Origin of the sequence: Parasphingorhabdus sp. JC815 (assembly GCF_040717415.1) — a bacterium.
In the GTDB taxonomy this organism is placed as follows: Bacteria; Pseudomonadota; Alphaproteobacteria; order Sphingomonadales; family Sphingomonadaceae; genus Parasphingorhabdus.
In genome coordinates, this window is sequence record NZ_JBFEFM010000006.1 from 113,647 (window position 1) to 211,945 (window position 98,299).

The window sequence follows — 98,299 nt, forward strand, 5'->3', positions numbered from 1 at the left end:
GTTGGACAAGGGCGAGGCTTTTTGCAACGAACATGGAATAGAGGAAAAAGAGCTGACCGGAGCAAGGCTAGCCGAAGATATGCTGCATTTTACCTATCAGGTGAAAGCAGTGACCGAGAATTCGCTGGGCGCCATTGAAGGTATCCGGCTTGGCAACTTTACACCAACCATGCCTTCTAAGCCCGAAGATTTTTCTTCATTGAAAGCACGCATAGCAACAGCTCTGGCGGGGATTGATGCGCTGTCATCAGACGAAGTAAACGACTTTCTCGGCCGTGACATGAAGTTCACACTCGGCGAAAAACGGATAGATTTCACTGCTGAAAACTTCCTGCTTTCCTTCGCGCTGCCCAATTTCTATTTCCACGCCGTCACCGCATATGACCTGCTGCGTGTGCGTGGTGTCAAGCTCGGGAAAATGGTCTTTCTTGGTGAAATGCGTACGAAGCTGTAAGTTCTATCCGGCCGAGCAACTCTGATTGGCAGCATAGCTCATCGAACTCTTTATTATGCTAAGGCCCAGCTTCATGCTTAAAGAATCCCACCCGTGATGCTACACTCGGTTGATAAGATAGTGCTCGTCGCTATCTCGTTGATGCGTATCAACAACAGGCTTTCACGGCCACTCAAACCGCGGCGTCGACAGGTCTCCATTTCAGCTGGCCCGAGTTTATAATCCAAATCTATAATCAAAGTTAATCACGAACCAGCAGATCATCCGTGACTTCCATCAAAAGCAGCGGCTCATGCGCGGTATCTGAAACTGCGTCAGAAAAGGCTTCGCGTGTGCGTGGTTCGTCATAGACCATTTTAGCGTCAAATGCCTTTTGCCACGTTTCTTTATCAGGCCACTCGGCGACACCGATGAAACGCCCGTCTTTGTCGCGGTGCAGGCGTGATCCCAGACTGCCGTATTTTTCCTGGATCAGTTCGGTACCGCGCCGCCAAGCCGCCCGGAATTGCTCTTCTTTCCCCGGATGTACTTTCCACCAATAGGCTGCAACAAACATCATTGTCTCCGTTTCAATAATCTCTGCCTAAACATCGGCAGATAAGCGGATTGAACTTTGCTTAATTATCTCAAGGCTTTGGTGAAGTGCGGCCATGACAGATTCGTCTACATCGGAATCCATTAAAGAGTGGAATGCATTGACCAAGGCTTCATCTTCGCGACGGATTTCCGCTTCAATGGTCTCTTGGTCGCTTTTGATGAATGCAGCACGAAAATCTATAAAATGATTCACCTCGCCTTTATCTGCTCCAACCTCGTAACCAGAGTTATCTTCTATTCGGGCAACTGCATCTTTCAGCCGTTTCAGAGCATGCTCACGCTGGTTTACACAATTTAGAAACCGGGCAGTGGTTGCAGGATTAGCAGAATTTTCCGACGCCCATATATAGGCGCCAATGCTTTGCTCGATCCGCATGATGAGGGCTTTCAAAGATGAAATATGGTCTGAAAACATCACGCTAGGCCTTCCTGTTGCATGGCAGTATCCCATCTACGTTTACCGACTTGAATAGTTCCGTTTCGCGGCCCTGATAAACCCAGCACGCATAAGCCAAGCGGGCAGATTAAAAGACGGGCATTAGTCCCCGGCCTGTCACCAGAAAGACTGGAATAGAACATGTTCCGTACCTGCAATTTCAGCAATTTTCAAAAATAACGGAAACTTTGGCTGCGCTGTGCGTTGATATTTCACATGTCAAAAAGGAGATAATGATGAGCGACCGTAGTGAAATACGTGAAGAATTCTGGAAAGCCATGTCCGATAGCCCGAACCTGATGGTAAATTTGCATACATCGAACGAACATAGCGTCCCCATGCGCGCTCATCTTGACAAGGATGCCGATAGCGAATTCTGGTTTTATACCAGCCGCACGAACCGTTTAGCACCAGGCGGTGCGGCAATGGCGCAGTTTGTAAGCAAGGGGCATGACATATTTGCCTGCATTTCCGGTGTGCTGTTTGAAGAAAAAGATGAAACGATAATTGATAAATATTGGAGCAATGCAGTTGCAGCATGGTTTGATCGCGGACGCGAAGACCCGGATATGCTGATGCTTCGTTTTGATTTGAAAGAAGCGGAAATATGGACCGCCGATATGAGCATGAAAGGTGCATTCAAGATGATGACCGGCATAAAAATGAAAGAAAGTGACAGCGGTGGTCATAGCAGAGTGAAATTATAACAGGACTGAAACTGCTCGCTATGCGGGAGTGATAATCTGGAGTGATTATTTCGGAACCAATCAGAGCTTCAATGATTGATTACATAGGTCCAAGCAAAACGGCTCCCCCATTTGGCCTGCTTGGTAACCGATAAAATTAAAGAGAAAGGACCCTGAAATGATGTTACAAGAAAAAGAAAAAAACAGTGACCTTATTGGTAGCGACCGTGTTGAAGGAACCACTGTCTATGGCGCAGACAACGACAAAATCGGTTCCGTTGAAAAACTGCTTATTCAAAAACGCGGTGGTCAGGTTACCGATGCAATAATCTCGGCTGGCAGCTTTCTGGGAATAGGTGGTGAGCATCACAGCATTCCCTGGGCGAAGCTGGATTATGATACCGAGCTTGGCGGCTACCGTCTGGATGTAACAGAAGAGCAACTGAAAGAAGCGCCGCGATTCAAGGCCGAAGATGCAGATCGCGCTTATGACCGCGAGTATCAGTCGAGAGTCTATGATTATTGGGCTGTGGCACCTTTTTGGTGATTATCGCATGATTTAATAATAGCCGGGCAAGCGTCACTTGTCCGGCTTTTTTTGCGTTGTCGCTTCTTAAAACTTGAATGGGCTGCGCGTTTTTTTCTCTTATATAAAGAGCAGCAAGACCCAGCTAATCACTCTCTCCCCCGTCCCATTTCGATGTAAAAGGCCCGCTGACGATCAACAGCGTCAAAATAATTATCGTGACGATTGCCGCCAGCCACAATTCTCCAAAGCCGCATATCAGCCCTATAGCACCAGCAGCCCAGATCGAAGCCGCCGATCCGGCACCCTGTACAAAACTTCCATCACGGAACATGGCCCCGGCACCCAGGAAACCAATTCCGGTGATAACACCGGCAAACACCCGGCTAGGGTCCACCTGCGCCTGTGGCTCTGCGCTAGCTTCCACCAGTTCCATCGAACCAATTGCTATTCCGCATGCGGCAACAGAAATAATGACAAAAGGCCGAAAATCGATCGGCTTCTTCCGCAAGAATCTTTCCAAGCCAATAAGAAAGGGCAATATTGTAGCTGCCCCCATGCGCCATAAAGCCTCGGCAAGACTGATAGCCTCTGGCCCTTTGAAAAAATCTTCCATGAAGAACCAATAGTAAAATAAATGCTAGATTGCACCACTTTCGCGCAACTATTTCTTTCTGATATGCAAATAAGGGGCAATTAGAAGAATATTCAGACGGAGGCGAAGTAGCCAGTGATGCGTCTGCCCCATAAGTGACACCGCTTCGGCGGCAATGAGCAATACGGGTCTTTCGAAAATCTACTACGAATATTATGACGACGCATGGAAAGCTGCCGAAGTAGGGTAAATCTCCGTTGCCAATCGTAATTATGGCCGTTACCGAGAAAAGCGCAGACCGCTATAGAGCGGCTATTGGTGGCAACAAATATATAGGCGTCCTTTTGGCGGAGGACTTTCTTTTGGTGGAGAACTTTTTTGTTGATGGAAATCTCTCAATGTCCAGAAGTTTGACAAAAAAGTTCAAGAAGCTGCAAAAGCGGCTTACTGGAAATAGTGCGCAGCTATATGTTTTTGCAGCGTTCATGATCATCGTTTTTTTACTCGGCGGCAGCTCCCGTGATGATGTACAATCGCTGGTCATCTTGCGTCCCCTCGCGATTGTTTTTGGCGTTTATGCTCTGACCTGTAAGGACAGGGAAGCATGGAAAGGCCGGACATTCCCGCTGTACGTTGCGTTAGCGCTGGCAGGGTTGATGCTATTGCAACTCATCCCCCTTCCACCATCCATCTGGACAAACCTTCCGGGGCGACAGATATTTGCAAATATTGCCGATCTGGCTGGTATGGAACAACCATGGCGACCTTTGACTCTATCGCCATCACGCACATTGAACAGCCTGTTTTCGCTGGTTGTTCCGGTCTCGGCGATGATGCTTTATCTTAATCTGGACAAAAACCGCCGGAAACAGGCTGTTGCCATCATTATCGCACTCGCCGGGGCCAGTGCGCTATGGGCCATCTTGCAACTTACCGGATCAGCGCGCGGGCCGTTCTATTTGTATAATATTACCAACAATGGCGCTGCGGTTGGATTATTCGCTAACCGCAATCATCAGGCTGTATTTCTGGCTGCTTCCATTGTGATGCTCGGCTGGTACGGCGCATCCCACTCGGTTGCCACAAAGCTGGCAGCCTTGAAATTTTATAGTAGTATCGCGGCAATTTTTGTGTTCGTGCCATTGATATTCGTTACAGGCTCGCGCGCTGGTCTTCTGCTTATGATACCGGCGCTGATCGCGGCAATAATATTGATTTATTACGGTCGATACACACTGGAAAGCCAGCCTGCCGCTAACAGTAGGCGCTCGAAGAAAAAACGGTTCGCTTTGCGGCAAATCATATTGATAGCCAGCAGTTCCATGATTATGATCATGGCAGCCTTGTCGATCTATTTTTCACGATCTCTAGCCTATGACCGCCTTCTGGGTGGCAGTGGTGCAACAGAACTGCGCTTACAGCTTGTTCCCATATTCAGCCGGATGTTAGGCGATTATTTCCCGTGGGGAAGCGGCTTTGGTACTTTTGAACATGTGTACCGAATATACGAACCCCATGACTTTCTGAACCCCAGCTATCTGAATCAGGCGCATAACGACTGGTTCCAGCTTCCGATCGAAGGCGGCCTTCCGGTGATAATAATTGCCGCGGTGGTCGTGATTTGGGCTTTGCGGCAGTGTCTCACACTACTTAAAAACTGGAAACACTCTCGTTACTCGAAATATGCTCCGGCGATGGCCGCAATAGTCATACTGCTGTTTCTGGCTGCTAGCATCGGTGATTATCCTCTCCGTATCCCATCACTAATCGCTGTGTTTGCGGTGTCGGCATGTATATTCACAGACGGGGTACGCGCCGTTCGGAGAACCGAAACATAGCTCTAACAATTCCTCATGACACTCGAACTATCTATGAGCAGTTTACGTTCTATTTGGTTTCGTCTAACGCAAATCGCAAATTACGGAAATCTATGATAATGACCAGATGTCTATCCTTATTTTTACTGACACTTTTTGTGGCTGGCTGCGGCGGACCAACGATCCTTGGAGGCAGCCCGAATGTGACTGTAGTTTCCAGTGAAGGCCTCCCCGAGCCGACACGAGTTGACCAGTTGAGTTCAAATCGGCCATACTTGATCGGTCCTTTTGACAAGCTTAAAATTGATGTTTTCGGAATTGAGGACCTCACCAAGGAAGTGCAGATTGATGCCAGCGGGCGCCTATCCTTCCCCCTGATAGGTGTAGTTGAGGCGTCTGGCCTGACTCCAGACGAGCTTGGCAATGAACTCGAAAAGCGTTTGCAAGGTCGATATGTTCGAAACCCTCAAGTTACAGTCAATCTAGAAGAGACCGTTAGCCAGGTTATTACAGTTGATGGCCAGGTAGTTCAACCCGGCCTATATCCGGTTATTGGACGGATGACATTGATGCGGGCGGTTGCAACTGCTGGTGGGACCGCCGAGTTTGCCAAGCTCAATGATGTTGTCATCTTCCGGAATGTTAATGGTAAGCAACTGGCAGGATTATATAATTTAAAGGCTATACGCCGCGGCGCTTATTCGGATCCGGAAGTTTTCGCTAATGACATTGTCGTCGTTGGCGATTCACAGGCGCGCCGTTTCTTCCGTGACATCATACAAGCATCTCCGCTGATCACGACTCCGCTGATCATATTGTTTAGACAGTAATAGATGGTACAAGTATTCCAATTATGAACGATAATTCAGCACAGAGTGGATCAACAGTATATGTTGATGTCGATCCATATACGGACATGTCGCACGAAACACCTATATTGGTGCAATATTGGCAGGCTGTAACTCGACATAAAATAGCGATTGCAGTTATTATAGCAGTCTGCATTGCGCTCGGTATTATCGCAACTTTGCTGATGACACCCTATTATACATCCACAGCCACAGTGGAAATTAACCGGGAACAGGATAAGGTTACGAATGTCGAAGGCGTAACCAGCACGGACAGTGCCGGACAGAATCTTGAATTTTACCAGACCCAATATTCGCTACTGGAATCGCGCTCACTTGCTGAACGCGTTGCCCGCGCCCAGAATCTGGCTGCGAAGGATTCGTTTTTTGAAGCGTTTGATGTTGATCCGGATAATAGCGGCTTTCTGACAGAAGAAACCGGTGTGCAATCGGCTACCCAGCGTAATGCAAGGCTGAAAGCTGCGATAGAATTACTTCAGGACCATATCAGCATATCTCCGATCCGGGGTTCCAGCCTCGTTGACGTTAGTTTCCAAAGCCCTGATTCAGCCTTGTCGGCACAGATCGCTAACGCATGGGTCGAACAGTTTATCGCTTCAAATCTGGACCGGCGTTTCAATTCCACGGCTGACGCGCGAAAATTTCTGGAAGAACAACTCTATGAATTGAAGCAAAAGCTTGAGGATTCGGAACGCAATCTCTCTGCCTATGCTGATAATAAAGAGATTATCACGCTGTCATCGCAGCAAACTCCAGAAGGCAAGACCGTTTCCCACAAAACATTAGCCGCTGCCAATTTGGAAGCGTTAAATACTGCTTTGGCTCAAGCAACTGCAAACCGCATTGCAGCAGAGAGCGAAGCAAGGATGCGCGCTGGTGATAGAAATGCGCTCTTGAACACGACCCTGAATAATCTTCGAGAGGAACGGGCAAAAGTTCACGCTGAATATGCAAAGCTGATGGTTCAGTTTGAACCAGAATATCCGGCAGCAAAAGCTTTGGCGACACAGGTTGCCGCACTCGACAAGAGCATCGCAGCTGAAGAAGCCCGCTCACGCACTGGCACAACTGCGCGATATCAAGAAGCGCTGGATCAGGAACGGCAATTGCTTGCGAAGGTCAATCGCCTGAAAGACCAGTTCAGCGGCGAGCGCCGGGATTCAATCCAATATAATATTTTTCAGCGCGAAGTGGATACGAACAGGCAGCTATATGACGGCCTCTTGCAGCGTTATAAAGAGATCGGCGTTGCCGGCGTAGGCACCAATAATATTTCGGTCGTTGATCATGCCCAACGTGCAGAACGCCCCTCCAGCCCGAAATTGCTACTTAATGTGGCCCTTGCTATATTGGGGGGCTTAGGCCTTGCTGCGGCCTATGTATTCGTGATGGAGCAGATAGATCAAACCATCAAAGATCCGGCCGATCTGAAACCAAAACTCGGCATTGCGCCACTTGGGTCGATTCCGGATCTGGACAAAGAAGACATTATTCACTCATTGGGCGACAAGAAATCGGTTGCGTGGGAAGCCTATCTTTCGATCCGCACAAGCCTCGCCTTTCTGACAGATCACGGTGTGCCAAGATCATTTCTGCTAACGAGTACGCGCCCCAATGAAGGCAAGAGTACGTCCGCGCTCGCACTGGCGGCTGTGCTAGCAAGCACGAAAAAGCGCATATTGCTTATTGATGGTGACATGCGTAATCCGTCACTGCACCAAATGCTCGGCACCAATAACGCTAACGGCCTCAGTAATTTCCTCGCAGGCGAAGACAATCTGGATCAGTTAATCCATAAAGAAAGCGAATATGGTTTTGATGCCATGTCAGCGGGACCAATTCCGCCCAATGCCGCCGAACTTTTAAGCAGCGCCCGTATGCAGGAGCTAGTTACCAAGCTGACTGCAATCTATGATACAGTCATTATCGATGCGCCGCCGGTACTGGGACTGGCAGACATTCCGTTGCTGGCCAATTCCGTTGAAGGTGTGATTTATACGATCGAGGCTGGCGGGGTAAAACTGCGCGGTATTCAATCGGCGATCCAGCGTGTCCGGAGTTCGCATGCCCATATATTTGGCGGAATCGTAACCAAAATCCAGCCGCAGCATTCGGGCTATGGATATGGCTATGCTTATCAGTATAGTTATGGGAACAAAGTCCCTGATCAGGCTTGATAATGCGCCAAGGAGCTAGGTTGCTATGTTGAAAAACGGCATCATATGGATAACCGGGCTAGCGATTGCCCTGTTTTCCGGGCTTGTCGCAATGGGTGCGATTGCCAAGAATAAAGTGCCCGAACTTGCAGTGTCCATCCAACCCGTAAACGGTTTTGCTTCACAGACGCTGGCATCCAATTTCCTTAAAGCTGCGGTTGCGGCAAGTGAAGGCCAGTTTCCTGAAACTATTGATCCGGCCATGAAGGACGTCGCTCGGCACGCCTTTCTATCAGAACCGATTACTCCCGAAGCGATCGCCGTGCTGGCGCTTGGTAGCGCCGAAGATAATAAACGTGAACTGATGCAGGAAGCCTTCGCCCTTTCCCGCCGCGAACGGCTTATCACTGGCTGGATGATTGCCGACAGCGGGGCGCGGGAAGATATTCCGGCGATCCTGGGTTACTATGACACAATGTTACGCACCAGTTCCTCTGCTGCATCGGCTGTAATTCCGATGATGGCGGGCGCGCTCGCGGATGAGAATTTCGTTGAACCCTTCGCAAGCCTGCTGAAAAAAAATCCGCCATGGGCCCGCCGATTTTGGGGTGCGGTTGTCGCAACCCCGGAGGCGGTCGGCAATGCCGCACGCCTACGGGAATTATTATATACTGCGAATGAAGAAAAAGAAAATTACCGGGATGCACCTCTGATCAGTGCGTTGGTCAGAATCAAGCAATTTGAAGAGGCAGTAAACTTATTCCAGCTATTGGAAGGTCAGGAAAAAACGGATTCGCTTCTCCACAATGGCTCTTTTGAAAGTGCCCCCCAATATCCGCCACTTGATTGGCAAATATTTTCTACCGGAGAATATGGCGCAGCAATTACAAAGGGTAAGCTCCAACTCAGTGCGATCGCCAATTCAGGCGGGCTATTTGCAAGACAGCTTGTTAAATTGCCTGCAGAAGTGGTAACGATTTCGGTAAAATCACAATCCGGCATTCCTGATGGCGCAAATATCTTCCTGAATATATCATGTGCAGAAGCATTAAATAACGCTCCACAAAGAATTCGCATCCGTTTGTCGGGTAAATCAACAAATCAGCAGATTAGCAATGAACAATCCGGATGCAGTTTTTATTGGCTGGACATCATTGGCCGCGCTTCGGAAAGTGGAAGCGGCTTTGATGTTGGCTTAGAGTCTTTGTCCCTACGAATAACATGACCAAATCATGAAACGCTTCATCGACTTTATAGTAGCATCGGTTACCTTGCTGATATTGTTACCTGTGATGTTATTCATTGCGTTGCTCAACCGTATCTTCCTAGGAAAACCCGTATTATTTATTCAGGAGCGTCCCGGGCTTGACGAAAAACCGTTCGATTTACTGAAATTCCGGACGATGAAAGATGCCGTGGACACTGATGGCCGCCCGCTTGCTGATTCTGAACGATTGACACGCTATGGGAAATTTCTTCGTGCTACCAGCCTTGATGAGTTACCCGGACTATGGAATGTTATCAAAGGAGAGATGTCACTCGTTGGCCCTCGCCCCTTACTTATGGAATATTTGCCACTCTATACCAAGGATCAAGCACGCCGTCATAATGTCCGTCCGGGAATTACCGGCTGGGCACAGGTAAATGGCCGCAACGCCATAAGTTGGGAAGAAAAATTTGCGGCAGATATTTGGTATGTGGATAATCAGTCCTTAATGCTAGATTTTAAAATCCTTTTTATGACAATTATAAAAGTTCTCAAAAAGGAAGGTATAAGCGCCGATGGGGAAGCCACCATGCCGAAGTTTACAGGCGGGCTTTCATGACACAGAATGCAATCTATGGCATCTACGGTGCATCTGGATGTGGGAGAGGCGTAGCCCCTCTTCTTCAAAAACAGTTTCAGTATAATTCAGACGTAGAAATTGTATTTATAGATGATGGATGCACAAAAAAAGTTGTAAATAATCTGCCCGTATTTTCTTATCAGGATTTCGTACAATTAAAAATCCCTATTAAACGCGTGACGATTGCAATCGCAGATTGGAAGATACGGGAAAAACTATCGGTTAAATGTGCAGCAGATAATCTATGTTTCCATACAATAAAAGCCGCACAGCATATAACGATGAGCAACGTCATAATCGGAGAAGGAGCAATATTTTCTCCTTTCACTACTATTACCAGCAACATCAAAATCGGGAATCATTTTCATTGCAACATTGGAAGTTATGTTGAGCATGATTGTGTGATTGGCGATTTTGTAACTTTTGCACCAGGAGTAAAATGCAATGGCAATGTGCATATTGGTGACAAAGCATATATCGGAACCGGTGCCATAATAAAACAAGGTACACCCGACAAGCCCCTTATCATCGGGAATGGAGCAACTGTAGGTATGGGAGCTGTCGTCACCAAAGACGTTGCTCCCGGTGCAACTGTTATCGGCAACCCGGCACGTCCTTTAGTGAAATAACGCTACGTTATCCCTGGCGCGTAGCTTTCTCAAGCGTTTGACGAACAGCGTTACAATATACTTCAATCTGCTCCTCAGTAATCGAAGGATGCGTTAAAAGCATAATGCTAGTCTCGCCAAGTTCACGGGCGATGGGCAGACGCTTTTCAGGTCGCCAGCCTGTTCCGTCAAAAGCTTTTTCCAGATAGACTTCACTACAACTGCCTTGAAACGCCGGATAGCCTTGTGCCGCTATGTCCTCAACGATCCGATCTCTCGTCCATCCGGATTTTAGCCCGTCCTGTTTAATATAACCATATTGCCGGTAATAGGCATGGGTGAACCCGGGATCTGGATCAGGCACACGGACAATACCAGGAAATTCTTGTAAAACAGCTTGCAAAGCGCGAGCATTACGGGTGCGTAAAGCAGTCCATTCGTTCATACGTTTAAGCTGAATACGTCCGATCGCGGCCTGCATCTCCAACATGCGCCAATTTGTTCCAAAACTCTCATGCACCCAGCGGAACCCAGGCGGGTGTTCACGATTATAGACCGCATCCCAGCTTTTCCCGTGATCTTTATAGGACCACATCCGGTTCCATAAATCTTCATCGTTAGTAGTGACCATGCCGCCCTCACCGCCGGTGGTCATGATTTTGTCCTGACAGAACGACCAGGCCCCGACATGGCCCAGCGATCCCACCATCGCTTCGCCAACTTTTGCACCATGCGCCTGCGCGCAATCTTCGATGACGAACAGGTCATGCTGATTCGCAAGCTTCATAATGCCTGCCATATCACATGGCCAACCGCCAAGATGGACCGGGATGATTGCCTTGGTATGGTCAGAAATTACCGCATTGATCGTACGTGGGCTTATATTCCCACTATCTGGCTCAACATCAGCAAAGACGGGTGTCGCTCCGGTTGTTACCACAGATGATACAGACGCAATAAACGTGCGCGGCGTTACAATAACTTCGTCTCCGGGGCCGATACAAAGCGCTTTCAGTGCCAAATCCAACGCTACTGTACCGTTGGCCAAAGCGATGGCATGATGCACGCCGGTCCAGTTCGCGTATTCCTGTTCGAATTTACGTCCAATATCTCCGGTCCAGTAATTTACCTTGTTGGATGTAATGGTAGCCGATACCGCCTGCACTTCCTCCGACGAGAAACAAGGCCATGATGTAATTTTTGTAACCATTATAGAACTGGCACCCTAATTTACTTATCTGCTAATAATGGACAGGCTTGAAATGATATGGGAATAAAACAAACAAAAAATCATTCCATTCTAATGCCCAATACACTGCAGAGTAACCGTACTTCTAAAGCGTTGATTTGTTGCAGCCATATGCTATCGGGCGGCATCTAATGCAACTGCTATTGCCTGCGGGCATCGTACAGGATTAATGATGGCGCTCAATCGGCCGATGAAACACGCGGAAACGCTGCATCCATGCGATTTACAGCAGATGATGCGCTCGTTCGGCTGGGAAAGCGCTTTTAATTGCCTCTCTGCCACCGGCCTTTACCATGTCCCGCTTTACCGTAAACTGGTTGACACATTCTCTGCCTATTGCAGACACATCTCTCGTCAAAATTGTAGCCAAATTCTCAATAGAAGTAAGTTGAAGGTAACGACAAGCAGGCTTTCTTCGAAAAATAGTTGGTATAAGCCGCTTTCGTTTCTATCCAAATCTAAGCCACAAGTGCCTGGCGCTGTTTCAACATTTCTTCTGCACAAAAAGGGTCATTCATGAAAATCATGAGTATATTCGGTACTCGTCCAGAGGGCATAAAAATGGCACCTGTAGTAAAAGCACTGGAGGCCGATAGCCGCTTTGAAAGTTTTGTTTGTGTAACGGGACAACATGCAGAAATGCTTGATCAGGTAAATGCGCTATTTGGGATAACGCCTGATGCCGACCTGAAAATCATGAAAGCGGGGCAAGGGCTAACTCATATCACTACGGCTGTATTAAATGGTATGGTAACCGTTCTGGCGGATGTTCAACCGGACTATGTGCTGGTCCATGGTGATACCACAACATCTACCGCCGCTGCGCTGGCGGCGTTTTACGCAGGTGTACGGGTTGGCCACGTCGAAGCTGGTCTGCGGACCCATAATTTATTATCTCCATGGCCAGAGGAAGCCAATCGACAAATCACAGGCCGGCTCACCAACCTTCATTTTGCACCAACAGCTGTGTCGCGTGACAATTTGCTCAAGGAAAATACACCTGCATCCACTATACATATAACCGGCAATACCGTTATTGATGCGCTGCTATTGGTAAAAGATCGGCTGAATCAAGATTCCAAGCTTAACGCAGAGCTTGCCGGACAATTCCCATTTCTCGACACGTCAAAAAAATTGATACTTGTCACCGGGCATAGGCGGGAAAACCATAATGGAGGAATTGAACGGGTGTGCGAAGCATTGGCTACGATCAGCCAGCGCGATGATGTCCAGATCGTCTATCCGTTACATTTGAATCCTAAAGTTAAGCAGGCAGCGGAAAAGGTTTTGGCGGGCGTAAACAATGTGTTTCTGATTGATCCGCTGCCCTACCTTCCTTTTGTATGGATGCTGAACGCTTCTCATATTGTTGTAACGGACTCAGGTGGACTACAGGAGGAAGCGCCAAGTTTGGGCAAGCCAGTGCTTGTGACCCGCGATACCACCGAACGACCGGAGGCTGTTGACGCCGGGACCGTCAAATTGGTCGGGACGGACTCCGCCGAATTGGTCGCAAACGTCACAAATCTACTCGACGATGAAAAACTTTATCAGCAGATGTCGGTGGCGCACAACCCTTATGGCGACGGAAAAGCAGCAGAACGGATAATCGAAATTCTTTCACAAGAAGTTCAATAAACACTCGCAATTTCAATGTTTATCAAAGGCAATTTATGAATAAGATTTCAATTCTCGGCCTCGGCTATGTCGGTCTCCCAAGTGCGGCCGTTTTTGCTGCATCGGGTATGAAAGTGGTCGGTATTGATATCAATGCAAAGTCCGTCGAGATTATCAACAGTGGCCGCGCCCATATCGTGGAACCGGGTCTCGACGAATTGCTACACAAGGTTGTCGGCAATGGCAGCTTGCGCGCCACCACAATTGCGGAGCCGAGTGATGTGTTCGTCATTGCTGTGCCGACGCCCTTTAAAGAAGGCAATGCACCGGATCTCGCATTTGTTAAATCTGCTGCGGAAATGATTGCGCCTTTAATTGAAAAGGGCAATCTTGTAATTCTGGAATCAACCTCTCCGGTTGGCGCAACCGAACAACTGGCCGCATGGATTCAAGAGGAACGTCCGGACCTTGCAGTTCCCGAGCTCGATGGCGAGGAAGGCGACATTTACCTCGCTTATTGTCCAGAACGGATATTGCCGGGGAAAGTGATTCAGGAAGTGGTCGAAAATGACCGCGTTATTGGCGGAATCACCGCACAAAGCAGCGAACAGGCGGTGCTGTTTTATAATAAGGCGATCAAGGGTGCGTGTCACATTACCAACGCTCGCACTGCTGAATTATGTAAACTTTCCGAAAACTCATTCCGCGATGTAAACATTGCGTTTGCCAATGAATTATCCATGATTTCTGCCAAGCTGGGCGTCGATGTTTACAAACTGATCTCACTTACCAACCGTCATCCCCGGGTAAATATACTGCAGCCCGGTACAGGTGTTGGCGGTCATTGCATTGCCGTAGATCCCTGGTTCATTGTAGATAGCGCTCCTGAAGAAGCACGGATTATCCGCACGGCACGCGAAGTTAATGACAGTAAGCCCGGCTGGGTTGTCGAGCAGGTCACAAAACTGGCCAAAAGCACGGATCAACCCGTTATTGCCTGTATGGGGCTTGCCTATAAGCCAGATGTTGACGATTTGCGCGAAAGTCCCGCGGTTGAGGCAGTCAAATTGCTTGTCGATAAAGCTATTGGCAAAGTTGTTGTCTGCGAACCATTTGTTGATGCGCTCCCGGACTCGATAAAAGAGTTGGGAGTTGAATTGATGAGCACTGATCAGGCTTTCGATAAAGCAGACATTATCGTATTCCTTACTGCGCATGACCAGTTCCGGCACATCCCGACACATCAATGGCAAAACAAAATCGTTTTTGATGCATGCGGGCTTACAAAGTAGCGACGCACGTGAAGATACTCTATTTTCATCAGCATTTTTCCACTCCGGCAGGTTCGGGTGGCACGCGTTCATACGAAATGGCCCGTCGTTTGCTGGCTACCGGGCACCAAGTAACGATGATTTGTGGCAGCAACAGCAATAGCAAAACTGGTGTTGATTCGCCTTTTGTCAGGGGCAAGCGGCGCGGTTTTGTGGATGGAATTGATGTCATCGAATTTAATCTGCCCTATGGCAACAAAGACAGATTTCTGAAACGTAGCTTTTTGTTCATGAAATTTGCGCTTCGTAGTATCGGTGTCGCACTACGTGAACCGGCCGATATTGTATTTGCAACGAGTACCCCACTGACGGCAGCTATTCCCGGTCTCTTTGCCAAATGGATAAGGCGTAAACCTTTTGTCTTTGAGGTACGTGACCTTTGGCCGGAGCTACCCCGTGCGATGGGCGTTATTACTAATCCATTAGTGTTATGGGCTATGGGCGCACTGGAGTGGGTCAGCTATAAATCTGCTGATCGCCTGATTGGACTTAGTCCAGGCATCGTGGACGGAATCGCACGCAATGTCCCGGATTGTACCAAAATTGCGCTTGTCCCCAACGGCTGTGATATGGACTTATTTGCCGCTGATGCCGAGCAGTGGCGGCCGGAAGGGGTTAGTGATAGTGACTTCATGGCGGTATTTACCGGGACACACGGGAAGGCCAACGGCCTTGGAGCCGTAATAGACGCGGCCGCCATATTGCGCGCTCGCGGGACAAAGGGCCTAAAAATTGTGCTTGTTGGAGATGGGGCAGAGAAGGCGTCCCTCATGGAACGTGTAAAAAAAGAGGGCTTGGAAACTATCGTGATATTCCATGATCCCGTACCCAAAGCCCGATTAGCTGGATTAATGGCTTCTGCTGATGTTGGATTACAAATACTCGCCAATGTACCAGCGTTTTATTACGGAACATCGCCGAACAAGTTTTTCGATTATCTGGCGGCTGGATTGCCGGTATTGACTAATTATCCGGGTTGGGTTGCCGATATAGTCGAAAAACATGCTTGCGGCATCGCTATCCCTGCTGCAAATCCGGAATTGTTTGCTGCGGGTTTAACTAAATTGGCGAACACAAATAAGGTTGATCGCAAGACAATGGGAGCACAAGCCAGAATAGTTGCCGCCGATCAATTTAACCGCGATTATCTCTTTGCTAAATTTAGTAAGCATCTCTTAGAATCCTGAATATTTCCCTCCAACGACCGAAAGTTTGGAATAATGGCCTCTCCACTGATGAATAGATTCATTCATTTTGCAGCACGGACTGTCAGGCGCTCCCCTGTTTTGATGAAGCTGAGTTCTGTCGCGAAACGCCAGCGTTTAAATGTCGCATTCTCCAGTTCGGATCAATATTGGCGCGAACGGTATGAAAAAGGCGGTAATAGCGGTGAAGGCTCCTATGAATTTTATGCCACATTCCATTTTTTGGCAAAACAATAATTAAATACTTGGCTCACGCATCATGCTGATCAGTCATGTATTGCCATTTGTTACGCGTGCCGCTGCGGCAGCTTTTGCGCTGCTCAGTATCAAGCTCACCTATGATTTTTTGTCCGCTCCGGATTTTGCTCTACTGAACTATATTCTGTTTATATTGGCGATGAGCACAGCCTTGTCTTCTCCAATACACCGTGTGTTCTGGGCCGAGAATTCCCGCGATATTTTTATCGTAGCAGTATATTCGACATGTACCGTTTCTGCGTTTCTTACGATCACCCTCCTCTCAGTTTATGGAATGACTAATGGACTGGATTTTTCAATATTCATTCTCATAGGCTGCTTTTCGCTTATTTTTGCCAGCTTTAAGATTGCCGAACGGTATATGTATGGTCAGGTTATATTCGATCGCAGCCTGAACGTCGCCCTTGCGATTCCGGCAGCATTTGCATTGCTTGAGTTATTGTTTGTAACTTTTCAATATTTCACCAATTGGCCATCGCTATCCGCACGACTGATCGGGCCGAGCTTAATATCTGTCACAGTTGCGCTGATCGTTCCGACTTCCCGCGCGTATTTACTGACTTTACTGGGAGGGATGCATCGCTTCGCGGACAGCCTCTCATTCATGATCAAGCAAATTTTCTCCGCCAAAGGTGGAAAGATGCTGTTCTTTACAATAGCGATGACGCTATCAATCATGATCGACAGATTGATACTGGGTTATGTTCCAATAAAAAATCCAGCGGCGTCGGCCGATTATCTGCTCGCGCTATCCTATGCCATTGCTATCCAGACTTTTCTTAACATAATGCTCGACTTGGGACGCAAGAAAATCTATCAGAATATGGCTTGGGTAGATGGCGCGAAGGCCTATGCAAGCCGGGTTTTCATGCTTGCAATCCCGCTTGCACTTTCGCTTGTCATTATTTTTCCGGCATTGAAATATTTTACCATAGTTCCTGCATCGGTAAGTATCTATGTCTGGGCTGTGCTGATCTTGCGCTCTATAGCTGGTTTCACAATCAATTTTGCATTCATCGACAGTGTCCAGTCCGGCAGAATTTCTGACGCCTTCGCTCCGATTTTGGCTCTGGTGTTTATAAGCATAGCATTTTTATCCATGCTGATAGTGGGCGTTGATGATCGGACGGCTTCGATAATTTGCGGGCTTTCTTTAGTTACGCTTTCGTTTATCGTAACCGTCAGCTTTTATCGCCGGGTGCCAGCGACCTGACATGACAGAACCCGACAAGCACAAACACTCCTACTATCTGACTTGAAACCCGCGCAATAATATCGGCCCGCTATGCATATTTATTATCTCTACAATCTTTTGCTATTCGGCCTGTTCCCTGTTCTGGGCCGGCGGATTATATTTCTAATTGCTTTAACCTTCCCCTTCTTCCTTCTTTTTCTGCCGGATACGGGGGCGGATTTTATATATTATCAAAATGCCTATGAAACTGTGTATTTTGACACAAGCGCACCGCTATTCTTTCGGTCAGGGTCAGAACTGACGGCTGAAGCGGGCTGGTTCACATACACAGGCCTCTTGCACTATTTATTGCCCAATTATCGTTGGTTTCTAGTAGTTAATTTTCTTTTGTGCCTCGCGTTGATTGTCAAATCTCTTACCGTTTTGAAAATCGATAAAGATAAAATTGGATTGATGGTCGCAGTAATGGTGCCGATATCCTTTGTTACAATTATGTTCTGGTCACCGAGGTCCGCATTACCATTAGCACTTTGTTTTCTGGGTATTGCCTATCTGGAGAAGCGCCGAGAAATATTGGGTATATTCCTGTTTTTCATCGCTTTGATGATACACTCCCAATATGCGGTGATAATATTTATTTTCTCTCTATTTTACTTTTTGAAAAGATATATTTTAGTAAGGTATAAAATAAGCACGATTTTAGCTATATCAGGTTTATTTTTAATAATAGCGTATCTTAATGCAGAATATGTAGTCTCTATACTCGATTTTATACCAACAGCTGCTATCCTCACTTCTAAACTTCATTATTTGGAGAGTTCGGAAACTGCATTCAGAACAAGTGGCCTACTCTCAATATTTGTATACCCGTTATTTATGTGGTTTTGTCGAAAGAACCCGGATTTCCAAAAAATAGGGACAGTGTTGATCATGCTCACGGTATTTTCAATGCTGATCAATATCGCTTTTATTAATAACGCCCACATTGCCGGTAGAATTGCCAGAGCATCAGATTATTTTCTATTCAGTTATGTGCTTGCCACAACGGCATTTCTGCTTAGTCCAAGAATTGGGTCTTTAGTGCTCATACCAATGTTTATTGTGCTACCTTTTCTATTTCCGGATCTTTATAATTTTACTGAGATAATGGGCAGTCTCGGTCTTTATTAATTGATAAACAGAGTTAGAAAATGAATAACACCGATGCCAGCAGTAAGATATCATGGTTGGTTATAGGGCCGTCCCCCCCTCCATTAGGTGGCGTCACAGTTTTTATTAGCCGTTTTGTTGGCAGACAAAGAGCGCGTGGCGTTAACGTTCGCCAAGCATACCCAAACTCACCACTAGCAGCTTTACGGTTCTTGTCAGTTGCAACACAAAGACCTGAGATAGTGATAATCAATTCCATGCGTCTGCCCTTGCTATTAGCTGTATTTCTATTCTTCCCCTGCTCGCGCAAAATTATTGTCGACCATAACCATAGTAGAAAGCTAGCCGAAGCCAGCTCTAAAACTGGTGTGAAAGCCAATTTAAGATGGAGGTTTACCAAACGGTTGCTGAACCAGTTTGATCGTATTTGGCTTGTGGCGCCGCATTTGCGAAATAATTATGCGCAAGCTGGTCTCTCTACTAAATTGACTATTATAAATCCTTTTATAGCTCCCGATCCATCGGAATATAAAAGCGCTGTTTCGCAATATTCGCCCGGTCTTCGCTCACTTCTGCGAAGGGATAGCGAAGAACTTATATTTGCTATATCTGCCTATCGGCTAGTTGATGAGAATGGGCGTGACCTTTATGGTTTTGATCTCGCATTACACGCAATGCGAGCACTACTCGACAAAGGGCTGAAAGCAAAGCTCGTGCTATTCATAGCTGATCCGGTTCAGACAACCGTTTATCAAAATGCTAAATCTTTAATCACGACGCTTAATCTAAGCGATCATGTCTTGTGGGAAGAAGGGCAAAAACCACTTTGGCCATTATTCAAAACTATCGATGCTTATTTACGCCCAACACAAACTGACGGTTGGAGCGTATCAATTGGAGAAGCTTTGGCTTTAAATTGCTCCGTAATAGCAAGCGATGTGGTTCCGCGAGCAAAAGGATGTGTTTTGTTCAATCTCAATGATGTAACAGCTCTACAGAATGCGATGTCCTTAACTATTAAGCGTTAGCTTTAAAACAGAATATTATTAATGTGATCCAACAACCAAAATCCTTGATAAACTAGTCCCGTTTGAGCGCCCCTCTCACTATCAATAAATTGTAAAATATATCCTTAGGTATTGGTTTAATCGGGTGGACGTGACTGGCGCATCAATCTAATAACCAAGCCCATGAAACAAATCATCCAGGACCTATCTTCCGGCGAAACGCAGCTTATCGATTCACCGCGGCCCGCCGCCGGTTCGGGCAGTCTGATAATTGATACAAAATGCTCGCTGATCTCGGTCGGGACAGAACGCATGCTGGTTGATTTCGGCAAGGCATCATTGCTTAGCAAGGCGCGGCAACAACCCGACAAGGTCGCGCAAGTGCTGAACAAAGTTCGCACCGACGGGCTGATAACCACGGTTGAGGCTGTGCGTTCAAAACTCGCACAACCGATCCCGCTCGGCTATTCCAATGTCGGGGTTGTCGCCGAAGCCGGATCTGCGACACGCGGCTTTGCTGTTGGTGACCGCGTGTTGTCCAATGGGCCACATGCCGAGACCGTGCGAGTGCCGCAAAATCTATGCGCCAAAATTCCGGATAATGTTCCGGATGAATATGCCGCTTTCACTGTCGTAGGCAGTATAGGATTGCAAGGTGTGCGGCTGGCTCAACCAACAATCGGCGAGTCCGTCGTGGTCATGGGCGCAGGCCTCATCGGGCTGATGACAATTCAGATATTGCTGGCAAACGGTTGCAGGGTGCTGGCAATTGATTTCGATGGCGCAAAACTGGCTTTGGCGCAAAGCTGGGGAGCCGAAATATGCAATCTGTCCGACGGCGCTGATCCCGTTAGCGCGGGAATGGCATTTAGTGCCGGACGCGGCGTCGATGCCGTCCTGATCACGGCATCCACCAAATCGGATGATCCCGTGCGCCATGCTGCGCAGATGTGCCGCAAGCGGGGCCGCATAGTGCTGGTTGGAGTAACTGGCCTGAATTTATCGCGCGATGATTTTTATGAAAAGGAGCTGAGCTTTCAGGTTTCCTGCTCTTACGGTCCCGGACGTTATGACAGCAATTATGAAGATAACGGACAGGACTATCCAATCGGGTTCGTGCGCTGGACAGAGCAACGCAACTTCGAGGCCATTCTTGACTTGATGTCTGCGGGAAAAATTGATGTCTCTGCCATGATCAGCAAGACAGTTCCTTTCGAGGAGGCACCCGGCGCGTTTCAGGATCTGACAAATGAAAAGGGGCTGCTTGGCGTGGTCCTTAAATATGAAAGTGCGCCCGAAACACGGGCCAGCCGCACGGTAACATTTGGGGCAGGAAATAAAAGCAGTGGTATCGCCAAACCACGCATAGCCATGATTGGGGCCGGAAATTACTCATCAAGAATTTTGATGCCGGCGCTCAAAAAAATAGGTGCTAATGTAGGGCCAATCGTGACATCGGGCGGTCTTAGCGGTGCAATAACAGCCAAACGTTTCGATGTTGCAGAAGCCGGAACGGATATTGATCAAATCCTTAATGATGCAGAAATTCCTGCGGCCGTCGTTGCAACGCAGCACAACACGCACGCATCAATTACCGCACGCTTGCTTGATGCTGGAAAAAGTGTGTTTGTTGAAAAGCCGCTGGCGATTGACCGGGCGCAACTTGATCTGGTCCGTTCTGCTTATGAGAAACAGATTGCAGAAGGAGGAACAGCCCGTTTGATGGTTGGCTATAACCGGCGTTATTCTCCTTATACCGTAAAAATGAAGTCGCTACTTGATAAGGTCAATGGCCCCAAATCCTTCATCATGACGATGAACGCCGGCGCCATCCCTGCCGATGTCTGGGTTCAGGACCAAGACATCGGTGGTGGCCGGATTATCGGCGAGGCTTGTCATCATATTGACTTGATGCGCTTTCTCTCCGGCCATGAAATAGTTGAAATCAAAGCCCAGAAGATGGGTGAAAACAGTGTCGAGACAATTACCGAAGACAAAGCCATCATCCTGCTCCGCTTTGCAGACGGGTCACATGGTTCTATCCATTATCTGGCTAATGGCGCTGCCAGCTTTCCGAAAGAACGAATTGAGGTTTTTGCCAATTCCGGAACGCTTCAGATCGACAATTTCAAAAGCCTGCGTGGTTTTGGCTGGCCTGGCTTTCGAAAACAAAGCGGGTTAAGGCAGGACAAAGGACAAGAGACTTGTATAAACCTGTTCTACCAAGCGATTTGCAATGGCACGCCCAGCCCCATTTCTCCTGATGAAATATTCGAGGTCGCTGAGGCCACTATTACGGTGGCCGAGATACTCCGGGAGCAACAGTGAATCTATATACCAAAGTCCGGGCTTTTGCGCGGCTTGGCTGGCGCAGCTTGTTGGATGTCGGTCTTTATAGAATAGGTTTAAAGACCGGTTTGCACCCTGTGCTTAAAATCATACCGATACCATTGGCTACGGGCGACTTTTTCCCTACCTCCGCCAGATCCGGTCCACTGCCTCCACCAACTCCCGTGTGGCAGGGCAGGGCATGGGCTTTTGGCAAGCCTTGTGCAGGTCCAAGTGATGATCCGCCCGATTGGCATGCCAATATTATTACGGGCGCGCGGATGCAGGATGTAAATCTACGCTGGGACAAGGTCAGGGTATTTTCATCGCAAACCGGTGATATCAAGACTGTTTGGGAAGCCTCTCGGTTTGATTGGGTGATGACCTTCGCGCAAAATGCGGCACTTGGCAAGGTAGGAGCACTCGAAAAACTAAACCGGTGGCTGACCGACTGGACCGAACAGAACCCCGCTTATAACGGACCCAACTGGATCTGCGGTCAGGAAGCAAGTATTCGCACAGCGCATCTGGTCCTTGCAGCAATTTTGCTTGGCAATGAACAAATACTGCTGGCACCGCTTGAATCTTTGCTGCTGCTACACCTTCGGCGCATAGCGCCCACTGTGGCTTACGCGCGCGGTCAGGATAATAATCACGCGACTTCGGAAGCTATGGCCCTCTATGTCGGAGGACTCTGGATATCGCGCAGCTGCACCGACGAAAATCGACGCACAGAAGCCCGAAAATATATGGAAACGGGCCGGGCTCTCGCCGAAAACAGGGTAAAAGCACTGATATTTGACGATGGGGGTTTTTCGCAATATTCGCATGTTTACCACCGGCTCATGCTGGATAGCCTTTCGGTCATGGAACTTGTGCGGCGCAAATTCGATGCTACTGAATTTAGCACTATATTTAACGACAAGGCCGCTGCTGCCAGTGAATGGCTGCGTTTTTTTACAGAGCCCACAAAGGGTGATGTCCCTAACATGGGTTCTAATGACGGAGCGTGGCTATTGCCTATTGGCCCCTCTCACTCCCGCGATTTTCGACCAAGCTGCGCGCTGGCTTCAACGCTTTTCGAAGGACAAACCGCCTTTGCTGAAACTGTTAGTGCGAGCAGCTTATTGCAATGGCTTAATATTGAACCTGAGACGTCAATAGGATTGGAAACTGTTCCGCCGGTTCGATTATTTTCCGATAGCGCAATCGCTGTAATTAGCAGTGGTGATTGGCGCATATACATGCGGCTTCCCGGTACAAAATATCGCCCACATCAGGCTGATGCACTGCACCTAGATATCTGGCGCGGGAGCTTAAATCTGCTCTGTGATGCTGGTACTTACAGCTATGCTAACACCGGATGGGAATATTTCCCTTCCACTGCCGCGCATAATACAATTGAATTTGATGATCGTGACCAAATGCCCCGTGTAGGGCGCTTTCTTTATGGCGAGTGGTTACAGCGTGAAGAGATACACATTGGAGATAATCTTGGTGCGCCTTCAATTACAGGTAGTTACACCGATTATAAAGGCATCAAACATATCCGGACGGTAACTTTTACGAGTGATGGCGTTGCTGTTACTGATACAATAGCAGGACAATTTCATACAGCCCAAATACGTTGGAGAGCAAATGACCCTGCTGTCCGAATATCCACAAATTCACCAGTTATAGAATATGTCACGGAAAATGGCCTATCTTCACTATACTATCAATCAAAAGAACCTATTTCGGTTTATACGGGTATTCTTTCAAACGAAGATACTTTCACAACATATCTAAAGTTCTAGACACAATCTGGGCCTATTTCGCCCAATCATGAATTTGATAAAAGGATGTGTCCTTTATTAAGGAAACTAACTTCAAATTTAGCACAAGGCGCAATTACATTGGGGAAGAAAAAATGCCCCCCTACCCCTCATCCAGAAGTTCAAGCAGCGTCGCCAGACACTCTCTTGCCAGCAGTTTACAGCGTTCCGGAGACCAGCCCTGCTCATCGTCCGGTAAATCGCGGTTGTCCTTAAAGGGCATTTCCAATGTCATCGCCACCGCGCCGAAGCGTTCGGCTATCTGGTTCGTGGACATCGAGAGATTAGCTTTGCCTGCGCTTGCAGTGGGATAGCCCAGCTCGGTCTGGAAATCCGGTGTGCGCGCGGCAAGACGGTTGCGGTAGCTGTTATATTTGCGACCCTGCTCCTCGGTCCAGCTCGGGATGCCTTCAAAACCGGCGATAAACACGGCGGGAATGGCTTCATCGCCGTGGACATCCATGGCAAAGTCAACGCCGCTTTCGTCCATGGCATTACGAACGCACAGGACTTCGGGACTTTTCTGTGCGCTTGGTTCGTGCCATTCGCGGTTCAGGTTTGTGCCAGCATAGTTGGTGCGTAAATGCCCGCGATATGATCCATCAGGGTTCATATTGGGTACGATGTGAAACCGGCATTTTTGCAGCAAGGCACGGGCATGCGGCTCAGCGGGATCGGCCAGCATTTCCAGCGCGCCTTCCATCCACCATTCGGCCATGCTTTCGCCGGGATGCTGACGGCCATAGAGCCACACCTGTGTAGCGCCCTCACCCATTTCGATGCAATCTATCGGTTGCCCCTCAAGCGAATGGCCTAACGTGCGGCATGTAATCCCCTCAACCGATGCCACTTCCGCGATCAGGTCATGATGGCGGTCTATGCTATAAGGCGCAAAATAAGCGAACCAGACGATATTGCTGGCGGCGGTATAGCGGATGGACAATATGCCCTTGTCTTCATCATAGCGGCTGTCGGCGCGGCCCCAATATTCGCGGTCTTCGCTGACACAGGCGTTATAGCCCGGCCACCCCTGAGGATAAGCAGAGTCTTTTAGCCCGCTGATATTCAGTTCGAGTGTATCGCCAATCTCACAGGTGACGCGAAAATGGAACCATTGGAAAAAGTCGCTGTCTTTATCCTTGCGAATCGACAGGTCGGCTTTAGTGCCGGAAATGCTATGGACGGCGATGTTCCCGCTATCAAAAGCGGCGGTGATCTGGATGCTCATGGAACCGTAATAGTGGTTCCGGACTCTCCGGGGAAGTCCCTGAATAACGCTTCAGCCAATTTTGATGCCGCCAGACCCGGTTGTGATGCCGGTGAACCGTCCTTGGCCTCTACCCATGACCGGCCTTCCCAGACTGCCTGATTATCAGCGCGGCGAGTAATGCGGACCGCCATTTCGGTAGCTATTTTATCCTTGGGCTTGCCGCTCAGGTTAATACCGATGCCCAGGCCGACACCCGATCCATAGCTGCCGGTGCTTCCGCCGACCCCGACCGATACCGGAGAACGTGCGCCATTGGCCGTGATACGGCTTTGCTGGACCGTCAGGCGCGCGATATATTCGCTGTTCTTACTGTCATCGACCGGCTCGGTATAGCCCACCCGCTGTAATTCCCGGCGAACCGCAGCGGCATAGGTGCCATGTTCCAATATCGTGCCGGTCTCGGCATCACCGGGGGATGTAATCGTGATGGTCCCGACGGCGATTGGAGAGGCTTGGGCATTATGGAAGCGAGTGACATTAACCGGCGGCGTTGATGCGACACAGGCACTTATCATCATGGATAATAGCGCAATGCCGGATAGTTTCCAGCGTAGCTTTTGCGTAGACATGATATTCCAACTCCTTACTATATATTATCCCTAGCCGAAATCCCGGGACAAGCGGATAAATAATTATATCTATATGGCCTTATGGTTAACCGATGAGTGACTTTCGCCGGATATGAAAGCTGACACGATAATATCAGATTCTTGAGGAGACATTATGCCGGATCGTTTCACTATATTAGTCACGGGCGGCGCCGGCTATATTGGCAGCCACGCAGTATGGGCGCTTAAAGATACCGGATGGCCGGTGGCCGTGATTGATAATCTTACGACCGGATTCCGCTGGGCCGTGCCCGATGATGTGCCCTTTTATAAAGGCAATGTCGAGGATAGCACTCTTATTGCCAAAATTGCCAAAAAGCAGAATATCGGCGCTATAATGCATTTTGCCGGATCGGTTGTGGTTCCGGAATCTGTCGAGAATCCGCTGAAATATTATGATAATAACACTGCGAAAAGCCGCAGCCTGATCGAATCCGCCGTGGCAAATGGCATAAAACATTTCATCTTTTCCTCCACCGCCGCAACCTATGGCATACCGGAGGAAAGCCCTGTGACAGAGGACACAGCGCAAGTGCCGATCAACCCCTATGGCATGTCCAAATTAATGACCGAATATATGCTCCGCGATGTGTCGGCGGCGCATGATCTTAATTTTTGTGCCTTGCGCTATTTCAACGTGGCAGGGGCCGACCCGGGCGGGCGCACCGGCCAATCGACCGCGGGCGCAACGCATCTGATAAAGGTCGCAGTAGAGGCCGCATTGGGCAAGCGCGATAGCGTGGCCATATTTGGCACCGACTATGACACGCCCGATGGCACAGGCGTGCGGGACTATATCCATGTCTCCGATCTGGCCGCGGCTCATGTCCATGCGCTTGAAGCCCTCGTTGCCGAGCCTGAGCGCAATCACTTGCTCAATTGCGGCTATGGGCGGGGTTTTTCCGTGCTGGAAGTGCTTGACGCCGTGGACCGGGTAACGAACCAGAAAATCTCCCGCAAACTAGAAGGTCGGCGAGCGGGCGATCCCGATTCGCTGATTTCGGACAATCGCGCGATCATGAAACGCTTCCCCTGGCAGCCGCAAAATGCCGATTTGGATAAAATTGTTGCACATGCACTAGCCTGGGAGCGTAAATTGGGCGACATTCGCATAGAATGACGCCCCCAATACTTGACTTTGGCGAGGCATAACCCTAACTGCCCACTTGATTATGTCGGGCTGCGTGCGGCCTTGGCTGTTTTCAAGACATTCAAATAGTATAATTCAAACATTAAGGTGTGATACCAAAATGAAGATCCGCAACTCTTTAAAGTCGCTTAAAAACCGTCACCGTGACTGCCGCGTGATCCGTCGTCATGGCCGCACTTATGTGATCAACAAAACGAATCGCCGGTTCAAAGCTCGTCAGGGCTAAGCGTGTTTCGTGGCAGTCGCCTGTTCTCAAGCGTCTGCTCCATTAGGCATTGACACTGTAATATTTGACATCGGGAATGTAATTTCCCGGTGGGACATTCGCTTTCTTTATGAAAAGCTGATCGATGACGCACAGGAACTCGACTGGTTTCTGGAAAATGTCATCACGCCCGAATGGCATTTTCAACATGACGCCGGACGCGCTTTTGCCGATACCAGCAAGGAGCTGATCGCCGAGTTTCCGGATTATGCGGATCTTATCAGGGTTTTCCATCCCCGGTTTAACGAAACCAACCCCGGCGAAATAGACGGTGTTCCCGCGCTGATAGAGCGCCTGCATGACGCCAATATTGCCTTGTTCGCCATATCCAATTTTTCCGCCGAATTCTGGCCGAATTTTCGCGTCGACAAGCCGGTGTTCGATTATTTTTCCGATATTGTCATCTCCGGAGAAGAGAAACTGGCAAAGCCTGACCCCGCTATATACCGGCTGGCGCTGGAACGCTTTGATGTGGCCGCCGGGCAATGTCTGTTCATTGATGACCGGCTGGATAATATCGAAGCCGGTGAAAAACTAGGGATCAAAGGACATCATTTTCAAGATGCACAGGCATTGGAGCGGGAGCTAGTAGCTTTGGGATTATTAGGATAACTCTCCGCCAGACAATGGCTCACTCTCTTAATCATCTGGAACTAACATGGTTTCCATAAGATACTGTCACCCTAATCGTCATGCTGAACTTGTTTCAGCATCTATCGAGAGATCAGCCCTGAACCTGAAAATAGATCCTGAAACAAGTTCAGGATGACGGAATTACATGACCTATGGTGTGACACGGCATGAACTGATGACTACCACAGAAACCCAATGACCCATATTAACCAGCAATCAGCCAGCCTTGCTCAACGCATTCGATAATTGGTCACGGATTATTTTTAACTCTTTGAGTATCAAACTATTATCTACGCCCGGATTCTCTGCTTTCAATGGCGGCTGCTCATCTTGTGACGCATTGACGGCAGGCTGTTTCTGGCGCGATGCCAGAAATTTGCGCGCGCCTTTGATCGTATAGCCTTCTTCGTTGAGCAAGCGGTTGATCGTCTTGACCATTTCGACATCGCCGGGCCGGTAATGCCTGCGCGAGCCAGCACGCTTCAAGGGCCGAAGCATGCCAAACTGCTCCTCCCAATAGCGTAAGATATGCGGCTTGATGTTCAGCTCTTTGGAAAGCTCTCCTATAGTCCGGAACGCCCCAAGGTCTTTGGTCATTTGTTGCTCGATTCAAACTATCCAGCCGCAATAATGCGGTCACGCATGGTTTGGCTGGCGCGGAATGTCAGCACGCGGCGCGGAGCAATCGGAACCTCGACACCGGTTTTGGGATTGCGGCCCGTGCGCTCTCCCTTGTCGCGCAGCACAAAGGTTCCGAAACCGGAAATTTTTACATTTTCACCAGCAATCAAAGCATTGATCATATGATCGAGGATGGATTCCACCATTACGGCGCTATCGGCACGCGACAAACCTATCTGACGATTCATACTATCAGAAAGGTCGGCGCGGGTAAGAGTATCACTGTAACCCATATGAAATATCCCCTGGTAAGAGATTGAGTAAGAGATTGAAAATACTAATCTTCCTATAGCCGAAGTTGTTAAATAAGTAAATCTCGGCATCAATCTAATAGTGGATTTTGTTCATTTCCCGCGATAGGCCGTTTGGATGAACGATCAAATGACAAAAAATACCGATAAATCGGTAAACCTAGCCCAGCTTCTAAACCAGTGCGGACCGGGGGGAGAGGCCAATCCTATCAGCTTGCCGCAAGGCTGGACCCAGGGACGAACCGCTTTTGGCGGGCTGTCGGCGGCGCTGGCCTATCATGCGGCCAACCATATTGAGGATGATTTGCCCGGACTGCGTTCGGCACAGATTGCCTTTACCGGACCGTTATTCGGCGCATTGACCGCGCAAACAAAAATGTTGCGGCGCGGGCGCAGCACTGCCTTTGTCCAGTCCGAGCTTTTCGGTGACAAAGGATTGGGCCTGCACTGTAATTTCATCTTTGCAAGCGAGCGGGATACAGAGGTCAAAACTCACGAAATGGCACAGCCCGATTTCCCGCCCTTGCCCACGGATGAGGCTTTGCACAGCGGGCCGGAGCAGTTTTTCACATCCAAAATGGAATTTGTCGGCAAGCGGATTGATACCAGCATTAAAACCAACCGGCTGACCCGCTGGATGCGGTTAAAAGACCGCGACGATCTGAATGATCCCATAGCAGAGATTTTATGCATGGGAGACAGCCTGCCGCCATCTATCATGGGGATGCTCGACAAAAATGCGATGGTCAGCTCGATGAACTGGCAAGTTAATATCATTGCTGACCATCCCGCTACCACAGATGGCTGGTGGTTGATCGACTCGCAAACCCATCATGCCGATCATGGCGCAAGCAGCCAGTTTATGAGCATCTGGAACAGCGACAGGGAGTTGATCGCCACCGGCATGCAAAGCGTGGCTTATTACGCATGAACTATTAAGCATGAAGGAGGATTAATCCGGGCGCGGAATTACGGCGCTTCTTACGCCTTTTATAGACCCTTATATAGAAAGGCAAAAAGCGGTAACATAGCGGTGCTGTGTTGAGCTTCTGATATTACAGAGCTTAAAACGGGGGCATATAGGAGAATTATCATGAAATCTGTGCTGCTCTATGTAAATGATGATCCAGGCTTGCCGGCAAGATTACAGGCCGCTTTGGATTTGACCCGCGCGTTCAACGGGCATCTGACATGCCTGCGTGCCAATCCTTATCATCCGCAAATGGCCTTTGACGGCGTGACCGGCATGTCGGTCGTCTATGATGTGGCAAAACTCACGCGTGAAGCCGATCAAAAATTGCGCGCCGATATCGAAAACAAACTATCGGACGAGGATGTGTCATGGAGTTATAGCGAGGTTAATAACCATCCGGCCCGCGGTCTGGCCCGTAATAGCGCGCTATCAGATCTTATTGTGTTAAGCGCAGCCGGTGATGATCAGGATAACCGTATGCCGATCGGCATGTTGGGCGATGTGCTGTTCAATACGCATGTTCCGGCGCTGGTTCAGCCAGATGCAGTCAAGAAATTTGACGCAGCGGGCGTTGCCACCGTGGCATGGAATGGCAGCTTTGAAGCCGGAAACGCGCTACGCGCAGCCGTGCCGCTGCTGCAAATGGCGGCAACGGTGCATATCCTGACCGTGGAAGAGAACAAAGACCATGACCTGCCCCCGCTCGCGGCATCGGAATATCTGTCCCGCCATGGCATCACTTCGGAGGTTCACAGTATGACGGCGAAAAACTCTGTTCAGGAAGTGCTGTTGTCAACTTCCGATTCGCTACACGCCAGCTATATGGTGATGGGCGCTTATGGCAAAAGCCGCGCTCGTGAATTTCTGTTCGGCGGCGTGACCCGCAGTCTGTTCAACGAGTGCCCGATACCGCTGATTGTCGCGCACTAGAATGATTGCGGGTGATATGGAATATTTCACCTGAAATCACGGCAAGGCAATAAACGAGGCCAATGTTTGATCATGAACAGGGACTTGGGGTTTTAGTAGCGCCTGTTGACCGTTAGAATGGCGACGAAAGGAGTCTATATGATAGAAATATCCCATAGCGCCACGCCGGATTTTTATAAAGCGCAGCAAAAGCCGGATGATTTTCCGGCGTCCCCGCCCGAAGCACCGCCGATTGAACCAAGTCCGGCGAATAATCCCGGTGGGCCGGAAACACCGCCACCGACACCCGAGCCAGCGCCCGGGCAACCGCCGGAATATCCTGCACCCGATGATATTGTCTAAAACAGGACCGCGAACCAGATATTCTGGTTCATGCGCGGGTGAGCTGCGCCCAAACCGGAAGATGGTCCGATGCCTTACGTGCTGCCGCACTGTCATGCACGCCGCCAGCCACAGCCGCTAACCGGTCGCAATGCATGATCCGGTCGAGCCGGGCAATTGGCCCGCGTGAGTGGAAGCTGCGACCGCAATCAACAAAATTATAGCTGCGCGCGAAAACGCTCAGACATCCGCCAGAGGCACTCCATTCGTTCAGATCACCCATCAATATAGTGGGCGTATCAGCACCATATTGCTGCGCCAGTTTCATTATCGCTCCGGCCTGACGCCGCCGCCATAATCCGGAAAGATCAAGGTGCATGCCAAATACCGACACATCAAAACCCTTGACCTCAATCTGGGCCATCACTGCGCCCCGCGGCTCCAGATACGGGATGTGCAATATATCATGGGCGGTAATCTGCGCTGACTTATGCGCCAATATCGCATTGCCATGCCAGCCCATGGAATCCGTTTGAACATCAAGAGGGGTGGCACGATAATCGCTATATTGTTCAAGCAATAAAGGCGGTATTGCCGCCGCACGCGGCCCGAAACGGCGATCCGCTTCTTGGAGCGCGATAATATCGGCATCCAGTTCGTTCAGCACGTCGATCACACGACCGGGATTGCGCCGCCGGTCGGTGCCAACGCCTTTATGTATATTGTAACTGGCAATTTTCAGCATCAAAGAGTCTGTAATTATTACGCACCGATATATGTTTGGGCCGGTTTCGGTTTGAAAGGGCTTGGAATAATTAGAAGGAAGCGCGGATTATGTAAATGTAATCTGGGTAAATGGAATCCGGCTATTCGTAAGCCAGCGGGCGAAAATCATATGTTTGCGGTTCTGTTGACTAAGGTCAAACACATATTAGAAGAATAAGCATATACTATAATCTACTCCCCTTTTATGACCAGAAAGCCATCATATCATGTCAGCGACTTCCGAACAGACTATATTTCTTGCCACTGACCTGACCGCGCGCGCAGATCGCCCCATGGACCGGGCTATTAAACTTGCAAAGACGCGCAACGCAAAGCTGGTCGTCTTTCATGTGATGGAAAAAGGCCCGCATGACAAAGCGGCGATTGACGCCGCTACAGCAGATATCGAACTGGACCTTGCCAGTCAGGATATGAAGGCCGAGATCATTATCGAAAGCGGGAACGTCGTTTCCAATATTATCGACAATGCCCAGGCGCATAATGCCGCAATGATTGTTACTGGCGTGGCCCGGATTGACAGCCTGGGCGACCTGATTATGGGAACCATGCTGGAACGCGTCATCCAACATAGTCCGCTCCCTATTTTAATCGCCAAAAACCGGGCTACAACAGCCTATAACAGGTTGATCGCGGCCAGTGACCTGTCGTCACCCTCGGCTTATGCGCTTGAGCAGGGCCGCGCCATTTTTCCAGAGATTCCCGCTCATATCATTAACGCTTTCCATGTGCCGTTTGAGGGGTTTCTCCATCCCGATTCTGTCACCGAAGAGTTTCGCGCGGAACAGCATGAGCATATGAAGAAATTCCTGAGTGAACTGAACCTCTCTGACAAAGCCCGTGAAGAGCTGAGTTTCACGATCGAATATGGCGAAACTTGCAGCGTGGTTCAGCAAGCCATAGTGAACCGTCGCTCTGATCTTGCGGTCGTTGGCACACATGGCACCAGCGGTTTTCGCGCCAACCGGATGGGTAGCATGGCACGCGCGCTGATTACCTATTTGCCCTGTGATATATTGGCGGTGCGCCAGCCCCAGAAATAGCGTTTCTCGCGCATCATAATGCGCCCCGATTGGCCGTCTGAACCGGCGTCCCTTTAGCCACTTGTCATAGCCAATGTATTAGTGTATTAAGCAAGCAATACACAGTGGAGGCGTTATGATGAAGAAACTTTTATTGCTTATTCCTTTCCTTGCTCTTTCGGCCTGTGAAGGGTCTATAGCCGAAGCGGTTGGCAATGCCGGAAACAGCAGCTTTACCGATGGCACTCCATTGGGTTCCGCTGAAGTCAATCCGGGAAAATTTGAAGGTGTAACGCTTGCAGGACCGGATAATATTATCTTCACCACCGGACCGGAATATACAATCCGGGCGGAGGGGGACGCCGATACATTGGAACAATTGCGTTACAAAATCACCGGCGGAGAAATCAAGGTCGGGCGCGAAAATGATGACTTGTGGTCCAGCACATCTTCCACTGCGATAATCTATATCAGCGCGCCTTCGCTAAACAGCATCAAGCTGGCAGGATCAGGCGATATTGAAGCAGACAAAATGAGCGGCGACGATACTGCCTTGATCGTTGCTGGCTCCGGCAACATCACAGTTGCCGATCTGCAAACCCCGTCACTCGACAGCAAAGTCGCCGGTTCGGGTGACATATCTGTTGCTGGCACCGCGCAAACCACCAAAATCTCGATCGCCGGTTCAGGAGACATCAACGGCAAAGCACTGACCACCGAAGATGCAACCATCAAAATCGCCGGTAGCGGCAATATCAGCCTGTCATCGGACGGCGCAGTGGAAGCCAAAATCATCGGTTCGGGCGATGTTCGGATTTATGGCGACGCCACCTGCAAAACCAAAGCCATGGGATCGGGCGAGGTAACATGTGGATAGCCTCTGGCGTGGGGTTGTAACGCTTAATCCTTGATTTCGCTTCCCTATATGATTTGTCTTCTGCTAGCCTGGCGCAAAATAACAAGAGGTGGGGATCATGGGAAAGCATCACGGATACCGGATCAGGGAGATGGCTCATGCCTAATCTCTGGGAGAAACATGTCGTTCCGCGACTGATAAAATTTACCTGTTCGCAACCAGCGGTGATGAAGGACCGCAGCAAGATAGTCCCCAAAGCGCAGGGCCATGTGCTCGAACTGGGCTGTGGCGGCGGGATCAACCTGCAATTTTATGACCGGGAAAAAGTGACCAAGCTGACCGGCATTGACCCTTCGGCCGAGCTGCTGGATTATACCCGCAAGGAAGCCGCAAATCTGGGTTTCGACATGGATATATTGGACGGCGTCGGGGAAGCCATGCCCTTTGCCGACAACAGCTTTGATACATTATTAACCACCTTTACCCTTTGTTCAGTGCAAGATGGTAAACAGGTTTTGAAAGAAATGCGGCGGGTGTTGAAGCCGGGCGGAAAAATCCTGTTTCTGGAACATGGCCGTGCCCCTGATGAAGGGCCGGAAAAGTGGCAACGGCGGATTGAACCTATGTGGAAGCATATTGCCGGAGGTTGTCACCTGCACCGCCCCGTCGCTAGCCTGTTTACCAAAGAGGGCTTCGCCTTGCAGGATAATCACGGCCATTATACCCCCAAAACGCCCCGCTGGCTCGGCTGGATGGAATATGGAGAGGCGCGGCCTTTATGAAAAAACTGTTCAGCTTGTTGGGTATTTTGGTCGCTATTGCGCTGATCCAGATGTCACCGGCGCACGCGGCGGAGCGCACCTTTCTGATCTCGAGTTTTGAAGATGTCCGCATTATCGGCAGCGTCAATGTTACTATCACAACAGATCGCGGTGTATCGGCCAGTGCAGAAGCCGCAAACCGGGAGATATTGGACCGTGTCTCCTTACGCAAAAGCGGTAGCCAGCTGATTATATCTGTCAAACCCCGCACCGATAAAAACAGCCGCTATTCCACCGATGAGCCGGTCAGTGTCCGCTTAAGCAGCCATGTGGTAAAATCTATTACCCATTCCGGTTCCGGCGCGGTTTCACTCGACAAGCTGGGGGGCCGTGATGCACGCGTGCGGCTAGGCGGATTTGGTGTTTTGACGATTGATGATGTCGATAGTGATACGCTCACCATCACGATGAACGGCGGGGGACAGCTTGTCATGGCGGGTCAGGCGAACAAGGGCCGGATTACCTTGCTTGGCTCCAGCATATTTGACGGCTCCGCTTTGACGCTGGATACTCTTGACCTCATCCAGCGCGGACCGGCGAGCAGCCATGTTTTTGTGAAAAGGGAAGCCAATATTTCCAATAGCGGCACTGGCATTATCCAGATTGACGGCAAGCCCGATTGCAGCGTCCAGACCGGCGGAGCGGCGCAGATCACCTGCGACTCCAAGCGGTAAAGCGGAGCGAGAGTTTAGTGCACTGTCCCGAACGAATGGTCGATAAATAGCACCCCGCAGATACGCTCGACCTGTCGCCATTTGCAGTAATGCAGGTGATTGCCCAACGCGCGGCTTTTATCCGCTCGAATCGAAGCCTCCAGTCCGGCCTCTGTGCCAAAATTCCGGATTAGCTGCTCGGCTTCAGAAAAATCGGTGGAGTCTATAAATACGGGTGGTTGCAAAACAGGCTCCTGTGCTGAAAACCGGACCTTTGAGGGCCGCTGCATAGAGGGTTCAATACAGCGACAGGAATGATAATTTTGTCAAAAGCGATGGTGAATAAAACTTAACTTTTTTAATCAAAAGGCTGTTCCGGCAAGGCGCATTAGGGCATGGGACTATTTGGGGAGACAATTTGGAGGAGGCAATCTGAGGGTCAATCTGCGAGTAATCCGGATAGGAACCGTTAACGGGAATGAATATGACGAACAATCAGCAACCAAATGGCAGCTCTACCAAAAATGCAGGCGGATTTTTCCTTGCAGCAGGTTGTATTATCGGAACTATCGGTGGCGGATTATTGGGGCAGCCGACGATCGGATTGCTCAGCGGATTGGCAGCTGGCGGCCTGATAGCTCTCGCAATCTGGTATTTTGACCGCTGAAAATTCATTCCGCCCGGGCCGCTTTATGGTTTGCGAACCACCAGATTATGGATGGTAAAACCATAGCCTCCTACAGTGCGCGCTTGTCATCCGCCCCGCCCGCATCTATTATTAATATATGCTGAAACATATTCGCAATATAACGATATTGATTATCGTCATCGCTATTGGCGCAGGATATTATTTTACCCGCGGTGATACAGCCCGTTTGCCCTTAGAGGCAACCACCGGTGTCCAGCCGACAATCACTGACGTCAGGAAAGAAAACTTCCCGACGATCAATGTGGCAGAGGCCGAACCGTGGAACACCGGCGAAGGACCAGTGGCAGCAGATGGCCTGATGGTGGAACGCTTTGCCGAGGGGCTGGACCATCCGCGCAGCATGTACCGCTTGCCCAATGGCGATATATTGGTTGCCGAAACCAACAGTCCGCCACGCGATAATAAAGGCATTGAAGGCTGGATCATGCGTAACCTGATGAACAAGGCGGGTGCGGGCACGCCATCAGCCAACCGGATCAGCTTGCTGCGCGACAATGACGGCGATGGCACAGTCGATGAAAAATTTGCATTTCTGGAAAATCTGAACTCTCCGTTCGGCATGGCGCTGGTCGAGGACACTCTATATGTCGCCAATACCGACGCGGTTCTGGCATTCCCATATGTCGAGGGTGATACAAAGATTACCGCAGAGGGACGCAAGGTTGCCAACCTCAATGCTATGGCACCCAATAATCACTGGACCCGCAATCTTATCGCCAGTCCGGACGGCAAATATCTGTTTGTCGCCGTCGGGTCGAACAGCAACATCGCCGAACATGGAATGGACAAGGAAAAAGAACGGGCCGCCGTTCTGCGCGTGGAATTGGCGACCAACGAAAAAATGGTCTTTTCCGATGGCCTGCGAAATCCTGTCGGCCTGGCTTATGAGCCGGTTTCCGGCAAACTCTGGACGGTTGTTAACGAACGCGACATGCTGGGCAGCGACATGGTGCCGGATTATCTGACCGAAGTGGTTTTTGGTTCGCATTATGGCTGGCCATGGCACTTCTGGCGCGGGCATGTCGATCCGCGGGTGGAGCCGAAAAATCTGGATCACCGCCAATATGAACGCCGTCCCGATTATGCCCTTGGCGCCCATGTCGCGCCTTTGGGTCTGGCTTTCTCCCATGGACAGGCGTTAGGCGCACCTTTTGACAGCGGCGCTGTCATTGCCCGGCACGGATCATGGAATCGCAAGCCATTATCGGGATATGATGTCGTCTATGTCGATTTCGATGAAAAAGGAAAACCACAGGGCAAACCCAAAACCATATTGGAGGGGTTTGTCGATAAAGATAAAAATGCCCGCGGTCGTCCGACCATGGTCACATTCGACCAGACCGGCGCGCTGCTGGTCAGTGATGATGTCGGCGGTATCATCTGGCGGGTATCAAAAGCTGGATCGGGAAAGTCCGAAGCGAAAGAATAAAGCCTATATACCGCTTTCCTACAATCATGTTGCTGTGGTAATTTGCACGGCAAGTTACAGAGTTATTTGCATGAGGGCTCTTTCTCAGTTTTGAATAGTTTTGCGCTGTCGGCCTATGGGGTCGAGGGGGTACTGTCGAGGCGTGTGATTTGTGTGAACTTTGGCGCAAGAAAGCCACGCCTAAGCCAGAGATTTTCCCGCGCGTCCGGCAAGCTCAACCACATATTGCCATGCCGTTCTGCCGGACCGGCTGCCACGCTGCTGCGCCCATAAAAGCGCGTCTTCGCTTTCGAAACTCAGGCCATAGGCATCTGCGTAACGGGCTATCATCGCCAGATAATCCTCTTGCGACGCCACGTGGAAACCCATTCGCAAGCCAAAACGGTCAGACAGGGCCAGCTTGTCATCAAGCACATCACGCGGATTTACCGGATCATCCTGTTCCGCCATTTGCCGCGGTACGATATGCCGCCGGTTCGATGTCACATAGAGCCGCACATTGGCAGGACGCTGCGCTGCGCCGCCCTCAAGCATGGAACGCAGCAAACGCGGAGCGGCGCTGTCTTCCTCAAAGCCGATATCGTCGATGAACAGGATGAACGGCCTCCCTTTTTGTTCTGGCCCTGTTTTGCCTAATATCGCAAATAGTTCGGGCAGGCTTTCGAGCATATCCGCTCCGGCCTCTACCATCGCAAGATCGGCTCCGTCCTGTTGCAATACCCGCACGACCGATTTGACCAAAGCGGATTTCCCCATGCCGCGCGCGCCCCACAGCATGACATCATGTGCAGCAAAACCATTGGCCAGACGTCTGCTATTTTCGAGAAGACGGGCTTTCTGGTCATCAATTCCGCTCAGCATATCGAGCGGGAGCGGCGCGAAATTTTCGATGCTCTGCATGGCTTTGCCAGTCCAGTGAAAGGCCGGTCCGCTGCTTAAATCCGCGGAAGGCGCCGGAACCGGGGACAGCCGCTCCAAAGCATCGGCAATCCGGTGCAGAGCGACGGTTCCTGAATCCCGGTCTTCCGCTTTTGCCATATCAGGCGACCAGCCCGTCATTGTCGATATCATATAGTATATCCGCTCCGCCCATCGCTGCGGCTTTCAGGCCCAAGGCTTCGGGAACCAGATGATCGAGATAATAGCGCGTTGTCACCAGCTTCGCTTTAAGAAATGGATCATTCCCGCCAGCCAGTTCTTCTGTGGCAATCCGATGCTGTTTTTTCATCAACATGCCGCAAGTCGCCGTCGCCAGCATCGTCATGAACGGATAGCTTCCGGCCAGCCGGTCATCAATCGACGCATCACCCATCCATTTGGCCACATTCTCAGCCGCCATCGCCAATGCCATCAGCGCGTCGTCATCTTTCGCCTCTGCCTTTATATCGGTGATCAGCGCCGTCATCGCATCGCCGCCGTCAAGGCCAAGTTTCCGGCCGACCAGATCAGCGGCCTGAATACCGTTTGTGCCTTCATAAATCGGGGCAATGCGGGCATCGCGGAAATGTTGGGCCGCGCCGGTTTCCTCGATAAAGCCCATACCGCCATGCACTTGTAAGCCGATGGACGCGACTTCATTGCCGATATCGGTGCCATAGCCTTTGATGAGCGGTGTCAGAATTTCCGCCCGCGCTTTAGCACCTTCCAGCCCCAATGTCGCACCGTCCACATGGGATGTCGCATAATAAAGCAGGGCGCGCGCAGCTTGCGTCAACGCCTTGCTACGCAAAATCATCCGGCGGACATCGGGATGCTCGATAATCACAACCGGCTGTTTGCTCCCGCTTCCCGCGCGCGCCGATTGCACTCGGTCGGTGGCATATTGGATAGCAAGCTGCGTGGCGCGTTCGGCAATCTGCACGCCTTGCGATCCGACGTTGATGCGGGCGTTGTTCATCATCGTAAACATGGCTTTCATGCCGCCAAATTCACCGCCGATCATCTCGCCAATACATTCGTCATTTTCACCATAGGCCATGACACAGGTCGGAGAGGCGTGAATTCCCAGCTTATGTTCAATCGAAACGCAGGTAACATCATTCGCCGTTGCCGGAGCGCCATCCGCATCCAGATGATATTTGGGGACAATGAACAAAGATATGCCCCGTGTCCCTTCGGGTGCGCCGGGTGTGCGGGCCAATACCAGATGGATGATATTGTCGGTCAGATCATGTTCGCCAAAGGTGATGAATATCTTTTGGCCCTTGATCTTATATTTGCCGGCATGTTCGCCGTCCGTAATCGGCTCTGCCGTCGCGCGCAGGGCGCCGACATCGGACCCCGCCTGTGGTTCGGTCAGGTTCATGGTGCCGGTCCATTCGCCCGATACCATTTTGGGCAGATAGGCCGCTTTCTGCTCATCGCTGCCATGGGCATGGATTGCCTCAACCGCCCCAAAACTTAACATCGGGCATAGGGTGAAAGCAAAGTTCGCCGCGCCGCATGTTTCAAGAATCAGCGCCGACAAGGAGTAGGGCAATCCCTGACCACCAAATTCTTCCGGACCGTCAATCGACGCCCATCCCCCCTCGACAAAGCGGGCATAGGCCTCCTTGAAGCCAGCGGGCATGGTCACGGTGCCGTCATTCCATTTGGCACCAACAGTATCGCCGATACGGTTTATCGGCGCAAATTCTCCGGCTGCAAACTGGCCAATGCCTTCAACGATAGCCTCGACCATATCGTCGCTTGCACCGGCAAAACGCTCATGCTCGGCGAGAGCGCCGACATTGGCGATATGTTTCAGGACGAAATTCTGTTCTCTGCTGGGCGCTGTAAAGCTCATAATCAATCTATCCGCTATTGCTTGAAATCTCGCTGCGCTATAGCGCCCTATTATGTCAGGCTCAAATGATCATATCGACGATAGCGCGCGACGTTACGGAAATGACGTAACAGGGGAGGCAAAGGCAGCTGCAATTGCCGCTGCTGCCCGGCGATTGCAGTCCGGGAAGCTGGTCGCTGTGCCGACCGAAACCGTTTACGGGCTGGCTGCTGATTCTACCAATGCCGATGCGATTGCCAATATCTACCGCACAAAAGGCCGCCCGGATTTTAACCCGCTCATTGTTCATGTCCCGCATTTGGTTGCTGCGCGTAAACTGGGGGTATTTAATCAGCTTGCAGCCAGATTGGCAGAATGCTTCTGGCCCGGCCCGCTGACGATAGTCGTCCCGAAAACACCGGATTGCCCGGTAGCACCAGCCGTGACTGCTGGCCTTGATAGCATCGCTTTGCGCTGTCCCGCTCATCTGTTGATGCAGGAATTGCTCAAGGTTTCCGGACTTTTCCTTGCCGCGCCATCGGCCAACAAAAGCGGAGGGATCAGCCCGACCATCGCCGCTCATGTGACACGCAGTCTGGGCAACGATGCCCCGATGATATTGGACGGCGGGCCATGCCATAACGGTGTTGAGTCGACGATCGTCGCAGTCAGGGGCAATGTATGTCAAATCCTTCGCCCCGGTCCGGTAACACGGGAGGAACTGGAAACCGCTCTGGGCAAGGCCGTGGTCATCACTGACAGCAAGAATGTCGCTGGCGATAAGAAAATTGAGTCACCGGGGCAGCTATCAAGCCATTACGCTCCCGCCAAACCTGTTCGCCTTAATGCCGTTAATGTAGCGACGCACGAATATCATATCGGTTTCGGCACGATAAATGGCCATTATAATCTTTCCGCCGACAGTGATCTTGCCGAAGCGGCCAGCAGGCTATTCGCCGCAATGCACCTGGCAGATAACAGCTCTTTATCATGTATCGCAGTAGCCCCTGTTCCCGACAAGGGTATAGGCACAGCCATTAACGACCGGTTGACCCGCGCCGCCAGTTGATAAGTTGCAAAGGAGCAACCGATTCAGATCATTTGGTTGCGATATGCAATTTTATATTGGTCCCGGCGGATTCACGACTTATGAGAGGGATGGGAGGGCTGGAATAACCATAATGTCGGGGCGCAATATTCATTTTCCGGATAATAGATTTCTGACGTTTTTTTCTGCTGCCCTGTTGTTTGGATGCAGCGCAACCGACGCAGAAGAAAGCCCGCAAAACCGCGCCCCTGTTCCCGCAGCGACAACTATTGTCCAATCTGCCAACCAGAATGAAGTCATTACCGCCGCTGGCACGGTGCGTTTGCGCCGGGAAACGGAATTGGGGTTCACCACGTCGGGACAGGTCGCCTCTGTTGCATATGAAGAAGGGGACCGGGTTAATCAGGGGGCTATTCTGGCCGCTCTGGACAAAAGCACAGTGTCTGCCGAGCTGGAATCGGCGCGGGCCGAACTTGACAGAACAAAAGCAGAATTTGAACGGATACAATCGCTATATACCGATGGATGGGTCACCAAGGCGCGCCTGGAGCAAGCCGAGGCGGCGACACGTTCCGCGCAGGCCCGTGTCAATGCTAGCGGCTTTGCGAGCAGGACCGCGCGAATACGAGCGCCCGGCAATGGCATCATATTAAACAGAAATATTGATGCGGGGCAGATAGTATCCGCCGGACAAACGGTGATGGTTATCGGAGAATTGGATCAGGGGTTTGTTCTGAAAGTGCCCTTGACCGATATCGATGCCGCCCGTGTACGCGTGGGGATGCGCGCAAAAGTGTCGGTTCCGGCAGTATCGAGCGAGCCGATTGACGCGGTGGTGAGCGAAAAAGATGGCCGGGCAGACGCGCGGACCGGGACTTTCGAAGTCAGCTTTCGCCTACCGGCCAACAACAAGCTGCGCTCGGGCCAGCTTGGAAGTGTAGATATCGCTGTATCCCGCAGCAATGACGGCTCCGTTACCATTCCCGCTACTGCGATATTTGGCGTAAGATCCGGTGAAGGGCTGGTATTCGTAGTCGATAAGGACAAGCGCGTGAAGCGACGTAACATTGTGATCGGCAAACTCACCGATGACAATCTGGAAATTACATCGGGCCTGAAAGATGGCGATGTCATTGTTTCCCGCGGGGTGGAAAAATTGCGCGATGGTGATCGTATCAAACCGGTCCGGCCAGCTAAATGACGGAAAAAGTGAGAGCGATCACCATTCGCGGGACTGCCCTGTAGGATGCTTGCTGAGTTTTTCATAAAACGCTGGCAGCTAACCTTAGTGATGTTCCTGTTGCTAACCGTCATGGGAATCAGCGCGCTTTTGAACATCACCCGTGCGGTGGACCCCCATTTCCCCATCCCGGTCGTCAATATCATTGCGGTACAACCGGGTGCGGATGCCCAGGATATGGAAGAGACTGTCGCCAAGCCCATCGAAGAGGTGGTTCAGGGGCTGGATGATGTCATCGAGGTAGAATCGACCAGCACCGATGGCGGCACGATGATCAATGTCGAATTCAGCAATTGGTCGGGCAATGTCGATGGTTATTTTGATGATGTTGTGCGGGAAGTATCGGCCATTCGCGATCAGCTACCTAGCAATCTGCAACGGCTAGAGTTCCTGAAAGTCCGCACAACGGAAGCAGCCGTCGTGCAGCTTGCGCTGGTCAGCGAGAATGCGTCCTGGCGACGAATGGAAAAATATGCGGATGATCTGGCTGATAATCTTACGCGCTATCGCGGCGTCCGCGAGACCAAGATATTCGGCCTGCCCCAGCCAGAGGTTAGCATCGCGATCAACCCGGCACGCCTGTCGGAACTGAAAGTACCCGCAAGCGCAGTTGCCGATGCCGTGCGGCAAGGGGGCGTGGAATTGCCGGGCGGCGCGGTGCAAAGTGGTGGCCGCCGGTTGAATGTCGAGGCCGGCGGCGCGTTCCGCGACCTTGAGGATATAAAACGTCTGCCGCTTCGCGCATCTGATGGGACATTATTGACGGTTGCCGATGTTGCCGATGTGCAATGGGGCGCAGAGGAACAGATTTACCGGACGCGGCACAATGGCAAGCGGGCAATTTTCATTACCGCTACGCAAAAAGACGGTGTGGACGTCACCCGGCTCAAGGCACAGCTGGACATAGAATTGCAGAACCAGCGCGAAATATTACCTCCCGATATCCAGTTGATTGAACAATTTGACCAAAGCCGCGATGTTAAAAGACGCCTCAGTGAACTGAGCCGTGACTTTTCTATAGCGATTGGATTGGTGATATTTACCCTGCTACCTCTGGGCCCGCGTGCCTCTGGCATCGTCATGATATCCATCCCGCTCTCTTTGGCTTCGGGAATGCTGGTAATATACGCGCTGGGCTATAACCTTAACCAGCTTGCCATTGCCGGGTTCATTGTCTCGCTGGGGCTGCTGGTTGATGACAGCATCGTCGTGACCGAAAATATTGCCCGTCATTTGCGTATGGGAAAAAGCCGGGTGCGGGCAGCTATTGATGCCAGTCTGGAAATCCGCGCCGCCGTGATCGGCTCCACTCTGGTATTGATCTTCGCTTTTGCGCCATTGCTGTTTTTACCCGGCGGAGCAGGAGCTTATACCCAGTCCTTTTTCGTCACGATCATGGCAACCGTGGCCGCTTCTTTGATCATTTCGCTCTCCCTGATCCCTTTTCTAGCCAGCAGGATATTGCGCCGTGACGAAGATCCTCAGGGGAATGCCGCGCTACAATGGATAAATGACAAAATACAGACATTCTACCGGCCATTACTCCACAGGGCGCTGACCGCGCCGTGGAAAACCGTTGGTATTGCGATGACTCTTTGTGTGTCCGCTTTCGCGCTGGTTCCGGCTATGGGCTTTACCCTGTTTCCTTTTGCCGACGCGCCCTATTTCCGGGTTTCCATAGAAACCGAGCAAGGCAGCAGTCTTGATCAGACCGATATTGCAGTCAAACAAGTTGCCAAAATATTGGAAGGCGAACCAAACATAAAGGTTCGTGCAGAAAATGTCGGCAATGGCAATCCGCAGGTATTCTATAATATCGGTCCGCGTGCGGAACGCACCAATTATGGCGAGGTGCTGGCCGTTCTGGATCATTGGGATGCACAGGAAGGCGCGGAACTGGTCGGGCGGTTAAGGCCGAAGCTTGACCAGATTGCGGGCGCGCGGGTCAAACTGGAGCTTTTCATGAACGGCGCGCCGGTAGAAGCACCTATCGTCATACGCATCACCGGCCCCGAACTGGATATATTGAAAGACCTGGCCCGGCAGGTCGAGAATATATTGCGCGAAACCAAAGGCGCGCGGGATGTTAATAATCCGATTGCCACCGATAAAATCGATCTTGATATCGGGCTTGATGAACGCAAAGCAGCTTTACTGAATATCCCGCCTGGCGAAACGCGCCGCGCTATCCGGCTGGCATTAAGCGGAGAGCGTTCGGGAACCTTCCGCGATTCAGAAGGAGATAATTATCCCGTTACGGTCCGCTTGCCGTTAAATGGAACACAGCCGGTGTCGGCACTGGATGATATTTATCTGGCAACACGTAGCGGCGATCCGGTGGCTTTGTCGCAGGTCAGCAATCCGGAACTGATCAATGTAACACCGCAAATTCAGCGCTATCAATTACAGCGCTCTGTTTCAGTAACCGCGCAGGTGGATTATGGCGGCGTCCCTGCGAACGTCACCGACAGCGCAGTGGAAAAAGTCCGCAAGCTGGACTTTCCCGATGGATATGATTTTTCAATCGGCGGGGAAAGTGAAGCGATTGGTGATACATTTGGTGATTTCGGCCCGATTATAGTTGCCGCATTATTATTGATTTTTGCCGTTCTGGTTGCCGAGTTCCGTCGGTTTCGGGAAACAATTGTTGTCGCAGGTGTCATTCCGCTGGGAACATTTGGCGGTATAGTTGCTCTATATGTTACGGGCAACAGCATGGGTTTCATGGCGATAATCGGGTTTATCGCGTTGATCGGGATCGAAATTAAAAATTCTATCCTGCTGGTTGATTTCACCGCCCAGCTACGCAAACGCGGAATGCCGCTGCGCGAGGCGATCGAGGAAGCGGGCGAAGTGCGCTTCCTGCCCGTTCTACTGACGTCCGTGACCGCGATTGGCGGGTTGCTGCCCTTGGCGCTGCTCGGCGGGGCGCTCTATGCGCCAGTAGCGATCATCATCATTGGTGGCCTGATCAGTTCGACCTTGCTTTCGCGCATTGTTACTCCGGCTATGTATTGGCTGATTGCACGGCGTGAAGCCGATAAGGAAGATGCCGGGGAAAATGGCAGCCCCTCCCCCGATCAGATAGCACCGGCCTAGCTGCGGCTACTCATGGCAATTGGCGCTTTCCTACAAGACCGGCATTATGATAACAGATTGTGAATAGTCACCTGCTTGGAAAACGCGGCCTCGTGGACTTGCCAATCCGTAACCGAGGCTCGATTTATTTTTTCGAGAATGTGGCAGAAGGAAAAGCCTGCTTGGTGTGAACTTAGTGAACTTAAGGAAGCCGTGAAAAGTTGAGCGCTTGACTTGTAATTAGCCGTAACTTTTATTCCCGAAGGATATACTTATCTAAAAAGCATAGTTACCCAAAACTTCCCAACGGCAATAATCGCCAAAGGAGATTACCATGACTACTCAGGAAGCAATTTTCGCAGGCGGCTGTTTCTGGTGCACCGAAGCGGTGTTTAACGATATTGTCGGGGTCCAGAGTGTTGAAAGCGGTTATATCGGCGGGAGCAGTGCCAATCCCACTTATCGGCAGGTCTGTTCCGGCACGACCGGCCATGCAGAGGCTATTAAAATTGCCTTTGATCCCGATGTTGTCAGCTATGATGATCTGCTCGATATTTTCTTTGCTACCCATGATCCGACCCAGCTCAATCGTCAGGGCAATGACATTGGAACGCAATATCGCTCCGCTATCTTTCCCTTGAATGACGACCAGCGCACTGCGGCGCAGGCCGGCATAGAACGAGCCGGTGCAGACAGGTCAGAACCGATTGTTACCACCATAGAAGGGCCAGCAACATGGTATGTTGCTGAAGATTATCACCAGCAATATTGGGCCGATGAGGGGCGCAGCAATCCCTATTGCATTGCAAGCATTCCACCAAAACTGCAAAAGCTGAGAACACGCTTTGCGGATAAGTTAAAGGATTAAGCCGATTTCCCATAAACCGATCAAGAAAGCCGTTTTTCCGGTAGCGGGCATGGGCACACGTTTCCTGCCCGCAACCAAAGTAATGCCCAAAGAGCTGTTCCCCGTCGTTGACCGGCCATTATTGCAATATGCTGTTGATGAAGCATTGGAAGCGGGGATCGAACAGATGATTTTCGTCAATGGCCGCGGCAAGGGAATGATCGAGGATCATTTTGATATCGCTTATGAGCTCGAACGGACCATGGCAGACCGCGGCAAGGATTTGTCCAGTCTGAACGATAGCCGTCTGCCGCCCGGTAACAGCATATTCGTAAGGCAACAGGAACCACTGGGGCTGGGGCACGCGATCTGGTGCGCGAGGGATATAATCGGGGATGAACCTTTTGCTATCTTCCTACCCGATGAATTCATGGTCGGTAGCCCCGGCTGTATGAAACAGATGGTCACGGCCTATGAAAAACTGGGCGGTAATATTGTCTGTGCGCTGGAAATCCCGATGGAAGATACCCCGTCCTATGGCGTGATTGATCCGGGTTATCGCGATGGCCCGATTACGCAAGTTAAAGGACTGGTTGAAAAACCGAAGGCTGGAACCGCGCCGTCCAACCTGATTTTGCCTGGTCGCTATATCCTTCAGCCAGAGGTTATGCGGATATTGGAAACGCAGGAAGCAGGCGCAGGGGGCGAAATACAGCTAACCGATGCCATGGCACAGATGATCGGGAAACAGCCTTTCCACGGCATGACATTCGACGGACAGCGTTATGATTGCGGCTCAAAGACCGGATATGTTGCGGCCAATCTGGCATTGGCGCTGGCGCACCCTGAAATTGGCGGGGATATTCGTTCAATTGCCGAGAAATTACTGGCTAAATCTAACAGTTGATCGGTGGTTTTATATTCAGCCCTTCTTAATTCGCAAAAGCGCAGATCATTGCCATAGGAGAATATCATGCGCCTATCGTCTATTCTCGCAGCGACCGCGACTATCAGCTTGCTGGGCGGTTGCGTAGCCAGCAAAGTCGTTACAGCTCCGTTCAGGGTCGCTGGCACAGCGGTTGAAACGGCCGTTGACGCTACAACCCAGAGCCAGTCCGAAAAAGAGGAGGATCTGGGCCGCCGTATTTTGGCCGAGCGCAAACAGGAACGCAAAGCCTGTCTCAAACGCGCCGAAAACAAGGCAGAACGCAAGCAGTGTAAAAAAAACCTATAGCGATGATTAGACCCGTCTACGGACCTTCTACCATCAGCAACGGCGGGGCATATTGTTCAACGGTGTTCGGTATTTTGGCTATTTTGGCGATTTCTTCTTTAAATAAACCGACCCGTTTTTTCCAACGGTAGTGGGTCGATGCTGAAAATATCCCCTTGCCATGTTCCTTGCCATAGCGGGTCCAGAACCGGATCGCAGCTTGCGGATCATAACCGGCATTGGCCATCAACCAGACCGACAGCCGGTCAGCCTCTATCTCCGTAGCCTTGATCCGTCCTGCGCTTTTGCCAAACTGGCCGAAAAATCCGCGATTCACATCCTGCGAATCCAACCGCTCACGATGTTTAAGGAGATTGTGCGAAAGTTCATGCGCCGCAATGGCCGCCAGTTCGTCATCGCTTAAAACATATTCCGCCAATGCCGATGAAATACTTATTATTTTTCCGTCCGCAGACGCATTGCGGTCCTTACTCACCCGTATCTGAAACTGGCCGGGACAGGTTTGCGCCGCAGTCATTTCAATTTCCTGATGCAATCCCCCGCGCAGAAGGGATAATTTTATAGAGCCCTCTGCCGCTGCCTTTCGCAGCATCGCGTTAATTGCTGCAATACGCCGATATTCCGGCTGCTCCTTGGCTAATTTTTCTTCATCAATTTCAATATCTTCCACCGGCTGACCATTGATAGCAATTAAGCCGTCACCCGTTACCAACCCCGCTTTCGCAGCCGGACTGTCAGGCGCTATAGCATTCACGGCAAGCTCACTGAAAAAACCATGGGCGTGACGGGCCGTGGCGGTATCTCCATATTGCTTGAGGTCATGGAGCAAAATCCCGAGATTAGGCACGGTCTTTTTGCAATATTTCGCATTGGCCGCTGTCAACCTATAACCAACCATATGCATGTGCTGGTCAAGCCGCTGAAGGGCTTTATGCGCCAGCACCGCATGGTCAATCGTGCGCTCATCCGCTCTTGCCGGCAATGATTGCACAGTGATTAGCAAAGCCAGAACAGGAAATAAAAACCGCATCATCGCTATCTTTTACTCCAGCATGTCTTTCACGCCGTTGAACGCTGCTATATCAAAAAAGCCCTTCCGAAAACATATTCCGGAAGGGCTCTTTTTATCTATTGGCCATAATGGCTATGGACGCGGTGATCAGGAAGGTTGTTCCCCGTCACCATCAGTAACGACATCACCCAGCGGGGTATCGCCTGTTGCTGCATCTGCATCCTGAGCCAGTTCAGCTTCATGCTGTTCTTCGGCAGTATCAGCCGCGATCAATGTTTCTTCAACTTCTGCTTTAGAGTCGAAGGCATCATCTGCTGCGCTGGCGGATGCTTGCGCTGCTTCTTCCGCTTTCAATTCCTGAGCAGCGACCATTGCATCAACCATCTTTTGTTGCTGTGCGCGAAGCGAAGCATCACGGCTGGTCGCCGCGATCCGTGCCCGGTTCATGCCAGCACCAGTACCAGCCGGGATCAAACGTCCAACGATGACGTTTTCTTTCAAGCCGATCAGTTGGTCTTTCTTGCCCTCTACCGCCGCCTGGGTCAGCACCCGGGTGGTTTCCTGGAAAGAAGCCGCCGAGATGAAGGAACGCGTTTGCAGGCTTGCCTTGGTAATGCCAAGCAGCACCGGCTTGCCTTCCGCAGGTACCTGCTTCTTGGTCAATTTCGCGTTATATTCCATCATTTCTTCAAGGTCGATCTGCTCGCCGGGAAGAAGCGTGGTATCACCACCATTGGTAATCTCAACTTTCTGCAACATTTGACGAACAATCGTTTCAATGTGCTTGTCGTTGATTTTCACGCCCTGCAAACGATAGACTTCCTGAATTTCCGAGACCAGATATTCAGCAAGCGCCTCAACACCCATGACTTCAAGAATATCATGCGGGTCAGGTGAACCGGAAACCAGATTATCGCCTTTTTTCACGAAGTCGCCTTCCTGAACGTCGATAACTTTCGTTTTCGGTACCAGATATTCTACTGGATCGCCTTCTTCCGGAACAATCGCAATCTTGCGCTTGGCTTTATAGTCGCGCAAATATTCAACGCGGCCATCGACCTTGGCAATGATTGAGTTGTCTTTCGGAATACGCGCTTCGAACAATTCGGCAACGCGTGGAAGACCACCGGTAATATCACGGGTTTTCGCAGCTTCACGAGACACACGTGCGATAACATCGCCCGCTTCCACTTCCTGACCATCATTGACTGACAATGTAGCGCCATTGGCCAGCAGATAGCGCGCCGTTTCACCGCTATCCTCGTCAAGCAAGGTCAAGCGTGGACGCAGATCTTCCTTGTTAGCGCCGCGGCCCGATGCCCGATATTCTGTAATCACGCGCTGCGCGATACCGGTTGCTTCATCTGTCTGCTCGGTCATCGTTTTGCCTTCGATGACGTCCTGATATTTGATGACACCCGGCTTCTCGGTAATCACTGGCATCGTGAATGGATCCCATTCAGCCAGACGGTCACCCAATTTCACCTTCGCGCCATCTTTGACCAGCACGCTAGTACCATATGGCAGCTTGTCAGCAGAACGTTCCCGTCCATCGGAATCGATCACAGCAATCACACCGGAGCGAGCGAGCGAGAGAAAACGTCCGTTCTTGTCCTCAATAACCGGCATATCACGATATTCGACTGTACCTTCGGCTACCGCTTCCAGATTGGATTGCTCGTTCAGCTGTGCAGCACCACCGATATGGAAGGTCCGCATCGTCAGCTGCGTTCCCGGCTCACCAATCGACTGAGCCGCGATAACACCAACAGCTTCACCAATATTCACCGGTGTACCGCGAGCAAGGTCACGACCATAGCATGTACCGCAAACGCCCATTTTGGATTCACAGACCAGCGGTGAGCGGATCCGTGCAGACTGGATACCCAGCTCTTCGATCAACTTGATCGCAGCCTCGTCCAGCAAGGTACCGGATTTAATCACGACCGAGCCGTCTTTGCTGTCGACAATATCTTCAGCCATAGTCCGGCCCAATATCCGCTCGCCAAGCGACGCGATAACCGAACCGCCCTGTACGATGGCTTTCATTTCAAGCGCATTTTCGGTGCCGCAATCATTTTCAACAATCGTACAATCCTGCGAAACATCAACCAGACGCCGCGTCAGATAACCGGAGTTAGCGGTTTTCAATGCGGTATCGGCCAGACCTTTACGCGCTCCGTGAGTGGAGTTGAAATACTCAAGAACGGTCAAACCTTCTTTAAAGTTCGAGATAATCGGCGTTTCAATAATCTCGCCGGAAGGCTTGGCCATCAGGCCGCGCATACCGCCCAGCTGTTTCATCTGTGCCGGGCTACCACGGGCGCCAGAGTGGCTCATCATGTAAATCGCATTGATTTCACGCTCACGGCCATCCTCGTCCAGCGGCGTTGCCGACAGATCTTCCATCATGGAGTTTGCAACCTGGTCACCGCAGCGGCTCCATGCGTCGATTACCTTGTTGTATTTTTCCTGCTGCGTAATCAGACCGTCCTGATATTGCTGTTCGTAATCAGCAACCAGAGCGCGGGTTTCCTCAACTGTTTTATCTTTGGAATCCGGAATGATCATATCATCCTTACCAAAGGAGATACCGGCTTTACACGCATGGCGGAAACCAAGGCCCATGATCGCATCAGCGAACAAGACCGTATCTTTCTGACCCGTGTGGCGATAAACTTGGTCAATCACATCGCCGACTTCTTTTTTCGTCAGCAAGCGGTTCACAATATCAAATGGAACCTTGTGTGATTTTGGCAGACATTCCGCGATCAGCAAGCGCCCCGGAGTGGTTTCAAAACGCTTGAGGATGGGCTTGCCTTCCTCGTCGGTTTGCGGAACCCGGGTGGTAATTTTGGAGTGCAAAGTCACTGCACCGATTTCAAGGGCCTGATGCACTTCGGCCATATCGGCCAAGAGCATACCTTCGCCCGGTTCACCTTTGCGGTCCATGGTCAGATAATAGATACCAAGCACCATATCCTGTGACGGAACGATGATCGGCTTACCATTGGCTGGGGACAGGATGTTGTTGGTCGACATCATCAGGACACGCGCTTCCAACTGCGCCTCAAGGCTCAGCGGAACGTGGACAGCCATTTGGTCACCGTCAAAGTCGGCGTTAAACGCAGAACAGACCAGCGGGTGAAGCTGAATCGCCTTACCTTCGATCAATACCGGCTCAAAGGCCTGAATGCCCAAACGGTGAAGCGTTGGCGCACGGTTTAGCATCACAGGATGCTCACGAATGACCTCTTCAAGGATGTCCCAGACTTCCTTACGCTCTTTTTCGACCCATTTTTTGGCCTGTTTAAGCGTCATCGAAAGACCCTTGGCATCAAGCCGCGCATAGATAAACGGCTTGAACAATTCCAAGGCCATTTTCTTTGGCAGACCACATTGATGCAGTTTCAATTCAGGGCCGGTTACAATAACCGAACGACCGGAATAGTCGACGCGCTTACCGAGAAGGTTCTGACGGAAACGGCCCTGCTTGCCTTTCAGCATATCGGACAGCGATTTGAGCGGACGCTTGTTTGCACCGGTAATGGTACGGCCACGACGACCGTTATCAAACAGCGCATCAACCGATTCCTGCAACATACGTTTTTCGTTGCGGACAATGATGTCCGGCGCACGCAGTTCCATCAGACGTTTCAGGCGGTTATTCCGGTTAATCACCCGGCGATAAAGATCGTTAAGATCAGAGGTCGCGAAACGGCCACCATCCAGAGGCACCAGCGGGCGCAATTCGGGTGGAATCACCGGAATAATTTCAAGGATCATCCATTCCGGTTTATTTCCGGAGTCGATAAAGCTCTCTACTACCTTAAGGCGTTTGATGATCTTCTTGGGCTTCAGCGTGGACTTGGTTGTTGCCAATTCCTCGAGAAGATCTTCTTTCTCACGCTCAAGATCCAGGTCCTGCAACATGATTTTGACAGCTTCGGCGCCGATACCGGCAGAGAAAGCATCTTCGCCATATTCGTCTTGCGCTTCGAGCATCTCATCTTCGGTCAGCAACTGGAATTTTTCCAGAGCGGTCAAACCGGGCTCAATAACCACATAGCTTTCAAAATAAAGCACGCGCTCAAGCTGTTTAAGCTGCATATCGAGCAGCAAGCCAATACGGCTAGGCAGTGATTTCAGGAACCAGATGTGCGCGACAGGAGCCGCCAGATCAATGTGGCCCATACGTTCGCGGCGAACCTTGGTTACCGTGACTTCGACACCGCATTTTTCACAGACGATGCCTTTATATTTCATGCGCTTATATTTACCGCATAGACATTCGTAATCTTTTACAGGTCCAAAAATACGCGCACAGAAAAGACCGTCACGCTCTGGCTTGAAGGTCCGGTAGTTAATGGTTTCCGGCTTTTTGATTTCACCGAAAGACCAGCTACGAATACGTTCTGGCGATGCAAGACCGATTTGAATCTGGTCAAATGTTTCCGGCTTTGAGATCGGGTTTGCGAAATTTGTTACTTGGTTCATTTTTTCTTCCTTCGGGGCCTATGCCCAAAATTGAAATGCTAGGGGCGAGAGTGAGTTTTAACGCCTCACTCCGCCGCTATCGCTACGCCGTCGTCATCGTCGTCTTCATCACCGAAGCTGGAGAGCTCGATATTAAGACCAAGCGAACGCATTTCCTTGACCAGAACGTTAAAGCTTTCGGGCACACCGGCTTCAAAAGTATCGTCACCCTTGACGATCGCTTCGTAAACCTTGGTCCGTCCGATCACATCATCCGATTTGACCGTCAACATTTCCTGCAACGTATAAGCTGCACCATAAGCCTGTAGCGCCCAGACTTCCATTTCCCCGAAGCGCTGTCCACCGAACTGGGCCTTACCGCCCAATGGTTGCTGCGTGACGAGAGAATATGGTCCGATCGAACGGGCATGGATCTTGTCATCGACCAAGTGATGCAGTTTGAGCATGTAGATATAGCCCACAGTCACTTTGCGGTCGAATTTATCACCGGTCCGTCCGTCATATAGGTCAACCTGTCCGCTGCGGTCCAATCCGGCGAGTTCCAGCATATCGGAAACATCGCTTTCATGCGCTCCGTCAAACACAGGGGTCCCCATAGGCACACCGTTACGTAAGTGGCCGACCATCTCGACTATCTCGGATGTTTCACGGGTATCAATATCTTCGTGATATTGTTCGCCGTAAATGACCTTGAGCTGCTCTTTCACTGCATCAGGCGGCGCGGCTGCCTGTGGATCCGGATTGGCCAGCTTCCATTCTTCCAGAGCTTTTGTCACTTGCTCGCCCAAGCCGCGTGCGGCCCAGCCAAGGTGGGTTTCAAAAATCTGGCCGACGTTCATACGCGATGGCACACCCAATGGGTTCAGTACGAGATCAACCGGCGTTCCGTCTTCAAGGAACGGCATGTCTTCTTGTGGAAGAATGCGGGAGATAACCCCTTTGTTACCGTGACGACCGGCCATTTTATCGCCGGGCTGCAACTTGCGTTTCACAGCGACAAACACTTTGACCATTTTCAGAACACCCGGAGACAATTCGTCACCGCGTTCCAGCTTCTCGCGCCGATCTTCGAAGCGTTCGTTAATTTCCTTGATCGCTTCATCATATTGTGCGCGAGTTGCTTCAAAATCAGACTGGACCTTGTCGTCCTTGACGGCAATTTTCCACCAATCGGCATTTTCCAGCTCAGCCAGACTTTCTGCGGTAATTTCCGCGCCCTTTTTCATCGGTTTCGGCGCAGAAGTTGCTATCTGACCGATCAGCATGTCTTTCAGGCTGTTGAAAGTCGCACGGTTGAGGATGGCGCGTTCGTCATCACGGTCTTTCGTGAAGCGCGAAATTTCTTCGCGTTCGATCGCCAGTGCACGTTCGTCCTTGTCGATGCCGTGGCGGTTAAACACACGAACCTCGACCACGGTCCCGGCAACACCGGGAGGCAGACGCAGAGATGTGTCGCGGACATCGGATGCTTTTTCACCAAAAATTGCACGGAGCAATTTTTCTTCCGGCGTCATTGGCGATTCACCTTTGGGGGTGATTTTACCAACAAGAATATCACCCGGCTCAATTTCGGCACCGATGTAAACGATACCCGCTTCGTCGAGGTTGCGTAGCGCTTCCTCACCGACGTTGGGAATGTCGCGGGTAATATCTTCGGGGCCAAGCTTGGTATCACGGGCCATGACTTCAAATTCTTCGATATGGATCGAAGTGAAGACATCGTCTTTCACGATACGTTCAGAGATGAGGATACTATCCTCGTAGTTATAGCCATTCCACGGCATAAACGCGACAAGGCTGTTTTTGCCCAGTGCCAGCTCGCCCATATCGGTTGATGGACCGTCGGCAATTGTATCGCCTTCCTGAACAATCTCACCCACTTTTACCAAGGGGCGCTGGTTGATACAGGTGTTCTGGTTCGAACGCTGGAACTTCTGGAGCGTATAGATATCGACACCGGACTTGCCGGCTTCGACTTCGCCCTGCGCGCGGATCACGATACGGGTCGCATCGACCTGATCGACAATACCGCCGCGTCGCGCCGCAATCGCCGCGCCGCTATCGCGGGCCACGGTTTCTTCCATACCCGTTCCGACAAAGGGTGCCTCTGCTTTTACCAAGGGCACAGCCTGACGTTGCATGTTCGATCCCATAAGGGCGCGGTTGGCGTCATCATTTTCCAGGAACGGAATGAGCGAAGCCGCGACAGATACGAGCTGCTTGGGCGAAACGTCCATCAAGGTGATCTGGTCACGCGGTGCGATCAAAAATTCGCCAGCTTCACGGGCAGAGACAAGCTCTTCGACAAAGCTACCGTCTTCGTTCAGCTCGGCGTTGGCCTGCGCCACGGTGTGCTTTTGCTCTTCCATAGCGGAGAGATACACAACGTCATCGGTGACCTTGCCGTCTTTAACCTGGCGATAAGGCGTTTCGATAAAGCCGTATTTATTCACCCGGCTAAAGGATGCCAGCGAGTTAATCAGACCAATGTTCGGGCCTTCCGGCGTTTCAATCGGGCAAATACGGCCATAATGGGTCGGGTGAACGTCGCGGACTTCAAAACCGGCACGTTCACGGGTCAAACCGCCCGGCCCAAGCGCCGACACACGGCGTTTATGGGTAACTTCGGACAAGGGGTTCGTCTGGTCCATAAACTGGGACAGCTGCGAACTACCGAAAAATTCACGAACGGTTGCAACGGCTGGCTTTGCGTTGATCAGGTCGTTCGGCATCACGGTGGACACATCAACGCTCGACATGCGTTCTTTAACCGCACGTTCCATACGCAACAGGCCAACGCGATACTGGTTTTCGAGAAGCTCACCCACCGAACGCACACGCCGGTTGCCGAGGTTGTCGATATCATCCACTTCGCCCTTACCGTCTTTCAGATCGACGAGAGTTTTGACAACGGCCAATATGTCTTCTTTACGCAGGACTGTATAATCATCCGGCGCATCAAGATCGAGACGCATGTTCAACTTAACACGGCCAACAGCGCTCAGGTCATAACGATCCGGATCGAAGAACAAGCCTTCAAACAAAGCCTCGGCAGTTTCGCGGGTTGGTGGCTCACCGGGGCGCATAACACGGTAAATATCGGACAATGCGCCATCACGATCTTCGGCTTTGTCAGCTTTCAGAGTATTGCGAATCCACGGCCCGGTTGTGACATGGTCGATATTCAACAGTTCCAACTGGTCAATACCGGCAGCATCAAGCTTCTCGAGATTCTCGACCGTGACTTCATCACCGGCCTCGATATAAATCTCGCCGGTTTTTTCGTTAATCAGATCATAAGCACTATAGCGTCCAAAAATTTCTTCTGTTGGAATGACGACATTTTTCATGCCATCTTTTTCCGCTTTATTAGCGCCGCGCGGTGTAATCTTGGTTCCGGCAGCAAAAACGACTTCCCCGCTATCGGCGTCAACAATATCAAATGTTGGCCGCTGGCCGCGCCAGTCTTCGGTTACAAAAGGAATGGTCCAGCCATCTTTTGAACGCTTATACGAGATGCGACCGTAAAATTCGCTAAGGATTTCTTCTTCGGAATATCCTTGCTTCAATATGCCGGTGATTTCCGCGCTCTTGGTACGGCCCTCATCCTCGATCTTACCTTGAATCTCAATCGCGCCCATTGGCTCTTTGATGGTAATCCGGTTGCCGTCAACTTCGACGATTTCGGCTGGTTGCTTCATACCGGCAACACGGACCATTTCACCAACCGAGAAGGGAGGCTCTTTTTCTTTTACTTCAATGATTGCATCACCAAGCGAGCGCAGCAGCGCGGTCACCGGCAGCTTGCGTTTACGGTCGATACGAACGTTGACAATATCTTTGGCATCAAATTCAAAATCAAGCCACGAGCCACGATAAGGAATGACACGCGCAGCAAACAGGAATTTGCCGGACGAGTGGGTTTTACCGCGGTCATGGTCAAACAATACACCGGGCGAACGGTGCATCTGGCTGACAATAACGCGCTCTGTGCCATTGATGACGAACGTGCCGTTCTTGGTCATCAAAGGCATGTCGCCCATATAAACGTCTTGCTCTTTAATATCGAGAACGGAGCGCGCTTCGGTTTCAGGATCGACTTCAAAAACGATCAGGCGCAGCGTCACTTTCATCGGCGCTGCATAGGTTATGCCGCGCTGACGACATTCTTCAACATTATATTTAGGATCTTCCAACTGGTAGTTGACGAAGTCCATTTCGGCAGTGCCAGCAAAATCACGGATCGGAAAAACACTACGCAATGTTTTTTCAAGGCCGGAAACATAACCAATCGACGGATCGGAACGCAGGAATTGCTCGTATGATTCGCGCTGGACCTCGATCAGATTCGGCATATCAATGACTTCATGAATGTTGCCAAAGATTTTGCGGATACGTTTCTTGCGGGTCGGGGTGAGAGCTGTTGTCTTTACCGAAGATGCTTTCGTCGCCATGTATTTTTGCCTTCTCGCCATCACCGGATTACCACTTCTTTTGAAGTGCTTAACCAGTGGAAAATCAATCATGTGGGGCGCTCCAAGACGAAAAGCCACGCACCCTCACCCCCAAATATTCCGGGCGAAGAGTCGTAGCTTATAGCGTCCTGAAAACCGGTCAGATTTCATTTCTTTCGGCGCACTGCGCAACTGCACACCCTGTCTCGAAATCTGTGGTAGAGCGGTTCTATAGGAAAATGCAGGATTTCGGTCAAGGGGTCTGGGCAGCTCCGTTAGTGATAGGCTGACCTCGCCCTAGCTGCAAAAGCCCGGAATCCGGCTTTATAGTGTTTAGCCTATACGGGGTGCGGAAGTAATTTCATCAGCTCTCACCCTGAAGCAACTATCTATCAACCCGTTTTTCGCAAAGAGACGGCTTTACTGGTCTTTACCCGCTTACGGTCGGTATCTCGCTTGCTAATCTCGCTTTTATTGTCCCGCATGTTAACGGTCACATCGCTCCGCCCTGCTACGGCGGAGGCTGGAATGGCCTTGCTGAACAAATAGCCCTGCACCTGCATGCAGCCTTCTGCTTTCAGTTGATTAAGCTGACCGTCACGCTCCACACCCTCAGCCGTTGTCACCATGCCCAGGCTGGAGGCCAGTCCCGTCACGGCACGGATAATCGCCCGGCAATCTTCACGGCTGTCCACCTCATCTACAAAACAGCGATCAATCTTGATCTTGTCGAACGGAAAGCTTCGCAGATAATTGAGCGAACTATATCCGGTGCCGAAATCATCCAGCGCAATCCGCACTCCGAGGGACCGGATTTTGTGTAGCAGTTCCACATTCGACTGGTTGTCATTCAACAAAACGGATTCGGTAATCTCCAATTCCAGCCGATGCGGAGCAACGCCGGTTGCAGCCAGAGCGTTAATGATCGTCGGCATCAGGTTAGGGCTACGCATCTGCGCCGGTGACAGGTTGACGGCAACGCTAAGATGTTCGGGCCAGTTGGCGACCTCTTGCAAAGCAGAGCGGACGACCCATTCGCCAAGCTGCACGATCAGCCCGGTTTCCTCTGCCACGGGGATAAAGACATCCGGCATGATCAGTCCTTTTTCCCTGTGATGCCAGCGGAGAAGGGCTTCATAGCCAATGGTTTCCTTGGTTTCGATATTGACCAGCGGCTGGTAATAAAGCTCCAGCTCGTTGCGCTGCAATGCCAAGCGCAAATCCATTTCGATATTGCGTTTGTCCTGAACCGCCTCGTGCATGGATTGGTGAAATATGGAAGCGCAGCTTCGGCCATTTGCCTTTGATTGATATAAAGCAATATCAGCGTGTCGCAAAAGCTCTTCGGAGTTCTTGCCATGATCGCGGGCAACGGCGATGCCGATGCTTACACCCACGACTACCCGCTGCCCTTCGATAATGACCGGTTCGGACAATTTGTCTATCAACTTATGCGCGATATTTTGTACCTCTTCCAGAGATTCGACACTGCGAAGGGAAATCGCAAATTCGTCTCCACTAAGCCTCGCCACAACATCTTCGATACCGACATTTTGTTCCAGACGGCTGGCAACGGCTTTCAACACCAGATCACCAGCGCCATGCCCCAATGTATCGTTGATCGTTTTGAAATGGTCGAGATCCAGATAAAGAACCGCCAGTTTCTGGTTCGGCTTCATCCGGCCAATTGACCGTTGCAGCGACTGATTAAACAAAGCCCGGTTGGGCAAGTCGGTCAGGCTGTCGAAATGGGCCAGATGCGCGACACGTTCTTCCGCCAGCTTCGCGCTGGTTATATCTGCGGCGACACCGCGAATAAAACTGCCTTGCCCCTTTGCAGACTTGATGTTGCGCCCTGATAATTTCCACCAGCGGCGCTGACCGTCGAACAGGATCGGAACGTGAATTTCACGGAAAGTTTTTCCGGATGTCAAACATTGTGCAAGCTGGTTACGTTCAGTCGATTCTTCAAAAAGATCGATCAGCGGCATATCGCGGAGATCGCGGATTTCCATATTTACCGCCGTTGCAAAACGGGCAGACGGGCTTACGATTCTTTGATTTTCATCCACTTCCCACAACCAGTCGGAACTTTGCTCGGAATAATCATGCAGCAGCAGCCGCACCGTTTCCGCTGCATTTCTGAGCTTCGCCGCATGCAGATGACGTTGCACAAAATTAAAGAAAAATAGCCGGTAAATATAATCGATGCTCAATGCAAAAACGACCAGCAAAACGACGGTGCTAATGGCATCGGACTGTCCCGCCATCAGAAAACTGACCGCATATACCACTGTTGTAATCGACAGATTATAGGTCTGTGCCCGCGGAATACTGCCGAATATAAATCCGCCGAGGATCAGGCTGCCAAGTGCTATTAACCCCATGTCCATGGTATAGGGTAGCTGTCCGAATGCTAATGGGACTGCCGCAATGCAGCTAAAACCAATCGCACTCAAAATGCTCTCGGAATGGATGACTTTTATCGCTTTTTTGTAATTTACAACGTCGGCATCAATATATGACTGGCGATAGAAGTTACGGATTGCCACGTAAAATGCGACAGCGCCATATAGACATGTCAAACCAAGAAATAGGGGATCAGCATAGATCGCCAGTTTGACCAATATATATATTGTTAGCGGTAATACTGCCAATGACCCTATTCGGGATATCTGGCCGATGGATTTGAGTTGCTCACGCGCAACCAGCTCCGTGGTTTCAGGATCAGCATTGATCTTGAAGTTCCACACTTTCTTCTGCATTTCCAGCAGCCGCTGGAGAGTAACCGTCTCCCCCATATCTTATTGCGTCCCGTTTACATAAAAATCCTGTAAAATAATGTAACCATGTTTCGTTTTGAAGTGGTTAACGGCCTGAAAAGCACGGTTTTTTCCCAGTTTTTCGGGATATTCCGTTACCCGGGACACAATTACAATCAATCATCGCCATGAAATGACAAGAAAAAGGGCGGCCTTCCGAATCGGAGACCGCCCATAATTCTTTAGGTTGTCACCATATCAATCCACCGGATCAATCCACTGGTCCGAACCCGGCCCAGCATGGTGACTAAATTGTTTATTTCAGTTCGACGGTACCGCCAGCAGCTTCGATCTTTGTTTTGATCTCTTCAGCTTCATCTTTGCTGACGCCTTCTTTAAGCGCTTTCGGTGCGCCTTCGACAAGAGCTTTCGCATCGGTCAGGCCAAGCTGTGTGATGGCACGAACTTCTTTAATCACCTGGATTTTCTTGCCGCCGTCGCCGGTCAGGATCACGTCAAATTCGCTCTGCTCTTCAGCAGCTTCGCCACCGCCTGCAGCAGCAGGTCCGGCAACTGCAACAGCAGCAGCAGCAGATACGCCCCACTCTTCTTCAAGAGCTTTGGACAATTCAGCCGCTTCCATGACGGTGAGTTTCGATAGTTCTTCAACCAATTTAGCAATATCAGCCATTTTAAAAATACTCCAAATTTCGAATTAAATTAAATTATATGCAGGTCATTCACCCGTAGCGGCATAAGCGCCGACTACACGTGCAAGGCTACTGGCCGGCTCGACAAGAACACGGGCGATCTTGGTTGATGGTGCCTGAAGCAGACCAACAATCGTACCGCGAAGTTCATCAAGCGAAGGCATAGAGGCCAGGGACTTAACGCCAGCTTCGTCCAGAAGGGTATCACCCATTGCGCCGCCAACAATTTCAAGATTGTCGTTGGACTTTGCAAATTCGACTGCAATTTTTGCAGCCGCCACCGGATCATCCGATGTGGCAAGAGCGACCGGACCAGACAGCATATCTGCTATCGGGGCATAGTCGGTTCCTTCCAGAGCGCGTTTGGCAAGGCGGTTTTTAGAGACTTTGAAGCTTGCACCCGCTTCACGCATCTTTCCGCGCAGCTCGGTAGATTGAGCAACGCTAAGACCCAGATTGCGTGTTACCACAACAACCCCGGCTTCTTTGAAAGTCGCGTTCAGCGCAGCAACGGCTTCGGTCTTTTGACCACGATCCATATTTTGCTCCTTCACGTGGATTTTGGCCGAAACCAGAATCCATCACTTAAATTCCGTCACGCCGAACCTGTTCCGGCATGACGAGCGAATGGCCAGACAAAAGTCCAACCGTTTTAATCCGAAGGGGGGTTTTTGCCGCACTGTCATAGAAAATATGACCCGCGTACCGATGAGCCATAATCCGGCCCATTAAAAACTGATCCCCGTCTAGGCTGGAAATTAAGAGGGTCAAATTACCCCCACCGGCTGTCTCGGACGGAAATTGCAATATCGAAACATCACAATTTGTGACGCTCATTTAGCCGGACAGACGGATAAGTCAAGAGAGACATGAAGGGTGTAATAGGGGAGCATGAGAATGTCCGGTGGATCTGATACCCCACAATCGCCGTGCGGTCACAAAGCGCTTTCCTACAGCACGGCCCGCATGATACGATCAACGCAGCTCTTTCCCGGCTCGCATATCAGTCCCGGTTATCAACAAGCGGCACGACAATTGTTGGAAAATCCTGCGGGAAACGAAGAATCGGCAGATGATAAAGCGTCCTTGGTGTGAACTTAGTGAACTTAAGAAAGCAGATGCTCAATTTTATGCGAAGGAAAAATGGCAAAAAAAGCGCGTTACCCATCGGCACAATCTATTCAGGCATTAGCCGATGAAAATAATATTATTACGATCAAGGCAACACCCAATGCGGGCGAGAATCTCATAGTGATATCCCAAGGCATAGCAGAGCCGGTCAGGCTGCACATCCGCGTAACGGCAACAGCCGAGGATGGAAAAGCAAATGAAGCTATATTGAAATTACTTTCTAAAGCCCTTGGCGTGCCCAAAACCACTCTCACATTAGTCCGCGGGGCCAAAGCAAGAGTAAAGAGGATACAAATAGGCTAATAAGGGATATTAATTATAATAAGGGCCGTTTTGCTAATGCGGTTTCTTAATGCGGTAAATTTGACGTGACCGACCAAAGGAGAATGGAAATGTCGATTGATCTTATTATTGATAAACGCAAACATGACCTTGGCGGCGGGTTCGAGGTTGGCCGCGTTCTACCATTTCGCAAGCGCCGGATGGTCGGGCCGTTCATATTTTTTGATCATATGGGGCCAGTTGATCTGGCGCCCGGCATACCCCGCGAGCTGGATGTCAGGCCACATCCGCATATCGGCTTGTCAACGGTCACCTATCTTTATGATGGCGCGATGACGCACCGGGACAGTCTGGGCTTCAAACAGGAAATACGGCCCGGCGAAGTGAACTGGATGGTTGCGGGAAACGGCATTACACATAGTGAGCGATTTGAAGAGGCGCGCGCTCATGGTGCCCATATGCACGGGATACAGGCATGGGTAGCGCTGCCCAAGGAATATGAAGAAACCGACCCCGCATTTTACCACCACGAAGGTCAGGATTTACCCGAATGGGATGAGGCGGGCCTGCATGGTCGCCTGATCGCGGGATCGGTTGATGGTATGAATGCCAATGTCAAAACCCACTCGCCATTATTTTACATGCATCTGGAAATGGAGACCGGTGCGAGCCGGTTACTGGGAACCGAACATACGGAACGCGCAGTCTATGTCGCCAGCGGCCATATAGAGATTGATGGCAAACCGTTGGAAACGGGACAAATGGCGGTACTCTCGGAAGGCAAGGATGTCCGAATTAGCGCACCTGTAAAATCTGTAATAATGGTTTTGGGCGGGGAACCGATTGGCGAGCGCTTCTTGTTCTGGAACTTCGTATCATCTTCCAAAGATCGACTGGAGCAGGCGAAGGAAGACTGGAAACAGGGGCGCATGAAACTGCCCGATGCCGATAATGAAGAATACACTCCGCTGCCCGAAGAGAAGCCGGACGCGCAGCCGATGAGTTAATCATCGGGAAATATTGTGCGGCGGGAATCCATGGTGCATTTGTCCATAGCACATCCGCCGCATGATATTTTACGCTAGAATATTAGAAGTCCGCTATTATTCGGACTGGCTCATAGCTTCCAGTTTTCTGATATCTACCGTGTTCACCAATGACCGAAGAGCTTCGATAGAACCGGCCTTGCCATCAACTTCGACGTTGAAACGTTCGCCCACGATAACGCTATAGCGGCCATCCTGCCGGTCGCTATCGAAACGGATTGTCGTTAGGCGTCCGTCAATTTTTCCGGTCCGTTCGGTAACGCTGCCATCCTGACTTTCCGATTCTACGTTAAATGCACTGCCCAAAGACGCCAGACCGCCCACAGCACCCAGATCGGTAATGGTAAGCTCTACGCTATCATTGCCTTCACCATAGCGCGCCGAGGCTTTTGAGGTTCCCATGCCGCCAACGGACGAACCACTGGATTTCAAATTGGAACGTGCAAGCCCGCCCGGCAATGATTCGGGGAGCATCGCGGCAAGACGTTTAGGCGCGATCGCGGTTGCTTTCCCGCTTTTCGCTTTTTCATTGACCGCGGCCATTTTTTTGCCCGCTTCCTCTAACTTCCCCAAATCAATCGACCCGACACCCGGCACACTCATCTCACCGGATAAGCTGCCTGAAAGGCTGTCATTGTCACTGAAACTCGGCACACTGCTGGACATCAGCATGAGCGGAGCCAGAAGCATGCTGAAAATCATTCCGGCTACTGCCCCGACAACGACGATAACCACGGTGTAGATAGTTGCCTTGTCTTCTGGCGCCTTCATCATCACCGGTATGCCAAGATAAAGCAGATATAATCCGTATAGTCCCAGAATGGCCAGCATCCCCAGCCCCGGAATAAGTTGGAATATTGCGGCCACCCAAGCGGCAGTGGCGCTATATGCAGCCAGTTTGAAAGCTTTGGTCCGGTTAGCGGTTCCGTCAAAGCGCGGAGCCAGAAAATCAATCACCAATGCCATCAGGAATACAGCAATCAATGTGAATATGTAACTGACAACCGCCGATGTCAGTGCCGAAAAGAAGGATGGGCGATGCGTTATACCCAAAAAGCTGGTGCCAAAGACCATAGCATTAATAAATGTGGCAACCGGCCCAATGGCTGCCAACGGGATGACATGCGATTTATAAACATCCGCAATGCTTGTTGTTTCGGCATCAATTACCGGCCACTCTTCGCGTGGTTTCAATAGAATTGCCTTGGTCCGCTGGACCAGAGCATTCCTCGCTTGTTGTTCACTCATTTAATATACCCCAGATTTACGGCCCATATTACATGGCCCGAGTTATGCGCCCGTTATATCGTACCGGCATGAAGCCGGCTCCAGTGTGAAATATCTCACCACCTCAACCGCTAATTATCCGCTTTTGGAGAGATGGTAGTTTTCGTCTGGATGCTTGATACTAAGCGACAACCTAACCGCTAAGCAAGCCCCGTTCTGTACGCAACCTGTGCTATATGAGTGAATACAATTATCCCGTAACCGGATAAGAATCAGCCGGCTCAAGAAACTATTTTAAAAAATGGTGGAAAACTGGTGCTGCTAGAGAGAATTGAACTCTCGACCTCGTCATTACCAATGACGCGCTCTACCACTGAGCTACAGCAGCACTAATTTTATTGTCAGGCCATCTGACCCAAGCATCGCGCCTATGGCGAAATGGTTACGGACTTGTCAAGTAGAGTTGCATTTTTGATTGATCGCTGGCAAATGCTCTGCATGCCCACACCGCAACACCCATCTGAAAAACAACGCAAAGAAGCCGAAAAAGCACAGCGGCTTGCTGAACAATTGCGTGCCAATTTGCGGCGGCGTAAAGCGCAGGACAGGAACTTGAAAGCAGAAAATCCGAGTAATAACGACGCGGATTGAGTCCAGCTATGCCGAAACCATTGCCCGTTCCGGTGCGATAGGCTCAAAATCCATCACTGCATCAATAAATTTTTGTGCCACCGGCGCTACTTGTCCAGTCGCCGGATCGAACCAGACATAGGTCAGTTTGACAACGGTAAGTAAAGTGTCACCGCGGACAATATGTACCAGCGCGGAATAGCTTGTTCGCCCAAATCGGGTAATACGCAAGCATATGTCTATCATGTCATCCGCCTTGGCCGGAGCCAGATAATCAACCTCTGCATGGCGCACCCAGTTATCACCGCCAAACATCTCCATAAATTTCCCTGACTGCCCGTCAGCACTATTTACGGCCACCAACTCGCGGTAATATTCAGTTACCCCGATATCGGCAAACGCAAGATAATGGGCGTTGAACACAATGCCTTGCATATCAGCTTCGACATAACGCACCCGGACAGGCGTTATCAGACGAAAACCCGCACGCGGGTCGGTAGATTCTTTTGTCATTGCGGTAATTTCAATCCTGAATTTGTTATAAGTTGAACGCTTTGGAAAAACGAAACCCTATAATCACATGATAAGTCAATGGGATACTATAGCGGCTGGCACTGCTGCTTGAGCCACTCTAACGCATCGCCATTCAATTGTGGCCCGACAATATCAACCACCTGTGCATGATAATCATCCACCCACTGACGCTGGCTGTCTGACAAGATAGCCAGATCAATCAAGCGCCGGTCAAGCGGTGCAAATGTGAGGGTTTCAAAACCGAGCATATCCTTTTCTGCCCCGGCGATTTCACGCCGCTCCACCAGAATCAGATTTTCGATACGAATACCAAAAGCATGGTCTTTGTAATATCCCGGTTCATTGGAGCAAATCATCCCTGCGACAAGCGGTTCGTTAAAACCACCAAAGGCTGCAATCCGCTGCGGTCCTTCATGGACTGAGAGATACGCACCTACGCCGTGTCCCGTGCCATGGGCATAATCAACGCCGTCAGCCCACAGATATTGCCGCGCCAATATGTCCAGTTGTCCGCCGGTCGTGCCTTCGGGGAACACGGCTTGCGCCAAAGCGATATGACCTTGCAGAACCTGTGTATAGCGCTTGATCATTTCGTCTGTTGGTTCGCCAACTGCCATGGTTCGGGTCACATCAGTTGTGCCGTCACGATATTGCCCGCCGCTATCAACCAGATAAAGCGTGCCCGTTTCTATCTTGCGATTGGTTTCCTCATTCACGCTATAATGGCACAAAGCGCCATTGGGTCCGGCACCGGATATTGTCCGGAATGACAGGTCCATCAACTTGTCCGATTCCCCGCGAAACTCTGCCAGCTTTGCCGCAGCCGACAGCTCGTCAAGACCGCCCTTTGGGGCTTCACAAGAAAACCAGTGGAGGAATTTGCTAAGTGCCGCGCCATCACGCTTCTGCGCAGCTTTGTGACCAGATATTTCAGTGTCATTCTTAATCGCTTTGGCAAGAATCGTCGGATCCCTTTTTTTGACGATCTTGGCTCCTGCGCCTTCGAGCTGGCCGAATATCGCGGCGACGGAGCGTTCCGGATCAACGCCGACCCTTTGCTCATTATATTCGGTTAGCGCAGTTGGAAAATCACTATAATCGCGCAAAGAAACCGCATTACCGAGATGGACCCTGACCTCGTCGGTCAGTTTTTCAGGTGCGACAAATAATTCAGCGCTACCGTCCGCTTTGATAATCGCATAGCTGCGCGGAACCGGGGTATTGTCAATATCCTTGCCGCGAATATTAAAGGCCCAGGCCACTGAATCCAGCGCTGCGATCACGGTCGCGTCAAGACCTTCCTCGTTCAACCATGCAGCAATATCTGCCCGCTTTTCACTGGCACTTTGGCCGGTAAATTCATCCGGCTGCACGTCTATCTTGATCAATGAAGGTTCCGGCTGATCTTTCCATATTTTATCAATAGGGTTGGATTTCACCGCCGCTAATTTGGCATTATTTTTGGCCAGCTTTGCCTCTGCCGATTTCACCCAGCCCTGTGTGTGCAGCCATGCGTCATAGCCGATAGTTGATCCTTCGGGTGCGTTTTCATCCAGCCAGTCAATCATGCTCTTGTCCGCCGTGCCGACATATTCATACAAGTTGCCGTCCACCTGATCGCGCACCTGAATCGTATATCGTCCATCAACGAACATTGCTGCCTTGTCTTTCAGGACGATTGCCGAACCTGCCGAACCGCCAAAACCGGTTAGCCACGCCAGACGCTGGGCATAATCGCCGACATATTCGCTCATATGTTCATCACAGATCGGCACGACAAAACCGTCAAGACCGTCTTTTTCCATTTGCTCACGCAAGGCAGCGAGCCTTGCTTCATAGGTGGACATCAACATCGGCTGTTAAACTCCTTGAATTAGCTGGTTAGCAAACACATAGGTATTACAGACGATTTTCGCTACCGATTTCACGGAAAAGAGGTGTTATGAAACAGCTGTTGTTGCCGCTCCTGCTGCTCATCAAGCTGGCTGATGCACCTGCTTCGCGCAATCTGAAACAGAAAAGATTATGACAGAAAAACTGAAAAATCCCCCCATCGCCGAGCTGAGGCCCCATAGGTATGAACGCCATGGATACACGATTAGCGACCCCTATCACTGGTTAAGGGATCAAAATTATCCCACAGTCGATGATGAAGATGTGCTCGATTATCTGAAAGCCGAAAATCAGTGGTTTGAACAGAATATGGCGGGGCAAAAAACGCTGACCGACACATTGTTCACAGAGATGAAGGCGCGGATCAAGGAGGATGAAAGCTCCGTCCCGCAAAAAGATGGCGACTGGCTTTACTGGACTGCTTTTGATGAAGGCGCGCAATATAAAAAATGGTATCGAAAAGCAGTTGCGGGCGGCGAACCCGTCTTGATACTGGATGAAAATGCCCTGGCCGAGGGCAAGGAATATTTCCGACTTGGCGCATTCTCGATCGCTCCGGACGGGAAGCTGCTCGCTTTTTCCTATGACGATAATGGTTCGGAACGGTTCGAGGTTCATTTTCTCGACCTTGCCAGCGCAAAGGAACTGCCCGATGTCATCCCGGGCACCTTGTCGAGCCTTGTCTGGTCAGCTGATTCCAAAAGTCTCGTCTATGGCCTTGCCAATGAAAACTGGCGCACCGACAATGCCCGTGTGCATGTTCTGGGCACACCGATCGAGAATGACATTGAGCTTTATAAAGAGCCACAGGACGGTTTCACCGTTGGCGTCAGCCTGACCCAATCGGAAAAGTTCATCGTCATTGCCACGGGTGATAATGAAACCAGCGAAGTGCGCTTGGTTCCGGCGAACAATCCCACTGCCAAGCAATTACTGATCTCCCCCCGCGAAAAGGGCCGGGAATATTCGGTCGAAGAGCATGACGATACGCTCTACATCCTTACCAATGATAATCATGTGAATTTCCGGCTGGCAACAGCATCGCTGGATGATCCCGGCAAATGGACCACTTTAATCGCCGGATCAGACTCATTTTACCTGACCGACATGACAGCGTTCAAAGATTTCTACGTGACCGAGGGCCGCGAAAATGGCCTGGACCAGGTCGAGATCCGGTCTTACTCAGACCCGGAAAAGGTCGAACGCATTACTTTCCCCGAAGCCAGCTATAGTGCCGGACTGGATGACAACCCCGAGTATGATATTAGCAAATTGCGCCTGGGTTATGAATCCATGGTCACGCCGGACACCATTTACGATTATCATCTGGCAGACAAGCGTCTGGAAACACTCAAGATTCAGGAAATCCCCTCCGGCTATGATGCCGGCCAATATACAACAGAGCGCCTGACCATAAAAGCGCGTGACGGAGCCATGGTTCCGGTTTCGCTGGTTTATAAAAATGGCACGAAGCTGGACGGCAGCGCGCCGCTGCATCTCTATGCTTACGGCGCTTATGGCTATGCTGTGCCGCCCGGTTTTTCGACCACGCGCCTGTCGCTGGTTGACCGGGGTTTCATCTATGCCATCGCCCATATCCGCGGCGGGGATGATCTGGGCCGGAACTGGTATCTGCAAGGCAAGCTGATGCAGCGCACCAATACGTTTAACGATTTTGTCGATGTTGCTACAGGGCTTGTCGACAAGGGATATACGGCAAAAGGCCGTATCAGTGCATCAGGCGGTTCGGCTGGCGGAGAACTGATGGGCGCTATCGTCAACAGCAATCCCGATCTATGGGGCGCGATCGTCGCGCATGTGCCCTTTGTCGATGTGCTTAATACAATGCTGGATGAAAGCCTGCCGCTTACCCCCGGTGAATGGCTGGAATGGGGCAATCCTGTCACGGATAAAGCCGCGTTTGAATATATCCGCAGCTATTCCCCTTATGATCAGGTAAGCGCCCAGAATTATCCGCCCATGTTGATCACCGGCGGTCTGAACGACCCGCGCGTAACTTATTGGGAGCCGGCCAAATGGGCGGCCAAATTACGCGCGATAAAGACAGATGATAATATCCTGCTCCTGAAAACCAATATGGGCGCTGGCCACGGCGGTAAATCGGGCCGATGGAACCGGATTCAGGAAACAGCCGAGGAATATGCCTTCATTCTGTGGCAGATGGGCATGAGTGATGCCGGTTAATGAGGAAAAAACCAAGGCGTTTTCCCTGAATATCGTCGCGCAGCCCGACGATATTGACGAACTGGGCCACGTCAATAATGCCGTCTGGGTCCGCTGGATTCAGGATATGGCCACGGCTCACTGGCAGGCCATAGCTCCGCAAGCCTATATCGACCGCTATATCTGGGTCGTATCACGGCATGAAATTGATTATCACGGCAACGTCAGCGAAGGTGACACCGTGACCGGGCGAACATGGATATCCGAGCCACCCAAAGGCGCGCGATTCTGGCGCAATGTCAGCTTTTTCGGACCGGATGAAAAATTAAAAGTCTCAGCGAAAACCAACTGGGCCATAATTGATCAAACACGCGGGCGACCTGTTCGCGTGCCAGAGCAACTGGCAGAGCTGTTTCTCTCGCCTTGATGCCATTTAGAGCACAGCCAAGATTTCGTCATCTTCTGTGTGACATTAGATGATATAGATTTTCTCTAAAGAATTACGGCGAAGCTATTGGAGCCACCGCAGCCAGCGGCGAGGACTGGTCGTCTCGCTGTTCACCGGGTGCGCCTAATCTTTGCGGCTCTAATACCGCCGCCGTTTCAATGACGTCCAAAGCCCGGCGTCCTTCATTATACTGGCGGGCCTTTTCCATCCATCGGTCAATCTGTTCATCGCCCTTGTCGCTACCCGGTAATTTTTCGATCTCCGCGATAGCTGCATCGACATTGCCATTTTCGATATAGCGTTTCGCACGCTGGAAACGCTTTTGCGGCACCGGAGAAGGACTGCCTTCCCGGCGGATTACGAACAGTTCTGACATTTCGCGTTTGAAATCTGTCCAAAAGCCCTTGCCTGATGATCCACTCGTCAATGTCGGACCAATATCATTCAGTTCTGCCAATAATTCATCCAGCGTTACCGGTTGGCGCGAGGCATTGATAATCGTCGTTACAGCTTTGGGCTGGGCATCACCAAAACGCAGCCGCAATTGCGATTCGAGATAACCCAGCGGTGATCCGCGGTCCAACGCGCGCCTTGCTGCAAAGGCGATCAGCAAGCCTTCGGCCCGCGCGGCATTGCCGGACGCCGCCTGCGCCTGAACATTGATCCGCGCCAAACGGTCTTCCAGATCAGCAACCCGCACCGCCAGAGCGCGTTCCTTGTCCGGTGTCAGCGCCGGGATCTCGTCTGGCACAGACTCAACCGGTGGCGGTGGCATCACAGTTCCATCAGGCTTGATCCGCTTTGCCAATGCTGCCGCAGGATCGTCTGCAACCTTTATCTGGCCAGTGCTCCTATCCACCACCGCGCCGGACGCTTCGCTGCCACTATCAAACAGGTCATAGCGCGAAAATATCCAGCCGGTCAGGATTACCCCGCCGACAAATGCAACAACCATCAGAATCAGGACATTCCGGGTTAAATTGCTCTTTGCATCCGAAGACGTCGTTTTTTCGTAGTCCCGGCTCATCCTATTTCCCTATATATTGCTTATGCGCTCTGCAATTACGGCCATGGCCTGTTTCGATCATATATCGGATATCAGTCCGATAGTATAATATACGATTTATAATTGACATAATGCGCTCGCCAAAGACAGTAAACTATCGTCATTTGGCCATTCCGCTGCCTGAACAGTTTTCCAGCCACTACCAACAGCTTCAGCGACATTGGGGGACAGCGCCACGACATCGTTTACCGACCGGTCAAGACCAAGACGGTCCATCTCGCTGGACAGTATTTTTCCTGCTCGGGGTGAATAAAGCGATATTACATGGCCCTGACGCAGGGCTTCCTGCGCCTTTTTTCCCAGGGGCAAAGCCCGCGACCGATATACATGACAGAGCGTCATATCATGCTCAGGAGGTGTGTAATCTATATGATGTTTGCCGGTCAGCCGCAAAAGCCTTTGATATTGACCATCAGGGAGCGCCGCCAGCAACTCTCTCACCCCTCTGTCTCCGGTTTTTACGACATTCAAGCCCGCCTGTAGCGCAGCAGTCGCAGTTATTTCTCCCACTGCCAGCACAGGTAATTCTCTATATTCTTCTAACCGCTTGCCAGCTTGGCTTACCGCATTGGCGCTGGTTAACAGCAAGGCGTCGAACTGTGCCGCAGGCGGCGGGGTCCAATCCATCGGATCTATTTCAAACAATGGATCAATAATGACGGATAAGCCCATTTGCTCCGCGTGTTTAGCTGTTCGCCGGGCGCCATCTATTGGTCGTAAAATTAGCAGCGAGCGCGACATTTAAGAAAAGATCGCTTTTAATTCTTCGCTGGCTTCCCCAAGCAATTTGCGCGCAAGCAAAGCCGGTGCCTCTACATCTCCCACATCAAATTCAGAAGTTTTGCTGATATTTTCGCTCCCGTCGGGCATTAATATTTTGGCACGCAATTTTATCCTCATCCCGTCAACCGTTGCAAGAGCGCCAACCGGACTATGACAATCCGCAGTCAGCTCTTTCAAAAACGCACGCTCCGCCATGATGGCGCGAAACGTGGCATGATGGGATATTTCCTTTAGCACGCCGCGCAAATGGCTTGATCGGGATAGGGTTTCGATACCTATCGCGCCCTGCGCGGGAGCGGGCATCATAATATCATCGGGCAAGTCGGTGCCAATATCATCCATGCCCAGACGGAGAAGACCAGCAGCCGCCAAAAGGGTTGCCGAAAATTCACCATTTTTAATTTTGGCAAGTCTGGTGTGGACATTGCCGCGAATAAGCCGGATATCCAAATCGCCCCTGCGTAACAGCAATTGCGCCCTGCGCCGGGGTGATGCCGTGCCGACAATCGCGCCCTGTGGCAAATCATCTATGGAACCTGCACCAATCAAACGGTCGTGCGTATCTGCCCGTTCCAGCATCGCTGCAATAATCAATGTATCGGGGCGCAGAGTCTCGACATCTTTCATACTGTGGACCGCGCAGTCGATTTCCCCTTCATGCAGAGCCCAGTCAAGTTCCTTGGTCCAAAGCGCTTTACCGCCAATATCCGCCAAAGCGCGGTCCTGTATCCGGTCGCCGGTTGCGACTATCGGCACAAGTTCAACCATATCCGGGCGCCAGCCATGGATTGAGAGCAGTTTGGTAGCCACCATTTTTGCTTGTGCCATCGCAAGGGGCGATTCACGTGTGCCAATCCGTAAAGGCCGATCAATACCAGGCAGTATGTCCGGTTTGTTATTCTTTGTCATATTACTTGCCCTAATCCCCCCATGGATTAAGTTAAAGGGTAATGAGCATAATTTTGGGAATTGAATCAAGTTGCGATGAGACAGCAGCGGCGTTGGTCACGTCCGATCGCAGGATATTGTCACACAAGCTGGCGGGGCAGGAAGAGGCGCATGCTCCTTTTGGCGGCGTTGTGCCCGAAATCGCGGCTCGTGCCCACGCAGAGATAATTACTCCGTTAATCGAAGCGGCGCTGGCGGAAGCTGATCTGGAACTGGGTGAGGTTGATGCGATTGCCGCCACCGCCGGGCCTGGACTGATCGGCGGGGTCATGGTGGGTCTGGTAACCGGCAAGGCGCTTGCCATGGCAGCAGACAAGCCCTTGATCGCAGTCAACCATCTGGAAGGACATGCGCTGTCCCCGCGCCTTGCCAATCCGGATCTGGAATTTCCATATTTGCTGTTGCTAGTCTCGGGCGGGCATTGCCAGATCTTACGCGTCGACGGGGCCGGACAATATCGCCGTCTGGCCACGACCATTGATGACGCTGCTGGAGAAGCGTTTGACAAAACAGCCAAAATATTGGGTCTCGGCTATCCCGGCGGGCCGAAAGTGGAGGCGCTGGCCAAAGCTGGCGATGCGACAGCCGTGCCATTGCCACGCCCCCTAAAAGGATCAAAAGAACCGCATTTTTCTTTCGCGGGCTTAAAAAGCGCGGTCGTCCGCGCCTTTCAGAGCGGCGAGCATAGGCCGGAGGACATTGCTGCATCATTCCAACAAGCAGCAGTAGACTGCCTGAAAGACCGACTGGAGAAAGCCATAGAGGACCACGGCGCAGCTCCGCATCTCGTCGTCGCCGGAGGAGTTGCCGCCAATGTCTCCATTCGTTCCATGCTAGAACAGCTTGCCAGTGATTATAACATGCAATTCACTGCCCCGCCCCTCTGGCTCTGCACCGACAATGCGGCGATGATTGCATGGGCAGGTGCCGAACGTTTCGCATTAGGATTGACCGACCCGCTGGATTTTGCTGCGCGTCCGCGTTGGCCACTGGATCGGGATGCAGAAAAAGTTCGCGGGGCAGGAGTAAAAGCGTGAGCATGATAAAAGCAAAAATCGGCATCATCGGTGCAGGAGCCTGGGGCACAGCTTTAGCGCAGGTTCTCTCGGAAGGGCAGGATGAATTACTGCTTTGGGCGCGTGAGGATGCGGTTGTGGCGCAGATTAATGACAGCCACGAAAACCGGACCTTTCTTCCCGGCCATCCTTTACGGCATAATGTGCGCGCGACACATTCTATGGATGAGATGGAGACGTGCGAGGCTTTATTGATTGTCACCCCCGCCCAGCATCTGCGTGCCAGTATTGCGGCGCTGACCAATAACGACACCACGCTGATCCTGTGTAGCAAGGGCATCGAAGAAGCGACGGGGCAATTGATGAGTGAGGTTGTCCAGGAGGTCCGCCCCGACAACCCGCTGGCGGTCCTCTCCGGTCCAACATTTGCCCATGAAGTTGCCCAGGGCCTGCCCACCGCATTGACGCTAGCCTGCGATTCCGAAAAATCGTGGGAGAGGCTTTACCCCCTGATCGCAAAACCGACATTCCGGCCTTATTTCTCGGATGATATCATCGGCGCAGAGATTGGCGGCGCGGTCAAAAATGTGCTGGCCATCGGTTGCGGCGTTGTAGAGGGCGCCGGCCTTGGCCAGAATGCCCGTGCATCCCTTATCAGCCGGGGCTTTGCGGAGATGCTGCGCTATGGCGCGGCACGCGGGGCGCGAGCGGAGACCCTGACCGGTTTATGCGGTCTGGGGGATCTCGTGCTAACCTGTTCATCGACCAGTTCGCGCAATTTCTCGCTTGGTAAAGGGCTTGGCGAAGGCCAATCAGCAGCAGCCCTGTTATCGGACAGAACCACCGTGGCCGAAGGGGCGTTCACCGCTCCGGTGTTACAGCGTGACGCGGCGGAAAGAGGCATTGATATGCCAATTGTCGATGCCGTTTGCGCGTTATTGGCGGGCGAAACCGATTCCCGAACCGTCGCTTCACAGCTCATGACCCGCCCTCTGGTATCCGAACAACGCTAGCCAAAAGATGACAAGCCGGTTTGAGTGCGGTAAAGCCGTGCGCTGTAATTTTATTCCCGCTTCATGGCCCGCTTTATCAGCCGGAGACATATTTTTTGACCAACCCTGAATCTTCCGGCCCGAAATCTTCCGGTCCAGCACCTTCAGGCGGACCGTCCGGAACCTTGAGTGGCGAGGCGATGCCCTCTGTTGATGGCACCTCTGCCAAAACGGGACAGGAGGATGAAAACACCGAAGATATTGCCGCGCTGGCCAAAGGGGGCCGCACCAATATATTCGGTTTTTTGTTGCGGCTGGCGGCGCGTCTGCCGTTTCTGTTCATCGCGGGACGCATTTACGGGGCAGCGGCTTTGGGCCGTTTTGCCTATGCCATATTGATTGTCGAATTTGCGGCGCAGCTCGCAACGCTGGGCCTGAAACGCGGATTGGCCGAACAGCTTAGCCGCACTGGGCGCCCCCATGTCCATGTCGTTTGGGACGGGCTTTTGGTCAGCCTGTTTGCTTCGATGCTAGCGGCTTTATTGTTGATACTGGTTCCCGAAATCATGTTTCCCAACAGCGAAATAAACGGTTTCGACCGGTTTTTACCGCTGGTCATTTTTGCCATAGCCGGCGCGGATATCGCGCTGGCTGCGCTGGCTTACCGCTATGATATCGCATCCACCGTCCGCGCCCGGTCGATCGTCGAGCCATGGACGATCAGCATCGCCGCCTTTCTGTTTTCTTATTATTCGCTCAGGGACGGCTTGATCCTGTCTTATGTCGTTTCCATGATAGCGGCGCTGGTCGCGTCACTATGGCCGTTTTTCAAAAGCTATGGCCTGCCCTTTGGCTGGCGTCCCAGGCCGCTTGCCATTGCAAGGCTCGCTCGCCGGAACATGCCGCTGGCCGCTGCCGATGCGGCAGAATGGGGTTCGCGGCGATTGGACCTTGCGATTCTTGGCCTGTTTGCTTCCCCTGCAATTGTTGGCGTCTATTATATCGCGCAACAGGTCGCCAGCTTGCCGCAAAAGCTGAAAACCAGCTTTGACCCCATATTGGGGCCGGTCATCACCCGCAATCTGGAAGCGGGTAATATGAAGGCTATCGCCAATCAGGTCAGTCAAGTCGGTTTCTGGATCATCGCTGCACAGGCCGGTATTGCCCTTGCTCTGGCCATTCCCGGTGAAGCAGTGATGGGACTGGTCGGTCCCGGCTTTGTCGGCGGCACCGGCGCACTGGCTTTCCTGCTAGCCGCAGAGGCCGTAGCCGCAACTGCCGTGGTCAGCGAATCGGCACTGGTCTATGTCGCCCGGCACCGTAACCTGCTGATTTCGCTCTCGATGCTGCTCTTACAAGCGGCCCTAAGCGTCGCCTTTATCCAGATTACAATGCGGATGGGCTTGTCCCCGCTTTATCAGGCTGCTGCCGTGGCCGCTGCATTATTGGTTGCGCTGGCCTATGCTTCGATCGTCAAGGCTATTTTGCTGTCAAAGCTGCTCCACGCGCCGGTTAACGGCTGGCGCTGGTCGTTGGTCATCGCGATGATGGTCGCCGGTTCTGTCGGCTATCTCGCCACCCATTTACCCGAATGGGCGGAACTGATTGTCGGCATCCCGATGATATTGGGCAGCTATGCGTGGGTCATCTGGAAATGGGGATTTGGACCGGAAGACCGCAAATTGTTCAAGATGAAGGATTGAGCGGTTTTGCGGTGATGCAATCGCGCGGAGGCATGGGCTTTTACTGGCTTAAATCCATACCGCCCCCCTCGTCATTCCCGCGTAGGCGGGAATCCCGCTAGGCCGCGTGGATAAATACCGGCGCTAAATTGTCGTCACTAGTAATAACTCTTAAGCCACCATAGTGATTGCTTGTGGGTGAAAAGCGGTCATTTGTCCAAACACTCGCGGAGCATATCAAAGCCGTTAGAACATAGCTTAACGTTAATCCATTTAGTGACGAATACTTCGCGACAAAAGCCATCACGATCCATGAAATTGTTGCCTGCATTCTTTTCCCACAGGAGGGGTTGAGCAACCGATTAGCAACACACCAAGAATCAAAATTAGACGCATCAGTATACTAGACACACATTTATATATTTCGGCAATTGGGCCGGTTGCCAACTATTTGCTGTTACTTCCATTTAATCAAGTCGAATGACCGCGAGAGGCTGGTTTGCAGACTACTACTTGCCATCCTCAAGTCTTTCGATAGGATCGCGCCATCCCTACCACAAACTCTTGAAAAGATGTTCAATGATTCTAGCTGCAATTCTGATGGCACAAACTGCATCGCAAGTTGAGCAGTTTGACGCACATGACGAACGTTATTCCGTTGAGACGCAGACAGGTATGATGGCCTATACCACCTGCATTGCCACGGGTGTCCATGAGCGTAGAGAACAAGATAGCTTTAGTGAGAAAGATGCTGAAGACGTAAAGACTGCGTGCCAGAACGAATATGATAGTTTCGTGGCAAATGTGGTAAAAGACTTAGACGGAGCGATAGGCGTCGCTGCCGCAAAGAATTTGGCTCGTTCTTTTTTGGATAAGTTAGACCCACGAGCGGCCTTTGTTCCGAGGACCCCAGCGAATTTGACAAAACTTCCGGTAGCAAGACTTGTTGGCGACTGGCAGAATGGCCGCGGGGTGCTAGCCACCGACATGGGTGTTCGTTTTGCAGTGAATGGTTCGATAGTCGGTACTATCTCATCTAAGTATGAAGGCACCGCCGATGGCCTCACGAGTTGGAAAATTGTCAGTGATGGAACGCAAGACGCTGCGTTTTACGCGTCTTATACCGATGGGAGATTGGTCAAATATAACCTGATTCCGTCGTTTCCTTCCGAAATGAACTTCATCAACGCTTCAGACATAGCTATTCAGCGATATGACCTTGCAATCGAGGACAACGACTTAATCATCAGTTACGTCAAGCCCACCGGTGGAGTAAGCCTGCGTTTCCATCGAAAAATGAAAGGATCGCAGGCCGCTAGCCAAGAGTAATCGGATATTACCACAAATATTCTCGACGTCCGCAGAATAGTCGAAATCAGACTTTAAAACCCTGCTATTCCCAATCAGTGGCAGATCATGATAGCCAACTATAGTTATCCGTTAATCAACGCTTGGAGATTATATGATCGAAATATTGGCAAATAGCGGAACTTTTGCGAGTGAATTAATTGCCAGAACATCCGATACGGCAAGTGTTCAGAGGATTGTACAAATCTCACTGGCCCCGGTTTTTCTTCTCGCAGCTATCGGCGCATTTCTTAATGTTATGAACGGGCGATTGATCTGGCTTACCGAGCGCGTGGACCGTTTGGACGAGAGCGAGAAAATGGGACGACATGATCCGGCATTGGAAGAGCTTCCTGTGTTGAAACGTCGTCAGACATACGCGCACACCGCCGTCACCTTGAGCACTATCGCAGCCTTGCTGATATGTACTGTGGTAGCCTTGTTATTTATAAGCGCCTTCATCCGCCCACCCATAGGCACTTATGTTGCGGCAGTGTGGATTTCGGCCATGGTGATGGTTTTCGTGTCGCTGCTTTTCTTTCTGCTGGAAACCAAATTCGCGACCCGTCCTGCCAGTGAAAGGCGGCGGCTGTCCCGAAAAATTCGCAGGAAGAAAGATGACACGGACAATAGCGCTACAAATTGAACACATGTTGAGCATTACCACCCAAAAATGCATTCTTCGTTTCCGAATCCAGCTCTAGATCGTCCAAGCCCGTGAGTGCGCGGGACGGTGTAATCATTGGATAATTGGTCCCGAACAATATTTTCTTGCGCCCATGACCGCGCATGTACTCAATAAGCTCGGCAGGGTAACGGCTGACAGTATAGGCAGATGTGTCAATATACACATTCTGATGCTTGGTCGAAACAGCAATGGCTTCCTGAGTCCAGGGATAGCCGATATGGCCGGCAACAATTTTCAGTTCTGGAAAATCGAGTGCCACTTGATCGAGATATAGCGGACGACCTGGCTCTGATGGCATCAATGGCCCGGTATGTCCGATCTGCGTACAAAACGGGATGCCAAGCTCACAGCACGCAACATATAATGGATAAAATCGCCGGTCGGTCGGTGCAGTTTCCCATAGCCATGGCAGCACACGCATTGCCTTGAAGCCGAGTTCCTCCACGCATCTTCTGACTTCGGTCATAAGTTTTGACGGTTTAGAAATATCAACCGAACCCACACCGACAAACCGGCCATCGGATGCCTCGACGAATTCGGCCACCTCGTCATTCGAAATCATGATTTTGTTTGGAGCATACCAAGCACTAATCAGCATTTTGTCGATATTGCCCTGATCCATCGCGGCAATCGTCGCTTCGATCGGCAAGGCTTGTGTTGGCTCTTCTGTCTTCGTCCATCGCCTTAGAGAAGCAAATATGGAATCCTGTGAATGCCTTAAAGTCGGGTGCTGGCCCCATGCATCTATGATCATCTGCAACTCCTGTTTGTGGATTCGTCAGGGATCGTAGTGTAGATCATCACTCTAGAGCAATACTCCAATAGGGCTACCACATGACTGCGAGAGAGAAGATATTAGCAGCGAGCCGTGATTTAATTGACGAGCGTAGTTTCGAAGCCGCTACTGTCGGTTCTATATGCAGGCAAGCCAGTGTCTCGAATGGAAGCTTTTTTCATGCCTTTTCCTCCAAGGAAGACCGGGTAGCGGAACTTTTTATGGAAACGCTGATATCATATCGTGATCCATGATAGCATGCGTTTCGCACCATCATGAAAGCGCAAGGCAAGCGGCTATCCGGATTTAGAAGTTTTTGACCATGTAACGCGCGTCCGCGCCATAGGACTCCAGTTTTTTGGTCAGTGCCGGAGTTGACTGAACGACAAATCCGTTCGATTCCCAAAAGGGGACCGAACTGTTAACAGAAACCAGCGCGATAGCACCCCCGTTTTGCTGCGCCATTTTTTCGTCTAATCGATGCAAAATCTCTTTGGTATAGCCTTGGCTGCGAGCATCGTGATGCAAAGCAAGGTCATGCAGATACAGCGTAGCGGATTCTTTTGGTACAGTGCCAAGCGGACTGTTCAGTGGCGGAATAGCCCCCAATTCCCACGGATAGGAAATGCAATAGCCCAGGATAGTATCTGATGGATCGGCCAAAGCGAAACAACCAGCCGGATAAAGCGCAAGCCGCTCCTTGAAAACCGCGACTTCTTCAGGGTGGTCGGGAAATGCTTGTTCAGCAACCGCCATCACACCATCAATATCTTTATCGCTCATTTGTCGCCAAATAGCTCTTGTCATGATACCTCCAAAAACACAGATTCTAGTTTTCCTATTCTTAGGTAGCAATCTTAGCCAAAACTTCCTTTTGCCTGGGAAGGACTATTGGATTAACACCTGAGGCCGCAGCAGCTTCGCAATTGAGCGAAAAGGAACAATAATGATACCATTTGTGACCTTAATGGACAAAAACGGCAATGAAATCTCGGTCAATCCTGAAATAGTGCAATTTGTGCGTTTGGTAGACAGATTAGATGACGAATGCCTGATCGTATTTGGCAAGGACCAGTTGCTGCGCGTCCGTGGCACTTTGGAAGAAGTGACCGACATATTGCGGGCCGGATGACGGTGTTGTTATCCGGATAAACGCTTAACCGCGCGGTGCTTTTCAGATGGGGCTTTTCTGGCTGGACTTAACCCAAACGCTGGGCCAGCAGTTTTTGCAGATCCGCTTCGGGCCGGGCGCCATAGTGGGAAATCACTTCGGCTGCGGCAACCGCGCCCATGGTCAGACAGTCTTCCGGCGAACGGTCTTCAATATAGCCGCTGAGGAAACCGGCAGCGAACAGGTCGCCTGCTCCAGTGGTATCGACGACTTTTTCAACCGGCTCTGCATCAACCGCGCAAGACTTGCCTTTGTGGACCGCGATTGCGCCTTTTTCGCTACGCGTCACCACAAGCGTTTCGACCTGTTTAGCGGTTTGCGCGACGGCGGCGTCAAAATCTTCGGTTTCGCAAAGGGATTTAATTTCGTCTTCATTGGCGAACAATATGTCAATTTTGCCGCCCTGAATAAGACCGATAAAATCATCGCGGTGGCGTTCGACACAAAAACCGTCGGATAGTGTGAAAGCCACTTTGCGGTTATTTTCTTGGGCAATATCAATCGCCAGCGCCATCGCCGCCTTGGGTTCTTCGGCATCCCACAAATAGCCTTCCAGATAGAGAATGGCTCCGCTGGCGATCAGGTCCGCATCGACAGAGGCAGGGGCCAGAAACTGGGACGCACCCAAAAATGTGTTCATCGTGCGCTGTGCATCCGGCGTTACCAATATCAGGCAGCGCGCGGTTGGTGGGTCATCGCTGATTGTCGGCACATCAAAATCAATCCCGGTGGCGCGAATATCATGGGTGAACACTTCGCCCAGTTGATCGTCGGCAACCTGTGCAATCAGGGCGCATTGCCGGCCCAGCGTGGACGCACCGGCGAGCGTGTTGGCCGCAGAACCGCCGCTAATTTCGCGGGCTGCGCCCATATCACGGTAAAGCTGTTTGGCGCGATCCGCATCAATCAAGGTCATCGAGCCTTTGACAAGCTGCTCCTCCTCCAGAAACGCGTCATCGGCTTGTGCAATAACATCTACAATCGCATTGCCTATAGCAACAATATCGTAACGGGCTTCACTGGTCATAAACATGTCCTTATATGGGATCGGCTATGCGCCGTGGGTAAGGGGAACAGGCCGCTGGTTCAAGTAGAATTGACCCGCTACGGGTTTTCGTGACATGGAATACACATGATCAGCGCGTTTCTTTTATCCATCGCCCAATTGTCGGACCGGCGGATATTATTGCTGCTTTTGAAAGTGTTTCTCATCTCGCTATTGCTATTGGCGGTTTTCGGGGTTGGAACATATTTTCTGCCGTCATGGTTGTTCACCTTCTTCGCGCTTGAAAACGGCGGTTTCGCTGCGGCTGCGGTAGCGACGATTATCACGGCATTGACTGTCATATTTCTGTTCCGCGTGATCGCAATATTTGTCCTGAATATTTTTTCAGACGATATTGTCGATGTGGTGGAGGCCCGCCACTATCCGGCTCGCGCGCAAACGGCCAGAGCGCCGGGCTATATGCTCGGCCTGAAAATGGGGCTGGCTTCGGTGGGACGGGCGATGGGCTATAATATATTGGCTTTGCCGGTTTACATCATATTGCTGGTGACTGGCATTGGCGCGCCGATTGCGTTTTTTACGGTCAATGCGATCTTGATCGGACGGGATCTGCAAGACATGGTGGCTGCGCGGCACTCCCCCGATTTCAAGCGAGGCAGTCCTGACCAGATGAGCGACAAGAAAGAGGATATATGGCAGATCGGCAAGCTATCCCGTTTTGGTCTCGGCCTGACTATTGCGTTGTTGCTTGCGGTGCCTTTTGTCAATTTTCTTGCGCCGATAATCGGAGCAGCTATGGCTACCCATCTGGTTCATCGCAACCGCGAAAACCGCCTGCAAGAAAGCAACTGACATGATCCGCAAGCTTATCGTCCTTTCTGCTTTGCCCGCCCTGTCCGCCTGTGTTTCGGGCGGCGTGATACCTTCTGCACCAGCAACTTCCGCGCCCTCGCCGCTTAGCAATGTGCCCGGACTGGAAGCGGTCATGGGAAAAACTGCGGGGCAGATCACACGGCTTTTCGGTACTCCGCAGGCGGATTTTGCGGAGCCCCCTGCCCGGAAATTACAGTTTTCAAACGGCGCGTGCGTGCTCGATGCCTATCTTTATCCTCCACGCGGAGGCGGTGAAAAGCGCGTTACCCATGTCGATGCCCGGCGCAGTGACGGTACCGAGGTTGACCGCGCCGCTTGTGTCAAAGCCCTGCAAAGGCGCTAAACCTGCGCTAAGAAACACGTGGGGCATCCCATTCCGACCGGACAACGGCTTCCGGTTCTGTGGGCAGTCGCGCGGCTTTCTCGCGGTCAAATCCGGCCGGATCAAGCTGTGACAAGGCCCAGACCGCCGACCCGCGCACAATAGCATCTTCATCATCTAATAATGCCATTACCGACGGGATAAGGGTGGCATCATCACTATTACCCGCTGCAATCAAGCTGTTACGAACCATCCGGTTACGCCCGGTGCGTTTAATCGGAGATCCGGAAAATATCTTGCGAAAGCCTGCATCATCCATCGCCAGCAAATCCGCCAGAGCCGGAGCCGCCAGTTCAGCGCGCGGCAAAAACGCCTTGTTCGTTGCAGCGGCATTGGCAAATTTATTCCACGGACATACGGCCAGACAGTCATCACAGCCATAGATGTGATTGCCGATTGCCTTGCGGTATTTGTGCGGGATCGGGCCTTTTGATTCAATCGTCAGATAAGAAATACAGGCTTTCGCATCGAGCCGGTAAGGCTCCGGGAACGCATTGGTCGGACAAATATCCTGACAGGCGCGACAACTGCCGCAGCGGTCCTGTCCACTGGTCGATGATCCCAGATCAAGCGTCGTATATATCGCGCCCAGAAACAGCCAGCTTCCATGGTCCTGACTGACCAGATTTGTATGCTTACCCTGCCAGCCCAGCCCCGCCGCCTGAGCCAGCGGTTTTTCCATAACTGGTGCGGTATCGACAAAGACCTTCACCTCGCAACCGGTGTTCTCGACCAGCCAGCGGGCCGTGCGTTTCAATGCACCTTTGACCACATCATGATAATCTTTTCCCTGTGCATAGACGGAAATCCGGCCATGATCGGGGACTTTTTCCAGTGCGAACGGGTCGCGCATCGGAGCATAGCTTGTTCCCAGCATAATGACAGAACGGACATCCGGCCATAAATTATGCGGACTGGAGCGTTGTTCCGCTCTGCTTTCCATCCAGATCATTTCGCCATGCTGTCCGGTCGCCAGCCAGTCATGCAAACGCCGGGCCGTGACAGGAGCCAAAGCCGCAGGGGCGATGCCAAAGGCAGCAAAGCCCTCTGCCCGCGAACGATTTTCGAGCGATTCGATCAATCTTAACTTGTCATCAGCCATGTACCGTCATTATCACTGACCACGCCCCATTAGGAAAGCCGTAAATGACTTCCAGTGAACAAGAGATTTTTCCTGCCCAGGCTGAACACGCTAATGTCCCCGTTAATGCGATTGAAACCCGTAATATTATCAAACGGTTCGACGGCGAAACAGCCGTTGATGGTATCGACCTGACCATAAAAAGAGGAAGCATATTTGGTATATTGGGTCCAAATGGTGCGGGTAAAACCACGACTTTGCGGATGTTGCTGGGCATAATTGATCCCGACGAAGGCGAACGGTTTTTACTTGGCTCTCCCGACCCGATCAGCAAAGCCCATCAGGTCGGTTATCTGCCGGAGGAGCGCGGGCTGTATCAATCCATGAAAGCCTATGATGCGATTGCTTTCATGGGCGCATTGCGCGGTTTACCGCTGGCCGAGGGGCGCAGACGCGGGCGTCAGATGATGGAAGATCACGGCCTTGGCAGTGCAGCCGACAAGCAGATCCGTCAATTGTCAAAAGGCATGGCGCAGACTGTCCAACTGCTAGGCACGATTGTCCACAAGCCCGATCTGATCATATTGGACGAGCCGTTTTCGGGTCTGGATGCGCTGAATCAGGGAAAACTGGAACGGTTGATCCGCGCGCAAACCGACAAGGGTGTGACAGTCATTTTCTCTACCCATGTCATCGCCCATGCAGAACGACTGTGCGAGGACATCGCGATTATCGCCAATGGTAAAATCCCTTTTGCCGGCAAAGTGTCCACCGCGCGCGACCGGCTGCGCCCGCAAGTGCATCTTGAAACGCGCAATCTGGATGGAGCGTGGCGATCTGCAATCCCCGCTGATTGTGAGCCTTTGGGGCATAACTGGCATTTCACCCTACCGGAAAATGGTGTCGAGCCATTGCTTCGCGCGTTGATAGAGGGCGATGCGGGTATCGAATCCCTGTCCATCGAACGCCCCGGTCTGCATGATGCGTTTGTCCATATTGCCGGAGAAGCAGTCGCGAAGGAAATGGATGACAATGCCGCTATGCATAATAGCGGTTTGGGGGATGCGATATGATCGAAACCATCCGCGCCGCCTTTGTTATTGCCCGCCGCGATTTTACCGCGATTATCTTTTCCAAGTCCTTTTTCTTCTTTCTGCTTGGCCCGATGTTTCCTTTGGCCATCGGCCTTGCAGCCGGAAGTCTGGGGCAACAGGTCAGTCAGGATATTGACAGACCCGTTATCGGAGTGGCGTTAGAGGACAGCCAATCAGCAAAGCTTGTCAGTGCGCGGGCTGCTCTGGTCAAGAATCTTGGCGGTGCCGCTTTACCGGAACTATTATTGCTATCCGATGTGAACCCGGCTGATCCCGATATTCAGACCAAGCTCGACACCGCATCCAAACCGCTCAACGCGATTATTTCCGGGTCACTGGAAGCGCCCTTGCTCACCGGATCGCAGCGCGATGTTAAACGGTGGAGCGGCAAAATAGCACTTTTGACGGAAACCGCCTTGGCCGGGTCCAATCCGGTTAAGGTAAGAACGGATTTCGTCGCCGAGACCGATAGTTCGGAACAACGGGCCCGTCTGGCCATCGCGCAGGGCGGTCAGATCATCCTGATCCTGCTGACGATGATATTGGCCGGCATGGTATTATCCAATCTGGTCGAAGAGAAAACCAACAAGATAATTGAAATTCTTGCCGCTGCTATTCCGATGGATGCGATATTTCTGGGTAAGCTTTTTGCGATGCTGGGCATGGCGTTGGTCGGGATAACCGTCTGGTCAACAATAGGCTTCATTGGCATTTCGGTGATGAGCACGGGGATTCCCGCCTTAGCAGCGCCTGCTGTGGGATGGCCGCTTTTCTGTATATTGATGGTGCTTTATTTCTCGATGGCTTATCTGCTTCTTGGCTCGCTGTTCCTGGGCATTGGCGCAATGGCAACGACGGTGCGGGAAGTGCAGACCCTGTCCATGCCGGTCACCATGGGGCAACTTCTGGTTTTTTTCCTTGCGGCTTATACGGTTACAAAATTGGAGGAACCAGCCGAATGGCTTGCCGTCATCTTTCCGTTCAGCTCCCCCTTTGCGATGATCGCACGCGCAGCGCAGATGGACAATATCTGGCAGCATGGTCTGGCATTAGTCTGGCAGGGACTGTTCACGCTGATCATCATAAGGTTCAGTGTGATATTATTCCGCCGCAATGTGATGAAATCAGGCAATAGTGCGCGTAAGAAGAAACTATTTGCCCGTATGCGTGGCTAGAGATTTTCTCGCTTCAACGATAATCCGCTTCGCTGGCGCATTAAATTGTCGTGATTTTACGATCATTTATGGAATCTATGTTGACATAGCTGTCAATAAAGGCAGATTGGACTGGTTTTGAAACGCAACTGATTGCCAGATAAGGTAACAGCAGGAGAGAACTTATGGCCACTAATCCCGTCTTGGACGCATCCAACCTCACTACAAGCCCTACAGCTGCGGAAGCGCTGGAGAAATGGTATAAAGCCAACCCCCCGGTTGCTGAGGCGAATCCCAATCCCCGCGATGTCAGTCGCGCCGAACTGTATAGCAAGGATTTGTGGCGCGCACCTTTTGCAGAAATGCGGGCCAATGCCCCGATCAACAAGGTCGAGGATTCGGCCTATGGTGCTTATTGGAATATCTGTAATCACAAAGCGATCCAGCATATCGAGGCCCTGCCCGATATCTATTCATCCGATGTTGATATTGGCGGCATAACCATCGCCGATCGACGCGAAGACGATGATTCGGACTTCCAGCTCCCGATGTTCATTGCCATGGATCGCCCGAAACATACCGGACAACGCCGCACCGTGGCTCCGGCATTCACGCCCACGGAAATGAAGCGGATGGAAGACGAAATCCGTCACCGGACCGCCGAAGTGCTGGACGGTCTGCCGTGGGACGAAGAATTTGACTGGGTAGATAGGGTTTCGATTGAACTGACGACCGGCATGCTGGCCATTTTGTTCGGATTTCCATGGGAAGACCGCCGTTTGCTGACTTTTTGGTCAGACTGGGCCGGTGATGTCGAATTGTCATTGGCAGCGGAACTGGATGAAAAGCGGCGGCAAATCCTGTTGGAAATGGGGGCTTATTTCCAGCAACTCTGGAACGAGCGTGTCAATGCCGAGCCTACGCCCGATCTGATTTCGATGATGATCCATAGCGAAGCTATGAAAGACATGGATCACTTCGAATTTATAGGTAATCTCGTTCTGTTGATTGTTGGCGGTAATGACACCACCCGGAACACTATGTCCGGTCTGGCTTATGGTCTTGACCAATTCCCCGACCAGCGCAAGAAACTACAGGAAAATCCCGACCTCATCCCTAACGCGGTTCAGGAGATCATCCGTTGGCAAACCCCGTTGGCGCACATGCGGCGCACCGCTCTGGAAGATGCTGATCTGTTCGGTCACCAGATCAAAAAGGGTGACAAGCTCATCATGTGGTATATTTCCGCCAATCGTGACGAGAGCGTTTTTGAAAATGCCGACCAGATTGACATCGAGCGTGAAAATGCGCGGCGCCATCTGGCGTTCGGCTATGGTATCCACCGCTGTGTCGGCGCGCGGCTGGCTGAACTGCAAATTCGCATTCTGATGGAAGAAATGGCCAAACGCCGCATGCAGGTTAATGTTACCGGGGAAGTGAAACGGGTACACGCCTGTTTCGTCCACGGCTTTCGTAAAATGCAGGTCAAACTGTCGAAATATTAGGTTCCAAAGGCTTTCAGACTACTGATAAGCTCTTGTTCAGCTGTTCTGATGTACTCTTCCTTGCTGGAACCGAAAAAGGAACCGGCAAGGAAGGATAGCCTATGGCAAGTCTGAATCGACGCAAACTTATTGCGGCCGGTACTATCGGAGCAGGGGCCTATGGCTTTGCGTATGTCACCGGCTTTTTCGGCACCAATGCCAGCGCAAACCCTGAAGCAGGCAAACAATTCAAGGTCACTTATAGCCCGAAAATATGGAAAAACCGCCTTGGCTCGGCGCGCTACCGGATATTGCGTCAGGCAGGAACCGAACCCGCCCATTCCAGCCCGCTTAACAAAGAGAAGCGCAAAGGAATATTTGCCTGTGCAGGCTGTAATCAACCCCTCTATTCATCGGCAACCAAATATGACAGCGGCACCGGCTGGCCCAGTTTCTGGGCGCCGATCAAGGGCCGCGTCGGCACATCGACCGATTATAAAATCGGCATAGCCCGTACCGAAGTCCACTGTAGCCGCTGTGGTGGGCATTTAGGACATATTTTTAATGATGGCCCCAAACCGACCGGCAAACGTCATTGCCTTAACGGACTGGCACTGAAATTCATTCCCGCTTGATAGTCGCGCACCTCAAGGAGGGGCGTTTTAGGTATCGGCGTCCGGTGTCTCCATCTGTTGCCAGAACTCGAGCTTGATGCCGTCACAATCCAATATCCACGCAAATTTGCCATATCCCTCATCGACCTGATCCAGAACTTCAATGCCTTTTGATTTTAACTGCTCCACATAGCCATCCAGATCATCGACACGCAGGTTGATCATGAATCGCGCTTCACTGGGTTCCAGATATTCGCTTTGCGGCTCAAAATGACTGATCAGACTATAGGGGTCTTCACCCTTCTCCTCTGACCAGCTTAACATCGGACCATATTCGCCATCCAGGCTCAGATAATCTTTATACCATTTTCGTGTAGCCGCTGGATCCTTTACAATATGAAATATGCCGCCCAATCCGGTTATTTTTGCCATTACCATCTCCATAATATCCGACTTTTGTTATAATTTACACTCGGATACACTGGTCTACATTCACGGAAAATCCGGCACCACTCGCCAAAGTAGCAGCCCGCTATCGCGTAAATATACAGGTTGCAGCCAATCAAACGTCTTGCCCTCCGACAATCTGGCCCAAAAACCGTCGGGATGTTTCCTTGCATAAAGCTGCAATTCTGCTTCATCGGGACATAGCACAATATAGCGAATATTCCTAGCTTTCAGGGTAGAACGGGCCATTTCAGGATGTAACGTAAAAATACGGATCTGATCCGCCATCGCACGGTCATTGCGGTGGTGACTTGTTGCCAGCACATCATGGTGCGTCTGCACCAGAATTTGCGCGCCAAAGTCAAAGGGCGCGATAATATTGGCGATCGGCAAGGCGTTGAGCCGGGCCAGCGACTCAGGCGAGCCGCAGGCTGGTGCGGCGCGTAGCACCCGTTCTTCGCTGTTATCACCACGGTCACTAATCCCGTTATAAATACCAAGCGCCAATGGACCGGGCAATATCAGGAACACCGTCGCCACCGTCGCCAATATCCGGCGCTCAGGGCGTTTTATCTTGCGCGCGCCACGAAAGGCATGATCAACCGCCCAGCCGGTTAACGGCACGGCATAGGCAGCCGCCACGGCAGCAGCGCGCTGCACAAACAAGGAAATGATAAAGGCCCAGATCAGGGCATAAGCCAAATGAAACAGCTTGTCCTTGTTAACCGCATCTGGACCAGTCGCCTCAAGAGCAATGGCATCAAACCGCTTCCATCTCATATAGGCCAGAGCGCCCAGTCCGATGATGATAGAGCCGCCGAAAAGGGATATATTCTTGTCCCACGATTGTTGCCAGACCGGCATGCCCTCTGCCACATTGACCAGCCAGTAATCGCGAACCAGAGGGTCCATCTCCCCAAAAGCACTGCCAACGCATTGTGGCGCGGCGGTATATAATATAGACAAAGCGACGAGACCGGCCAATCCCAAAGCCATGAACCGCACCCATGCGCCCGGCGTGAAACATATGGCGGGGAGGATGACAACCGCGCCTGCCAGACAGGCGATCAAATGTGCCGGAGAAATCGCATCACAATGATTAAGCGCCGGATCAAATTGGCCGTGATTGACCAAATATAGCAAGATGCTGCTGCCCAAGAACCCTGTGAGCGTCCAGAAAAGCCGGACACCCTCATCCAGCGAAATGACCCAGCGCCAAGCGAGGAGTGCGATGAAGGCAACTGACAGTGGCAGACCTTCCAGCGAGATAGACAGCCATAGCGCAAGCACCGCGCCCATGACGAGACCTGCCTTGCGTTTTTCGGGCCGCAACATGGTCCAGAGCGCCGCCAGCGCAAGCACGATTTGCCAACCATGGTGGTCAATCCGCATCGGGCGAAGCTGCGCCACAACCGGCACCGCCGTCGCTGTCAAAGCTGCGGAAAGCAGCGCAACCCGCGTAGGAAAAAGCTCAGCGGCAATTTTTGCCACCAACCACATAGCGATGCCCAAAGCGATCAGCGGCACGGCTACCATGGCCGCCGTTTCGGAGGCCGCAGTGCCGATGACCGGGCCAAGCATGACGATGAATAAAGCCAGAGGAAGCTCAATCAACCGCGGCCAATGCATGGGCTGACTATCCGGAGAGCCAATCCGGTATTGCACCGTATCAAACCAGCTTTGCCCGCCGAGCCAATCGCGCAATTGCACCTGACGCAATTGATCATCCGGTCCCCAGCCAAGACCAGAAGCAATCTGGTCCCATGAGACAAAAACCAGCAGCGTACAAACGGCGAGCCAGATAAGGAGGAGTGGCCCCGCATTGCGTCGTGACGGTACCACGTTCATGATGCCGGGGCAGAACCGCCCTTGTGCCTCAGATAGAGCCACGGCACCCGCTCGGCATCAAATTGTGAACGGTGGTGCCGGTCATAATATGGCGGCATATGATCGCCGACGATCAATATATCTGCTTCGGGAAAATCGCTCGCGGTTATTTCCGCGACCAGCGCTTTGTCGATGGCATCAAAGATCGCAAATTGCCGGCAGATCATCGGAAAATCCTTGGCCAGCTTTTCCGACACTTTCCGGCAATCATCCACCTCCAGATTCAGGCCCGTTGGCACTGGCAAATGCGTGTTTAGCGTCAGCCAGTAAAGAAAAATGGGCTGCTCCGCTGTTTTAAGTTTTTCTGCGAGCAGCTTTGGTATCTGACGGTCACATGCTCCTGCGAAAACGCCTCCGCACCACTCCACGCCCTTGGCTTGCAGTTCCGGCCAGAATTGCCGTTTCTGAAACCCGATATTGGGATACCATTGGGCGCGCTTAAAAAATCCCCCCTGAAAACTGTGCATCGCATAAGTGGCATAGCCTTTGGCAGCCAGCCGCGCCGGTAAACAATTTATTTTTTTCGCCTCGGCCGGATCAAGCAATTCGTAATAATCGCCCCATTTCCCGCACATCTCACGAAACTCGCCCGCTGTAGTACTATTATAATAAAGGCTCGTTCCCCGGCTTACATCATAGCGGGCCTGAATGGCGCTATTGTCATAATAAGCGAATAATTTGTCCGACATGGCCTGATTGTCATGGGGAACGCCCAGCGATTCCACCATGATCAAAACCAGATGACGTTTACCATCAGCGCGGCTGGCAAAGGCGGTTTTTTGTGTAGCAGATTCAAAATTGGCGCCCGGTGGAGCTTCACGGAAATAATGGCCGCGCATATTCTGACCCATAGCGAAATCCGCGCCAGCCAGACCAAATATCAAAGCACCACCAAGCAATATATAAGATGGCTTGGCAAAATTAGTGTCCCGTTTGAGCAGGAACCAGCTTGCGATTAATATAGCAAGGATAACAACAATGGCCGCAATATATTCTGCGGAGTTGGTGGTCTTGATTTCGGCAAAAAATTGCAGGGAATAGACCAGCGAACTCATGCCAAGATTGAACAGGCCCGCAACGAATGACAGGATTGAATAAGCCATGATGGCGGTAAAGGCGGCAAACTGTATAATCCGTGGCATGCGCTTTACAATCAGGCCGATTATACCGCCCACAGCAATTTCAAAATAGCGCGGCGGCGCACCGACAAACCACATCGCTATGAACGGCATATTGGCGAGCACAAGCCAGATCAAAGCCCAGTTGACGAACTTGCCAAATTCCTTTGAAAGACCGGATCGCGGCGCATCCACTGCGATAGCTGTCACCGGAACACTCCAAACTTACGGGTCAAGTAAACCGCGAAAAAACTGATAAAAACCGCTGCGCCTTTGGCAATAACGGGCAAAATGCCCAGATCGGTCATCCAGCTAACAATACTGACTGTAATGCCAAGGCCCAATATGGCAGTAGCGACAAAGCCTATGCGTTGCAGTTGCAGCGCCGTGCCCTGTCTGGCTTTGCCGGGAAAGACAAAGCTTGATGAAATCAGCCAGTGCACAATGATACCCGCACTATAACCCGCCGCAGAGGCCCAACCAGGATCGAAAGCAAAAGCAACCAGCACCATGAACAACGCCACATCGAAAGCGAGGCTGATGATACTCGCCAGCAAATAACGCGTGATGGAAAAACGGTGCAGCAACGCCAGCGGACCGGGCAGATTTCCTGCCCATTGCCCGGCGACAGACCGTCTATCCTGACCGTTGCGCTCCATATACCGGTTACGCCGCCTTGGACGGCTTGGTTTCGGGCGTATCAACCCGCGTCGGCACATCACGCATGCTGTTCAGCGCGGCAGCACGATCCTCGCTGATTTCCGAAGCGATTACGCTTTGCGCGCCTTCATCGCCTGCTTCATGATATTCGGCGTCTTCGTTGACGTTCCACACGTTCCACTTGCGCGAACCGGCTTCGATATTTTCCACCGTCAGCATCGCGGTCATCATCGCGTGGTCCTGATTATTATAGCGGTGCATGCCATTTCGGCCAACCATGTGAAGCGTCGGGAAGCGCGATTCCAGATCATCGCGCATGGACGTTACATTCTCTTCGTAGTTATCATCATAGACAGGATAGGCTTTTTCCTGACGCACAACCGCCCCGCCGACGACATCTTCCGGCTCACATAGACCAAGTATCGCCATTTCATTTTTGGCTAACTCAATCAAATCATCATCACTGGACGACCACAGGCCATCATTTTCAAAGCAGAAATATTCCAGTCCGACACAGGCGATGGACGCATCAGGGACCATTTCCGGTGACCAGCTACGGAAATTCTGCACGCGGCCCACCTGAACGCGGTCATCATGGATATAAATCCAGTTATCAGGAAACAGATCTTGGGATCTGACCATCAATGCGACGGTCAGAAAATCCCGGTAATTGAGATCCTTCGCCTCCGGTAGCGATTTTGGCAGAGGGTGAATACGACTGGCCAGTTCGCGCATTGGTGCGGAGCTGATGACATGTTTGGCATGTATAATGGTTTCGCCAGCATCCGTGGAGGCCGACACACGCCAGTTGCCATCTGCATCTTGTGCCAACTGTTTCAAGCTGTGCCCCATAAGCACTTCATTGCCTTTGGACCGGACAAAATCACGCGCCGCATCCCACATCATGCCGGGGCCTAGGCGGGGATAGCGAAAGGTTTCCAAAAGGGTTTTGGTTTCCATGCCGTCATTGGGTTTTTTGTTCAGGCCAAGCGAGCGCTTCAACCCGTCAACCACCGCGCTCCACAGGCTCAATCCCTTGATCCGCTGCGCGGCCCAATCGGCGGACATTTCATCGCACGGCATGCCCCAGACTTTTTCGGTATAGGTCTTGAAAAAGATCGAATAAAGCTTCCACCCGAATTGGTTGACGGTCCAGTCCTCAAAGCTTTTTACATTTTTGTTCGGGAATAGTTTCGCTTTGGCATAGCTACCCATACATAGAGCAGAGCGCCAGATTCCCAAATTCCATAATGCTTCAAAAGCGCGTAGTGGATAGCTGTAAAATTTGCCTTCATAATAGATGCGGCTCATCCGTGGCCGCTGGATGAAATCATCGGGCAGGATTTCATTCCACAGGTCGACCACTTCCTTTGATTTTGAGAAAAACCGGTGTCCGCCAATATCGAAACGGAAACCTTCATATTCTACGGTCCGGCTAATCCCGCCAACATATAGCGGGTCTTTCTCGATAACTTTAACCGAATAGCCTTTCTTACTGAGCAAATAAGCGGCGGTCAGTCCTGCTGGCCCGGCACCGATAATGGCTACATCTACCGGGTTATTCGCATCCGTCATAAGTTCCGTCCCTGTTCAAAATACCCGATCGAAATCGGGCACTCGGCTATGCCAGTTAATTTTTCAGGGACCGGCATGAACGAAATTGGTTAGCAGGTGGTTAAGACTGGTTTGATTGTGGTTGCCCATTCCTTGTATTTGTTGATAATCGCGCTCATGCGGCAACCCAAGATAATCACAACCTTAAAAGACTATTCTGCTTCCTTGTTACTGGCCGATCTGATGGCCGGAATAACCGTAGCGATGGTCGCCCTGCCTTTAAGCATAGCGATTGCCATTGCATCGGGAGCGGATCCTTCAACCGGCATTATCACCGCGATTATCGGGGGATTTTTCATTTCTGCTCTGGGCGGCAGCCGTGTCCAGATTGGCGGGCCAACCGGCGCGTTCATTGTCGTAGTTTTCGGGGTCATTGCCGATCACGGATATGACGGACTTGTTCTTGCGACCAATATGGCGGGTATAATATTGATTATCGCCGGTTATTTCCGGTTAGGGAACCTTATATCCTATGTGCCCGAAGCCGTGGTCAGCGGGTTTACCATTGGCATTGCCGTCATCATTGCGACCAGCCAGATCAGCGATTTTGCCGGATTTTCGATTGAGAATCTTCCCGCTGATTTTCTTGAAAAAATACCGGTGCTTTGGGAATCGCGAGGGTCGTTTAACAGTTCTGCACTGATGATAGCTATCATCACTCTCGCTTTGATTATTGGCTTACGAAAATTTTTTCCACGATTTCCAGGGTTGATTGTCGCTGTCGCTATCGGCTCACTACTGGCATTATATTCGGGATTTTCCGCAGATACTATTGCTTCACGTTTCGGGGATTTACCCAATCGTCTGCCTTATATAGCCCTGCCGGACATGTCGGTTGAACGCTTGATCACGCTTTTTCCTTCGGCATTGATCATAGCCTTTCTGGCAGGAGTGGAGTCCCTGCTATCCGCCATTGTAGCTGATCGGATGATCGAGGGACACCATCGCCCCAATGCCGAAGTCACCGCACAGGGCGCTGCCAATATCGCTTCGTCTCTATTCGGTGGATTGCCGGTCACAGGCGCCATTGCCCGCACTGCGACCAATATCAAGGCCGGTGGCAAAACACCTGTCGCAGGTATAGTCCATGCCATCGTCATCCTGATCATCATGCTTGTTGCAGCTCCGCTAGCCGGGTATCTCGCGATGCCGGCACTCGCCGCGCTATTGATCGTCACTGCCTGGAATATGAGCGAACCGCATAAATGGAAAGATCATCTGTCGCTTCCCGCATCTGACAAAATAATGCTTATAACGACATTGGTTCTGACAGTGCTGATTGATTTGACGGTAGCAATCGGGGTGGGCGTTGCCATCGGTCTGGCGCTCAGGTTGCGAGACCGCAATCTTTCACCAGAAGAGTGGAATACGCCGGAACGCTAATAACCCGAAGTTACCTCGTCCAAACCGTTTTGCAAATCTTGCGGCAGCATTGGTTCGCTTAATAGTCTCTCCATCGCTTTCCAGCGCCAGACGGGAGCATCGCCCTGTGCTTCTATCCACTCCCGCACCATATCCTGACCAAGACCATAGTTTATCACATAGCTGCGATACTGGTCGTTGAAATCGAGGAGTTGGCGGGCTCGGTCTGCACTCACGAGTTGATATTTCCGGATTAGCTGCGCGGCCTGTTCGCGGCTGATCTCTCCGTCCAGATATTGCTGCGCGATTGTGATGCGCGCACCCGACAAAGCATCTTTTGCATTTTGAAGTGCCCAATAGTCTTGCGCTCCTTCGGGATTCAAACCCGCCAGCGGATAAAGCACATCCCGTTCATATTGCAGACGCTCGTGACCCGGAAAGGCCAGCCTGATACCATAGTTTGCTGATCCCTCAGCAATGAGCGATTGGGGAGAATAGAGCGGATAGACAGAAAACTCTTTCCAGCCCAGCTGATTGGCCAGATTTTCTTCCAGCAACATATTATAGACATGATGCCCCGGATAGCCCTCGTGGCAGCCAAGATCGACGGCGCGCGAAATACGGATCGGCAGGTCGGTATTGATCTGGATCAGGCTTTGGTATTTGCCCTGATAATAATTATACCCGCTCCAGCTTTTCCCTGTCACAAATTCCATCCGGAAGTTTTCATCCGAAGGCAGGTCAAAATATTTTTCCGTGCGGCGCTTGCACTCTGCGATCGCTGTATCGAAGACAGTTTTCAACCGCTCCTTCGGGATTATATATTGGTCCTCAAAAGCCTCAACCCGCGCGGCAAGATCGCCTTCCCCGGGGACAAGCCTGTCAATCTTGGCCAGCACGGGATCAAATTCTGTGAGCGGGCGGATTGCGGGGCTAACACCGAATAATCCTTTTGCTTCCTCGACAAAGGGCAGTGTTTTGCCAGATAGCATTGCATGGCGGGTCCGGGCCGCTTCCAGCTGCGCCAATAAAAAGCGTTGGCGAGCGCGGTTTCTATCCCCCGAAAGCGCTTTTGTGCGCGCAATCAGGCGCGTAATGTCTTGGCCCAGTTCCGCCAGACTGCGCCCATCCTGTTTCGCCTGCTCCTGCCATATTTCCGGTCCATAATAAGCATCGACATATCCCGCTTCTTTTTCCCCCATCGCGAGCGTCAGCAGAATATAATCGATGGCGATCCGGTCGAGTGGAGATTGATGATCCCGTCCGGATATAGCAGGTTGGGCAGCCGGTTTTACCGTAGCTGTTTCAGGCTGAGCGGCAATTTGGACCGGCGAACAGCCCGCCAGCAATAGCGCAGCAGAAAAGGCTGCGCCCGCCTTCAAAGCACCGCCTTTAATTCCTGCTCTTCTTTCTCGTCGAGCGCAGCCAGATGTGTGTTTTGCGGAGCAAAACGCAGGATACAATAGCCGACAATGGCCGAGAGGAATGATCCGCCCAGCACGCCGATTTTCGCTTCCTCGATCAACAGCATATTACCCGGGAAAGCCAGCGCCCCGATAAACAGGCTCATGGTGAAACCGATGCCGCAAAGCATGGACACACCGTAAACCTGTAGCCAGCTTGCGCCGCCCATCCGTTCGGCAAATCCGGTCTTTACCGCTATCCAGACCGCCGCAAAAATCCCGACCTGTTTGCCCAGAAACAGACCCAGCGCAATACCTATCGGCAATGGCGCAAAAATATGCTCCAAGCCGATGCCATCCAGCGATACACCAGCATTGGCAAAGCCGAATAACGGCACGATAAAAAAGGCGCTCCACGGTGCAATGGCATGTTCCAGCCGGTGTAACGGCGATACTTGCGAATCCGGCGCACCGGGCGTGACGATAATCGGTATCGCCATCGCCGCCAGCACCCCGGCAATCGTGGCGTGCACTCCGGACATCAGCACCGCAAACCACAGCAACACAGCAAAGAAAAGATAGACCAGCAGGGATCTTACATTCGCTTTGTTCAGCGTATACATAATGCCAAGGATAACAGCAGACGCCAGTAGTGCCGCGCCGTTGATTTCAGCGGTATAGACCAGCGCGATAATCGCCACTGCGCCCATATCATCGACAATGGCGACCGTGACCAGAAACAGTTTTAGCGATGTCGGAGCCCGTGGCCCCAATAATGCCAGCACGCCGATAGCAAAGGCAATATCTGTCGCCGCCGGTATCGCCCAACCATTATAAAGCGCGGGCATATCGCGCACAACTGCCAGATAAATGAGCGCCGGAACGACCATACCCGCGGCCGCAGCCAATACCGGCAAACGCCGCCGGTCCCAGCTATTCAGCCGCCCGTCAACAAACTCGCGTTTAATTTCAAGACCGACTAACATGAAAAAAATCGCCATCAGGCCATCATTAATCCAAAGATGCGGCGTCATCGGGCCAAGTTTTTCCGATATTACCGGCCCTTTTATCTCGTGGAGGAAATGATGATACATGTCATAGAGCGGGCTATTGGCGACAATCATCGCCAGCGCGGCCGCGACCATTAGCAATATACCGCCGGACGCCTCACTTCTCAGAAAATTCCGAAGCGCAGAAATGGAGCCGGATCGCGCTAGTTTTTCAGATGACATAAAGGCCCTTTTGTTGATCAAACAGAGCGTAAACCAATGCGCAGACATAGCTCCAAAATCAAGGGGGCTATCGGATTTATGCAGTCTATATCGCTATATTTCGGTCATGCGCTGATAATATACCCCTATCGGTCACGCGAAACAGTGTCGGTTGGTTGATAGCGTTGCTGCCTCGTCAGGCCACCCTTGCCCCGCGGGATTTTTGCGCCGATCCCCCGGATCGGTCACACGAAACAGTGCCGGTTGGTTGAAAGCGTTACTGTTTCGTCAGGCCACCCTTGCTTGCGCTGCGGGATTTTT

90 protein-coding genes, 1 tRNA gene and 1 pseudogene (1 of these 92 cut by a window edge) are annotated in these 98,299 nt (G+C 51.3%); 55 read left to right on the forward strand and 37 right to left on the reverse strand.

Translation table 11 applies throughout. The features are described from left to right. On the forward strand, positions 1-454 hold the 3' portion of the coding sequence (locus tag AB1K62_RS13325; RefSeq protein ID WP_367004229.1) for a DUF1993 domain-containing protein. 71 nt of this gene lie to the left of the window's left edge; only the last 454 of its 525 coding nucleotides appear in the window; its start codon lies beyond the left edge, outside the window; it ends in the stop codon at positions 452-454. A 241-nt stretch (positions 455-695) separates the two neighbouring features. On the opposite strand, the gene AB1K62_RS13330 is transcribed toward AB1K62_RS13325, so the two are convergent. Both AB1K62_RS13330 and AB1K62_RS13335 read right to left on the reverse strand, forming a co-directional pair. Further along, positions 696-1,010, reverse strand: coding sequence for an antibiotic biosynthesis monooxygenase (locus AB1K62_RS13330; RefSeq protein WP_367004378.1), 315 nt, complete (start codon positions 1,008-1,010; stop codon positions 696-698). 27 nt (positions 1,011-1,037) lie between these two features. After that, positions 1,038-1,469: a hypothetical protein gene (locus AB1K62_RS13335; RefSeq protein ID WP_367004231.1), complete on the reverse strand. Its 432-nt coding sequence runs from the start codon at positions 1,467-1,469 to the stop codon at positions 1,038-1,040. Between the two features lie 254 nt (positions 1,470-1,723). On the opposite strand from AB1K62_RS13335, the gene AB1K62_RS13340 reads away from it, so the two are divergent. Continuing rightward, positions 1,724-2,194 carry a pyridoxamine 5'-phosphate oxidase family protein gene (locus AB1K62_RS13340; RefSeq protein WP_367004380.1) on the forward strand — a complete coding sequence of 157 codons (471 nt, stop codon included), beginning with the start codon at positions 1,724-1,726 and terminating at the stop codon, positions 2,192-2,194. A gap of 157 nt (positions 2,195-2,351) precedes the next feature. Beyond that, positions 2,352-2,720 (forward strand): PRC-barrel domain-containing protein, encoded by a 369-nt coding sequence (locus tag AB1K62_RS13345; protein WP_367004232.1) that lies wholly within the window; start codon positions 2,352-2,354, stop codon positions 2,718-2,720. A 124-nt stretch (positions 2,721-2,844) separates the two neighbouring features. Here AB1K62_RS13345 and AB1K62_RS13350 read toward each other — a convergent pair whose 3' ends face one another. Then, a complete protein-coding gene (locus AB1K62_RS13350) occupies positions 2,845-3,315 on the reverse strand; it encodes an MgtC/SapB family protein (protein WP_367004233.1) in 471 nt (156 codons plus the stop codon). 377 nt (positions 3,316-3,692) lie between these two features. Here AB1K62_RS13350 and AB1K62_RS13355 point away from each other — a divergent pair, with 377 nt between their 5' ends. From AB1K62_RS13355 to AB1K62_RS13380, 6 genes are all read left to right on the forward strand, one after another. Continuing rightward, positions 3,693-5,132, forward strand: coding sequence for an O-antigen ligase family protein (locus tag AB1K62_RS13355; RefSeq protein ID WP_367004234.1), 1,440 nt, complete (start codon positions 3,693-3,695; stop codon positions 5,130-5,132). A 98-nt stretch (positions 5,133-5,230) separates the two neighbouring features. Next, positions 5,231-5,941: a polysaccharide biosynthesis/export family protein gene (locus AB1K62_RS13360; protein ID WP_367004236.1), complete on the forward strand. Its 711-nt coding sequence runs from the start codon at positions 5,231-5,233 to the stop codon at positions 5,939-5,941. A gap of 23 nt (positions 5,942-5,964) precedes the next feature. Further along, positions 5,965-8,157: a polysaccharide biosynthesis tyrosine autokinase gene (locus AB1K62_RS13365; RefSeq protein ID WP_367004238.1), complete on the forward strand. Its 2,193-nt coding sequence runs from the start codon at positions 5,965-5,967 to the stop codon at positions 8,155-8,157. 25 nt (positions 8,158-8,182) lie between these two features. Beyond that, positions 8,183-9,361: a hypothetical protein gene (locus AB1K62_RS13370; RefSeq protein WP_367004240.1), complete on the forward strand. Its 1,179-nt coding sequence runs from the start codon at positions 8,183-8,185 to the stop codon at positions 9,359-9,361. A 7-nt stretch (positions 9,362-9,368) separates the two neighbouring features. Beyond that, entirely contained in the window at positions 9,369-9,962 is a 594-nt protein-coding gene (locus tag AB1K62_RS13375) for a sugar transferase (protein WP_367004242.1), read from the forward strand. After that, positions 9,959-10,612 (forward strand): acetyltransferase, encoded by a 654-nt coding sequence (locus AB1K62_RS13380; RefSeq protein WP_367004244.1) that lies wholly within the window; start codon positions 9,959-9,961, stop codon positions 10,610-10,612. Before AB1K62_RS13375 ends, AB1K62_RS13380 begins: the two co-directional genes overlap by 4 nt. 7 nt (positions 10,613-10,619) lie before the next feature. Here AB1K62_RS13380 and AB1K62_RS13385 read toward each other — a convergent pair whose 3' ends face one another. Next, a complete protein-coding gene (locus AB1K62_RS13385) occupies positions 10,620-11,801 on the reverse strand; it encodes a DegT/DnrJ/EryC1/StrS aminotransferase family protein (protein WP_367004245.1) in 1,182 nt (393 codons plus the stop codon). A 555-nt stretch (positions 11,802-12,356) separates the two neighbouring features. Here AB1K62_RS13385 and wecB point away from each other — a divergent pair. The 9 genes from wecB to AB1K62_RS13430 all read left to right on the forward strand — a co-directional run bounded on the left by wecB (position 12,357) and on the right by AB1K62_RS13430 (position 23,726). Further along, the gene (gene wecB, locus AB1K62_RS13390; protein ID WP_367004247.1) at positions 12,357-13,478 is read left to right on the forward strand and encodes a UDP-N-acetylglucosamine 2-epimerase (non-hydrolyzing); all 1,122 of its coding nucleotides are present in this window, start codon (positions 12,357-12,359) and stop codon (positions 13,476-13,478) included. 35 nt (positions 13,479-13,513) lie between these two features. Next, the gene (gene wecC / locus AB1K62_RS13395) at positions 13,514-14,749 is read left to right on the forward strand and encodes a UDP-N-acetyl-D-mannosamine dehydrogenase (RefSeq protein ID WP_367004249.1); all 1,236 of its coding nucleotides are present in this window, start codon (positions 13,514-13,516) and stop codon (positions 14,747-14,749) included. An 8-nt stretch (positions 14,750-14,757) separates the two neighbouring features. Continuing rightward, a complete protein-coding gene (locus tag AB1K62_RS13400) occupies positions 14,758-15,975 on the forward strand; it encodes a glycosyltransferase family 4 protein (protein WP_367004250.1) in 1,218 nt (405 codons plus the stop codon). A 48-nt stretch (positions 15,976-16,023) separates the two neighbouring features. Further along, complete coding sequence (locus AB1K62_RS13405) at positions 16,024-16,230, forward strand: hypothetical protein (RefSeq protein ID WP_367004252.1); 207 nt, start codon at positions 16,024-16,026, stop codon at positions 16,228-16,230. A 22-nt stretch (positions 16,231-16,252) separates the two neighbouring features. Beyond that, a complete protein-coding gene (locus AB1K62_RS13410) occupies positions 16,253-17,464 on the forward strand; it encodes a hypothetical protein (protein ID WP_367004253.1) in 1,212 nt (403 codons plus the stop codon). A 72-nt stretch (positions 17,465-17,536) separates the two neighbouring features. Next, positions 17,537-18,616 (forward strand): EpsG family protein, encoded by a 1,080-nt coding sequence (locus AB1K62_RS13415; protein WP_367004255.1) that lies wholly within the window; start codon positions 17,537-17,539, stop codon positions 18,614-18,616. 20 nt (positions 18,617-18,636) lie between these two features. After that, complete coding sequence (locus tag AB1K62_RS13420) at positions 18,637-19,623, forward strand: glycosyltransferase (protein ID WP_367004256.1); 987 nt, start codon at positions 18,637-18,639, stop codon at positions 19,621-19,623. Positions 19,624-19,785: 162 nt separating this feature from the next. Next, positions 19,786-21,930, forward strand: coding sequence for a bi-domain-containing oxidoreductase (locus AB1K62_RS13425; protein WP_367004257.1), 2,145 nt, complete (start codon positions 19,786-19,788; stop codon positions 21,928-21,930). Further along, entirely contained in the window at positions 21,927-23,726 is a 1,800-nt protein-coding gene (locus AB1K62_RS13430; protein WP_367004258.1) for a heparinase II/III-family protein, read from the forward strand. The genes AB1K62_RS13425 and AB1K62_RS13430 overlap by 4 nt, the downstream gene beginning before the upstream one ends. A 121-nt stretch (positions 23,727-23,847) precedes the next feature. On the opposite strand, the gene AB1K62_RS13435 is transcribed toward AB1K62_RS13430, so the two are convergent. Together AB1K62_RS13435 and AB1K62_RS13440 are read right to left on the reverse strand one after the other, a co-directional pair. Further along, complete coding sequence (locus tag AB1K62_RS13435; protein ID WP_367004259.1) at positions 23,848-24,972, reverse strand: M14-type cytosolic carboxypeptidase; 1,125 nt, start codon at positions 24,970-24,972, stop codon at positions 23,848-23,850. Next, on the reverse strand, positions 24,969-25,583 hold the full coding sequence (locus AB1K62_RS13440; protein ID WP_367004261.1) for a DUF4136 domain-containing protein: 615 nt from the start codon (positions 25,581-25,583) through the stop codon (positions 24,969-24,971). Before AB1K62_RS13440 ends, AB1K62_RS13435 begins: the two co-directional genes overlap by 4 nt. Positions 25,584-25,737: 154 nt before the next feature. Between AB1K62_RS13440 and galE the strand changes: the two genes are divergently transcribed. From galE to AB1K62_RS13455, 3 genes are all read left to right on the forward strand, one after another. Next, on the forward strand, positions 25,738-26,742 hold the full coding sequence (gene galE, locus AB1K62_RS13445) for a UDP-glucose 4-epimerase GalE (protein ID WP_367004263.1): 1,005 nt from the start codon (positions 25,738-25,740) through the stop codon (positions 26,740-26,742). Positions 26,743-26,872: 130 nt separating this feature from the next. Continuing rightward, entirely contained in the window at positions 26,873-26,998 is a 126-nt protein-coding gene (gene ykgO / locus AB1K62_RS13450) for a type B 50S ribosomal protein L36 (protein WP_367004264.1), read from the forward strand. A 9-nt stretch (positions 26,999-27,007) separates the two neighbouring features. Beyond that, on the forward strand, positions 27,008-27,649 hold the full coding sequence (locus tag AB1K62_RS13455; RefSeq protein ID WP_367004266.1) for an HAD family phosphatase: 642 nt from the start codon (positions 27,008-27,010) through the stop codon (positions 27,647-27,649). 237 nt (positions 27,650-27,886) lie between these two features. On the opposite strand, the gene AB1K62_RS13460 is transcribed toward AB1K62_RS13455, so the two are convergent. Both AB1K62_RS13460 and AB1K62_RS13465 read right to left on the reverse strand, forming a co-directional pair. After that, positions 27,887-28,267 carry a MerR family transcriptional regulator gene (locus AB1K62_RS13460; protein ID WP_367004268.1) on the reverse strand — a complete coding sequence of 127 codons (381 nt, stop codon included), beginning with the start codon at positions 28,265-28,267 and terminating at the stop codon, positions 27,887-27,889. A 17-nt stretch (positions 28,268-28,284) separates the two neighbouring features. Continuing rightward, positions 28,285-28,584: an integration host factor subunit alpha gene (locus AB1K62_RS13465; protein WP_367004270.1), complete on the reverse strand. Its 300-nt coding sequence runs from the start codon at positions 28,582-28,584 to the stop codon at positions 28,285-28,287. A gap of 148 nt (positions 28,585-28,732) precedes the next feature. On the opposite strand from AB1K62_RS13465, the gene AB1K62_RS13470 reads away from it, so the two are divergent. The 3 genes from AB1K62_RS13470 (at position 28,733) to AB1K62_RS13480 (ending at position 30,847) form a co-directional block, all read left to right on the forward strand. Continuing rightward, the gene (locus tag AB1K62_RS13470) at positions 28,733-29,533 is read left to right on the forward strand and encodes a thioesterase family protein (protein ID WP_367004272.1); all 801 of its coding nucleotides are present in this window, start codon (positions 28,733-28,735) and stop codon (positions 29,531-29,533) included. Positions 29,534-29,695: 162 nt separating this feature from the next. Continuing rightward, the gene (locus AB1K62_RS13475; protein WP_367004274.1) at positions 29,696-30,505 is read left to right on the forward strand and encodes a universal stress protein; all 810 of its coding nucleotides are present in this window, start codon (positions 29,696-29,698) and stop codon (positions 30,503-30,505) included. A 138-nt stretch (positions 30,506-30,643) separates the two neighbouring features. After that, positions 30,644-30,847 carry a hypothetical protein gene (locus AB1K62_RS13480; RefSeq protein ID WP_367004276.1) on the forward strand — a complete coding sequence of 68 codons (204 nt, stop codon included), beginning with the start codon at positions 30,644-30,646 and terminating at the stop codon, positions 30,845-30,847. Positions 30,848-30,875: 28 nt separating this feature from the next. Here the strand turns inward: AB1K62_RS13480 and AB1K62_RS13485 are convergent, their stop codons facing one another. Further along, the gene (locus AB1K62_RS13485) at positions 30,876-31,571 is read right to left on the reverse strand and encodes an endonuclease/exonuclease/phosphatase family protein (protein ID WP_367004278.1); all 696 of its coding nucleotides are present in this window, start codon (positions 31,569-31,571) and stop codon (positions 30,876-30,878) included. Between the two features lie 247 nt (positions 31,572-31,818). Here AB1K62_RS13485 and AB1K62_RS13490 point away from each other — a divergent pair, with 247 nt between their 5' ends. The 4 genes from AB1K62_RS13490 (at position 31,819) to AB1K62_RS13505 (ending at position 34,982) form a co-directional block, all read left to right on the forward strand. After that, complete coding sequence (locus AB1K62_RS13490) at positions 31,819-32,652, forward strand: universal stress protein (RefSeq protein WP_367004280.1); 834 nt, start codon at positions 31,819-31,821, stop codon at positions 32,650-32,652. Between the two features lie 115 nt (positions 32,653-32,767). Further along, entirely contained in the window at positions 32,768-33,508 is a 741-nt protein-coding gene (locus AB1K62_RS13495; protein WP_367004281.1) for a head GIN domain-containing protein, read from the forward strand. 137 nt (positions 33,509-33,645) lie between these two features. Beyond that, positions 33,646-34,269 carry a class I SAM-dependent methyltransferase gene (locus tag AB1K62_RS13500; RefSeq protein WP_367004282.1) on the forward strand — a complete coding sequence of 208 codons (624 nt, stop codon included), beginning with the start codon at positions 33,646-33,648 and terminating at the stop codon, positions 34,267-34,269. Then, positions 34,266-34,982, forward strand: a complete 717-nt coding sequence (locus AB1K62_RS13505) for a DUF2807 domain-containing protein (protein WP_367004283.1) — start codon at positions 34,266-34,268, stop codon at positions 34,980-34,982. The genes AB1K62_RS13500 and AB1K62_RS13505 overlap by 4 nt, the downstream gene beginning before the upstream one ends. Positions 34,983-34,996: 14 nt before the next feature. Here the strand turns inward: AB1K62_RS13505 and AB1K62_RS13510 are convergent, their stop codons facing one another. After that, a complete protein-coding gene (locus AB1K62_RS13510; protein WP_367004285.1) occupies positions 34,997-35,206 on the reverse strand; it encodes a hypothetical protein in 210 nt (69 codons plus the stop codon). Between the two features lie 239 nt (positions 35,207-35,445). On the opposite strand from AB1K62_RS13510, the gene AB1K62_RS13515 reads away from it, so the two are divergent. Further along, on the forward strand, positions 35,446-35,628 hold the full coding sequence (locus AB1K62_RS13515) for a hypothetical protein (RefSeq protein WP_367004286.1): 183 nt from the start codon (positions 35,446-35,448) through the stop codon (positions 35,626-35,628). A gap of 118 nt (positions 35,629-35,746) precedes the next feature. Further along, positions 35,747-37,099: a sorbosone dehydrogenase family protein gene (locus AB1K62_RS13520; RefSeq protein WP_367004288.1), complete on the forward strand. Its 1,353-nt coding sequence runs from the start codon at positions 35,747-35,749 to the stop codon at positions 37,097-37,099. 180 nt (positions 37,100-37,279) lie between these two features. Here the strand turns inward: AB1K62_RS13520 and AB1K62_RS13525 are convergent, their stop codons facing one another. Together AB1K62_RS13525 and AB1K62_RS13530 are read right to left on the reverse strand one after the other, a co-directional pair. Further along, positions 37,280-38,158, reverse strand: coding sequence for an ATP-binding protein (locus AB1K62_RS13525; RefSeq protein WP_367004289.1), 879 nt, complete (start codon positions 38,156-38,158; stop codon positions 37,280-37,282). After that, positions 38,139-39,884, reverse strand: a complete 1,746-nt coding sequence (locus tag AB1K62_RS13530) for an acyl-CoA dehydrogenase (protein ID WP_367004290.1) — start codon at positions 39,882-39,884, stop codon at positions 38,139-38,141. The genes AB1K62_RS13525 and AB1K62_RS13530 overlap by 20 nt, the downstream gene beginning before the upstream one ends. A gap of 52 nt (positions 39,885-39,936) precedes the next feature. On the opposite strand from AB1K62_RS13530, the gene AB1K62_RS13535 reads away from it, so the two are divergent. From AB1K62_RS13535 to AB1K62_RS13560, 6 genes are all read left to right on the forward strand, one after another. After that, positions 39,937-40,932, forward strand: a complete 996-nt coding sequence (locus tag AB1K62_RS13535; protein ID WP_367004291.1) for an L-threonylcarbamoyladenylate synthase — start codon at positions 39,937-39,939, stop codon at positions 40,930-40,932. A gap of 112 nt (positions 40,933-41,044) precedes the next feature. Continuing rightward, positions 41,045-42,112, forward strand: coding sequence for an efflux RND transporter periplasmic adaptor subunit (locus AB1K62_RS13540; RefSeq protein ID WP_367004293.1), 1,068 nt, complete (start codon positions 41,045-41,047; stop codon positions 42,110-42,112). A 45-nt stretch (positions 42,113-42,157) separates the two neighbouring features. Then, positions 42,158-45,250, forward strand: a complete 3,093-nt coding sequence (locus AB1K62_RS13545; protein WP_367004294.1) for an efflux RND transporter permease subunit — start codon at positions 42,158-42,160, stop codon at positions 45,248-45,250. A 313-nt stretch (positions 45,251-45,563) separates the two neighbouring features. Beyond that, entirely contained in the window at positions 45,564-46,097 is a 534-nt protein-coding gene (gene msrA / locus AB1K62_RS13550) for a peptide-methionine (S)-S-oxide reductase MsrA (RefSeq protein ID WP_367004296.1), read from the forward strand. Positions 46,098-46,101: 4 nt separating this feature from the next. Continuing rightward, on the forward strand, positions 46,102-46,983 hold the full coding sequence (locus AB1K62_RS13555) for a UTP--glucose-1-phosphate uridylyltransferase (RefSeq protein ID WP_367004381.1): 882 nt from the start codon (positions 46,102-46,104) through the stop codon (positions 46,981-46,983). Positions 46,984-47,049: 66 nt separating this feature from the next. Continuing rightward, complete coding sequence (locus AB1K62_RS13560) at positions 47,050-47,310, forward strand: DUF6726 family protein (RefSeq protein WP_367004298.1); 261 nt, start codon at positions 47,050-47,052, stop codon at positions 47,308-47,310. Positions 47,311-47,326: 16 nt separating this feature from the next. On the opposite strand, the gene AB1K62_RS13565 is transcribed toward AB1K62_RS13560, so the two are convergent. The 7 genes and pseudogenes from AB1K62_RS13565 to AB1K62_RS13595 all read right to left on the reverse strand — a co-directional run bounded on the left by AB1K62_RS13565 (position 47,327) and on the right by AB1K62_RS13595 (position 61,582). Continuing rightward, positions 47,327-48,343, reverse strand: coding sequence for a M48 family metallopeptidase (locus tag AB1K62_RS13565; RefSeq protein WP_367004300.1), 1,017 nt, complete (start codon positions 48,341-48,343; stop codon positions 47,327-47,329). A 126-nt stretch (positions 48,344-48,469) separates the two neighbouring features. Beyond that, positions 48,470-52,819: a DNA-directed RNA polymerase subunit beta' gene (gene rpoC, locus AB1K62_RS13570; RefSeq protein WP_367004301.1), complete on the reverse strand. Its 4,350-nt coding sequence runs from the start codon at positions 52,817-52,819 to the stop codon at positions 48,470-48,472. A 65-nt stretch (positions 52,820-52,884) separates the two neighbouring features. Further along, a pseudogene (gene rpoB, locus AB1K62_RS13575) lies at positions 52,885-57,222 on the reverse strand (DNA-directed RNA polymerase subunit beta); the annotation flags it as partial. A 443-nt stretch (positions 57,223-57,665) separates the two neighbouring features. Beyond that, positions 57,666-60,074: an EAL domain-containing protein gene (locus tag AB1K62_RS13580; RefSeq protein ID WP_367004302.1), complete on the reverse strand. Its 2,409-nt coding sequence runs from the start codon at positions 60,072-60,074 to the stop codon at positions 57,666-57,668. 277 nt (positions 60,075-60,351) lie between these two features. Further along, the gene (rplL, locus tag AB1K62_RS13585) at positions 60,352-60,726 is read right to left on the reverse strand and encodes a 50S ribosomal protein L7/L12 (protein WP_367004304.1); all 375 of its coding nucleotides are present in this window, start codon (positions 60,724-60,726) and stop codon (positions 60,352-60,354) included. Between the two features lie 45 nt (positions 60,727-60,771). After that, entirely contained in the window at positions 60,772-61,284 is a 513-nt protein-coding gene (gene rplJ, locus AB1K62_RS13590) for a 50S ribosomal protein L10 (RefSeq protein WP_367004305.1), read from the reverse strand. 46 nt (positions 61,285-61,330) lie between these two features. Continuing rightward, a complete protein-coding gene (locus tag AB1K62_RS13595) occupies positions 61,331-61,582 on the reverse strand; it encodes a hypothetical protein (protein ID WP_367004307.1) in 252 nt (83 codons plus the stop codon). Positions 61,583-61,888: 306 nt separating this feature from the next. Between AB1K62_RS13595 and AB1K62_RS13600 the strand changes: the two genes are divergently transcribed. Both AB1K62_RS13600 and AB1K62_RS13605 read left to right on the forward strand, forming a co-directional pair. Continuing rightward, positions 61,889-62,179, forward strand: a complete 291-nt coding sequence (locus tag AB1K62_RS13600) for a DUF167 domain-containing protein (RefSeq protein WP_367004308.1) — start codon at positions 61,889-61,891, stop codon at positions 62,177-62,179. A gap of 89 nt (positions 62,180-62,268) precedes the next feature. Next, complete coding sequence (locus tag AB1K62_RS13605; RefSeq protein ID WP_367004310.1) at positions 62,269-63,165, forward strand: pirin family protein; 897 nt, start codon at positions 62,269-62,271, stop codon at positions 63,163-63,165. A 96-nt stretch (positions 63,166-63,261) separates the two neighbouring features. On the opposite strand, the gene AB1K62_RS13610 is transcribed toward AB1K62_RS13605, so the two are convergent. Beyond that, complete coding sequence (locus tag AB1K62_RS13610; protein ID WP_367004312.1) at positions 63,262-64,452, reverse strand: Yip1 family protein; 1,191 nt, start codon at positions 64,450-64,452, stop codon at positions 63,262-63,264. A 292-nt stretch (positions 64,453-64,744) separates the two neighbouring features. Further along, a tRNA-Thr gene (locus tag AB1K62_RS13615) sits at positions 64,745-64,819 on the reverse strand. 110 nt (positions 64,820-64,929) lie between these two features. On the opposite strand from AB1K62_RS13615, the gene AB1K62_RS13620 reads away from it, so the two are divergent. Next, positions 64,930-65,082, forward strand: coding sequence for a hypothetical protein (locus AB1K62_RS13620; RefSeq protein ID WP_367004314.1), 153 nt, complete (start codon positions 64,930-64,932; stop codon positions 65,080-65,082). A 6-nt stretch (positions 65,083-65,088) separates the two neighbouring features. Here AB1K62_RS13620 and AB1K62_RS13625 read toward each other — a convergent pair whose 3' ends face one another. Both AB1K62_RS13625 and AB1K62_RS13630 read right to left on the reverse strand, forming a co-directional pair. Further along, complete coding sequence (locus tag AB1K62_RS13625) at positions 65,089-65,574, reverse strand: thioesterase family protein (RefSeq protein WP_367004316.1); 486 nt, start codon at positions 65,572-65,574, stop codon at positions 65,089-65,091. Between the two features lie 86 nt (positions 65,575-65,660). Further along, positions 65,661-67,442 carry an aminopeptidase P family protein gene (locus AB1K62_RS13630; RefSeq protein ID WP_367004383.1) on the reverse strand — a complete coding sequence of 594 codons (1,782 nt, stop codon included), beginning with the start codon at positions 67,440-67,442 and terminating at the stop codon, positions 65,661-65,663. A gap of 178 nt (positions 67,443-67,620) precedes the next feature. Between AB1K62_RS13630 and AB1K62_RS13635 the strand changes: the two genes are divergently transcribed. Beyond that, the gene (locus AB1K62_RS13635) at positions 67,621-69,693 is read left to right on the forward strand and encodes a S9 family peptidase (protein ID WP_367004319.1); all 2,073 of its coding nucleotides are present in this window, start codon (positions 67,621-67,623) and stop codon (positions 69,691-69,693) included. Next, positions 69,683-70,099 carry a thioesterase family protein gene (locus AB1K62_RS13640; RefSeq protein WP_367004322.1) on the forward strand — a complete coding sequence of 139 codons (417 nt, stop codon included), beginning with the start codon at positions 69,683-69,685 and terminating at the stop codon, positions 70,097-70,099. Before AB1K62_RS13635 ends, AB1K62_RS13640 begins: the two co-directional genes overlap by 11 nt. Positions 70,100-70,172: 73 nt before the next feature. On the opposite strand, the gene AB1K62_RS13645 is transcribed toward AB1K62_RS13640, so the two are convergent. The 3 genes from AB1K62_RS13645 to hemC all read right to left on the reverse strand — a co-directional run bounded on the left by AB1K62_RS13645 (position 70,173) and on the right by hemC (position 72,878). Beyond that, entirely contained in the window at positions 70,173-71,147 is a 975-nt protein-coding gene (locus AB1K62_RS13645) for a hypothetical protein (RefSeq protein WP_367004324.1), read from the reverse strand. A gap of 96 nt (positions 71,148-71,243) precedes the next feature. Then, positions 71,244-71,927: a uroporphyrinogen-III synthase gene (locus AB1K62_RS13650; protein WP_367004327.1), complete on the reverse strand. Its 684-nt coding sequence runs from the start codon at positions 71,925-71,927 to the stop codon at positions 71,244-71,246. After that, positions 71,928-72,878 carry a hydroxymethylbilane synthase gene (hemC, locus tag AB1K62_RS13655; protein ID WP_367004329.1) on the reverse strand — a complete coding sequence of 317 codons (951 nt, stop codon included), beginning with the start codon at positions 72,876-72,878 and terminating at the stop codon, positions 71,928-71,930. A gap of 41 nt (positions 72,879-72,919) precedes the next feature. Between hemC and tsaD the strand changes: the two genes are divergently transcribed. The 5 genes from tsaD to AB1K62_RS13680 all read left to right on the forward strand — a co-directional run bounded on the left by tsaD (position 72,920) and on the right by AB1K62_RS13680 (position 78,600). Next, a complete protein-coding gene (gene tsaD, locus AB1K62_RS13660; protein WP_367004331.1) occupies positions 72,920-73,954 on the forward strand; it encodes a tRNA (adenosine(37)-N6)-threonylcarbamoyltransferase complex transferase subunit TsaD in 1,035 nt (344 codons plus the stop codon). Positions 73,955-73,956: 2 nt separating this feature from the next. Further along, complete coding sequence (locus AB1K62_RS13665) at positions 73,957-74,946, forward strand: NAD(P)H-dependent glycerol-3-phosphate dehydrogenase (protein ID WP_367004385.1); 990 nt, start codon at positions 73,957-73,959, stop codon at positions 74,944-74,946. A 179-nt stretch (positions 74,947-75,125) separates the two neighbouring features. Then, positions 75,126-76,628: a lipopolysaccharide biosynthesis protein gene (locus AB1K62_RS13670; RefSeq protein ID WP_367004387.1), complete on the forward strand. Its 1,503-nt coding sequence runs from the start codon at positions 75,126-75,128 to the stop codon at positions 76,626-76,628. Positions 76,629-77,186: 558 nt separating this feature from the next. Beyond that, positions 77,187-77,936 carry a hypothetical protein gene (locus AB1K62_RS13675; protein ID WP_367004333.1) on the forward strand — a complete coding sequence of 250 codons (750 nt, stop codon included), beginning with the start codon at positions 77,187-77,189 and terminating at the stop codon, positions 77,934-77,936. Positions 77,937-78,069: 133 nt separating this feature from the next. Beyond that, the gene (locus tag AB1K62_RS13680) at positions 78,070-78,600 is read left to right on the forward strand and encodes a DUF2721 domain-containing protein (protein WP_367004334.1); all 531 of its coding nucleotides are present in this window, start codon (positions 78,070-78,072) and stop codon (positions 78,598-78,600) included. On the opposite strand, the gene AB1K62_RS13685 is transcribed toward AB1K62_RS13680, so the two are convergent. Next, positions 78,590-79,396: an amidohydrolase family protein gene (locus AB1K62_RS13685; protein WP_367004335.1), complete on the reverse strand. Its 807-nt coding sequence runs from the start codon at positions 79,394-79,396 to the stop codon at positions 78,590-78,592. The genes AB1K62_RS13680 and AB1K62_RS13685 overlap by 11 nt on opposite strands. 80 nt (positions 79,397-79,476) lie before the next feature. Here AB1K62_RS13685 and AB1K62_RS13690 point away from each other — a divergent pair, with 80 nt between their 5' ends. Further along, positions 79,477-79,671, forward strand: a complete 195-nt coding sequence (locus tag AB1K62_RS13690) for a helix-turn-helix domain-containing protein (protein WP_367004336.1) — start codon at positions 79,477-79,479, stop codon at positions 79,669-79,671. 52 nt (positions 79,672-79,723) lie between these two features. Here the strand turns inward: AB1K62_RS13690 and AB1K62_RS13695 are convergent, their stop codons facing one another. Next, a complete protein-coding gene (locus AB1K62_RS13695) occupies positions 79,724-80,200 on the reverse strand; it encodes a GNAT family N-acetyltransferase (RefSeq protein WP_367004338.1) in 477 nt (158 codons plus the stop codon). A 163-nt stretch (positions 80,201-80,363) separates the two neighbouring features. Here AB1K62_RS13695 and AB1K62_RS13700 point away from each other — a divergent pair, with 163 nt between their 5' ends. Further along, complete coding sequence (locus AB1K62_RS13700) at positions 80,364-80,549, forward strand: hypothetical protein (protein ID WP_367004340.1); 186 nt, start codon at positions 80,364-80,366, stop codon at positions 80,547-80,549. Between the two features lie 67 nt (positions 80,550-80,616). Here the strand turns inward: AB1K62_RS13700 and AB1K62_RS13705 are convergent, their stop codons facing one another. Then, on the reverse strand, positions 80,617-81,615 hold the full coding sequence (locus AB1K62_RS13705; RefSeq protein ID WP_367004343.1) for an adenosine kinase: 999 nt from the start codon (positions 81,613-81,615) through the stop codon (positions 80,617-80,619). 105 nt (positions 81,616-81,720) lie between these two features. Here AB1K62_RS13705 and AB1K62_RS13710 point away from each other — a divergent pair, with 105 nt between their 5' ends. After that, positions 81,721-82,446: an EI24 domain-containing protein gene (locus AB1K62_RS13710; RefSeq protein ID WP_367004345.1), complete on the forward strand. Its 726-nt coding sequence runs from the start codon at positions 81,721-81,723 to the stop codon at positions 82,444-82,446. A 1-nt stretch (position 82,447) separates the two neighbouring features. Continuing rightward, a complete protein-coding gene (locus AB1K62_RS13715; RefSeq protein ID WP_367004346.1) occupies positions 82,448-82,810 on the forward strand; it encodes a hypothetical protein in 363 nt (120 codons plus the stop codon). A gap of 7 nt (positions 82,811-82,817) precedes the next feature. Here the strand turns inward: AB1K62_RS13715 and queG are convergent, their stop codons facing one another. Beyond that, positions 82,818-83,951 carry a tRNA epoxyqueuosine(34) reductase QueG gene (gene queG, locus AB1K62_RS13720; RefSeq protein WP_367004348.1) on the reverse strand — a complete coding sequence of 378 codons (1,134 nt, stop codon included), beginning with the start codon at positions 83,949-83,951 and terminating at the stop codon, positions 82,818-82,820. 44 nt (positions 83,952-83,995) lie between these two features. Between queG and AB1K62_RS13725 the strand changes: the two genes are divergently transcribed. From AB1K62_RS13725 to msrB, 4 genes are all read left to right on the forward strand, one after another. Further along, a complete protein-coding gene (locus tag AB1K62_RS13725; protein WP_367004350.1) occupies positions 83,996-85,003 on the forward strand; it encodes an ATP-binding cassette domain-containing protein in 1,008 nt (335 codons plus the stop codon). Then, the gene (locus tag AB1K62_RS13730; RefSeq protein ID WP_367004352.1) at positions 85,000-86,199 is read left to right on the forward strand and encodes an ABC transporter permease; all 1,200 of its coding nucleotides are present in this window, start codon (positions 85,000-85,002) and stop codon (positions 86,197-86,199) included. The genes AB1K62_RS13725 and AB1K62_RS13730 overlap by 4 nt, the downstream gene beginning before the upstream one ends. A 164-nt stretch (positions 86,200-86,363) precedes the next feature. After that, positions 86,364-87,683, forward strand: coding sequence for a cytochrome P450 (locus AB1K62_RS13735; RefSeq protein WP_367004355.1), 1,320 nt, complete (start codon positions 86,364-86,366; stop codon positions 87,681-87,683). 101 nt (positions 87,684-87,784) lie between these two features. Next, complete coding sequence (gene msrB, locus AB1K62_RS13740) at positions 87,785-88,297, forward strand: peptide-methionine (R)-S-oxide reductase MsrB (protein ID WP_367004357.1); 513 nt, start codon at positions 87,785-87,787, stop codon at positions 88,295-88,297. A 27-nt stretch (positions 88,298-88,324) separates the two neighbouring features. On the opposite strand, the gene AB1K62_RS13745 is transcribed toward msrB, so the two are convergent. From AB1K62_RS13745 to AB1K62_RS13765, 5 genes are read right to left on the reverse strand one after another with little or no spacing between them, the layout of a single operon-like run. Then, on the reverse strand, positions 88,325-88,708 hold the full coding sequence (locus AB1K62_RS13745; protein ID WP_367004358.1) for a VOC family protein: 384 nt from the start codon (positions 88,706-88,708) through the stop codon (positions 88,325-88,327). A gap of 60 nt (positions 88,709-88,768) precedes the next feature. Then, positions 88,769-90,571: a hypothetical protein gene (locus AB1K62_RS13750; RefSeq protein WP_367004361.1), complete on the reverse strand. Its 1,803-nt coding sequence runs from the start codon at positions 90,569-90,571 to the stop codon at positions 88,769-88,771. Beyond that, the gene (locus tag AB1K62_RS13755) at positions 90,568-91,938 is read right to left on the reverse strand and encodes a sulfatase-like hydrolase/transferase (protein WP_367004362.1); all 1,371 of its coding nucleotides are present in this window, start codon (positions 91,936-91,938) and stop codon (positions 90,568-90,570) included. Before AB1K62_RS13755 ends, AB1K62_RS13750 begins: the two co-directional genes overlap by 4 nt. Next, the gene (locus AB1K62_RS13760; protein WP_367004365.1) at positions 91,935-92,387 is read right to left on the reverse strand and encodes a GtrA family protein; all 453 of its coding nucleotides are present in this window, start codon (positions 92,385-92,387) and stop codon (positions 91,935-91,937) included. Before AB1K62_RS13760 ends, AB1K62_RS13755 begins: the two co-directional genes overlap by 4 nt. Before the next feature lie 7 nt (positions 92,388-92,394). After that, entirely contained in the window at positions 92,395-93,963 is a 1,569-nt protein-coding gene (locus AB1K62_RS13765; protein WP_367004368.1) for an NAD(P)/FAD-dependent oxidoreductase, read from the reverse strand. Positions 93,964-94,059: 96 nt separating this feature from the next. On the opposite strand from AB1K62_RS13765, the gene AB1K62_RS13770 reads away from it, so the two are divergent. Then, complete coding sequence (locus AB1K62_RS13770; protein WP_367004370.1) at positions 94,060-95,385, forward strand: SulP family inorganic anion transporter; 1,326 nt, start codon at positions 94,060-94,062, stop codon at positions 95,383-95,385. Here the strand turns inward: AB1K62_RS13770 and AB1K62_RS13775 are convergent. Both AB1K62_RS13775 and nhaA read right to left on the reverse strand, forming a co-directional pair. Beyond that, positions 95,382-96,746 carry a hypothetical protein gene (locus tag AB1K62_RS13775; RefSeq protein ID WP_367004371.1) on the reverse strand — a complete coding sequence of 455 codons (1,365 nt, stop codon included), beginning with the start codon at positions 96,744-96,746 and terminating at the stop codon, positions 95,382-95,384. The two genes, AB1K62_RS13770 and AB1K62_RS13775, sit on opposite strands and share 4 nt — an antisense overlap. Further along, complete coding sequence (gene nhaA, locus AB1K62_RS13780; protein WP_367004372.1) at positions 96,743-97,999, reverse strand: Na+/H+ antiporter NhaA; 1,257 nt, start codon at positions 97,997-97,999, stop codon at positions 96,743-96,745. Before nhaA ends, AB1K62_RS13775 begins: the two co-directional genes overlap by 4 nt. Positions 98,000-98,299 lie beyond the last annotated feature (300 nt).

What these genes read in the sequence shown, in the direction of transcription:
- AB1K62_RS13420 (WP_367004256.1), top strand. Translation starts at nt 18,637, where the DNA reads ATGAATAACACCGATGCCAGCAGTAAGATATCATGGTTGGTTATAGGG.
- AB1K62_RS13460 (WP_367004268.1), bottom strand. Translation starts at nt 28,267, where the DNA reads ATGACCAAAGACCTTGGGGCGTTCCGGACTATAGGAGAGCTTTCCAAA.
- AB1K62_RS13385 (WP_367004245.1), bottom strand. Translation starts at nt 11,801, where the DNA reads ATGGTTACAAAAATTACATCATGGCCTTGTTTCTCGTCGGAGGAAGTG.
- AB1K62_RS13560 (WP_367004298.1), top strand. Translation starts at nt 47,050, where the DNA reads ATGCGCCTATCGTCTATTCTCGCAGCGACCGCGACTATCAGCTTGCTG.
- AB1K62_RS13470 (WP_367004272.1), top strand. Translation starts at nt 28,733, where the DNA reads ATGACAAAAAATACCGATAAATCGGTAAACCTAGCCCAGCTTCTAAAC.
- AB1K62_RS13625 (WP_367004316.1), bottom strand. Translation starts at nt 65,574, where the DNA reads ATGACAAAAGAATCTACCGACCCGCGTGCGGGTTTTCGTCTGATAACG.
- ykgO (WP_367004264.1), top strand. Translation starts at nt 26,873, where the DNA reads ATGAAGATCCGCAACTCTTTAAAGTCGCTTAAAAACCGTCACCGTGAC.
- rpoC (WP_367004301.1), bottom strand. Translation starts at nt 52,819, where the DNA reads ATGAACCAAGTAACAAATTTCGCAAACCCGATCTCAAAGCCGGAAACA.
- rplL (WP_367004304.1), bottom strand. Translation starts at nt 60,726, where the DNA reads ATGGCTGATATTGCTAAATTGGTTGAAGAACTATCGAAACTCACCGTC.
- AB1K62_RS13600 (WP_367004308.1), top strand. Translation starts at nt 61,889, where the DNA reads ATGGCAAAAAAAGCGCGTTACCCATCGGCACAATCTATTCAGGCATTA.
- AB1K62_RS13505 (WP_367004283.1), top strand. Translation starts at nt 34,266, where the DNA reads ATGAAAAAACTGTTCAGCTTGTTGGGTATTTTGGTCGCTATTGCGCTG.
- AB1K62_RS13665 (WP_367004385.1), top strand. Translation starts at nt 73,957, where the DNA reads ATGATAAAAGCAAAAATCGGCATCATCGGTGCAGGAGCCTGGGGCACA.
- AB1K62_RS13465 (WP_367004270.1), bottom strand. Translation starts at nt 28,584, where the DNA reads ATGGGTTACAGTGATACTCTTACCCGCGCCGACCTTTCTGATAGTATG.
- AB1K62_RS13520 (WP_367004288.1), top strand. Translation starts at nt 35,747, where the DNA reads ATGCTGAAACATATTCGCAATATAACGATATTGATTATCGTCATCGCT.
- AB1K62_RS13685 (WP_367004335.1), bottom strand. Translation starts at nt 79,396, where the DNA reads ATGATCATAGATGCATGGGGCCAGCACCCGACTTTAAGGCATTCACAG.
- AB1K62_RS13750 (WP_367004361.1), bottom strand. Translation starts at nt 90,571, where the DNA reads ATGAACGTGGTACCGTCACGACGCAATGCGGGGCCACTCCTCCTTATC.
- AB1K62_RS13500 (WP_367004282.1), top strand. Translation starts at nt 33,646, where the DNA reads ATGCCTAATCTCTGGGAGAAACATGTCGTTCCGCGACTGATAAAATTT.
- AB1K62_RS13535 (WP_367004291.1), top strand. Translation starts at nt 39,937, where the DNA reads ATGTCAGGCTCAAATGATCATATCGACGATAGCGCGCGACGTTACGGA.
- AB1K62_RS13620 (WP_367004314.1), top strand. Translation starts at nt 64,930, where the DNA reads ATGCCCACACCGCAACACCCATCTGAAAAACAACGCAAAGAAGCCGAA.
- AB1K62_RS13710 (WP_367004345.1), top strand. Translation starts at nt 81,721, where the DNA reads ATGATCAGCGCGTTTCTTTTATCCATCGCCCAATTGTCGGACCGGCGG.
- AB1K62_RS13410 (WP_367004253.1), top strand. Translation starts at nt 16,253, where the DNA reads ATGCTGATCAGTCATGTATTGCCATTTGTTACGCGTGCCGCTGCGGCA.
- AB1K62_RS13525 (WP_367004289.1), bottom strand. Translation starts at nt 38,158, where the DNA reads ATGACGGGCTGGTCGCCTGATATGGCAAAAGCGGAAGACCGGGATTCA.
- AB1K62_RS13440 (WP_367004261.1), bottom strand. Translation starts at nt 25,583, where the DNA reads ATGTCTACGCAAAAGCTACGCTGGAAACTATCCGGCATTGCGCTATTA.
- AB1K62_RS13700 (WP_367004340.1), top strand. Translation starts at nt 80,364, where the DNA reads ATGATACCATTTGTGACCTTAATGGACAAAAACGGCAATGAAATCTCG.
- galE (WP_367004263.1), top strand. Translation starts at nt 25,738, where the DNA reads ATGCCGGATCGTTTCACTATATTAGTCACGGGCGGCGCCGGCTATATT.
- AB1K62_RS13375 (WP_367004242.1), top strand. Translation starts at nt 9,369, where the DNA reads ATGAAACGCTTCATCGACTTTATAGTAGCATCGGTTACCTTGCTGATA.
- AB1K62_RS13540 (WP_367004293.1), top strand. Translation starts at nt 41,045, where the DNA reads ATGTCGGGGCGCAATATTCATTTTCCGGATAATAGATTTCTGACGTTT.
- wecB (WP_367004247.1), top strand. Translation starts at nt 12,357, where the DNA reads ATGAAAATCATGAGTATATTCGGTACTCGTCCAGAGGGCATAAAAATG.
- AB1K62_RS13490 (WP_367004280.1), top strand. Translation starts at nt 31,819, where the DNA reads ATGTCAGCGACTTCCGAACAGACTATATTTCTTGCCACTGACCTGACC.
- AB1K62_RS13530 (WP_367004290.1), bottom strand. Translation starts at nt 39,884, where the DNA reads ATGAGCTTTACAGCGCCCAGCAGAGAACAGAATTTCGTCCTGAAACAT.
- AB1K62_RS13680 (WP_367004334.1), top strand. Translation starts at nt 78,070, where the DNA reads ATGATCGAAATATTGGCAAATAGCGGAACTTTTGCGAGTGAATTAATT.
- rplJ (WP_367004305.1), bottom strand. Translation starts at nt 61,284, where the DNA reads ATGGATCGTGGTCAAAAGACCGAAGCCGTTGCTGCGCTGAACGCGACT.
- hemC (WP_367004329.1), bottom strand. Translation starts at nt 72,878, where the DNA reads ATGACAAAGAATAACAAACCGGACATACTGCCTGGTATTGATCGGCCT.
- AB1K62_RS13645 (WP_367004324.1), bottom strand. Translation starts at nt 71,147, where the DNA reads ATGAGCCGGGACTACGAAAAAACGACGTCTTCGGATGCAAAGAGCAAT.
- AB1K62_RS13545 (WP_367004294.1), top strand. Translation starts at nt 42,158, where the DNA reads ATGCTTGCTGAGTTTTTCATAAAACGCTGGCAGCTAACCTTAGTGATG.
- AB1K62_RS13765 (WP_367004368.1), bottom strand. Translation starts at nt 93,963, where the DNA reads ATGACGGATGCGAATAACCCGGTAGATGTAGCCATTATCGGTGCCGGG.
- AB1K62_RS13475 (WP_367004274.1), top strand. Translation starts at nt 29,696, where the DNA reads ATGAAATCTGTGCTGCTCTATGTAAATGATGATCCAGGCTTGCCGGCA.
- AB1K62_RS13345 (WP_367004232.1), top strand. Translation starts at nt 2,352, where the DNA reads ATGATGTTACAAGAAAAAGAAAAAAACAGTGACCTTATTGGTAGCGAC.
- AB1K62_RS13495 (WP_367004281.1), top strand. Translation starts at nt 32,768, where the DNA reads ATGATGAAGAAACTTTTATTGCTTATTCCTTTCCTTGCTCTTTCGGCC.
- AB1K62_RS13725 (WP_367004350.1), top strand. Translation starts at nt 83,996, where the DNA reads ATGACTTCCAGTGAACAAGAGATTTTTCCTGCCCAGGCTGAACACGCT.
- AB1K62_RS13415 (WP_367004255.1), top strand. Translation starts at nt 17,537, where the DNA reads ATGCATATTTATTATCTCTACAATCTTTTGCTATTCGGCCTGTTCCCT.
- AB1K62_RS13435 (WP_367004259.1), bottom strand. Translation starts at nt 24,972, where the DNA reads ATGAGCATCCAGATCACCGCCGCTTTTGATAGCGGGAACATCGCCGTC.
- nhaA (WP_367004372.1), bottom strand. Translation starts at nt 97,999, where the DNA reads ATGTCATCTGAAAAACTAGCGCGATCCGGCTCCATTTCTGCGCTTCGG.
- AB1K62_RS13340 (WP_367004380.1), top strand. Translation starts at nt 1,724, where the DNA reads ATGAGCGACCGTAGTGAAATACGTGAAGAATTCTGGAAAGCCATGTCC.
- AB1K62_RS13355 (WP_367004234.1), top strand. Translation starts at nt 3,693, where the DNA reads ATGTCCAGAAGTTTGACAAAAAAGTTCAAGAAGCTGCAAAAGCGGCTT.
- wecC (WP_367004249.1), top strand. Translation starts at nt 13,514, where the DNA reads ATGAATAAGATTTCAATTCTCGGCCTCGGCTATGTCGGTCTCCCAAGT.
- AB1K62_RS13405 (WP_367004252.1), top strand. Translation starts at nt 16,024, where the DNA reads ATGAATAGATTCATTCATTTTGCAGCACGGACTGTCAGGCGCTCCCCT.
- msrA (WP_367004296.1), top strand. Translation starts at nt 45,564, where the DNA reads ATGACTACTCAGGAAGCAATTTTCGCAGGCGGCTGTTTCTGGTGCACC.
- AB1K62_RS13715 (WP_367004346.1), top strand. Translation starts at nt 82,448, where the DNA reads ATGATCCGCAAGCTTATCGTCCTTTCTGCTTTGCCCGCCCTGTCCGCC.
- AB1K62_RS13745 (WP_367004358.1), bottom strand. Translation starts at nt 88,708, where the DNA reads ATGGCAAAAATAACCGGATTGGGCGGCATATTTCATATTGTAAAGGAT.
- AB1K62_RS13670 (WP_367004387.1), top strand. Translation starts at nt 75,126, where the DNA reads ATGCCCTCTGTTGATGGCACCTCTGCCAAAACGGGACAGGAGGATGAA.
- AB1K62_RS13565 (WP_367004300.1), bottom strand. Translation starts at nt 48,343, where the DNA reads ATGATGCGGTTTTTATTTCCTGTTCTGGCTTTGCTAATCACTGTGCAA.
- AB1K62_RS13690 (WP_367004336.1), top strand. Translation starts at nt 79,477, where the DNA reads ATGACTGCGAGAGAGAAGATATTAGCAGCGAGCCGTGATTTAATTGAC.
- AB1K62_RS13360 (WP_367004236.1), top strand. Translation starts at nt 5,231, where the DNA reads ATGACCAGATGTCTATCCTTATTTTTACTGACACTTTTTGTGGCTGGC.
- AB1K62_RS13515 (WP_367004286.1), top strand. Translation starts at nt 35,446, where the DNA reads ATGACGAACAATCAGCAACCAAATGGCAGCTCTACCAAAAATGCAGGC.
- AB1K62_RS13350 (WP_367004233.1), bottom strand. Translation starts at nt 3,315, where the DNA reads ATGGAAGATTTTTTCAAAGGGCCAGAGGCTATCAGTCTTGCCGAGGCT.
- AB1K62_RS13485 (WP_367004278.1), bottom strand. Translation starts at nt 31,571, where the DNA reads ATGCTGAAAATTGCCAGTTACAATATACATAAAGGCGTTGGCACCGAC.
- AB1K62_RS13480 (WP_367004276.1), top strand. Translation starts at nt 30,644, where the DNA reads ATGATAGAAATATCCCATAGCGCCACGCCGGATTTTTATAAAGCGCAG.
- AB1K62_RS13735 (WP_367004355.1), top strand. Translation starts at nt 86,364, where the DNA reads ATGGCCACTAATCCCGTCTTGGACGCATCCAACCTCACTACAAGCCCT.
- AB1K62_RS13650 (WP_367004327.1), bottom strand. Translation starts at nt 71,927, where the DNA reads ATGTCGCGCTCGCTGCTAATTTTACGACCAATAGATGGCGCCCGGCGA.
- AB1K62_RS13610 (WP_367004312.1), bottom strand. Translation starts at nt 64,452, where the DNA reads ATGAGTGAACAACAAGCGAGGAATGCTCTGGTCCAGCGGACCAAGGCA.
- AB1K62_RS13635 (WP_367004319.1), top strand. Translation starts at nt 67,621, where the DNA reads ATGACAGAAAAACTGAAAAATCCCCCCATCGCCGAGCTGAGGCCCCAT.
- AB1K62_RS13730 (WP_367004352.1), top strand. Translation starts at nt 85,000, where the DNA reads ATGATCGAAACCATCCGCGCCGCCTTTGTTATTGCCCGCCGCGATTTT.
- AB1K62_RS13640 (WP_367004322.1), top strand. Translation starts at nt 69,683, where the DNA reads ATGCCGGTTAATGAGGAAAAAACCAAGGCGTTTTCCCTGAATATCGTC.
- AB1K62_RS13705 (WP_367004343.1), bottom strand. Translation starts at nt 81,615, where the DNA reads ATGACCAGTGAAGCCCGTTACGATATTGTTGCTATAGGCAATGCGATT.
- tsaD (WP_367004331.1), top strand. Translation starts at nt 72,920, where the DNA reads ATGAGCATAATTTTGGGAATTGAATCAAGTTGCGATGAGACAGCAGCG.
- AB1K62_RS13425 (WP_367004257.1), top strand. Translation starts at nt 19,786, where the DNA reads ATGAAACAAATCATCCAGGACCTATCTTCCGGCGAAACGCAGCTTATC.
- queG (WP_367004348.1), bottom strand. Translation starts at nt 83,951, where the DNA reads ATGGCTGATGACAAGTTAAGATTGATCGAATCGCTCGAAAATCGTTCG.
- AB1K62_RS13330 (WP_367004378.1), bottom strand. Translation starts at nt 1,010, where the DNA reads ATGTTTGTTGCAGCCTATTGGTGGAAAGTACATCCGGGGAAAGAAGAG.
- AB1K62_RS13380 (WP_367004244.1), top strand. Translation starts at nt 9,959, where the DNA reads ATGACACAGAATGCAATCTATGGCATCTACGGTGCATCTGGATGTGGG.
- AB1K62_RS13580 (WP_367004302.1), bottom strand. Translation starts at nt 60,074, where the DNA reads ATGGGGGAGACGGTTACTCTCCAGCGGCTGCTGGAAATGCAGAAGAAA.
- AB1K62_RS13675 (WP_367004333.1), top strand. Translation starts at nt 77,187, where the DNA reads ATGATTCTAGCTGCAATTCTGATGGCACAAACTGCATCGCAAGTTGAG.
- msrB (WP_367004357.1), top strand. Translation starts at nt 87,785, where the DNA reads ATGGCAAGTCTGAATCGACGCAAACTTATTGCGGCCGGTACTATCGGA.
- AB1K62_RS13595 (WP_367004307.1), bottom strand. Translation starts at nt 61,582, where the DNA reads ATGAGCGTCACAAATTGTGATGTTTCGATATTGCAATTTCCGTCCGAG.
- AB1K62_RS13695 (WP_367004338.1), bottom strand. Translation starts at nt 80,200, where the DNA reads ATGAGCGATAAAGATATTGATGGTGTGATGGCGGTTGCTGAACAAGCA.
- AB1K62_RS13630 (WP_367004383.1), bottom strand. Translation starts at nt 67,442, where the DNA reads ATGTCCACCTATGAAGCAAGGCTCGCTGCCTTGCGTGAGCAAATGGAA.
- AB1K62_RS13370 (WP_367004240.1), top strand. Translation starts at nt 8,183, where the DNA reads ATGTTGAAAAACGGCATCATATGGATAACCGGGCTAGCGATTGCCCTG.
- AB1K62_RS13365 (WP_367004238.1), top strand. Translation starts at nt 5,965, where the DNA reads ATGAACGATAATTCAGCACAGAGTGGATCAACAGTATATGTTGATGTC.
- AB1K62_RS13605 (WP_367004310.1), top strand. Translation starts at nt 62,269, where the DNA reads ATGTCGATTGATCTTATTATTGATAAACGCAAACATGACCTTGGCGGC.
- AB1K62_RS13760 (WP_367004365.1), bottom strand. Translation starts at nt 92,387, where the DNA reads ATGGAGCGCAACGGTCAGGATAGACGGTCTGTCGCCGGGCAATGGGCA.